General features: G+C 71.2%; 93 protein-coding genes and 4 pseudogenes (1 of these 97 cut by a window edge). 50 read left to right on the top strand and 47 right to left on the bottom strand.

What is annotated here, in order from left to right; all coding sequences use genetic code 11:
- On the top strand, nucleotides 1-2,045 hold the 3' end of the coding sequence (locus WME76_RS17380) for a protein kinase domain-containing protein (protein ID WP_437961202.1). Its footprint begins 2,152 nt before the window's first position; 2,045 of the gene's 4,197 nt are visible here — the last part of the coding sequence; the start codon falls outside the window, past its left edge; its stop codon occupies nucleotides 2,043-2,045.
- Between the two features lie 164 nt (nucleotides 2,046-2,209).
- Entirely contained in the window at nucleotides 2,210-3,058 is an 849-nt protein-coding gene (locus WME76_RS17375; protein ID WP_437961201.1) for a hypothetical protein, read from the top strand.
- Between the two features lie 75 nt (nucleotides 3,059-3,133).
- On the opposite strand, the gene WME76_RS17370 is transcribed toward WME76_RS17375, so the two are convergent.
- Entirely contained in the window at nucleotides 3,134-3,904 is a 771-nt protein-coding gene (locus WME76_RS17370; protein ID WP_437962121.1) for a DeoR/GlpR family DNA-binding transcription regulator, read from the bottom strand.
- 107 nt (nucleotides 3,905-4,011) lie between these two features.
- Here WME76_RS17370 and WME76_RS17365 point away from each other — a divergent pair, with 107 nt between their 5' ends.
- Nucleotides 4,012-5,247, top strand: coding sequence for an MFS transporter (locus WME76_RS17365; protein WP_437961200.1), 1,236 nt, complete (start codon nucleotides 4,012-4,014; stop codon nucleotides 5,245-5,247).
- A 125-nt stretch (nucleotides 5,248-5,372) separates the two neighbouring features.
- On the opposite strand, the gene WME76_RS17360 is transcribed toward WME76_RS17365, so the two are convergent.
- The 7 genes and pseudogenes from WME76_RS17360 to WME76_RS17330 all read right to left on the bottom strand — a co-directional run bounded on the left by WME76_RS17360 (nucleotide 5,373) and on the right by WME76_RS17330 (nucleotide 13,066).
- The gene (locus tag WME76_RS17360) at nucleotides 5,373-6,815 is read right to left on the bottom strand and encodes an arylsulfatase (RefSeq protein WP_437961199.1); all 1,443 of its coding nucleotides are present in this window, start codon (nucleotides 6,813-6,815) and stop codon (nucleotides 5,373-5,375) included.
- Nucleotides 6,816-6,947: 132 nt separating this feature from the next.
- A complete protein-coding gene (locus WME76_RS17355; RefSeq protein ID WP_437961198.1) occupies nucleotides 6,948-7,568 on the bottom strand; it encodes a class I SAM-dependent DNA methyltransferase in 621 nt (206 codons plus the stop codon).
- A gap of 66 nt (nucleotides 7,569-7,634) precedes the next feature.
- On the bottom strand, nucleotides 7,635-8,492 hold the full coding sequence (locus WME76_RS17350; protein WP_437961197.1) for an alpha/beta fold hydrolase: 858 nt from the start codon (nucleotides 8,490-8,492) through the stop codon (nucleotides 7,635-7,637).
- A 107-nt stretch (nucleotides 8,493-8,599) separates the two neighbouring features.
- Nucleotides 8,600-8,989, bottom strand: a pseudogene (locus tag WME76_RS17345) (response regulator); the annotation flags it as partial.
- A gap of 156 nt (nucleotides 8,990-9,145) precedes the next feature.
- Nucleotides 9,146-9,577, bottom strand: a pseudogene (locus WME76_RS17340) (sensor histidine kinase); the annotation flags it as partial.
- Nucleotides 9,578-9,595: 18 nt separating this feature from the next.
- Nucleotides 9,596-10,579, bottom strand: a pseudogene (locus tag WME76_RS17335) (DUF4118 domain-containing protein); the annotation flags it as partial.
- Nucleotides 10,580-10,759: 180 nt separating this feature from the next.
- Nucleotides 10,760-13,066 carry a response regulator gene (locus WME76_RS17330; RefSeq protein WP_437961196.1) on the bottom strand — a complete coding sequence of 769 codons (2,307 nt, stop codon included), beginning with the start codon at nucleotides 13,064-13,066 and terminating at the stop codon, nucleotides 10,760-10,762.
- A 793-nt stretch (nucleotides 13,067-13,859) separates the two neighbouring features.
- On the opposite strand from WME76_RS17330, the gene WME76_RS17325 reads away from it, so the two are divergent.
- Complete coding sequence (locus tag WME76_RS17325; protein WP_437291850.1) at nucleotides 13,860-14,759, top strand: S-adenosylmethionine decarboxylase; 900 nt, start codon at nucleotides 13,860-13,862, stop codon at nucleotides 14,757-14,759.
- A 90-nt stretch (nucleotides 14,760-14,849) separates the two neighbouring features.
- Here WME76_RS17325 and WME76_RS17320 read toward each other — a convergent pair whose 3' ends face one another.
- Nucleotides 14,850-15,749, bottom strand: a complete 900-nt coding sequence (locus WME76_RS17320; RefSeq protein WP_437961195.1) for a metallophosphoesterase family protein — start codon at nucleotides 15,747-15,749, stop codon at nucleotides 14,850-14,852.
- Nucleotides 15,750-16,165: 416 nt separating this feature from the next.
- Here WME76_RS17320 and WME76_RS17315 point away from each other — a divergent pair, with 416 nt between their 5' ends.
- Complete coding sequence (locus tag WME76_RS17315) at nucleotides 16,166-17,659, top strand: protein kinase domain-containing protein (protein ID WP_437961194.1); 1,494 nt, start codon at nucleotides 16,166-16,168, stop codon at nucleotides 17,657-17,659.
- A gap of 107 nt (nucleotides 17,660-17,766) precedes the next feature.
- On the opposite strand, the gene WME76_RS17310 is transcribed toward WME76_RS17315, so the two are convergent.
- Nucleotides 17,767-18,576 carry a helix-turn-helix domain-containing protein gene (locus tag WME76_RS17310; protein ID WP_437961193.1) on the bottom strand — a complete coding sequence of 270 codons (810 nt, stop codon included), beginning with the start codon at nucleotides 18,574-18,576 and terminating at the stop codon, nucleotides 17,767-17,769.
- A gap of 175 nt (nucleotides 18,577-18,751) precedes the next feature.
- Here WME76_RS17310 and WME76_RS17305 point away from each other — a divergent pair, with 175 nt between their 5' ends.
- Nucleotides 18,752-19,171 (top strand): hypothetical protein, encoded by a 420-nt coding sequence (locus WME76_RS17305; protein WP_437961192.1) that lies wholly within the window; start codon nucleotides 18,752-18,754, stop codon nucleotides 19,169-19,171.
- Between the two features lie 17 nt (nucleotides 19,172-19,188).
- Here WME76_RS17305 and WME76_RS17300 read toward each other — a convergent pair whose 3' ends face one another.
- Nucleotides 19,189-20,109, bottom strand: coding sequence for a LysR family transcriptional regulator (locus WME76_RS17300; protein WP_437961191.1), 921 nt, complete (start codon nucleotides 20,107-20,109; stop codon nucleotides 19,189-19,191).
- Nucleotides 20,110-20,308: 199 nt separating this feature from the next.
- On the opposite strand from WME76_RS17300, the gene WME76_RS17295 reads away from it, so the two are divergent.
- The gene (locus WME76_RS17295) at nucleotides 20,309-21,331 is read left to right on the top strand and encodes a zinc-dependent alcohol dehydrogenase family protein (RefSeq protein ID WP_437961190.1); all 1,023 of its coding nucleotides are present in this window, start codon (nucleotides 20,309-20,311) and stop codon (nucleotides 21,329-21,331) included.
- 21 nt (nucleotides 21,332-21,352) lie between these two features.
- On the opposite strand, the gene gstA is transcribed toward WME76_RS17295, so the two are convergent.
- The 7 genes from gstA to WME76_RS17260 form a co-directional block, all read right to left on the bottom strand.
- Nucleotides 21,353-21,958: a glutathione transferase GstA gene (gene gstA / locus WME76_RS17290; RefSeq protein WP_437962120.1), complete on the bottom strand. Its 606-nt coding sequence runs from the start codon at nucleotides 21,956-21,958 to the stop codon at nucleotides 21,353-21,355.
- Between the two features lie 264 nt (nucleotides 21,959-22,222).
- Complete coding sequence (locus WME76_RS17285) at nucleotides 22,223-22,729, bottom strand: GNAT family N-acetyltransferase (protein ID WP_437961189.1); 507 nt, start codon at nucleotides 22,727-22,729, stop codon at nucleotides 22,223-22,225.
- 82 nt (nucleotides 22,730-22,811) lie between these two features.
- A complete protein-coding gene (locus WME76_RS17280; protein WP_437961188.1) occupies nucleotides 22,812-23,525 on the bottom strand; it encodes a Uma2 family endonuclease in 714 nt (237 codons plus the stop codon).
- A gap of 184 nt (nucleotides 23,526-23,709) precedes the next feature.
- Nucleotides 23,710-24,312, bottom strand: coding sequence for a TlpA family protein disulfide reductase (locus WME76_RS17275; RefSeq protein ID WP_437961187.1), 603 nt, complete (start codon nucleotides 24,310-24,312; stop codon nucleotides 23,710-23,712).
- 3 nt (nucleotides 24,313-24,315) lie between these two features.
- A complete protein-coding gene (locus WME76_RS17270) occupies nucleotides 24,316-27,459 on the bottom strand; it encodes an efflux RND transporter permease subunit (RefSeq protein WP_437961186.1) in 3,144 nt (1,047 codons plus the stop codon).
- 9 nt (nucleotides 27,460-27,468) lie between these two features.
- Nucleotides 27,469-28,860 carry an efflux RND transporter periplasmic adaptor subunit gene (locus WME76_RS17265; RefSeq protein WP_437961185.1) on the bottom strand — a complete coding sequence of 464 codons (1,392 nt, stop codon included), beginning with the start codon at nucleotides 28,858-28,860 and terminating at the stop codon, nucleotides 27,469-27,471.
- A 1-nt stretch (nucleotide 28,861) separates the two neighbouring features.
- Complete coding sequence (locus WME76_RS17260; protein WP_433937258.1) at nucleotides 28,862-29,209, bottom strand: hypothetical protein; 348 nt, start codon at nucleotides 29,207-29,209, stop codon at nucleotides 28,862-28,864.
- Nucleotides 29,210-29,491: 282 nt separating this feature from the next.
- On the opposite strand from WME76_RS17260, the gene WME76_RS17255 reads away from it, so the two are divergent.
- Both WME76_RS17255 and WME76_RS17250 read left to right on the top strand, forming a co-directional pair.
- Nucleotides 29,492-29,824 (top strand): YnfA family protein, encoded by a 333-nt coding sequence (locus WME76_RS17255; RefSeq protein WP_437291837.1) that lies wholly within the window; start codon nucleotides 29,492-29,494, stop codon nucleotides 29,822-29,824.
- 922 nt (nucleotides 29,825-30,746) lie between these two features.
- Complete coding sequence (locus WME76_RS17250; protein ID WP_437961184.1) at nucleotides 30,747-33,446, top strand: RICIN domain-containing protein; 2,700 nt, start codon at nucleotides 30,747-30,749, stop codon at nucleotides 33,444-33,446.
- Nucleotides 33,447-33,558: 112 nt separating this feature from the next.
- Here WME76_RS17250 and WME76_RS17245 read toward each other — a convergent pair whose 3' ends face one another.
- Nucleotides 33,559-35,190, bottom strand: a complete 1,632-nt coding sequence (locus tag WME76_RS17245; RefSeq protein ID WP_437961183.1) for an amidase — start codon at nucleotides 35,188-35,190, stop codon at nucleotides 33,559-33,561.
- A 583-nt stretch (nucleotides 35,191-35,773) separates the two neighbouring features.
- Here WME76_RS17245 and WME76_RS17240 point away from each other — a divergent pair.
- The 4 genes from WME76_RS17240 (at nucleotide 35,774) to WME76_RS17225 (ending at nucleotide 38,999) form a co-directional block, all read left to right on the top strand.
- Nucleotides 35,774-36,250, top strand: coding sequence for a hypothetical protein (locus tag WME76_RS17240; RefSeq protein ID WP_437961182.1), 477 nt, complete (start codon nucleotides 35,774-35,776; stop codon nucleotides 36,248-36,250).
- A 1,083-nt stretch (nucleotides 36,251-37,333) separates the two neighbouring features.
- The gene (locus WME76_RS17235) at nucleotides 37,334-38,278 is read left to right on the top strand and encodes an IS1 family transposase (RefSeq protein ID WP_437961181.1); all 945 of its coding nucleotides are present in this window, start codon (nucleotides 37,334-37,336) and stop codon (nucleotides 38,276-38,278) included.
- A gap of 149 nt (nucleotides 38,279-38,427) precedes the next feature.
- A complete protein-coding gene (locus tag WME76_RS17230; RefSeq protein ID WP_437961180.1) occupies nucleotides 38,428-38,622 on the top strand; it encodes a hypothetical protein in 195 nt (64 codons plus the stop codon).
- Nucleotides 38,619-38,999, top strand: coding sequence for a hypothetical protein (locus WME76_RS17225; RefSeq protein ID WP_437961179.1), 381 nt, complete (start codon nucleotides 38,619-38,621; stop codon nucleotides 38,997-38,999). Before WME76_RS17230 ends, WME76_RS17225 begins: the two co-directional genes overlap by 4 nt.
- 60 nt (nucleotides 39,000-39,059) lie before the next feature.
- Here the strand turns inward: WME76_RS17225 and WME76_RS17220 are convergent, their stop codons facing one another.
- Nucleotides 39,060-39,626, bottom strand: coding sequence for an RNA polymerase sigma factor (locus tag WME76_RS17220; RefSeq protein WP_437961178.1), 567 nt, complete (start codon nucleotides 39,624-39,626; stop codon nucleotides 39,060-39,062).
- Nucleotides 39,623-39,787: a hypothetical protein gene (locus WME76_RS17215; RefSeq protein WP_437961177.1), complete on the bottom strand. Its 165-nt coding sequence runs from the start codon at nucleotides 39,785-39,787 to the stop codon at nucleotides 39,623-39,625. The genes WME76_RS17220 and WME76_RS17215 overlap by 4 nt, the downstream gene beginning before the upstream one ends.
- A 577-nt stretch (nucleotides 39,788-40,364) precedes the next feature.
- On the opposite strand from WME76_RS17215, the gene tkt reads away from it, so the two are divergent.
- The 3 genes from tkt (at nucleotide 40,365) to WME76_RS17200 (ending at nucleotide 43,956) form a co-directional block, all read left to right on the top strand.
- On the top strand, nucleotides 40,365-42,353 hold the full coding sequence (gene tkt, locus WME76_RS17210; RefSeq protein WP_437961176.1) for a transketolase: 1,989 nt from the start codon (nucleotides 40,365-40,367) through the stop codon (nucleotides 42,351-42,353).
- Nucleotides 42,354-42,482: 129 nt separating this feature from the next.
- The gene (locus WME76_RS17205) at nucleotides 42,483-43,433 is read left to right on the top strand and encodes an AEC family transporter (RefSeq protein ID WP_437961175.1); all 951 of its coding nucleotides are present in this window, start codon (nucleotides 42,483-42,485) and stop codon (nucleotides 43,431-43,433) included.
- 103 nt (nucleotides 43,434-43,536) lie between these two features.
- Nucleotides 43,537-43,956 (top strand): nuclear transport factor 2 family protein, encoded by a 420-nt coding sequence (locus tag WME76_RS17200; protein WP_437961174.1) that lies wholly within the window; start codon nucleotides 43,537-43,539, stop codon nucleotides 43,954-43,956.
- A gap of 50 nt (nucleotides 43,957-44,006) precedes the next feature.
- Here WME76_RS17200 and WME76_RS17195 read toward each other — a convergent pair whose 3' ends face one another.
- Nucleotides 44,007-45,560: an Hsp70 family protein gene (locus WME76_RS17195; protein ID WP_437961173.1), complete on the bottom strand. Its 1,554-nt coding sequence runs from the start codon at nucleotides 45,558-45,560 to the stop codon at nucleotides 44,007-44,009.
- Between the two features lie 247 nt (nucleotides 45,561-45,807).
- Here WME76_RS17195 and WME76_RS17190 point away from each other — a divergent pair, with 247 nt between their 5' ends.
- Nucleotides 45,808-46,641, top strand: coding sequence for a hypothetical protein (locus WME76_RS17190; protein WP_437961172.1), 834 nt, complete (start codon nucleotides 45,808-45,810; stop codon nucleotides 46,639-46,641).
- Between the two features lie 83 nt (nucleotides 46,642-46,724).
- On the opposite strand, the gene WME76_RS17185 is transcribed toward WME76_RS17190, so the two are convergent.
- From WME76_RS17185 to WME76_RS17175, 3 genes are all read right to left on the bottom strand, one after another.
- Nucleotides 46,725-47,225 (bottom strand): hypothetical protein, encoded by a 501-nt coding sequence (locus tag WME76_RS17185; protein ID WP_437961171.1) that lies wholly within the window; start codon nucleotides 47,223-47,225, stop codon nucleotides 46,725-46,727.
- Between the two features lie 96 nt (nucleotides 47,226-47,321).
- Nucleotides 47,322-48,407: an NADH:flavin oxidoreductase/NADH oxidase gene (locus WME76_RS17180; RefSeq protein ID WP_437961170.1), complete on the bottom strand. Its 1,086-nt coding sequence runs from the start codon at nucleotides 48,405-48,407 to the stop codon at nucleotides 47,322-47,324.
- Between the two features lie 128 nt (nucleotides 48,408-48,535).
- Nucleotides 48,536-51,052 (bottom strand): glycoside hydrolase family 31 protein, encoded by a 2,517-nt coding sequence (locus tag WME76_RS17175; protein ID WP_437961169.1) that lies wholly within the window; start codon nucleotides 51,050-51,052, stop codon nucleotides 48,536-48,538.
- 773 nt (nucleotides 51,053-51,825) lie between these two features.
- Between WME76_RS17175 and WME76_RS17170 the strand changes: the two genes are divergently transcribed.
- From WME76_RS17170 to WME76_RS17140, 7 genes are all read left to right on the top strand, one after another.
- On the top strand, nucleotides 51,826-53,511 hold the full coding sequence (locus WME76_RS17170; protein ID WP_437961168.1) for an Ig-like domain-containing protein: 1,686 nt from the start codon (nucleotides 51,826-51,828) through the stop codon (nucleotides 53,509-53,511).
- A 3-nt stretch (nucleotides 53,512-53,514) separates the two neighbouring features.
- Nucleotides 53,515-55,863, top strand: coding sequence for a PKD domain-containing protein (locus WME76_RS17165; protein WP_437961167.1), 2,349 nt, complete (start codon nucleotides 53,515-53,517; stop codon nucleotides 55,861-55,863).
- Nucleotides 55,860-57,269 (top strand): c-type cytochrome, encoded by a 1,410-nt coding sequence (locus WME76_RS17160; protein WP_437961166.1) that lies wholly within the window; start codon nucleotides 55,860-55,862, stop codon nucleotides 57,267-57,269. The genes WME76_RS17165 and WME76_RS17160 overlap by 4 nt, the downstream gene beginning before the upstream one ends.
- 144 nt (nucleotides 57,270-57,413) lie before the next feature.
- Nucleotides 57,414-58,439, top strand: a complete 1,026-nt coding sequence (locus tag WME76_RS17155; protein WP_437961165.1) for an amidohydrolase family protein — start codon at nucleotides 57,414-57,416, stop codon at nucleotides 58,437-58,439.
- A gap of 197 nt (nucleotides 58,440-58,636) precedes the next feature.
- Nucleotides 58,637-59,650 carry a zinc-binding alcohol dehydrogenase family protein gene (locus WME76_RS17150; RefSeq protein WP_437961164.1) on the top strand — a complete coding sequence of 338 codons (1,014 nt, stop codon included), beginning with the start codon at nucleotides 58,637-58,639 and terminating at the stop codon, nucleotides 59,648-59,650.
- Between the two features lie 32 nt (nucleotides 59,651-59,682).
- A complete protein-coding gene (locus tag WME76_RS17145; RefSeq protein WP_437961163.1) occupies nucleotides 59,683-60,831 on the top strand; it encodes a mannitol dehydrogenase family protein in 1,149 nt (382 codons plus the stop codon).
- A complete protein-coding gene (locus tag WME76_RS17140; RefSeq protein WP_437961162.1) occupies nucleotides 60,828-62,093 on the top strand; it encodes an MFS transporter in 1,266 nt (421 codons plus the stop codon). The genes WME76_RS17145 and WME76_RS17140 overlap by 4 nt, the downstream gene beginning before the upstream one ends.
- 254 nt (nucleotides 62,094-62,347) lie before the next feature.
- Here the strand turns inward: WME76_RS17140 and WME76_RS17135 are convergent, their stop codons facing one another.
- Complete coding sequence (locus WME76_RS17135) at nucleotides 62,348-63,835, bottom strand: UxaA family hydrolase (RefSeq protein ID WP_437961161.1); 1,488 nt, start codon at nucleotides 63,833-63,835, stop codon at nucleotides 62,348-62,350.
- 237 nt (nucleotides 63,836-64,072) lie between these two features.
- Here WME76_RS17135 and WME76_RS17130 point away from each other — a divergent pair, with 237 nt between their 5' ends.
- Both WME76_RS17130 and sigJ read left to right on the top strand, forming a co-directional pair.
- The gene (locus WME76_RS17130; protein ID WP_437961160.1) at nucleotides 64,073-64,504 is read left to right on the top strand and encodes a carboxymuconolactone decarboxylase family protein; all 432 of its coding nucleotides are present in this window, start codon (nucleotides 64,073-64,075) and stop codon (nucleotides 64,502-64,504) included.
- Nucleotide 64,505: 1 nt separating this feature from the next.
- A complete protein-coding gene (gene sigJ, locus WME76_RS17125) occupies nucleotides 64,506-65,420 on the top strand; it encodes an RNA polymerase sigma factor SigJ (RefSeq protein ID WP_437961159.1) in 915 nt (304 codons plus the stop codon).
- Nucleotides 65,421-65,428: 8 nt separating this feature from the next.
- Here the strand turns inward: sigJ and WME76_RS17120 are convergent, their stop codons facing one another.
- A complete protein-coding gene (locus WME76_RS17120; RefSeq protein ID WP_437961158.1) occupies nucleotides 65,429-66,262 on the bottom strand; it encodes a helix-turn-helix domain-containing protein in 834 nt (277 codons plus the stop codon).
- A 159-nt stretch (nucleotides 66,263-66,421) separates the two neighbouring features.
- Here WME76_RS17120 and WME76_RS17115 point away from each other — a divergent pair, with 159 nt between their 5' ends.
- Complete coding sequence (locus tag WME76_RS17115; protein WP_437961157.1) at nucleotides 66,422-67,294, top strand: NAD(P)-dependent oxidoreductase; 873 nt, start codon at nucleotides 66,422-66,424, stop codon at nucleotides 67,292-67,294.
- A gap of 72 nt (nucleotides 67,295-67,366) precedes the next feature.
- A complete protein-coding gene (locus tag WME76_RS17110) occupies nucleotides 67,367-68,131 on the top strand; it encodes an SDR family oxidoreductase (RefSeq protein ID WP_437961156.1) in 765 nt (254 codons plus the stop codon).
- Between the two features lie 224 nt (nucleotides 68,132-68,355).
- Here the strand turns inward: WME76_RS17110 and WME76_RS17105 are convergent, their stop codons facing one another.
- Nucleotides 68,356-68,634 carry a hypothetical protein gene (locus WME76_RS17105; protein WP_437961155.1) on the bottom strand — a complete coding sequence of 93 codons (279 nt, stop codon included), beginning with the start codon at nucleotides 68,632-68,634 and terminating at the stop codon, nucleotides 68,356-68,358.
- A 148-nt stretch (nucleotides 68,635-68,782) separates the two neighbouring features.
- On the opposite strand from WME76_RS17105, the gene WME76_RS17100 reads away from it, so the two are divergent.
- A complete protein-coding gene (locus WME76_RS17100; RefSeq protein WP_437961154.1) occupies nucleotides 68,783-72,730 on the top strand; it encodes a hypothetical protein in 3,948 nt (1,315 codons plus the stop codon).
- 463 nt (nucleotides 72,731-73,193) lie between these two features.
- On the opposite strand, the gene WME76_RS17095 is transcribed toward WME76_RS17100, so the two are convergent.
- Both WME76_RS17095 and WME76_RS17090 read right to left on the bottom strand, forming a co-directional pair.
- On the bottom strand, nucleotides 73,194-73,655 hold the full coding sequence (locus WME76_RS17095; RefSeq protein WP_437961153.1) for a hypothetical protein: 462 nt from the start codon (nucleotides 73,653-73,655) through the stop codon (nucleotides 73,194-73,196).
- A gap of 284 nt (nucleotides 73,656-73,939) precedes the next feature.
- The gene (locus WME76_RS17090; protein ID WP_437961152.1) at nucleotides 73,940-74,335 is read right to left on the bottom strand and encodes a hypothetical protein; all 396 of its coding nucleotides are present in this window, start codon (nucleotides 74,333-74,335) and stop codon (nucleotides 73,940-73,942) included.
- Between the two features lie 414 nt (nucleotides 74,336-74,749).
- Between WME76_RS17090 and WME76_RS17085 the strand changes: the two genes are divergently transcribed.
- Entirely contained in the window at nucleotides 74,750-75,562 is an 813-nt protein-coding gene (locus tag WME76_RS17085; RefSeq protein ID WP_437961151.1) for a hypothetical protein, read from the top strand.
- Here the strand turns inward: WME76_RS17085 and WME76_RS17080 are convergent.
- Nucleotides 75,510-75,911, bottom strand: a complete 402-nt coding sequence (locus WME76_RS17080; protein ID WP_437961150.1) for a PEGA domain-containing protein — start codon at nucleotides 75,909-75,911, stop codon at nucleotides 75,510-75,512. The genes WME76_RS17085 and WME76_RS17080 overlap by 53 nt on opposite strands.
- Nucleotides 75,912-76,045: 134 nt before the next feature.
- Between WME76_RS17080 and WME76_RS17075 the strand changes: the two genes are divergently transcribed.
- The 11 genes from WME76_RS17075 to WME76_RS17025 are packed head-to-tail and all read left to right on the top strand — an operon-like array spanning nucleotide 76,046 to nucleotide 85,641.
- On the top strand, nucleotides 76,046-77,611 hold the full coding sequence (locus WME76_RS17075) for a radical SAM protein (protein WP_437961149.1): 1,566 nt from the start codon (nucleotides 76,046-76,048) through the stop codon (nucleotides 77,609-77,611).
- On the top strand, nucleotides 77,608-79,110 hold the full coding sequence (locus WME76_RS17070; RefSeq protein ID WP_437961148.1) for a radical SAM protein: 1,503 nt from the start codon (nucleotides 77,608-77,610) through the stop codon (nucleotides 79,108-79,110). Before WME76_RS17075 ends, WME76_RS17070 begins: the two co-directional genes overlap by 4 nt.
- Nucleotides 79,107-79,850: an SDR family NAD(P)-dependent oxidoreductase gene (locus WME76_RS17065; protein ID WP_437961147.1), complete on the top strand. Its 744-nt coding sequence runs from the start codon at nucleotides 79,107-79,109 to the stop codon at nucleotides 79,848-79,850. Before WME76_RS17070 ends, WME76_RS17065 begins: the two co-directional genes overlap by 4 nt.
- Nucleotides 79,850-80,605, top strand: coding sequence for an SDR family NAD(P)-dependent oxidoreductase (locus WME76_RS17060; RefSeq protein WP_437961146.1), 756 nt, complete (start codon nucleotides 79,850-79,852; stop codon nucleotides 80,603-80,605). The genes WME76_RS17065 and WME76_RS17060 overlap by 1 nt, the downstream gene beginning before the upstream one ends.
- Entirely contained in the window at nucleotides 80,605-81,198 is a 594-nt protein-coding gene (locus tag WME76_RS17055) for a hypothetical protein (protein ID WP_437961145.1), read from the top strand. The genes WME76_RS17060 and WME76_RS17055 overlap by 1 nt, the downstream gene beginning before the upstream one ends.
- Nucleotides 81,198-81,674, top strand: coding sequence for a 3-hydroxyacyl-ACP dehydratase FabZ family protein (locus tag WME76_RS17050; protein ID WP_437961144.1), 477 nt, complete (start codon nucleotides 81,198-81,200; stop codon nucleotides 81,672-81,674). Before WME76_RS17055 ends, WME76_RS17050 begins: the two co-directional genes overlap by 1 nt.
- Nucleotides 81,671-82,558, top strand: a complete 888-nt coding sequence (locus WME76_RS17045; protein WP_437961143.1) for a beta-ketoacyl synthase N-terminal-like domain-containing protein — start codon at nucleotides 81,671-81,673, stop codon at nucleotides 82,556-82,558. Before WME76_RS17050 ends, WME76_RS17045 begins: the two co-directional genes overlap by 4 nt.
- Complete coding sequence (locus WME76_RS17040) at nucleotides 82,555-83,811, top strand: beta-ketoacyl-[acyl-carrier-protein] synthase family protein (protein WP_437961142.1); 1,257 nt, start codon at nucleotides 82,555-82,557, stop codon at nucleotides 83,809-83,811. Before WME76_RS17045 ends, WME76_RS17040 begins: the two co-directional genes overlap by 4 nt.
- On the top strand, nucleotides 83,808-84,566 hold the full coding sequence (locus tag WME76_RS17035; protein WP_437961141.1) for an SDR family NAD(P)-dependent oxidoreductase: 759 nt from the start codon (nucleotides 83,808-83,810) through the stop codon (nucleotides 84,564-84,566). Before WME76_RS17040 ends, WME76_RS17035 begins: the two co-directional genes overlap by 4 nt.
- Nucleotides 84,563-85,192: a nitroreductase family protein gene (locus tag WME76_RS17030; protein WP_437291803.1), complete on the top strand. Its 630-nt coding sequence runs from the start codon at nucleotides 84,563-84,565 to the stop codon at nucleotides 85,190-85,192. The genes WME76_RS17035 and WME76_RS17030 overlap by 4 nt, the downstream gene beginning before the upstream one ends.
- Nucleotides 85,189-85,641: a phosphopantetheine-binding protein gene (locus tag WME76_RS17025; protein ID WP_437961140.1), complete on the top strand. Its 453-nt coding sequence runs from the start codon at nucleotides 85,189-85,191 to the stop codon at nucleotides 85,639-85,641. The genes WME76_RS17030 and WME76_RS17025 overlap by 4 nt, the downstream gene beginning before the upstream one ends.
- A gap of 32 nt (nucleotides 85,642-85,673) precedes the next feature.
- On the opposite strand, the gene WME76_RS17020 is transcribed toward WME76_RS17025, so the two are convergent.
- The 3 genes from WME76_RS17020 to WME76_RS17010 form a co-directional block, all read right to left on the bottom strand.
- Nucleotides 85,674-86,105: a nuclear transport factor 2 family protein gene (locus WME76_RS17020; protein WP_437961139.1), complete on the bottom strand. Its 432-nt coding sequence runs from the start codon at nucleotides 86,103-86,105 to the stop codon at nucleotides 85,674-85,676.
- A gap of 124 nt (nucleotides 86,106-86,229) precedes the next feature.
- Entirely contained in the window at nucleotides 86,230-86,466 is a 237-nt protein-coding gene (locus tag WME76_RS17015; protein WP_437961138.1) for a putative metal-binding motif-containing protein, read from the bottom strand.
- Nucleotides 86,459-87,940 carry a vWA domain-containing protein gene (locus WME76_RS17010; protein WP_437961137.1) on the bottom strand — a complete coding sequence of 494 codons (1,482 nt, stop codon included), beginning with the start codon at nucleotides 87,938-87,940 and terminating at the stop codon, nucleotides 86,459-86,461. The genes WME76_RS17015 and WME76_RS17010 overlap by 8 nt, the downstream gene beginning before the upstream one ends.
- A gap of 358 nt (nucleotides 87,941-88,298) precedes the next feature.
- Between WME76_RS17010 and WME76_RS17005 the strand changes: the two genes are divergently transcribed.
- Entirely contained in the window at nucleotides 88,299-91,139 is a 2,841-nt protein-coding gene (locus tag WME76_RS17005; RefSeq protein WP_437961136.1) for a glycoside hydrolase family 3 C-terminal domain-containing protein, read from the top strand.
- Nucleotides 91,140-91,301: 162 nt separating this feature from the next.
- Here WME76_RS17005 and WME76_RS17000 read toward each other — a convergent pair whose 3' ends face one another.
- The gene (locus WME76_RS17000) at nucleotides 91,302-91,685 is read right to left on the bottom strand and encodes a VOC family protein (protein WP_437961135.1); all 384 of its coding nucleotides are present in this window, start codon (nucleotides 91,683-91,685) and stop codon (nucleotides 91,302-91,304) included.
- Nucleotides 91,686-92,034: 349 nt separating this feature from the next.
- Nucleotides 92,035-92,472, bottom strand: a complete 438-nt coding sequence (locus WME76_RS16995) for a hypothetical protein (protein ID WP_437961134.1) — start codon at nucleotides 92,470-92,472, stop codon at nucleotides 92,035-92,037.
- 109 nt (nucleotides 92,473-92,581) lie between these two features.
- Between WME76_RS16995 and WME76_RS16990 the strand changes: the two are divergent.
- Nucleotides 92,582-92,722: pseudogene (locus WME76_RS16990) on the top strand (metallophosphoesterase family protein); the annotation flags it as partial.
- Nucleotides 92,723-93,071: 349 nt separating this feature from the next.
- Complete coding sequence (locus WME76_RS16985; protein WP_437961133.1) at nucleotides 93,072-94,910, top strand: M2 family metallopeptidase; 1,839 nt, start codon at nucleotides 93,072-93,074, stop codon at nucleotides 94,908-94,910.
- Nucleotides 94,911-94,947: 37 nt separating this feature from the next.
- Here WME76_RS16985 and WME76_RS16980 read toward each other — a convergent pair whose 3' ends face one another.
- From WME76_RS16980 to WME76_RS16940, 9 genes are all read right to left on the bottom strand, one after another.
- A complete protein-coding gene (locus WME76_RS16980) occupies nucleotides 94,948-95,748 on the bottom strand; it encodes a GNAT family N-acetyltransferase (protein WP_437961132.1) in 801 nt (266 codons plus the stop codon).
- Between the two features lie 106 nt (nucleotides 95,749-95,854).
- A complete protein-coding gene (locus WME76_RS16975) occupies nucleotides 95,855-96,406 on the bottom strand; it encodes a hypothetical protein (RefSeq protein WP_437961131.1) in 552 nt (183 codons plus the stop codon).
- 257 nt (nucleotides 96,407-96,663) lie between these two features.
- A complete protein-coding gene (locus WME76_RS16970; RefSeq protein ID WP_437961130.1) occupies nucleotides 96,664-96,966 on the bottom strand; it encodes a DUF3817 domain-containing protein in 303 nt (100 codons plus the stop codon).
- Nucleotides 96,967-97,041: 75 nt separating this feature from the next.
- Nucleotides 97,042-98,298, bottom strand: coding sequence for a ferritin-like domain-containing protein (locus tag WME76_RS16965; protein WP_437961129.1), 1,257 nt, complete (start codon nucleotides 98,296-98,298; stop codon nucleotides 97,042-97,044).
- 167 nt (nucleotides 98,299-98,465) lie between these two features.
- On the bottom strand, nucleotides 98,466-99,311 hold the full coding sequence (locus WME76_RS16960) for a hypothetical protein (RefSeq protein ID WP_437961128.1): 846 nt from the start codon (nucleotides 99,309-99,311) through the stop codon (nucleotides 98,466-98,468).
- A 194-nt stretch (nucleotides 99,312-99,505) separates the two neighbouring features.
- Complete coding sequence (locus tag WME76_RS16955; RefSeq protein WP_437961127.1) at nucleotides 99,506-101,983, bottom strand: MopE-related protein; 2,478 nt, start codon at nucleotides 101,981-101,983, stop codon at nucleotides 99,506-99,508.
- A 156-nt stretch (nucleotides 101,984-102,139) separates the two neighbouring features.
- The gene (locus WME76_RS16950; RefSeq protein ID WP_437961126.1) at nucleotides 102,140-103,174 is read right to left on the bottom strand and encodes an ABC transporter permease; all 1,035 of its coding nucleotides are present in this window, start codon (nucleotides 103,172-103,174) and stop codon (nucleotides 102,140-102,142) included.
- On the bottom strand, nucleotides 103,171-103,929 hold the full coding sequence (locus WME76_RS16945) for an ABC transporter ATP-binding protein (protein WP_437961125.1): 759 nt from the start codon (nucleotides 103,927-103,929) through the stop codon (nucleotides 103,171-103,173). The genes WME76_RS16950 and WME76_RS16945 overlap by 4 nt, the downstream gene beginning before the upstream one ends.
- A gap of 90 nt (nucleotides 103,930-104,019) precedes the next feature.
- A complete protein-coding gene (locus WME76_RS16940) occupies nucleotides 104,020-105,456 on the bottom strand; it encodes an alpha/beta fold hydrolase (protein ID WP_437961124.1) in 1,437 nt (478 codons plus the stop codon).
- Between the two features lie 70 nt (nucleotides 105,457-105,526).
- Between WME76_RS16940 and WME76_RS16935 the strand changes: the two genes are divergently transcribed.
- From WME76_RS16935 to WME76_RS16915, 5 genes are read left to right on the top strand one after another with little or no spacing between them, the layout of a single operon-like run.
- Complete coding sequence (locus WME76_RS16935; protein WP_437961123.1) at nucleotides 105,527-106,459, top strand: LysR family transcriptional regulator; 933 nt, start codon at nucleotides 105,527-105,529, stop codon at nucleotides 106,457-106,459.
- Nucleotides 106,460-106,485: 26 nt separating this feature from the next.
- Nucleotides 106,486-108,075 (top strand): radical SAM protein, encoded by a 1,590-nt coding sequence (locus WME76_RS16930; RefSeq protein ID WP_437961122.1) that lies wholly within the window; start codon nucleotides 106,486-106,488, stop codon nucleotides 108,073-108,075.
- Nucleotides 108,072-108,824 carry an SDR family NAD(P)-dependent oxidoreductase gene (locus WME76_RS16925; RefSeq protein ID WP_437961121.1) on the top strand — a complete coding sequence of 251 codons (753 nt, stop codon included), beginning with the start codon at nucleotides 108,072-108,074 and terminating at the stop codon, nucleotides 108,822-108,824. Before WME76_RS16930 ends, WME76_RS16925 begins: the two co-directional genes overlap by 4 nt.
- 1 nt (nucleotide 108,825) lies before the next feature.
- A complete protein-coding gene (locus WME76_RS16920) occupies nucleotides 108,826-110,133 on the top strand; it encodes a class-III pyridoxal-phosphate-dependent aminotransferase (protein WP_437961120.1) in 1,308 nt (435 codons plus the stop codon).
- Complete coding sequence (locus WME76_RS16915; protein ID WP_437961119.1) at nucleotides 110,130-110,837, top strand: SDR family NAD(P)-dependent oxidoreductase; 708 nt, start codon at nucleotides 110,130-110,132, stop codon at nucleotides 110,835-110,837. Before WME76_RS16920 ends, WME76_RS16915 begins: the two co-directional genes overlap by 4 nt.
- On the opposite strand, the gene WME76_RS16910 is transcribed toward WME76_RS16915, so the two are convergent.
- Nucleotides 110,786-111,490, bottom strand: a complete 705-nt coding sequence (locus tag WME76_RS16910; RefSeq protein WP_437961118.1) for a DUF1349 domain-containing protein — start codon at nucleotides 111,488-111,490, stop codon at nucleotides 110,786-110,788. The genes WME76_RS16915 and WME76_RS16910 overlap by 52 nt on opposite strands.
- Before the next feature lie 74 nt (nucleotides 111,491-111,564).
- On the opposite strand from WME76_RS16910, the gene WME76_RS16905 reads away from it, so the two are divergent.
- Nucleotides 111,565-112,008 carry a hypothetical protein gene (locus WME76_RS16905; protein WP_437961117.1) on the top strand — a complete coding sequence of 148 codons (444 nt, stop codon included), beginning with the start codon at nucleotides 111,565-111,567 and terminating at the stop codon, nucleotides 112,006-112,008.
- A gap of 51 nt (nucleotides 112,009-112,059) precedes the next feature.
- On the opposite strand, the gene WME76_RS16900 is transcribed toward WME76_RS16905, so the two are convergent.
- On the bottom strand, nucleotides 112,060-113,592 hold the full coding sequence (locus WME76_RS16900; protein ID WP_437961116.1) for a hypothetical protein: 1,533 nt from the start codon (nucleotides 113,590-113,592) through the stop codon (nucleotides 112,060-112,062).
- Nucleotides 113,593-114,677 lie beyond the last annotated feature (1,085 nt).

Here is a 114,677-nt window from a genome sequence, read left to right as displayed (position 1 = left end):
CCGCGGTCGTCGCGCACCCGCGCTTCGAGCGGCTCCGCCCCACCTGGGGCGCCCGGACGCAGCGCGCCGACCGGGTGACGCTCGCCCCGCTCGACGAGGCCGCCGCGTCGGAGCTCGCGGCGCGGCTCCTCCTCCCCGCGGCGTACCCCCCGGCCGACGTGCTCCGGGGGCTCGCGCGCTGGGCCGGCGGCAACCCGGGCTGCCTCGCCGCGATCATCCGGTCGCTCAAGCAGGCCGGGCTCGTGCGCCGCCGCCCCGGGGGCGGCGACTACTGCGTCGAGGCGTCGGCGCTCGAGGGCCTGCCGGTCTCCCCGGCGTGGCAGTGGCTGGCGATGCGCCAGCTCGGGGCGCTGCCGCAGGAGATCGCCGCGCTCGCGCGGCTCTGCGCCGTGCTCGGCGAGTCGTTCACCCGGGCCGAGCTGGAGTGGGTGCAGGACGCCGTCGACCGGGTCCGCGGCGCCGGGACGCCGGTCGACGCGGGGTACGGGCTCGGCGTGCTCGTCGAGCGGGGCATCATCGCGCGCGGCGACGGCGGCGACGACGGCGACGGCGGGGCGCGGGGCGCGCGCGGGGGCGCCGAGCGGTGGTGGTTCCAGAGCGGCCTCTTCCGCGACGCTGTGTACGAGACGCTGGATCCCGAGCACCGCGCGCAGATCCACCGGCACGCGCTCGCCTTCTGGCGGGCGCGGGTCGAGCGCGAGCGCCCTCCGGCGCAGCCGGCGCCGGAGGAGCTCGAGCCGCTGGCCCGGCACGCGGCCGCGTGCGGGGCGGGGGAGGAGGCGGCGGAGGCGCACCTCCGGCTCGGGGATCTCGCGTTCGCGCGGCACCGGCACGTCGAGGCGGAGCGCTGCTACACCGCCGCGCTCAAGCTGGCCGGCGAGGACGATCGCCGCGGGCGCGCGCGCGCGCTGGCCGGGCGCGGGCGGATCCGCTACCGGCTGCACCTCATCGAGGAGGCCATGGCCGATCTCTCCGCGGCGCTCGAGCTCGCGGGCTCCGACGCGGAAGCCGAGCTGCGCGCGGACGTCCTGCTCGAGGAGGCGACGGCGCTCGACTGGACGGGCGCCTACGAGGCGTCGTCGGCGCGCGTCGCGCTGGCGCGGCCGCTCGTCGAACCCGCGCGCTCGCCGCGGCTCTCGGCGCGCCTCTGCGTGGCGGAGGGGCGCACGCGCCTGCGGCGGGCCGAGGTCGCGGAGGCGATCGCGCTCCTCTCGGAGGGGGCGTCGCTGGCCGAGTCGGCCGGGGACGAGGAGAGCCGGATCATCGCGCTCGTGCTGCTGTCGACCGAGCTCGCGCACGCGGGCCGCTTCGCCGAGGCGGAGCGGCGGGCCGAGGAGGCGATCGCGCTCTGCGAGCGCGCCGAGGACCTGCCGCACCTGTGCGTCGCGATCATGAACCGCGTCGTGCTCTGGACGCTGAAGAAGGATCTGCCGCGGGCGACCGCGGATCTCCGGCGCGCGATCGCGCTCGCGCGGGAGATCGGCAACCCGTGGCTGGAGCGCGTCGCCACGTACAACGTCGCCGAGCTCCTCTACTGGAGCGACCAGCAGGACGAGGCCCTCTCGCTCGCGCGCCGCGCGCACACGCTCGAGCAGCGGTTCGTGGATCGCCCCGTGCCGGACTGCTCGCTGCTCCTCGCGCGCATCCTCGCGGCGCGGGGGGAGCTCGACGAGGCGCGGCGCCTGCTCGCGTGGATCGCCGGCGCGTGCCCGCCGGAGCCGTCGGCGAGGGCGGCGCACGGCTGCTTCCTGCTGCTGCGCTGCCTCCTCTCGGATGACGCCTCGGACGGCGAGCCGCGCGCGCTGCTGCTCGGCGGGCTCGACGAGGCGGAGCTCGAGGCGGGCCCGTTCCTGTTCGCCGACGAGCTCCTCGAGGTCCTCTCCTGGCGCGGTCGTGCGGCAATACGCCACGGTCTGGTCGAGGTCGCCGCCGCGAGCCTGGACCGGGCCGGCGGGCTCCTGGCCGAGCATCCCGCCTGGCGGGCCCGGTTCGACGCGCTGGCGCGCGGCCTCGATGCGCTGCGCGCTGCCGGGCGCGGCGGCTGATCCTGCATGGCGCGCCGCTGACGAGCCTGCTCGATGACCGGCTGAGCCCGGTCCTCGCGGGCCGCGCGCGTACCGGGGCGACCGATCAGGCCCGGCGCCGGACCGGGATTTGCTTGCTCCCGGTGCGAGGCGCACGCACGTGCGCCTGAGATGGAGGACAGTGCATGCTTTGCTTGAGGGTCAACGCTGCCGGGGTGATCGGGTTCTGCTTGCTTGCGGCCGGGTGCGGAGCGGCGCCGGCGGACGACGGCGAGACGGTCCTGGCCGCGGAGCAGGGGATCATCGTGATGAACGGCCTCGATCCCGCCTTCTTCTGGGAGCCCTCGACGCAGCAGGCGCTCCGCGCGCTGGCGCGGGCGCCGCTGCCGGACGCGATGGGCGGCTCCAGGGCGGCCGTGCTCCTCTCGACGAGCGAGGGCAGGCACCTCGTCGAGCGCGTGATCGCCTGCGCCCTGCCCGATGGGGCGGCGCTGGAGACGTCCTCGGGGCGGTCCTTCGGCGGGTCGATCGGGCTCGCGCCGCGGTGGTCCTCCGCGCCGCTCTCGGACGCCGCCGCGCGGCGCTGGATGACGGCTTGCCTGCTGCAGTCGCTGAACGCGACGGGCGCGAGCGTCGCGATCCACCTGACCGGCGGCCACCCGGCCCTGGCCGACGCGCCGGACAGCGAGGCGGCGGAGTACACGGTCCGGGACGCGATCATGTTCGGTGATCTCTTCGACCAGGTCCGGCCGACCGCCTACGCGTGCGCCGACAACGCGCTGGTCGACGCGTGCGGCGTGGCGCTGAGCACGAGGACGTTCCAGCGCATCTGCGGGCAGTCGCCCTCGTGCGGGATCACCGTGCTCGGCCATTGCGACGCTGTCTGCGACAGGGACAGCGCGGGCGCGCCGACCTGCGGCGCCGGCAGGGCGGTGTACCCTGAGTCCATCGCGTCGAGCCTGGAGCCCCTCGTCGCGCTCTCCGGGGGGGGCCTGAGCTGCGGTGTCCTGGATCTGCTCTCGGGGTTGCTGTAGTCGCGCGGCGAGGTGCCTGGCCGGCGCCTGCCGTCTCTCGGCTCCTCGTCGCCCCGTGGCCAGCCGATCGACGCTTCAGGCAGGCTCCGCCTCGACGTCCTGCGTGACCGTGACGCCCGCCTCCCGGTACGGCGCGAGCACCTCCTTCGGCACGCCGCGCTCCGTGAAGAGCCACGTGAGCTCGCTCAGCGGGGCGACGACGTACGCTGACGCGGTGCCGAGCTTGTCCGCGGTTACCAGCGCGACCACCTCGGCCGAGGCCTCGACCATGGCCCGCTTCACATACGACTCGTCCAGGTCCACGGTGGTGATCCCGAACGTCGGGTCGAGGGTGCACACGCCGAGGTAGCAGAGGTCCGCCCGGATCTGGCGCACGCCCGCGATCGTCACCGCGTCGGCGGCGGCCAGCGGGTCCTTGCGCATGCGCCCGCCGAGCAGGACCACCTCGACGCGCGGGTGCTCGGAGAGGGCGATGGCGACAGGAGGGCTGTTGGTCACGATCGTGGCCTCGAGATCGCGCGGGAGGTGGCGCGCGACGGCCACGTTCGTCGTGCCGCTGTCGATGAACACCACCTGCCCCGGCTTGATCAACGTGGCCGCGGCCCGCGCGAGCCCTTCCTTGACGCGCGGCTGCTGCCGCTCCCGCGCGGGGAAGCTCGGGTTCACCCGCGCGAGCGGCAGGCCGCCGCCGTGCACGCGCTGCAGCAGCCCCTCGTTCGCCATCTCGCGCAGGTCGCGCCGGATCGTGTCCTCCGAGACGCCGAACGCGCGGCTCAGCTCCGCCGCGACCACCTTCCCATCACGTTCCAGCACCGCGAGAATTTCCCGGCGCCTTTCGGCCACCATCAGGCCCGAGCTGTCTGCTTGGTTTTGCACGATCGTTCCTGTTTGTTCACGAAGCCGCTTGCCTTGGCCGTGGCCGGCTGCATGATTGTTCCCTGATGTTCACGAAAATGCACGAAAGTTCGGAGGAGCTTCCTGCCCTCTCCACGGCGCAGGCCAGGCGCGCCGTCTCGGTCATGTTCCTGGCGAACGGCATCGCCTTCGCTTCCTGGGCCGCGCGCGTCCCCGCGGTGCGCGAGCGGCTCGGGCTGCGCGACGGCGAGCTCGGCCTGGCCCTGCTCGGCGTGGCCTGCGGCGCGATCCTCGCCTTCCGCGCCGCCGGGCCGCTCGTCGCGCGCCTCGGGAGCCGGCGTGTCACCCGCGTCTCGGCCATGCTGCTGTGCGCGGCGCTGCCCCTGCCGGCGCTCGCGCCGTCCTTCGCCGCGCTCGTCGCGGCCCTCGTGCTGCTCGGCATGACCAACGGCCTCATGGACGTCGCGATGAACGCGCAGGCCGTCGAGGTCGAGCGGCGCCACGGCCGCCCGATCCTCGCCTCGGTCCACGGCATGTTCAGCCTCGGCGGGCTGATCGGCGCGGCCCTCGGGGCGCTCGCGGCCGGCCTGGCGGTGTCGCCGGCGGTGCACCTGCTCGCCGTCGCCGCCGTCCTCGCCGTGGTCGTCCTCGACGCCGGCGGCGCGCTCTCGGCCGACGCGCGCCCCGAGCCCGCGGTCGCCGCGGGCGCGGGCGCCTCCGGGGGGAGCCGCTCGACCCGGATCCTCCTGCTCGGCCTCATCGCGTTCTGCTCGTCCGTGGGCGAGGGCGCCATGGCCAACTGGTCGGCCGTCTATCTCCGCGACGAGCTCCACACCACCGCGGCCGTGGCCGCGACCGGCTACGCCGTCTTCTCGCTCGCGATGCTCGTCGGGCGGTTCTCCGGGGACGGGCTCACGCAGCGCTTCGGCGCCGAGCGGCTCGTGCGCGCGGCGGCCCTCCTCGTCGCGGGCGGGCTGGGCGCGGCGCTTGTCGTCAACGTCCCGATCGCCCTGCTGCTGGGCTTCGGGTGCGTGGGCGCCGGCCTGTCCGTCGTGGTGCCGCTGGTCTTCCGCGCCGGGGCGAGCGCTCCCGACGTGGCGCCCGGAAAGGCGCTGGCGACGCTCGCCACCCTGTCCTACGGCGGCTTCCTCGTGGGGCCGCCGCTCATCGGCCTGCTCGCCGACCGCTTCACCCTGCGGGGCGGGCTCGCCGTCGTCGTGGCGCTGGTCCTCGTGATCGTCGCCCTGGCCCCGGTGGTCGCGCGCGGACCTGCCGCCCGCTCGTCCGCCGCCTGCCTGCCCGCCGGACGCCCGCGCGCGATCAGGGCGCACTGACCGCGGCCGTCGCCCGCATCGAGCGCTCTTCCCGTGCCGGGGAGAGACAGCGCCGGGAAGAGAACGCGATCGTCGCGGTCGCCTGCCAGCCAGGCAGAGGAACGACGACGAGGCGGAGCGGCCGCTCAATCCGACATCCGTTCCATTCGCTGGAGGATGGTGTCCAGGTTCCATGTCTCCGGCTTGTGCCGGGGAGGGAACTCCTGGAACGAAGCGATGAATTGCTTCGCGAGCTCGATGGCCGGCGCGATCACGAAGGCGTGATCGATGCGCCACTTGTCGTAGAAGATGCTGCCCAACTCGGCCCTCTCGAAGGGATCGGCCCGGAGGTCGACGAGCTTGGGCAGCCGGAGCGGGACGAACGGCTCCTGCCAGACACGAAGCCCGCTGGCGCGCTGCTCGGCGAAGACGATCTTCCAGCGATCGTGGCGGAGGGCGACGAGCTGCCCCTCGTCGTTCACGTAGAAGAACGCGCGCCGCGCGCTCGGGCCCTGGCCGGAGAGCAGCGCGAGCTGATCGTGGCCGTCGAGGTGGACCTTGAACGTCCTGTCGCCGGCGCGGCACCCCGCGAGCAGCCGCTGCTTCACGTCGCGGAGCCCCGCCGCCGCGGCCAGCGTCGGGAACCAGTCCTCGGACGCGATGAGCGAGGTGTTGACCTGACCGGGGGAGATCACGCCGGGCCAGCGGACGAGGCAAGGCACGCGATAGGCACCCTCGTACTGGGTGTTCTTCTCGCCCCGGAACGGCGTGGTGCCGCCGTCGGGCCAGGTGAACGCCTCGGCGCCGTTGTCGGTCGTGTAGATGACGAGGGTGTCCCCGGAGAGGCCGAGCTCGTCGAGCTTGCGCAGCAGGCTGCCGACGTGCCCGTCGTGCTCGACCATGCCGTCGGCGTGGATGCCGAGCCCGGTCTTGCCCTGCGACTCCGCCTTGAGGTGGGTCCAGATGTGCATGCGCGTGCTGTTGAACCAGACGAAGAAGGGACTCTCGGACCTCTGCGCCCGCTCGATGAAGTCCACGGCAGCGGCGAGGGTCTCCTCGTCGATGGTCTCCATGCGTTTCCTGGTGAGCGGGCCCGTGTCCTCGATCCGCTGCCCGCCCTGACCATCAGCCCAGGCGTGGAGCACGCCCCGCGGTCCGAATTTCGCGCGGAACTCCGGGGCCTCAGGGTAATCCGGGTGCTCGGGCTCCTCCTCGGCGTTGAGGTGGTAGAGGTTGCCGAAGAACTCGTCGAACCCGTGCATCGTGGGCAGGTGCTCGTCCCGATCACCGAAATGGTTCTTGCCGAACTGCCCGGTGGTGTAGCCGAGCTGCTGGAGGATCTCGGCGATGGTGGGATCTTTGTCGCTGATGCCCCGCTTCGCGCCCGGGATCCCGATCTTGGTAAGGCCGGTCCGGAGCGGTGTCTGGCCCGTCATGAGCGCGGCGCGCCCGGCCGTGCAGCTTTGCTGTCCGTAATAGTCTGTGAAGAGGACCCCTTCTCGCGCGATACGGTCGATGTGGGGCGTCTCGTAGCCCATCATCCCCCGGTTGTACGCGCTCAGGTTGAACCAGCCGATGTCGTCTCCCATGATGATCAGGATATTCGGCCGATCCCTGCTTCCCGCGCGCGCGCGGGCATTGCCATGCAGGCGTCTGGGCTTCTGACGCATGTCTCCACCATGGGGCCGGACGCCTGGCGCTGGAACCCCACCGGCCGGACATCAGCGCTTGCGCCACACCGTCGCGAGCCACGGCTGCTGCGCGCGGGGAAGGCCTGCCGGCCGGTAGTAGTGCTGGATCTCCTCGAATCCCGCGGTCGTCACGTGGTCGCGCCACCGCTCGAGCGACCAGTAGCAGCCGTACCGGTCGCCGGACCACCCCTCCCGGTCGTCGCCGCGCGGGTTGGAGCTGAAGAGGACGCCGCGCGGGCGGAGCGCGGCGTGGAGCTCGCGGAGCACGCGCGGCAGCTCGGCGCTCGGCACGTGGAACAGCGACGCGTTGGCGAAGATCCCGTCGAAGCGCTCGGCCCCGAGATCGAGGCGCAGGAAGTCCTGGTGGAGCACCTCGCAGCCCGCGTGCCGCCGCGCCATCTCGACGAACCGCGCCGACCCGTCGAGCCCGACGGGGACGTGCCCCGCGGCGCGGAACGCGGCGAGGTCGCGCCCCGGGCCGCAGCCGAGATCGAGGATCGTGAACGGGCCCGGCCCCTCCAGCGCCGCGAGCAGCGCGGCGCGGTTCTGCGAGACGTCATGATCCCGGGTGCCCTCCCAGAACGACAGGGCGTGATCGTCGTAGTGACCTAAAGTCCTCGCGGTGAGGCGAGCGGCGTCGTCGTCGCGCATGGCCGCAGTGTGGGCCGCGCGCGCCCCGGCGGAAAGGCGCTCATGCGATCGAGCGGCCGGGCTGCGTCACGCGGCGGTGAGCCAGGCCTCGAGCTGCTCGGTGAACCGGGCCGGTGCGTCCATCATCAGCCAGTGGCCCGTCCCTCGCAGCACGGCGGCCTCCAGCGCGGGCCTGAGCACATGCAGGCTGAACGGCCGCGCGTTCGAGGGAGCGACGATGGCGTGGGCGCGGGAGCCCGGGGCGGCGAGGTAGCGGTCCAGCGTGTCCACGGCGGGGAACTCGATCATGCTGCGGTACATGCCGAGCAGCCGGTCGCGCGGCGTGGCGGCGAGGCGGCCCAGCACCACGTCCCGCGTCGCCGGCGCGCTGCCCACGAGCGCCCCATCGAACCCCGCGCGGGTGGCGGTGCGCCAGTCGTCCGTCTCGAACGCGGCCCGCATGGGCGAGAGCTGCTGTTCGCGGATCTCGGCCGGGAGCTGCGTGAAGTCGCCGGGCGGGTCGACGAGCACGAGCCGCGCGACGCGCTCCGGGTGGGCGGCCGCGGCGGCGATGGCCACGAGCGTGCCGAAGCTGTGGCCGACGAGCGCCACGCGCGGAAGGTCCAGGGCGTCGAGCACCGCGAGCACGTCGGCCGCGCACGCGGCAGGCGAGTAGTCCGCGTCGGGCGGGGCCTCGGACGCGCCGTGGCCCCTCAGATCGATGGCGACGGCGCGGCGCCTGCCCGCGAGGTGCGCGAGCGGCGCCTCCCAGAAGCCGACGTGGCCGACCATCCCGTGCACGAGCACGAGCGGCAGCGCGTCGCCCGCGGGCCCATCGCCCGGCGTCGGCGCGGCGCCCGCGGCTGGATGAGCGCCTGCGGCTGGATGATCGACGATGTGGAGCGCGCCCGCGGGGCCCGCGATGATCTGGGAACGCGTGTGCATCGGTCGCCTCGGTGTGTGTGGCCGCGTGAAGGAACCGTGTTGCGCTGGGAGGGCGCAGGGTAGGCGAGGCCCCTCGTCCAGGGCAACACGGCGGTCGCCTCGGCGCGTCACGGCGCAGCAGCGCGCGCTCGGGCAGGGCTGGGGGGCAGCCCCGCGACCAGGCTGCTCACGACCTCGGAGAGCTCGGCGGCGACGATGGGCTTCGTGAGGTACACCTGAAAGCCGGACGCGAGCGCCCGCTGGCGATCCTCGCGCCGCGCGTACGCCGTGATCGCGATGGCCGGAATGGCGCCCCCCGCGTCCGGCGCGAGCGCGCGCACCTTGCGCATCAGGGAGAAGCCGTCCTCGTGGGGCATCGCCAGATCCGAGATCAGGATGTCGGGGCGAAACTCGACGAGCGCCCGGAGCGCCTCCTCTGCCGATCGCACCACCCGGGGCTCGACGCCCAGCTCCCGGAGCATGGCGCCGGCGATCTCGCCCGCGTCGTCCTCGTCGTCGACCACGAGGACGCGGAGCCCGTCGACGCGCCGCTCGGGCGCTCCCGGCGGCGCGCGCCCGGGGGCCGCGCTGTCGCGCGTCCGGACGAGGCCGTCGTCGCCCGTCTGCGCGGGGCCGGCGACGGGCAGCGCGACATCGAACGTCGCGCCTCGTCCCTCGCCCTCGCTGCGGGCCGAGATCGTCCCGCCGTGCAGCTCGACCAGGTGGCGGACGATGGCGAGCCCGAGGCCGAGCCCGCCGTGGCGGCGCGTCGTCGAGCCGTCGGCCTGGCTGAAACGATCGAAGACGAACGGCAGGAAATCGGGGCGGATGCCTTGCCCCGTGTCGCTGACCTCGATGTGGAGATCCGCGCCTCGCTGGGCGACCGCGACGCGCACCACCCCGCCCGTCGGCGTGAACTTGATCGCGTTGGAGACGAGGTTCCAGCACACCTGCTGGAGACGCGTGGAATCGCCCAGGATCCGGGCGTCCCGCGCCTCGACGGCGAGCTCGAGCGCGACCCCCTTCGCGTCGGCTGCGGGGCGCACGGACTCGACCGCAGCCCCGATGACCGCGCCGGCGTCGATGAGGTGCCTGTCGAGCCGCACCTTGCCGGCGATGATCCTGGACACGTCGAGGATATCCTCGACGAGCCGCGCCTGAGACCGGGCGCTGCGCTCGATGGCCTGCAGCCCGCGCGCCCTCTGCTCGGGCGCGGCGGCCTTCGCCTGGAGCAGGTGCGACCAGCCGAGGATCGCGTTGAGCGGCGTCCGCAGCTCGTGGGAGACCGTCGCCAGGAACTCGTCTTTCAGCCGATTGGCCTCCTCCGCCTCGGCGCGCGCGCGGCGCTCGCTCGCGAAGAGCGCCGCGCGCTCCTCTTCCGCCCGCTTGCGCGCCGTGATGTCGCTGAAGTGGACGGCGATCCCGTCATGGAGCTGCACGATCATGATCCGGAACCAGCGGCGGCGCTCCTCCTCGCCCCAGGGCAGCTCGACGTCGACGGGATCGCCCGTCTCGACCACGCGCGCGCACCGCGCGAAGAGGTCGTGTTTCGTCTTCTCGCCCGGCAGCATCTGGAGAAGACCCCGACCCACCAGGCGCTCCGGGGCGCACAGCAGCATGCCGGCCGCGGCGGGGTTCACGTACTCCCACCGGAAGTCCACGATGCTCCCCTGCGCGTCCCGAACGGCCCACAGCGTCACGAACCCGTCGAGCGAGTGATCCTGCGCGATCCGCAGCCGCTCCGCGCTGCGCGCGGCGAGCCGCCTGGCCCTGTGCAGGTTCTCGGCCAGGAGCGAGCTCATCACGGAGGTGACGACGAACGTGCCGAGCTGTACCGTGCCGTGAACCGGGGGAGGCGCGAACGAGTGATATGGAATCAGGAAGAAATACCAGACGAAGGCCGCGCAGAGGGCCGTCGTGACGAGGCCGGCCTCGAGGCCCCCGAACCAGGCGCTCGCCACGACCGCTGGAAAATAGAGGATGAATGGCACCTCGTCTCCGAGGACCGAGTGGAGCGAGAGCCTCAGCGCGATCGCGATTCCCGTGATGAGCACGGCGGCGCCGTAACGCACCGGAGCAGAGCGCTTCCTGGTCGCCGTGCTCGCCATGCGCTGACTCCAGGCCACGGGCGGTGCTTAACCCGGCATCGCGGCCCGGTCGAGCCGCGATGCCGTCGCGCGTGACGAACGGACACGGCCAGTGGGCGCCGTGGCCGGCTCCCCGTGACGGGACTCCCCATCAGCACGGGGCGCCGCCATGACAGGAGTCCGCGCGCCCGCGCGTCGCCGCTACGCCTCGGCGCGGTGGAGCTCTTGCACGAGGGCCGCGAGCCCGGGCGGCGAGGACGTGAAGTGGATGCGCACCACGTCGTCGGCGCGCGGGTCGAGCTCGATCACCTTCGCGTGCAGCTCGCCGCCGAGCTGCTCCGCGAGCGCGACCGACGGGTGGAGCTGGAGGTTGGTGAAGGGCGCGGGGCGGGGGTGTAAGCGCAGCACGGCGCCGAAAGGCGAGAGCCCGAGGATGTAGGCGGACTGCGGCTCGCCCTCCACGCGCTTGCCGGCGAGGCGCGCGCACACCACGGGCAGCGGCGACGAGAGCGGCAGGATCTCGACGCGCCGCTCGGGCAGGTAGAGCCGCTCGGGGTTGTCGAGGCCCAGCACCTCGTGGACCAGCACCCGCGTCGAGAACCCCTTGACGGACAGCGCGTGGCTCTGGCCGAGCAGGAGGCCGGAGCCGGCGGCGCGGCGCGTGCCGTCCGCGATGAGGATCTGGCGCCCCACCGTGCACGACTCGATGCGCGACGTCAGGTTGACCTGGGCGCCGACCACGCCGTATTTCGTCCGCGCCTCGGAGCCGATGTTGCCCACGACGACCGGGCCGGTGTTGAGCGCGATGCCCATCTGCAGCGTCGGCAGGCCGTCCGCGCTGTTCCTGTCGTTCACCGCGTCCATCGCGAGCTGCATCTCGATCGCGCACGCGACCGCGCGGCGCGCGTCGTCGCCCGTCGAGAACGGCGCGCCGAAGAGCGCGAGGATCGCGTCCCCGATGAACTCGATGATCGTGCCGCCGCGCGCGATGATGATGCGCGCCATCTCGCCGAGATAGCCGTTCAGGAGCCGCATGACGACGTCGGGCGGCATGTTCTCGGTCATCGTCGTGAAGCTCCGGAGGTCCGTCATCATGATCGTCACGTCGCGCTCCTCGCCGCCGAGGAGCTGGGCCTCGGGCGAGGAGAGCAGGCGGCTCACGACCTCGTCGCTCAGGTAGCGGCCGAACGTCTTGCGGATGAACTCGCTCTTGATCGACAGCTCCGCGGCGAGCTGCGAGAGCTGCTCGCGCGAGCGCTTCAGCGTGAGCTGCGTGTCGAGGCGCCCGAGCAGGATGTCGAAGTCGATCGGCTTCGTGACGTGATCGTTGGCGCCGAGCCGGAGCGACTCCACCACGTCCTCGCTCGCGCCCCGCGTGGTCACCATGATCACGGGCAGCTCCGCCTGCGACCGGCTCTGGCGCAGCGCGGAGAGCACGCCGAGGCCGCTGATGCCGGGCATGTTCACGTCGAGCAGCACGGCGTCGAAGCGCTCGCGCGCGGCCAGGCCGAGCGCGCGCGGGCCGTCCTCGGCGGCGATCGCGCGGAAGCCGTTGTTCTGCAGCACCCGGCAGAGCACGTCGCGGTTGCCGCGGCTGTCGTCGACGACGAGGATGGCGCCGCGCCCGCCGCCCTCGAGCTCCGCGTGGAGCGCCGGCTCCTCGTGCGGGGAGGAGGGGACGCTGACCTTCACGCTCGAGGGCGCGTCGTCCTCGCCGCCCCCGTTCTCCATCGCCTGGACGATGCCGAGCAGCTTGCGCGAGGCGAGCTCGATGTTGCGGATGTCCTCGATGTGCTGCGGCGCGACCTTGCCCTGCAGCGACGCGACGAGCAGGCGCGTGTAGCCGAGGATCTGGTTGATGGGCGTGTACGGGTCGTGCCCGCCGCCGTGCGGCTCGTGGAGCCGCTGCGGCTCGCGCCGGGCGGCCGGCGCGGGCTGGTGCGCGGCGGCCGAGGCGACGGCCGCCACGCGCCTGCCCGGCGACGAGGCCGGCGCGTGGCCGCGGCTCGTGTCCTCGAAGCGCGACACCTCCGGCACGCGCGAGCTCGGCGGCTCGGGCGGCTGGGTCGCGGGCAGCGTGGCGGGCGGCGCCTCCGCGTCCCAGGTGGCGAACGGATCCTGCGCCGCGAGGCCGCTGCGCGCCGCGGCAGCGGCCACGGCCGCGGCGCCCGGCCGATCGCGCCAGCCGCGCGCGTCCTGCGGCGGAGATCCGACGAGCGGCGCGAGCGGCGCGCTCGGCCGGTCCCGCCGGAGGCGCGCGTCGGTCGGGAAGTGGCTGCCCCGCGCGGGGGCCGGCACGTGCTGCGGGGGCGGGAGCGTGCTGCCGCCGCGGTTCGATTGCGGCGCCGGCGGCAGGCAGCTCGAGTTGTTGCGCGGCGGGTGCGGCGCCGGCGGCAGGCAGCTGCTGTTGCTGCGCGGCGGGCTCGGATCCGGCGAGCTCCCTCGCGACGGCACGGGGCTCATCGGTGCCTTCTTGTGCGCGTCCTTGTCGGAGGGCGATCGGCTCATAGCTCCGGCGATTCTACGCCTCCGGGCGTCCGGGCGACGACGGATGACACCGCTGCTTCACTTTTTATCGCACCCCGACGCCCGATCCACGGCGGATGGATTTCCTCTGACGGCGTTCCTGCGCCCCCGAGAGCGTCCAGGCCGTCCTGGTGAACGGTTTCAGTGAGCCGGCATCCCGGACGAGAGACTGTATCTCCCGCCAGGAACCAGCCCGTCTGTCGCGTCGCGTGATCCGGCGGCGCGCGCCGGCTACCCGACATGAGCGCCGCCGTCCGCTGCCTGGAGGGCGATTGTCGCGGACAAATGAAACACGTTTTTTGAAGTCAAGCGTCACTCGGCCTCGCCGGCGGGCGCCTCGCGGCGCGCGTGGCGTCCGAGGTGTCCGAGGCGCCCGTCGTGACGGTCCGGTGGACGGCGGCCACGAGGGGCACCCGCCGCGGACTCGCCAGGCGACGTGGGCCCACATGCGGACCCGCTCCAGGGCGCCGGAGCCGCGGCCCGTCGCCTCCGTTGTGGCAGTCGAGCGCCGCAGTGGCAGTCGAGCGCAGCAGTGGCAGTCGAGCGCCGACCCGGCGTGCTCATCCCACGCGGCGCCGCGAGCCGCGCCGGGAGCTGCGGCGCTGCGGCGGATCGCGCGCCGGGCGCACGACAAGCATGCTTGTCTCCGGCTTCCCCACCTGATCATCGGGCGGCGCACATGCGCGCGCCGGAGGGAAGGCAGCTCGCCAAATTTATCCGATCGCGCCCGCGCCGCGTGGAGTAGCATCGCTCAACTCGTCGACGAAGGGGCAACATGCATAAGGCGCGCAAGAACCTCACCCATTTCACGATGGACGGCTTTCACGGCTTCCGGAGCCGTTTTGATGACGTGAAGCTGGCTCAGGAGCTTCTGGAGGAGGTGCCCGGCGTGCTCCGGCTGAAGCCGGTGATGCCTCCGTTCATCCTCCCCTACTACAACGGCGTGGTGGCCGAGGACTGCGGCATCAGCGCCTTCGTGCTGCTGCTCGGCGGCCACCTCACCATCCACACCTTCAGCTTCCGCGAGTGCTTCTTCGCCGATCTCGTGTACCCCGGGGCCTTCGATCCGCAGCGGGTCCAGATGATGCTCCAGACGACGCTGCCGTGTCGCAGCGTGTTCACGCAGACGGTCGATCGCGGCGAAGGGGGCGATCTGCAGGAGCGCAGGGGGCACGAGGTGGTGAGCCCGGAGGCCGACTTCGGCCCTCACCTCTTCCTGCAGTTCAGCCCGTACCGCGGGCCGACCTCGCTCGACGCGCTCTTCGACATCTTCGACCACCTGCCCTCGAAGATCGGGATGACCCCGATCATGCGCCCCTTCGTGGTGAAGACGGCGACGCGCGAGGGGACCCCGGTGATCAGCGCCATGGTGATGATCGCGGAGTCGCACATCACGCTGCACATCTTCCCCGACAGCGACGAGGCGTTCTTCGATCTCTTCAGCTGCAAGTTCTTCGACGTGGAGCCGGTCGTGCGCGTGCTCGCGGAGCAGTTCGGCGGCAACGTGACCGAGCAGGTGCTCGTCCCGCGCGGCCAGCGCTACCTGCAGCTCAGGACCGAGCGCCCGCACGTGATGAGCCACGTGAACCAGTGGCTCGCCTCCTCGCACCCCGGCGTCTACGCGCGCATGCCGGGCGACGGCGGCCCGCTCGGGCCGAAGAGCTCGAAGGGCTGACGTCGAGGCGCGCCGCCGCCGGCGGCGCCGCCTCCACAGGCACCTACCTCGAGGGGCCGAGGTCGCGCGCCGCCGCCGGCGGCGCCGCGCTCACAGGTACCTGTAGTTCGACCTGGTGTACTCGCCCAGCCACGGCGCGTCGAGGAGCGCAAAGGAGCTCTCCTCGGGCCCGGCCCATCGGAGGATCCCGATGCACCCCGGGTTGAGCCGGTGCGGCTTCAGGAAATTGACGGCGTTGAGCTGGTAGCTCTGCGTGTCGCCCGTCGCGGCGAGCGGCTGTCCCGGCTCGTGATAATGCCCGGCGAAATGGTACCTCGGCCGGAGATCGCGGAGCAGTTCGAGCACGTCGCGTGAGCCGCCATCGTCGTAGCGGGGGTGGATGGCGGCGGCGGCGCCGTGCGGCGGCTCGTGCGAGAGGAGCACGTCGACGCGATCGCCGCGGGAGCGCAGCTTGCGGACCTCGGCTGCGGTGTAGTGCTCCGAGACGGGATCCCGGCCGGGCCGCCCGCCGTCGGAGATGCCGCCCAGCCCGCCGATCGTGAGCCGGTGCGGGCCGCGGCCGAAGGTGAACCGGCCGCCGTTCGGGAGATAAAGGATCTTCTCGTGCGCGTCGACCGGCACCGGCGCGTCGGACCCGGCGCCCGCCTCGTCGAGGAACTCGAAGTCTTCGTGATTCCCCCTGATGAACACCGTATCAGCGGCTATCCGTTGATCCGCCGGCGCGTCGGGCCCGAAGAACGCATCGGGCTCCGGCCCGCCCTCGTGATAGACGGCGAACCCCAGCTCGTCGGGGTCGCTCTCCGCGAACCGCTTCGTGGCGCGGTCGAGCCGGAACGGGGGAGGGAACGCGCCGAGATCGCCGACCTGGAGGATCAGATCGAGCGCGCGGCCGGTCTCCCGCTGCCAGCGCCCGAGCAGCCGATAGGCGAGCGTGAGGTGGCCGTGAACATCGCCGAGCACGGCGATCTCGAGGGGGGCGTCCGGCGTCATGAGGGCGCGGAGCATAATGCCTCGGGCGCTGGCCAGCATCCGGGACTCCCGTAGTGAGCCCGCCGAGCAGGAGCGCTGCATTGCTGTTCGTCGCCGCGCACCGCGACCGCCCGCGCGCGGCGCGGCGCGGCGTGGACTCGATGAGGTGATCGGTGCGCTCCTGTGCGCTCATCTGCCGACACGAGCGCCTGTGCGGCGTCCGTCCACGTCGCCAGGAGACCCGGTTGTGATGGCTTGAAATCGACGCGGTCCCGCGCGGTGCGTTCTATGGCGTGGAGGTGATGGATGAGGGGCGGAAGAGCGCGTGTTTCTCTTGCGGAGACAAGGGAGGAGGCGTACTGATCTATTGACGCGAGTTTCGGCTGGAGCTGACGGACACACCGGCTCGGGCCTCTTCAAGAAGGAGTAGCAGAGGTATGCCCCTGCACACGGGACAGCTGGTGACCCCTGCGCTGCGGCTCGTTCGCATCCTGCGGCGGGGCGGGATGGGGAGCATCTGGGTCGCCGATCGCCTGCCGCTCAAGGCGCAGGTGGCCGTCAAGTTCATGTCGCCCGAGCTCGCGGACGACGCGGGGTACGTGGAGCGGTTCCGGCGGGAGGCCGTCGCGGCGGCCCAGATCACGAGCCCGCATGTCGCGCAGGTCCTCGATCATGGGCTGACCGCGGACGGCATGCCGTACATCGCGATGGAGCTGCTCCGCGGCGAGGATCTCAGGGCCCGCATCCGCCGCCTGGGGAGGCTGCCGCTCGGCGAGGTGGCCCGCATCGTGGCGCAGACGGCGAAGGCGCTCGGGCAGGCGCACCGGCTCGGCATCGTCCACCGGGACATCAAGCCGGACAACCTGTTCCTGACCGAGGTGGACGGCGAGACCTTCGTCAAGGTGCTCGACTTCGGCATCGCCCGGCGGGCGCGGGACATGCGCGTCACCTCGACGGGGAACGTCGTCGGGACGCCGCTCTACATGAGCCCGGAGCAGCTCACCTGCTCGAAGGATCTCGATTTCCGCGCGGACCTCTGGGCGCTCGGCGTCGTCGCCTACCACGCGATCACCGGGCAAGTCCCGTTCTTCGCGGAGACGATCGTCGGGCTCACGCTCACCGTGCACGCCGGCAAGTTCACGCCGCCGAGCGCGCTCCGGCCCGAGTCGCCGCCGGCCCTCGACGACTGGATGCGGCGGGCGTTGCAGCTCGACCCGAACGCGCGCTTCGGCTCCGCCAGGGAGATGGCCGAGGCGCTGGAGCGGGCGCTCTCGCCGCGCCGGCGGAGCGCCGGGCCGCTGGGCACGGCGACCCAGGACACGGGCGCGGAGGCCCTGGCGCAGGCGCCGGTCGCGAGCGCGCAGGACGCCGCGATCACCCTGCGCCACCCCGCGCCTCCGCGGCTGCCGATGGCGCTCGCGGACACCGATCCGTGCGACAGCGACGCCCCCGACCGCACGACGACGGTGATGATGACGACGTCGAGCCGCAAGAAGAAGCGGCCCGCGGCGCGGATCGCCACGGTCGCCGCCCTCGGCGCCATGCTCGCCGGCGCCGGCGTGTACATGGCGGGGCGCCTCGCCGCGACCAGCGCCGACGGCGCCGCGCTCGCCGCCGACAGCGCCGCGCTCGCCGCCGTGGCCGTCGCCTCCCGCAGCGCCGGCTTGCCGGGCACCGCCGAGGCGACGCTCCTCGCCAGCGTCGTGGACGCGCCGCGGCCGCTGCTCGCGCCGGGACACCCGGAGCCGGCCGAGGTCCCTGCGACGCGGCCCGATCCGGCGCCGTCGACCGAGAAGGCGCGGCCGACCCCGAAGAAGCCCACCGCGCGCCCCACGCGCGCCCCCGGGCGGACCAAGCCCGCCCCGTCGGCCGGAAGGCTCACCCGGCGCGTCAAGCCCTTTCCACGTCACGACATCGCCATGCACCGGTGAGGTCGCCTCGGCGTCCTCCGACGCACGACATCGGCCTGCAGCCGTGATGCCCGCCCCGGCCTGGCCAGGGGGCCTCTCGCTGAAGTCACGCCTTCGCGGCCCAGCCCTCAGCGTTGCGTCGCCGCGCGCAGGGCCTCCGCGGTCGCCTGATCCGCGGGGAAGAACGACTCGACCGCGAGCTCGGACAGGGTGACGTCGACCGGCGTGCCGAAGACCATCGTCGTGCTGAGGAAGCTCAGGGTGCGGTCCTCCGCCCGGATCCTGAGCGGCACGGCGATGACGGCGGCGCCGGGCTCGCGCGCGGGCTCCGGGCGCCGCGCCCCTCCCGCCGCCGGCGACGGATAGCCGCTGAGCTCCTCGAGGAGCTTCACGAGGACGGGGTCGGCGCTCACCTCGATCTGGCGGCGAAGGCGGGCGAGGAGGTGAGCGCGCCACTCGGGCGCGTTCTCGATGCGCGGCGCGAGGCCGTCGGGGTGGAGGCTCAGGCGCAGCACGTTGACCGGCGGGCGGAGGAGGGCAGGGGCGGCGCCGACGAGGAGCGGGCCGACGGCGGTGTTCGCGGCGACGAGGGTCCAGTGCCGGTCGACGGCGAGCGCCGGATACGGCGCGTGGCCGGCGAGCACGAGATCGATCGCCTTGCGCGCCGCCGCGAGCGCGGGATCGTCGAGGCTGCGCTCGGGATAGAGCGGCGCATACCCCGCCGCCACGAGGAGCTGGTTGCGGTCGCGCAAGGGCACGTCGAGGCGCTCCGCCAGGTGGAGCACCATCTCGCGGCTCGGCTGCGCGCGGCCGGTCTCCAGGAAGCTCAGGTGGCGCGTCGAGATGTCGGCCTCGCACGCGAGGCCGAGCTGGGTCATGCGGCGGCGCTGGCGCCACTCGCGCAGGAGTCCCCCGACATGCGGGTGTGAGGTCATCATCGCGCGACGACCTTACCACGCCGGGAAGAGCGACCCATTACCTGGGAGGTAATCGACCCCATGACCGAGGCCACCCATGATGGGCATGCGTCAGGGGCGCTGCGGACAGCGGGCGCGATGCGCGCGTCGGCTCTCCCGATCAGGCCCAGTCCATCCAGGGGCGATGAGCCCGAGAATGCAACGAAAGGAGCCCACCATGTCGTTCCTGTCCTCTCCTCTCTTCCTTCGCCGTGCCCTCCTCGCCGACGCCATCGTCAGCGGCGCGACTGGCCTCCTGATGCTCGCGGGCGCGGCGCCCCTCGCCGGCGTCGTCGGCCTGCCCGAGGCGCTGCTCCGGTGGTCCGGAGCGAGCCTGCTACCGTTCGCCGCGATCGTCGCGTGGCTCGGCACGCGCGAGCGGCCGGCGCGGGCCGCCGTCCTCGCCGTGGTCGTCGCGAACGCGCTCTGGGTGATCGACAGCGTGCTCCTCCTGGCGCTCGGCTGGGTCGAGCCGACGGCGCTCGGTTACGCGTTCGTCGCGGCGCAGGCGCTCGTTGTCGCGCTCTTCGCCGAGGCGCAGGCGCTCGGGCTGCGCCGGGCGCGGATGACCGCCTGAGGGGCGAGGCGCCGTCGTCACGGGGCCCGCTGCGCCCTCTTCGCCTCCTTGCGACGGGCCTCGAAGAGCTCGACGAGGAAGTCGACGAAGACGCGCGCGCGCGGCATGAGGTGGCGGCTCTTCGGGTAGAGCGCGTGAACCGGGTACACAAGGCTCGGATCGCAGAGCGGCGCGGCCTCGAGCTCGCCGCGGGCGAGCGCGCCCTCGACGTGGAAGTCGAACGAGTAGACGAGCCCGAGCCCGGCGATCGCGCCGTCGAGCAGGAGGTCGGCGTCGTTCGTGTGAAAGCGCGCCTCGACGGTCGGGGCCGGCGGCACCTTGCCGTCGGCGAAGCGGTAGGGCGTGGGGCGCCCGTCCTGGAGGAAGCCGAGGCGCGCGTGGCGCGCGAGATCCTCGACGCGCCTCGGCCGGCCGTGCCGGCGGAAGTACGCGGGCGAGCCGCAGATCACGGTGCGGACCTCGCCGAGGCGCCGCGCGACCAGCGCCGAGTCGCGGAGCTCGCCGAGGCGCACCGCGACGTCGATCCCCTCCGCGACCGGGTCGATGTACTGGTCGCGCAGCGTCAGATCGAGGCGGATCTTCGGGTAGCGGCGGAGGAAGTCCGGGATCTTCGGCCTGAGGAGCGAGCGGCCCAGCACGACGGCCGAGTCGACGCGCAGCGCGCCCGCGGGGGCCGTGCGCGTGCCCTTGAGCGCCTCCGTCGCGGCCCGGTACTCCTCGACGATGCGCGCGCCCCGATCGAGGAACGCGGCGCCGTCGTCGGTCAGCCGGAGCGAGCGCGTGGTGCGCGCGAGGAGCTGCACGCCCAGCTCTTCCTCGAGCCGGGCGACGCGGCGGCTGACCGCCGAGGCCGTGACGCCGAGGCGCTTGGCCCCGGCGGCGAAGCTGCCCGCCTGCACGGTCGTCACGAAGAACTCGATGCTCGTCAGCGTATCCACGGAGATTCGTTCTACTCTGGAACGAGAGAAGTGTCACCGGCGCGTCTAACGCTCGTTCTGGAATGAATTAAGCTCCGCTCAGGTGCTCGCCGGAGCCGCGAGCAGCGCCAGAGAGGGCCGCGAGGCGCGGAGCGCGCCGGGAAGCGGCCCTTGCGCGCGGCGCCGCCGGCGCCGCGATCGATGAGCAAAGGAGCGTGCCATGGAACAGCGAATGAAAGCGTGGGTCCTGGAAGGTGGGTTTGGGACCGATCACCTGCGCCCGGTCGAACTGCCCGTCCCGGAGCCGAAGCGCGGCCAGGTCCTCGTCCGGATCCGCGCGGCGTCCGTCAATTACCGGGATCTGATGGTCGTCGACGGCGTCTTCGATCCATCGCTCCCGATGCCGCTGGTGCCGCTCTCCGACGGCGCAGGCGAGGTGGTCGCCACCGGCGAGGACGCGCGCCGGCTGCGCGTCGGCGATCGCGTCGCCACCTTGTTCCAGCAGAAGTGGCTCGGCGGGCGGCCCACGCCCAGGACGACGTTCGAGGCGAGCCTCGGTTACCCGAGGGGAGGGGTGCTCGCCCAGTACGTCGTGCTCGACGAGGACGGCCTGGTCGTCCTGCCGCCGTCGCTCACCTGCGAGGAGGGCTCGACGCTGCCGATCGCCGCCGTCACGGCGTGGCAAGCGCTCCACGTCGACGCGCCGGTCCGGCCCGGCGACACCGTGCTCGTGCTCGGGACGGGCGGGGTCGCCGTGTTCGCGGTGCAGCTCGCGCGGGCGTCCGGGGCGCGCGTGATCGTCGCGTCGAGCAGCGACGAGAAGCTCGCCCGGGCGCGCGAGCTCGGCGCGACGGACCTCATCAACTACCGCGCGACCCCGGACTGGGACGCGCGCGCGCTCGAGCTGACGGGCGGCGTGGGCGTCGACGTCGTGGTCGACATCGCGGGCGACCTGCGGCGCTCGGTCCGCGCGCTGCGCAGCGGCGGTCAGGTGAGCCTCGTCGGCCTCCTCGCCAACGCCTCACCGGAGCTCGACGTGGTCCCGATGCTGATGAAGCGCGCCCGCGTCCAGGGGATCAGCGTGGGCAGCCGCGACATGTTCGAGGACCTGCTGCGCGCCGTGGCGCTCCACCGCATCAGGCCGGTGATCCACCGGGTCTATCCGTTCGAGGCCGCGCGCGAGGCGATCGAGGCGCAGCGGCGGGGCGAGCACGTGGGCAAGCTCGTTGTCGCGGTCGGCTGAGGGCGCGGGGCGTCCCGCGGCTCACTTCCCCTGCTCGGCCGCCAGGGCGGCCTGGACCGCGGGGCGGGCGCCGACGCGCTCCCTGTACTGGACGAGGGCGGGCCAGCGATCGAGCTCGATGCCCGCGAACTTCGTCCAGGTGAGCACGGTGAAGAGGTACGCGTCCGCCACCGTGAACTGGTCGCCCATCAGGTACGCTGCACCCTCGAGGCGCGGCGCCACGTGATCGAGGCGGCGGCTGATGGCTTCCCTGGCCGCGCTCTTCTGCTCGTCCGAGGTCCTCGGCTTGAACAGGGGGGCGAACTGCTTGTGCAGCTCGGTGCTGATGAAGCTCAGCCACTCCTGGAGACGGTAGCGGCCGAGGGTGCCGGCCGGCGGCGCGAGCCCCGACTCGGGCTTCTGGTCGGCGATGTACTGGACGATCACCGGCCCCTCGGTGAGCACATCGCCGCTCTCGATCTCGAGCGCGGGGACATAGCCCTTCGGGTTGATCTGGTTGAAATCGGCGCCCGACTTCGTCTGCTTCGTGCCGAGGTGGACCTGCTCGAGGTCGAACTGCAGGCCCGCCTCGCGCAGCACGATGTGGGGAGAGAGCGAACAGGCACCAGGACTGAAATAGAGCTTCATCATGACCTCCAGGGGCGCTCGGGAGGGGACCTTCCCCGAGCGCGCGGCGTCCGTCAAGGCGGTGCCCGGGGGCGGCGGGGCGCCGCGCCGGCGACGGGACTGGCGGGCTCTACGAGGCGCCCGCGCCCGCCTGCACGCCGGCGCGCACGCCTCAGGGAGCGCCCTGGCGCTTCGCCTCGCGGGCGGTGAGCGCGTATTCCGCGCGCGGGTGATGAGCGACGGAGGTCCGGAGATCTCTCGCCGCGGCCTTGACACCCGCACGCGCTAGCCAGGCGGCCTCGCGCTGTCGTGCGGGGCCGTGTCGCTCAGCGGGTCGGCGTAGACTCCCGGCGTGGAGTCTGGGATGAGCGTCGCGCCGACCGCGCGCGCGTAGAAGTCGGCGGGGCCGACGCCGCCGATGATGCCGTACGCATACCCCATCTGCGCGAGACCGTGCAGGGAGGCGAGCAGCAGGGCGTGACCGACCCCCTTGCCCCGCTCGTGGTCGGCCACGCCGGTGGGGCCGAAGAATCCGCGCCGGGTGCACTCGTAGGCGGAGAAGCCGATCACCTCGCCTCCGCGGATGGCGAGGTACACGCTGACAGGCTTGTTCGCGTATCCGACGGTGATCTCGTCGGCCCACGCCCGCGTGAAGTGCCGCTCGACGAACCGCCGGACGGGCGTGATCTCGGACGGCGTCGCCCGCCGTACGACGACGGAGTCCCGCCGCAAGGCCTCGATCACGGGGTCGAGCGGCGGCAGCTTGAGCAGGTTGACGAGCATGTCGGCCATCGGTCCTCCCGAGCAGGGCTGGAGCGGCCCGGAAGCGAGCCGCGCTCCGCCGGGACGTCTACCAGGGCGCGGGAACCGGCCGCTACTTCAGCGTGTCGGGATCGACGCCGAGCTCCCGGAGCTTCTCCGCCAGCCGCGCTGCCCGCTGCTCCGCGGACTCGGCCCGCTGCTCCGCGGCCTCGGCCCGCTGGGCGAGCTCCAGGCCAGCCGGCACGAGCTCTCCCGCGGGGGTGAAGAAGCGGAGCTGCCCTTTCTCCACGCCCAGGAAGAGCCCGAGCTGCGCGCTCCAGAGGCGGCCAGAGGCGTCCGGGGAGAGCGGTTGATACTGCCCGTCGACGTGATGAAAGCCCGAGAGCTCGAGCGTCTCTGGATCGAACCAGAAGTAGTCCGGCGTCCGGAAGACGTCCTGGTAAGTCTGCTTCTTGAGGCCGCGATCGACGCGCGCGGTGCTCTCCGAGAGCACCTCCACGATCACGTTCGGATACCGGCCGTCCTCCTCCCAGACGACCCAGCTCTTGCGCGGTCTCCGCTCCGTGCCGAGCACGACGAAGAAATCCGGACCCCGGAAATGCTCCGATTTGAGCTGACGAGGGCTGAAGTAGATCGTCAGATTGCCCGCCGCGAAGTAGTCAGTCCGCTCCTTCCAGAAGAGCTCCAGGCTCTCGAGCAGCAGGAGCATCTGGACGAGGTGCTGATAGCTCTCCATGGGCGGCTCGTTGCTGTCCAGATCGCCCGGCGGGGCGACGACGCTCGGGTCGACGATCTCCGCCGGCATCGCGAAGGCGAGGGACGTCATGCCTCCAGCTTGCCGGAGGAAGCAGACCGCAGCAAGGTCCGGGGCGCATCTCGCCATGCCCGATCGGGTTTACGGATCCCGGCAGCGTTCGTTTCGAGATCCGACGATCGCCAGGTCCCCGCCAGTCGCCCGACGTTCGTCCTGCCCGCCTCGCGCAGCGTTCATTGCCGCCGGGACGCGCAGTTCAGCGCGGCGGCGCGTCCGGCGCTCCAGGTCCCGTCCACGCCTGTCCGGCCAGCAGCAGCTTCGCCTCCGGCGCGCTCCAGTCGCGCGCGCCCGTGAACCGGAGCGCCAGGCTGCCGTCCGGGCGCACGAGGAACGTGTCGGGCAGCGTCGAGACCCCGAGCCGCCGCGCGAGCGCGGGCGAGCCGGCCCGCACGACCTCGGGCGGCACGTCGCCGTCGAAGAAGGCGCGCACGACGTCCCAGCTCTCGTCGACGCTCACGGCCACGAGCTGGACCTGCCCGCCCCGCTGGAGCTCCCGGCCCAGATCGAGCAGGGCGGGGAGCTCGGCGCGGCACGGCGCGCACCAGGTCGCCCAGACGTGGAGCAGCACGGCCCGCCCGCGCAGCGAGCTCAGGCGCAGCTCGCTCCCGTCCGGCCGCGCGAGCGCCTCGTCGGGCGCAGGCTCGGCGCCGGAGAGCTGCTCGTGCTCGAACGGACGCCCCGGCCGCGCCGCCCCGCGCCCGTGCTCCACGGCCCAGTAGAGGCCCACGGCCAGCGCCTGGAGGAGCATCAGGACGCCCGCGGCGCCGCCGAACGCGCGGAGGCGAGGAGGCACGCCCACGGCCTACTCCGCCGCCGGAGGCAAGGCCGGAGCGGAGCGCGGCGCGGCGCCGGCGGCGTCCGGCGCCGCGGCCTCCGCCTCGCGCTCCTCCCCGCGCCGACCGCCCGCCATGCTGTAGAGCACCGGCAGGACGAGCAGCGTGAGCAGCGTCGACGAGATCACCCCGCCGATCACGACCGTCGCGAGCGGGCGCTGCACCTCGGCGCCGACGCCGGTGCTCCACGCCATCGGCACGAAGCCGAGGGACGCGACGAGCGCCGTCATCAGGACCGGGCGCAGGCGCCGCTCGGCCGCGAGCTCGATCGCCCGACGCGCGGGGACGCCCGCGGCGACGAGCTGCCTCACGGTGGAGACGAGCACCATGTCCCCGAGCACCGCGACCCCCGACAGCGCCACGAACCCGACCCCCGCCGAGATGCTGAACGGCAGGCCCCGCAACCACAGCGCGACGACCCCGCCGATCGCCGCGAACGGGACGCCCGTGAACACGCGGACCGCATCGACGAGCCGCCCGTACGTGACGTAGAGCAGCGCCAGGATCAGCGCCAGCGCGACGGGCACCACGACGAGGAGGCGCGCCTCCGCCCGCTCGAGGTGCTCGAACTGCCCGCCGAAGCGGACGTAATAGCCGGGCGGCAGCTCGACCTCGCGGTCGATCCGCGCCCTGGCCTCGTCCACGTAGCTGCCCACGTCGCGGCCGCGCACGTTGGCCTGCACCACGATGCGGCGCTTCGCCCACTCCCGCTGGATCGCGGCGGGGCCCTCGACCGTGCGGATCTTCGCGAGCCGCGCGAGCGGGATGCGCTCGCCGCCGGCCGCCGTGACGAGGATGCGGCCGATCGAGGCGGGGTCCTCGCGGTAGCGGTCGTCGATGCGCAGCGCCACGGGGTACCGGCGCTCGCCCTCCTGGAGCTGCCCCACCTCGCGGCCGCCGAGCGCCTCGACGACCTCGAGGACGTCCGCGGCCGCGATGCCGTGCCGGGCGATGGCGTCGCGGTCGACCTCGATCTCGAGGACCGGCTGCCCGGTGATCTGCTCGGTCACCACGTCCGCGGCGCCCGGGATCTTCTTGAGCGCCGCCTCGATCTCGCGCGCCTTCTGCTTCAGCGTGTCGAGGTCGTCGCCGAACAGCTTCACCCCGAGGTCGGACCGGATCCCGGCCGTCATCTCGTTGAGCCTGAGCTCGATCGGCTGCGTGTAGATGACGCGCATCCCCGGCAGCCCCGCGAGCTCCGCCTCCATCGCCTGGACGAGCTCGTCCTGCGTGGCCGCGCGCTTCCAGCGCTCCCGCGGCCGGAGCGTGATGAACACGTCGGAGACCTCGAGCCCCATCGGGTCGGTCGCCACCTCGGCCGTGCCCGTGCGGGTCCAGACGCGCTCGATCTCGTCCGGGAACCGCTCGATCAGGACCCGCTCGATCTGCGTGCCGTAGCGGATCGACTCGCCCACCGAGACGCCCGACAGCCGCACCGTGTTGGCGACGATCGTCCCCTCGCGCAGCCGCGGCACGAACTCCGCGCCGAGCCGGGTCGCGAGGAACGCCGCGTTCGCGAGGAGCAGCGCGGCGCCGGCGAGCACCGCCCACCGGAAGCGGAGCGCGCCCCGGAGCACGGGCAGGTACGCCCGCCTGAGGAGGCGCACCGCCGCGCCCTCGCGCTCGCTCGCGCGGCGCGGCAGCAGCAGGCTCGCGAGCGCCGGCATCAGCGTGATCGACAGGATCATCGAGCCGAGGAGCGCGAAGATCACGGTGAGCGCCATCGGCCGGAACAGCTTCCCCTCCGCCCCCTCGAGGGCGAGGATCGGCAGGTAGACGATCATGATGATGAGCTCGCCGAGCATCGTCGGCTTGCGGACCTCGATCGACGCGTCGCGCACCACGTCCGCGGCGCTCCGGCCGGCGCGGTCCTCCGAGAGCCGCCGGACCGAGTTCTCGACCATGATCACCGAGCTGTCGACGATGAGGCCGAAGTCGATCGCGCCGAGGCTCATCAGGCTCCCGGCCACGCCCGCGCGCAGCATGAGGCTGCCGGCGAAGAGCATCGACAGCGGGATGGCCGAGGCCACGATGAGCCCCGCGCGCAGGTTGCCGAGGAAGGCGAACAGCACCGCGACGACGAGGAGCGCGCCCTCGAGCAGGTTCCGCTTCACGGTGGCGAGCACCCGGTCGATGAGCTCGGTGCGGTCGTAGACGATCGCGACGTCGACCCCGGCCGGCAGGCTCTTCTCGACCTCGTCGAGGCGCGCCTTGAGCCGCGTCGTGACGTCGTGGCTGTTCTCGCCCATCAGCATGAAGCCGAGGCCGAGCACGACCTCGCCCTGGCCGTCCGCGGTGACCGCGCCCCGCCGGAGCTCGCGCCCCTCGACGACGCGGGCCACGTCGCGGATCCGGATCGGCGCGCCGGCCCTGGCGGCGACCACGATCTCCTCGATGTCGCGCGGGCGGGTGGCGATGCCGATCCCCTGGATGAGCAGCGTCTCCCCGGCCTGGTCGAGGTTGCCCCCGCCCACGTTGGCGTTGTTGCGCTGGAGCGCCTCGACGAGGTCGCCCAGCGACAGCCCGCGCGCCGTGAGCTCCGCCGGGTCGACGAGGACCTGGATCTGCCGCTCGTCGCCGCCCCAGGCGTTGACCTCGGCGACGCCGCGCACCGACCGGAGCTGCGGCGCGATGACCCAGTCGTGGATCGCGCGGAGCTCGCTCAGCGGCTTGCCCTTGCCCGTGACCACGTAGTGGAGCACCTCGCCGAGCCCCGTGGCGACCGGGCCGAGCCGCGGGCGCTCGATGCCCGGCGGCAGCGCCACGCCCTGCACCCGCTCCAGGACCACCTGGCGCGCCAGGTAGATGTCGGTGTCGTCCTCGAAGCGCACCGTCACCTGGGCGAAGCCGAAGCGCGACAGCGAGCGGACCTCCTCGAGCCCCGGCAGGCCCGAGATCGCCTGCTCCAGGGGCGCCGTGATCTGCCGCTCGATCTCGACCGGCGAGAGGGCAGGCGCGACGGCGTTGATCTGCACCTGCACCGGCGTCGTGTCGGGGAACGCGTCGATCGGCAGGCGGCGGAACGACCAGATCCCCGCGAGCGAGAGGCCGATCGCGGCGAGGATGACGGCGAGCCGGTGGCGCAGCGACCACGTGATGACGGCGTTCAGCATGGCCGCGCCTCAGTCCTCGCCGCAGCAGCCGGCGCCGATGCTCTCCTTGAGCGTCTCGGTCTTGAGCAGGAAGCTCCCCTCGGTCGCGACCTCCTCGCCCGGGCGCACGCCCTTGACCACCTCGACGAGGTCGCCCTCGGCGGCGCCGGTCTCGACGCGCCGCGCCTCGAACTGGTCGTCCGCGATCCGCACGAACACGAGCGTCGCCGTCCTCGCGCGCTGGATCGCGGCGCGCGGCACCATGACCGCGGCGCGCGCGGGGGCGAGGATGCGCGCCCGGCCGAACATGTTGGCCCGCAGCGCGCCGCCCGGGTTCGCGAGCGGCACGCGCGCCCTGGCGGTGCGCGTCGCCGGATCGATGGCCGGCGCCACGTAGGTGATCTCCCCCTCGAGCCGCCGCCCCTCGAGGCCGTCGACCTCGATGACGACCGGCATCTTCAGCGACACGGCCGGGAGCTCGGTCTCGGGGACGTCGAGCTCGGCCCACATGCTCGAGACGTCGACCACCTCGAACAGGGTCTCCTCGACGCCGACCAGCCTGCCCACCGTCGCGCGCCGCTGGGTCACCACGCCCGCGAGCGGGGTCGCGAGCGTGTAGCCGCTGCCGCCGCCGACGCTCGCGCCCACGACGGCCAGCGAGGCGGCGAGCGAGGCGTGCTCCGCGCGCGCGGCATCGAGCTCCTGCTGCGCGGCGAGGACGCTCCTGCGCGAGGCGAGCCCTTCCTTCTCGAGCTGCTCCTCGCGCCGCAGGTTCTCCTCGGCGGCCCTCGACCGCGAGAGCGCGCCGGCGAGCCGCGAGCGATCGGCGCCCACGTCGGCGCTGTCGATGACCGCGAGCGGCGCGCCCTTCTTGACCTCGGATCCCACGTCCACGAAGAGCTTCTGGACGACGCCCGGGGCGCGGGCGTTGATCTCGGCGACCTTGAGCGCGTCGTAGACGATCCTGGCGGTCGCGGGGATCCCGCCGCCGCCCTGCCGCTCGACGGCCTTGGCCGTGAGGATGCCGGCGAGCCGGGCCGTGTCCCTGGTCCTGAGCTTGACCTTGGTCCCGTCGGCCGGCGCCTCGTCGCGGGTCACGTCCGCGGCCGGCTTGCCGCCGCGCTCGGGGTGGCAGATCGGGCAGATCGACTCCGGAAGCTCGTGCTCCTTGCACCAGTCGCCCCGGGCCTGGAAGACCGGGGCGAGCCGCGGGTTGCACTTCGTGCAGAGCGCCTCGAGCACGCCGTGCTCCTTGCACACGGCGCCCTCCGCGCTCGGCCCGGCCGCGGGCCTCGCGCCGGCCTTCTCGTGCTCCTGGGCTGCCCTGTCGGCCTCGCGGCGCCCGCAGCCCGGGAGGGCGGCGAGGAGCAGGAGCACGAGGGCGCGAGCGTGGACGCCGTGGACGTGCATGCGGCCGGCCATCTCAGCTTTCCTTCGGCGGTCTCACGATCTTCAGGTCCGGGTTGCACTTCAGGCACTGCGACTCGGGCAGCCCGTGCTCGGCGCACCAGTCGCCGGTGGCCTTGAAGGCCGGGATCAGCTCCGGGTTGCAGCGGCTGCACTGCGACTCGGGCACCTGATGCTCGCCGCACCAGTCCTCGTGGGAGCCCGGCTTGACGTCGTCCGGCGCGTGCGCCGCGTTCGCCGGGGCCTGCGCGGCCGCGGCCGGGCGATCGGGCGCTGCCTTCTCGGCGCTCGGCGCTTCCCTGGAGCACGCCGCGCCGCCGAGGGCCAGCGCGCCGATCACGAGCGAGATGAGGTGAATCTTCATGCGTTTCTCCGTCCTTGTCCGTCGTGCTGCCATGTCGCGCCGACCGTGACGAGCGGGCTCTGGCGTGCCGTCGCGCGCGCTGCGCCGTGGGCCATCCCGCCCCGGCTGCGTGTGCTCCGCGGCCCGGGCGTCCGGGGCGCGGTCCCGCCTCGGGCTGCGCGGCGGCGCTGCCGCGCCTCGCTCTCGACGTCGGACCACGTGTCGGCGGAGCGTACCACGGGTCCCCGAGAGCGCGAGCGCGCGAGGGCCGCCGCGCCGCCGCCTTCCTGGTAGGCTCGGCGCATGCGGGCGGCGCTCCTGTTCCTCGCCGCGGGTCTCCTCGAGATCGGCGGCGGGTACCTCGTCTGGATCTGGCTGCGCGACCAGCGCCACGCGCTCCTCGGCATCGCCGGGTTCGTCGCGCTCGCGGCCTACGGCGTCGTCCCCACGATGCAGGCGGCAGAGCACCCGTTCGGCCGCGTCTATGCCGCGTACGGCGCCGTGTTCATCGCGCTCTCCATGCTGTGGGGCTGGGGCATCGACGGGAAGCTCCCCGATCGTCGGGACTGGATCGGGGCGGCGATCTGCCTGCTCGGGGCGGCGATCATGCTGTGGCCCCGCGCGCCGCAGCGCTAGCGCGCGAGCTCGCGCCGACTGGCCCGTTGCCTCGCACTGCCGTGATCGCCCCGCCCACCGGCGTGCCGAGCCGCGCCGTCACCCTCGACAACAGGTGACGTCACGGGTCACCGATGACGTGATGGAGCGCCGGCTCAGGTCGCCTGTGTTCGCCCGAAGCCGCCGTGTTGGATACTGGACCGTGAAACCCTGGTAATTCCCTCCCACGGGCTCTTTGATCTCGATGATCGACATTTATTTGTGCGACCGAGTGACGACTGCCTGGTTCGTCTTGCTGGCTGCCTCATCAGGACGCACCAGGCGGATTCTTCCGAGCGCACTGGCGGACTCGGCCGGGTCCCGGCGTCAAATTCTCCTCCAGATGTCCTCCTCGCCCTGACGGCTCGAACCACGCCCGTCTCGACACCACCCCATGGAACCGACCAGCCTGGATTTCTGAAGGAATTCAGGCATGCGGCGACCTGGTCGCCGGACGATCCAGCGGGCATTGCGGCGTATCGAATTCAGGCGATACTTAACCAGTTCACTGCCACGGGCGACGGCGCGGCGACGGCGCGCGCCGAGGCTCGGGGTCGTGTCGGATATTGCGCCACCAGACATCACACGATAACTGCCATTGTCGTGAGTTCGTAATAGTCAGGGCGTCGCGCAAAACGCACGATTGTCTTGGTCGACAACATGATTGTCTTGACCGGCAAGCCGAACTGGAACAAGAGTTACCTTCGTCGCGGTGCCTGATCGCGCACCGAACGAGCCTACCCGCTCAGCGCATCTCGTGATTGAGATTCACCGGCACGACGATGGCCAGGGGGCCATGCCTCGGGGGCAAGCATCGCGCGGCGAGCGCTCCCGGTCGACGCAGGGCCAGCGTAGAGCTGCAGACAGATAGATTTTTATTAGCTCACTTAACGAGGAGAATCACATGAGATTCGCATCCAGGCGTGTCTTGCTTGCCGCCGGGACGGGCCTTCTCGCCGTCTCCTGCGTCGGCGTCACGGACGAGTACGACAGCGAAGAGGGCGGCGTGCTCGAGAGCGCCGTCATGATCGATCCGGGCGCGACCTACACGCTCGTCGGCCGGCAGAGCAACAAGTGCGTGGAGATCCGGGGCGGGAACGCGGTGATCGCCACCTGCACCAGCGGCGCGAGGCAACAGCAGTTCCGCGCCGAGGACGCCGGCGGCGGTTACTTCCGGATCAAGAGCGTGGACGGCAACACCTGCCTCGGGGTCAGCGGCTCGTCGACAGCGAACGGCGCCGCCATCGTCCCGTCCGCCTGCACCTCCGGCACGAACCAGCAGTTCCAGTTCGCCGATGTCGCCACCGGCGTCCAGCGGATCAACGTCCGGAGCAGCGGCAAGGTGGTCGACGTCACGGGCCGGTCGACGGCGGACGGCGCCCGCCTCCAGCAGTGGGGCTGGGCGAACGGCGACAACCAGAAGTTCTCGCTCAGGGCCGTGGGCGGCGGCTCGAGCAGCAGCACCACGACGACGACCTCGACGACGACGACCTCGACGACGACCACCACGACGACCACGACCAGCAGCTCCAGCAGCGGCACGGGCGGCGCCGGCGGTGCGGGCGGCGCCGGCGGCGCGGGCGGCGGCGGCGGCAGCGGTGGCTTCACCGGCGAGGGCGAGGTGGGGGTCGCCCCGCCTGGAGGGTGCGGGCTCGGCTATAGCCAGCTCCCGGACGGCAAGGGGGGCCTGAACGTCGAGGCCGTCTGCCTCCCGAGCGACTTCAACATGGCCACGTCGCTCGAGGCCTTCAAGACGACGGTCTACCCGATCCTGACCGCCAACTGCTCGGGCTGCCACGGCTCGGCGGGCAAGGCCCAGTCGCCCATGCACGCCGACGCCGATCCGGCGCTGGCGCACCAGTATGCCCTCACGCGCGTCAACTTCAGGAAGCCCGCGGACTCGAAGCTCGTCGTCCGGATGGGCATCGACCGGCACAACTGCTTCGGGTCGAGCTGCAGGGACGCGAACACGCAGATGCTCAACGCCGTCACGGCGTGGGCCAACGCCGTCGCGCCGACCCTGCCGGCGACCCCGCGCCCCGTCGCGGCGGCCGAGAAGGTCACCGAGGACCAGGTCAAGGCGTGGGTCGCGACGGACAGGGCCACCGTCGCCGCGGCCGACGCGGAGTTCATCAAGTACGCCTCGCTGCACGAGCTCCACAACAAGGGCGTCAGCGCGGAGGAGATGAACGTGGCCCGCGTGGGGCTGTCGAAGGCCCTGAACTCGGTCGCGCGCTGGGCTCCGCGGGTCGTCAACCCGGTGGACATCAACGGCAAGGGCATCGTCTACCGCTTCGATACCCGCGATTACTGGGGCTACAACAAGGGCGTCACGAAGCTCCACTTCGGCGGGTCGGACGACGACGTCTTCTTCGGGAGGACCACGGTCAACTACCTCGGTGAGCCGGTCGGCTCCGACGTGACCTTCAGGGAGAAGTACAGGTACACCGCCGAGGTCCAGAGGGACCCGAGCTTCGCGAAGCTGGTCTGGGGGCGCGTCCTCGCCGGCAACGTGGAGGGCGCCACGGACAGCGCGGTGCTGCCGAAGAACACCAACGGCTTCAAGGCGGACTACATCGAGGCGAGCCAGCTCGTTTACACGCTGACCCGCCCTGACGTGTACAACGCCATCATGGCGATCCCGTGGTACGCGCAGGACCTCGAGGCCGAGATCGGCGTCATCCGGGATCAGGGGATGAAGTCGTACGAGTACATGCTCACGAAGCAGGCCATCACGGTCGACTCCCGCATGTACTACCGGGCGCGGACGAAGAGCGGCGGGTTCTACTGGAAGACGTGGGACGTCTTCACCGGCCAGCTCGACGGCGGCGTGAACACGATCGAGCAGGCGTACGAGACCGGTCAGATCCGGTTCCCCTTCTGGGCGCACCCCGTCCCGAAGTTCATCAGCGGGACGGGCCTCGGCGGCTCGGCGAGCAACTACAGCTTCATCGCGACCCTGGCGCAGCCCCAGGGCACGGAGCCGGAGGGGTGCGACGGGCAGCCGAGCTACGGCGGCAGCGGCTTCCTGAACTGCCGCTACTACACCGGGACCGACGGGCTCCAGCAGTCGGCGGAGGAGGCCATCTGGAACCTGCCGAACGGCCTGCAGGCATACGCCCTGTGGGGCGGCTTCAACCAGCGCCGCGTCGACGCCTTCGTCAACATCGTGCGTGATCCGCGCATCGCCCGGGACGCCTCGGACGCGGCGATCAACAGCCTTGTCGGCTTCGCCAGCCCGGACCGCCGCCTGAACGTCGGCAGCTCGTGCATCGGCTGCCACGCCGACGGCATGAACCGCGGCAACAACGATCTGCGCGACTGGCTGGACGCCGGCGGATCGCGCCTGCCGAAGGGCGAGCACGGGGTCGACGGGTGGATCGACGACCCGGCGGTCGTGGACCAGGTCAAGGAGCTGTACCCGCCCTCGACCGTGATGCGGCCGCGGATGGAGGACGACCGCAAGATCTTCCTGTCGGCGATGGCGAAGATCAAGCAGGGGATGATCCTCGGCACGGACAAGAACGTGTACGTGGAGCCGACGATCTGGACCATCGAGTGGGCGCAGAGCTTCTACAGGTACCCGGCGACCCGCTCGAACTAGCCTCCACCTGACGAACGTCGCGCGCCCGAGCCCAGGGACCGCGAGCGCCCCCCCGGCGCTCCGCCCTGGGCTCGTGCCGTTTCCTGGCCCGCCATGCAGCGCAGCGCGCCCGCTACAGCGTCAGCACAGCCTCGATCCTGTGGCGCGTCGCTCGCTCGTAATCGTAAGCAAAGCCGAGCAGGCGGGCCTCGCTCCACAGCGGGCCGACGAAGATCAGGCCGAAGGGGGCGCCGCTGCTGTACTGACCGGCGGGCACGACGACCCCGGGCAACCCGGCGATGTTGATCGCCGACTCCGTGGTCGCGGCGTAGGTGGCGCTGCTGAACAGCGCGGGGACCTCCTCGTACGTTTGCGGAAACGCGAGGCCATCCAGATCGTGCGCCGCCATCACGGCGTCGAAGATGCTCAGGTACTGGCCTCGCAGGGCCCAGAAGTCGGACAGATCGGGCAGATCCTCGGGGTGCAGCAGCGAGTCCGCCAGCACGGGCAGCGCGTCGGCGTACCAGGACAGCGGACCGCCGTCCGGCTGGAACGGCGAGATCCCTGTGATGAGCGTCAGCTCATCGATCGTGCCGACCACGTCACCGTTGAACGTCAGCCCGCCGAGGTAGCGCTGGAAGTCGTGGGCAGCGGACTCGGTGCCTCGGAAATCGTAGGGCTCACCGGGCAAGGCCAGCTCGGCGAAGCCGCTCCCGGCGAACGGATCTTCGACGACGGTCGCGCCCTGGATCTCGAGCTCCTCGATGGTCCTCTCGTAGAGAGCCTGCGTCTCCGGTGATAAATCGCTGAGGCGCCACCCCGGGCCATACAGCCCGATCCGCTTCCCGCGGAGGGCGGTCCGGCTCAGCTCGCTCGTGTATCCATGGCGGGGGAGGTGCCCATGGGAAGCGCTCGTCTTGGGATCTTCCGGGCTGTACCCGGCGAGGACATCCATCACCAGGGCGGCGTCGAGGACGGTCCTCGCGATGGGCCCTGCCACGTCCCTCGTGCTGCCCGCCAGAGGCACGATGCCCGTCGTGGGGACGAGGGCGAACGTCGGCTTGACGCCGACGAGGCTCTGCGCGCCCGCCGGGTTCTGGATGGATCCCCCCGTCTCCTCCGCGAGGCCGAGCACCGCGAAGTTCGCGGCCACCGCCGTCGCCGTCCCGCTGCTGCTCGCCCCCGGCGCCAGGTCCCTGTCCACGGCGTTGTAGGTGGGGCCTGCCCAGCTGCTGTTCGCGCGGGTGCCGTCGTCGCTGAACGCCGGGATGTTGGTCTTCCCGAGGATGATGGCGCCCGCCTCGATCAGCCGCTCGACGACCACGGCGTTCTTGATCGGGAACAGATCGACGCCGCCCGCCGCGGAGCTGAGGGGCGCCCAGCCCGACGTCGACGCCGATCCGACGAAGTCCATCGACTCCTTGATGACCACGGGGATCCCCGCCAGCGGGCCGAGCCGCTCTCCCCTCCTTCGCCGCCTGTCGATCGCGCGCGCCTCTGCGAGCGCATTGGGGTTCAGGAACGTGAAGGCGTTGTAGGACGCCTCGTACTGGTCGATCCTGTCGAGGTACGCCTGCGTCAACGCCTCTGCGGTGTAACGCCTGGTCGCGTAGGCCCACCGGATCTCCGCGATCGTGAGCTCTGTCACGTCGATGTCGGAAGCGTCGATGGGCCCAGCCGCAGCATGGCTCGTAGCGGGGAGCCCCAGGGCAGCTCCAAGGCAGATGGCCGCGGCCCGTGCGATGAATGAACGAGCGCTCTTCATGATGGATCACTCCCTCTTGCGTCGCTGTCACGAGAGGACGCAAGTCGTGTGTTGATTGATGGACTCTGCGCCACGATGGGGCCGATCGGCGATCGGAAGGGGAGGTGGCGCGCGGGCGACGTCGTCTTCCTCGCGGAGGCGACGCGGCGGGCGCACAGCCCGAATACTCGTGGCCGGCAGCTCGGTCAAGGAGGGGTAACTCTGCCTCGGCGCGCCAAGCAGCTTTCAGGCGCCAGCGTTCTGGCGACGCATGTCGGATGTCCTGGGACGCGGTGTCGGTAGGCCGCGATGATGTCGCCGCCGTGAGCCCACCGCGGCGTGTCCCCAGGCGGTCACAGGGCCTGCACGGGCGCGACGGGGCCCGTCGTTCAGAGGCTGTAAGCGACTCCGGCGCGCTGCTCGGAGCGCCGCGGCGGCGGCGCGTCCAGCCGTCGGGCCGACCTCGTCTGCGAGGCGCGCCGTTGGCACTGTGCTTGAGCCCCTGCGTCGTCTGGTGCTCCGCGGGCGTCTTCGATATCGGATGGGACATCCATCCCCGCCGCGTGAAGCGGTTCGGTGGAGACGATCGAAGAAAGGACATGAGATGAGAATTCATGGCGTATGGATCGTTGTCGGACTGGCGCTGCTCGGGTGTGGTGAGACGGTCACGGGCAGCGCGGGCACGAGGCTCACGCTCGATCACGAGCCCCTGGCGCTGGGCCAACCTGCCACGGCGCACGTGACGCTGTGGGGCTATGATAGTCACGTTGCTGACGCGAGCGCCACGGCGGTGGCGCGCTACACGTTCGATGTCGAGGCGCTGCCCGTCGAGCTCGATCTCGACATCCCGGAGGAGCCCCACACGCGGATCGATCAGGGGTTCGGGCCGGTCGAGCGCGAGGACGCGAAGTTCTACTTCTCGGTCGTGATCGACGTCGGCAGTGACGGGCAGATGTGCGCGGAGGACCTCCTTCAGGACTATGATCGAAGCGACTGGATGTCGTTCGCGGAGGAGCCGCCGGAGGAGCACAGGGTCTTCGTGAAAGAGTCCGGCTCCGAGTGCAGGCCGATCGATCCATGAGCAGGGACAGGGGGGCCCGATCCAGGAGGGCGCAGCGACGAGCCGACGTGGTGCCCGCCGAGGAGCCTGCCTGAAGAGGCCTCATCGCGGCAGGTGCGACGACCGCCATGCCCCGCAGCATCGCTCTCGGTCGTGGAAGGGCGGTCGAACCGCCCCCGAGCATCGTTCTCGGTCGTGGAAGGGCGGTCGAACCGCCCCCCGAGCATCGTTCTCGGTCGTGGAAGGGCGGTCGAACCGCCCCCCGAGCATCGCTCTCGGGTGGTGTCCGGAATACTGCCGCGCTACATGTCGTTCCGGACACTCGCGCGGCGCATCCCGGACACCCGGATCTACTCAGTAGATCTACGCGGCTCAGAACCGCCGACCACGTGGCGATCTGTACGCCCAGTCGTCGGCATTTCGGTCGCCGCCGCCAAGGATCTTGGGCTCCTCTTCATCCTGCGCTCCAGGGGCCAGGCTTGGGTCCAGGCCCGCCGCATGAGCGCATGTGATGCGCTCGCTGGGTTTCAGGCGACGACCGATCGCCTTCTCCTGTTCCTGAACGAGCCTTGCGTATGTGGAGAGTTGTTCGGGAGTTGCGTTGGGCACTGTGCTCACCTCGCGAACACGAGAGAACACGCCACCACACACCGATCTTGTTGACCGGGGGCCGGCTCCGAGGTAGAACCAGGCTGTTCGGCGCTAACTGAACAAGCTGAGGTTCATCTCGGCACAAGGGCGGACTGCGGGGCTTGTCTCTGCGGTTCGCCTTTCTTTCTTCGTGGTCCCACGATTGGGACGCCGTCAGTCCTGCATCGGTTCTGGCGCGTTGTCCAGCAGATTGGATCATCCATGCCCCAGCTTGACGCGCCGGCGTCGCCGTGCTTATGCGCGGCCCACGAAGCCGCCCGGGCGTGACAAATGCCGTCCTACCGGCGCCACGAAAGGCCGGGAAACGAAGCGTTTCGTGTTACCTTCAGGGCACAAAGCAAAGCGCCCCGCCCTCGGCTGCAACCGGGAGCGGGGCTGCGAAACATCCGGCGGTGGCCCGCCGAACGCGCATCGCACCGCGAGCATGGGCCAGCGCCGGGAGAAAGGCAAGCTGTGCCCGCACCTCTCTCCCTGGAGACGCGTATTCGCGTCGTCTCTGCGCTCTGCGAAGGCAACTCGATCCGAGCGACGGCGCGCATGGTCGAGGTCGACAAGGAAACCGTGATGGCCCTTGCCCTACGCGTCGGTGAGGGCTGCGCCCGCCTGCACAACCGAATGATGCGTGAGATCGCGGCGCACGTGATCCAGGTCGACGAGCAGTGGAGTTTCGTTCAGAAGAAGCAGTCTCGCGTGCAGCCCGACGAGCCGGAGGAGCGCGGAGACGCCTACCTCTACGTCGCGCTGGACGCGAACACGAAATTGGCGATTTCGTTCCACGTCGGCAAACGAGACGACGTGAACACGCATCGATTCATCGAAGATCTGCGGTCGCGCCTGTCCGTCGTTCCGCACATCACGAGCGACGGGTGGCAATCGTACCCCAATGCCATTGGATGGAATTTCAAGGGCTCCGTCGACTACGGACAGTGCGTCAAGAACTTCAGCCGCGGCGGGTCGCAGCGCCCAGATTATCGGTACGAGCCGCCGCGCGATCCGTTCATCACGAAGAAGCCTATCTTCGGCGCCCCGCGCGATGAGCTCCTGTCGACGTCATACGTCGAGCGGTTCAACCTGAACACGCGCCATACGGTCGGCCGCACGCGGCGGCTCTGTCTCGCCTTTAGCAAGACGCTGCGCGGGCACTGTGCTGCGGTCGCCCTGGGAATCTGCGCCTACAACCTGGTGAAGATCCACGGCGCCCTTGGGACCACGCCGGCCGTAGCGGCGCGGGTGGCCGACCATCCCTGGACGCTCGCCGAGCTCGTGACCGCTGCGCTCACCGAGGGCGAGATCGCGCCGCCCGAGCCGCAGCCTCTCAAGCTTCAGGTGCGACCCGGGGCAGAAGAGCGCCCCGCGCGCGAACTCCCAGGTGGTCGCGGGTTCCTTCGGCTGGTGTAGGACAATTTCCGCCAGACACGGATCTAGCTCGCCTGCCAATCCTGCACTAACCCGGACAAAATGTCCATGGCTAAGCCTGGCTGCTAAAAATTAGCTGCACACTGGTCGGGTAGCCAGTATACGCTCACGCGTAGGGCGAGGAGGAGACCATGGCCGCGGACAAGGCGATGCTGGACAGCAGGACGAGTGTGACGAGGGGGCCGACGGCGAGCGAGCCCGGGCCTAGGACGCACGACGCCAGGGCCATCGCGGAGAAGAGGCGATACTTCGAGGGGCTCAAGGAGTGGCAGGAGCTCTTCGCGGTGATCGACCGCAAGGACCCCAACATGCGCCGAGGCAGATGATCTCTGCCGAGGAGCTGTATGTCATCCGAGGTGTATGCGCAGAGCACGTAGGGGCGCACCCCCTGGACGTCCCCGGTGACCAGCTCATCAACTGGCTTCGGTCTGACGCGCAGCGGCTGGCAGGTGGCGCTTTCGCCACAGCCCCCGAGGAAGCCGCTGCACTGTTCTACGTCCTCTGCTCACACGACTTTCAGCTTGGTCTAGTGCGAATTCAGTTCCCGATTTACGCCACGGTCGATCAGATCGAGCAAAGCGGCCTTCAATTGACGGAGGACGATCGCCTCTACCTGTCGCACCTTCAGGACGAGATCACGGAGAACGAAATGCCATGGGATGTCGTCCTCAAGTGGTTTGAGGAGCACCTACGGCCTAGCTGAACACCGGCGTTTATGGCACGCGACGCTTTGGATCGCGGAGCCTCACCCGGACGTAGGAGCTCATCGGCGCCACCTCCGGAGCCGCAGGGCGAGCGCTTCGCGGGCGATGCGGAGCCGGGATGCAGCGGTCCCTGGGTGCATGCCGCGCGCCTTGGCGTACTGGACGAGCGACTCCGGCTGGTCGACGGCGAGTAGGGCCTCGCGTTGCCAGCCCGGCAGGTCGGCGAGCGCCTCCAGCGTCTCTCGCGCCTGGAGCTGCGCCTCAAGGTTCGGACCGGCGAGCTCCCGGAGCAGGCCGAACGGCTGCGCGTTGAGCACCGTCCTGCGCACGTAGGCGCTGCCGAGGTAGTGCCCGGCCTTGCGCCAGGCGATGCCCCAGAGCCAGCGGCGGAGCGCCTTGCGGGGCTCGTCCGCCGGGTCAGGCCGGTACATGCCGCGCTCGACCGAGCGCCACGCGCCGAACACGATGCTCTGCTCGACGTCGTCGCGGTCGCGCGTGGGCACGCCGCTGGCGATGATGACGGCCAGGATGATCGACCGCTCGGCGATGATCGCCTCGACCGGCGGGCGCTGGCTGGGATGTCGTGCGGCAGGCGGGCGGCGAGCCCCCTTCCGCAGGCGCTTCACCCGCTCCTCCCGCACGTGGGGCAGCGGTCGGCCGCTGCGAGGTCGCCGAGGAGCTTCTCGACGGGCACGCCTGCCGCCTTCGCAGCGCGGATGGCCATCGCGAGCGAGCCGCCGTCGTGGCCCTTCACGATGTTGCGGAGCGTGCTGCGCGAGATCCCCATGACCTCGGCAAGGCAGTCCCACGTGCCGTATGCGGCCCGCAGGTTGCGCAGGGCCGCTCGGAGGCGCTTGCTCTGCGTGGGTGTAAGGGTGAGACGTGGACGGCGGCGCGCGGGCGCACCTCCGCCTTGGCCCGCGGACGGCGGGCGTACTAGGGTCAGCATGTCGGACCTCGGTGACTCGGGGTTCGGCCAAGACCCCCGGGCGCCGGCAAGCGTCGCGGGGGTCACTACTTCGGCCGAAGCCTACGGACGGATCACGAGGTCACAACAGATATCGTCATTCCGGACACTGCATCTTCGGATGCCGGACACTCGCCGTTTCAAGGGTGCAATTCCGGACACTACCCGCTCTCGGTCCTGGAAAGGCGGTCGAACCGCCCCCCGAGCATCGCTCTCGGTCCTGGAAAGGCGGTCGAACCGCCCCCCGAGCATCGCTCTCGGTCCTGGCGAGGCGGCCGGACCGCCTCCGGAGGACCGCGCGCGCCGCGGAGCGCCCGGCAGAAAAGGCGCCGTTGGCACCAGGGGCAGGGTGAGCGAAGGGGCGCGTTTCGAGGCGAAGTAGGTTAGAGTGCGCGCCATGCCTGATTTTGCCAAGCTCGCCGCCGCGTGCTCGATGGCCCGCGGCCTCGCCATGGATGCCGTCCACGCCTGCTCGTCCGGTCACCTCGGCCTGCCGCTCGGGGCCGCCGAGATCGGGGCCGTCCTCTATGGCGACCTCCTCCGCCACGATCCAAGCGAACCGCACTGGCTGAACCGCGACCGCTTCGTCCTGTCCGCCGGCCACGGCAGCATGTTCCTGTACGGCTGGCTGCACCTCGCGGGGTACCCGGTCTCCATCGACGACGTCCGCCGCTTCCGGCAATGGGAGTCGAAGACGCCCGGCCACCCGGAGTACCACTACACCGAGGGCGTGGAGGCGACGACGGGCCCGCTCGGGCAGGGCGTGGGCAACGCGGTGGGGCACGCGGTGGCCGCCAAGATGCTGGCCGCCCGGTACAACACGAAGGAGCACACGGTCTTCGACCTCAATGTCTACTGCCTCGCCGGCGACGGCTGCCTCCAGGAGGGCGTGGCCGCCGAGGCGGCCTCCTTCGCCGGGCACTTCAAGCTCGACAACCTGATCCTCATCTACGACGCCAATGACGTCACCCTCGACGCGATGGCCGCGAAGACCCAGAGCGAGGACACCGGCAAGCGCTTCGAGGCCTACGGCTTCGAGGTGCTCCGCGTCGAGCAGGGCAACGACCTCGAGGCCGTGCACAAGGTGCTCAGCCAGGCGCGCGCGTCGAAGAGCGGGAAGCCGAAGTTCGTCATCGTCCACACGCTGATCGGCAAGGGGATCCCCGAGGTCGCCGGCACCCAGAAGGCGCACGGCGAGGGCGGCGCGAAGTTCGTCGACCAGGCGCGCAAGGCCCTGGGGCTGCCCCCGGAGCACTTCTACGTGAGCGAGGAGGTCAAGCAGTTCTTCGCGAAGCGCAAGGAGGAGCTCGGCAAGGCGCGCGCGGCGTGGGAGTCGACCTTCCAGGCGTGGCGCCAGAAGAACCCGGAGCTCGCCCGGCAGCTCGAGGAGGGCACCTCGAGGAAGGTGCCCGCGGACCTCGACGCGCGCGTCCCCGCCTTCGCCGCCGGCACCAAGGTCGCGACGCGCAAGGCCGGCGAGACCGTGCTGCAGGCGGTCGCCGAGGCGGTGCCCGCGCTCATCGGGTCGAGCGCCGATCTCTACGGCTCGACGTTCAACTACATCGCGTCGAGCACCGACTTCGATCCGGAGCACTGGGGTGGCCGCAACATCCGCGCCGGCATCCGCGAGCACGGGATGGGCGCGATCATGAACGGCATCGCCTACCACGGCGGCCTGCGCCCGAGCGGCGCGACGTTCCTCGTGTTCGCCGACTACCTGCGGCCGAGCATCCGCCTGGCCGCGCTGTCGCACCTGCCGGTCGTCTACGTCTTCACGCACGACTCGGTGGGCGTGGGCGAGGACGGTCCGACGCACCAGCCCGTCGAGACCGTGGCCGGGCTGCGCGCCATCGTCGATCTCGACGTCATCCGGCCGGCCGACGCCGAGGAGACGGCCGGCGCGTGGATCGCCGCGCTGGAGCGCACCGACGGGCCGACCGTCCTCGCGCTCACGCGGCAGGCCGTGCCGTTCCTGCCGGGCGACGCCGCCGTGAAGCGCGAGGGCGTCCGGCGCGGCGCCTACGTGCTGATCAAGGAGACGGCGGCGCTCGAGACCATCCTGATCGCGACGGGCAGCGAGGTGCAGCACGCGGTCGCCGCCGCGAAGCAGCTCGGCGGCGGGGTCCGCGTCGTGTCGATGCCCTGCGTCGAGCGGTTCCTGCGCCAGGACCGCGGCTACCGCGAGGCCGTGCTGCCCGCCGCCTGTACCCGGCGCGTGTCCATCGAGGCCGGCGTCACCTTCGGCTGGCACCAGTGGGTCGGGTCGAAGGGGATCGCGCTCGGCATCGATCGCTACGGGACGAGCGCCCCCGGCGACATGGTGATGGACCGGCTGGGCATGAACCCTCAGGCCGTCATCCAGGCCGTGCAGGACCTCCTGCCCTGAGGGGGTGAGGGGACAACGGCGCGGCGCCGCGGTCGTCCGTCGGGATCCCGGGACGACGCGCGCCGCGACGCGCTCCGGCCGCTCGACGAGACCGCTGGACGCCGCGCCCCGCGGAGCTACAAGCCGCCCGTGCCGTCGGGCGACCTGATCTCTCAGCTCCTGGCCCTCTTCGCGGTGCTCGGGGTCGGCGTGCTGCTGAGGGCGCTCGGCCGCGGGGGCCAGGCCGACGCGGCCGCGCTGAACCGGCTCGTCATCGACGTCACCACGCCGGCGCTGATCGTCTCCGTGCTGCGCCGCTCCGGCATCGGCCACGGCGCGTGGGGCGCCGTCGCCGCCTCGATGATCGCGCTCTTCGCCTGCGCCCTCGCGGGCATCGCGCTCGCGCGCGCGCTCGGGCTCCCGCGCGCCGCGCAGGGCGCCGCCGGCCTCGTCGGCAGCTTCTCCAACACCGGGTTCCTCGGCGTCCCCGTCGTGCTCGCCCTCTACGGGCGCGCGGGCGACGCCGCGGGGACGGCGATCCTCGTCGACAGCATCGTCACGACGCTGATGCTCTGGACCTTCGGCGTCGCGCTCGCCGCGCGCATGGGCGCGGACGGGGATGCGGGCGGCGACGCCGGCGCGCGCGGCCTGCTCCGGGTGCTCCTGCACCCCAACGTGCTGTCGATCGCCGCCGGCCTCGCGCTCCACGTCCTGCCGATCCCCTTGCCGACGTGGGTGGAACGCGCGCTCGACGCGCTCGGGAGCGCGACCCCGACCCTCGTCTTCCTCGCGCTCGGCCTGAGCCTCGACCTGCGCTCGCTCCGCGGCCGCGTGCGCCCGCTCGTCGCCGTCGCCTCGGTGAAGCTGCTCCTGGCCCCCGCGGTCGCGCTCGGCGCCGCGATCGCGCTCGGCCTGAAGCGCCCCGTGTCCGAGGTGGCGGTCCTGCAGTCCGCCATGCCGACGTCGATGGTGTCCGTGATCGTCGCCGCGCGGTACGGCTGCGACGGCCAGTTCGCCGCGGCCACCGCGGTCGTCACGACGCTCGGCGCGCTGGCGACGCTGCCGATGGTGGTCGAGGTGCTGCGCCGGATCGTCCCCTAGCGGGCGACCCGACCCGCGGGCGCCCCGACCCGGGCTGGCGTGTTCGTACCAGGCGGCCGTCCTGGTCCTTGCGTCGGCGCTGGCCGGCGCGCATGGTCGCTGCATGAGCGTCGAAGCGAAGCGGCTCGTCCTGGCCGCGAACGAGGCGTTTTACGAGGCGTTCCGCGCCGGGGATCACCAGGCGATGTGCCGGCTGTGGGCCGAGCAGGCGCCCGTGGCCTGCGCTCATCCCGGCATGCAGGTGATCTCGGGGCGCGCCAGCGTGCTCGAGAGCTGGAGCCAGATCCTGCGCAACACCTCGGGCTCTCGCATGCGCTGCGAGGGCGCCGTGGCGCGCCTGTTCGGCGACTTCGCCTTCGTCACGTGCCTCGAGGCCAACGGCGACGCGCCTGCGCACCTGTGCGCGACGAACATCTTCGTCCTTGAAGACGGGCAATGGAGGATGGTCCACCACCACGCGGGTCCGCTCGCCACGCCGCAGCCGAGGCGGCGGCCCCCGGCCGGCTCAGGGCTCATGAACTGAGGGCCTGGCGCCCCCGGCCGCGCGACGAGCGGCGCTGTCCAGCGCGGCGCTCACGCCCCGACCTGGTAGACGCGCTGGTACCCCGCCTCGACGTCCGTGATCGTGACCTCGACGATCCCGTGCGGCGTGATCGCGTACTGCTCCTCGATCAGCGGCCCCTCGCCGCCCATGCGCTCCACGGTCACCGCGGCGAGCTCGGCGGCGCGGTCCCGGAGCTTCCTGTCGAAGGGGAACACGACCTCGCTGAAGGCCGTGATGTCGCCGTGGGGCACGCCGAGCCGGTCGAGCGAGGCGCACTCGACGAAGCGGTAGCGGCCGACGTTGTGCGCCGCCCGGTACACGCGGCGCGAGACCACCGGCGCCTCCCGGCTCGAGGGGACGCGCGCCTCGCGGTCGAAGATCGGATCGAAGACCACCTCGTCGCCGCCGCTGCTCTCCCGGAACACCCCGAAGTGGCGCGACAGCCGGTCGGAGAGCTCGAAGCCCGCGTCCTCGTCGACGGCGATGGCGAGGCCCATCGCGATCGCCGCCGAGGGGTAGGGGGACCGATGGACGCGCCGCCCGAAGCGCTCGCGCAGCGTCCGCGCGACGACGGGCAGCGAGCTCGCGCCGCCGACGACGTAGATCCCCGCGATGTCGGCGAGCGCCTCGCCCGCGCCGGCGTCGAGGCGCGCGATCACCGGCTGCATCGCGGTGATCGTCGCCTCCACGAGCGGCACGCACCGGTCGTAGAAGTCGGACGCCGAGATCGTCACCTCGTGGGCGGGCGCCAGCTCGCCGAGGCACGCGTCCAGGTCGATCACGATCCGCCGGGAGTTCGGGTTGAGCCGCTCCTTGGCCTCGCGGCACTGGTCGGCGAGCGCGGCGAGCGCGCGCGCCGGGAGGTCCTCGCGCTCGAGCTTGGCCGCCTCGAGCGCCATCGCGGCGAGCGCGGCGTCGAAGTCGTCGCCGCCGAGGTGGTTCAGCCCGGAGGTCGCGACGGCGTCGTGGCTCCGGCCGGTCATGTGGACCAGCGACGCGTCGAACGTCCCGCCCCCGAGGTCGTACACGACGATGTGCTCGCGCTTCGACGTGATGGTGCTGCGGTGGCGGTGCGTGTACTCGAAGCCGGCGGCCGAGGGCTCGTTCAGGAGCGCGATGACCTCGAAGCCGGCGCGGCGGAAGGCGTCGAGCGTCACGAAGCGCTGCGTCCCGTGCGCGTTCGCCGGGGTCGCCACCACGCAGATGAGCCGCCCGTCCTCGTCCGTCTTCTTCCTGGGCCGGTTCGACCGGTGCAGCACGGCGTCGCGGAGCGACCTCAGGAACAGCGTCAGGAGGTCGAGCACGCGGAGCTTCGTGCTCCCGATCTCGACCTCGAAGTCGGGCGACGCGCGGGGGCCCGAGAGCACGCGCTTGAACGACCGGAGCACGGTCCACTCCGGGTCCGAGGCGACCGCGAGCGCGTCGAAGCCGAACCGGAGCTCCCCCTGCCGCTCGGCCGCCACGGAGGGGTAGAAGTCCACGGTGTCCCCCGCCGCGTCCAGGAAGCTGATGACGGGGTAGTTCCCGCGGTCGCAGCACGCGACAACGGTCCGCGTGGTTCCGAAATCGATCCCGAGGCGCACGGTGGGTTCCTCCGGCGCGCATGCTGCCACATCCGGCCGCCCGCGGTGAAACTCCGCTGCGCTCAGCGGCCCGGGGGGTCGCGGCGGCCAGGGAAGTGCCCGGCGTGGCACGACCGCTCCTGGCACGGCGTGTCGCTGGCGACGGCGTCTTCCTCCTCTTCGGTATGGCGAAGAGGCTGATTGTCGCGGCACAACGTTCGCGATGACGCAGAGGACGACAACGGACCGCAACCTTCTTCTTGGCATCATGCTCTCCACCTCGCTCCTCGCCGGTTGCTCCGCTTCCGAGCTCCTCGGCAGCGGCGGCGCGGGCGGCGGCGCGAGCGGCCGCGGGGGCGCGGGTTCCGGCGGCAGCGGCGGCGCAGGCGGCAGCGGCGGGGTCGAGTGCTCGGTCCCGGCGATGGATCGGATCACGTGGTCGTTGACCACGCCGGACGGCGACCCGTTCCCGCCCGGAGACCCTGACGACGACGCGGAGGCGTTTCCCACGGAGATCTCGCTCCGGGGGCAAGTCGTCTCGTCCACCTCGGGCGCGATCACCATCGATGCGTGCCCGCCCCACATGGGTTGCGACCCGTCGCCCATCGTGCTGGCGCTCGCGGCGCGTGGATTGCCCGATGTGCTCGTTCCTGAGGGCACGTTCGTGCAGCTCGACTTCCAGTCTCAGCGCGTGACGGGCCCCTACGCCGACTACGCCGCGATGCACCTCTACATCGAGAACGTCCCCATCTGGGCCGCCCTCTCGAACCCTGTGGCCAGCGACGATCGCATCTGGCTCGCGGCGCACGACCGTCTCGTCACCGGCGGACCCAACTCGCTCACCGCCGCGTTCGACCCCTTCACGGTGGAGCGCATCGGCGTCTGCTTCTCGCGCCATGCCGGCAATCCGGTGTATGCAATGCGGTTCTCGATGCCGGACGCGCTCCCGTCCTCGGTGACGTTGCACGCCGGCGAGGAAGCCTCGATCCACGTCACCGGCGCGCACGCGGGTGAATACAGGTTCCGGAATCTTCGCTCGTTCGAGGTTGCGGAGCCGGCCCACGAGTTCGCCTACTGGCTGGCGTTCTCCGACGCCCCGTGAGCCGGCGCCGATCTCCGGGCGTCCCTTCGTTCACGGCGCCATGACCCGGGCCGCTGGACCGGCAATCGCCTCGAACGCCGTTTTCACCCGCGCGCGCGGCGGGTCGCGCGCGCCTTGGCCGCCGCCTTCTTCGTCGCTGCCCCGGCCCGCGGCGAGTCGTCCCGCTTCCGCTTCTCGCCCGGCACCTTCCCGATGCGCGGGTCGCCCGCCTCGATGAGCGCGCAGGCCCGCAGCGCGGCCTCCTCGAAGTCGGGCGCGTCGGCCGGGAGCACCTGCCAGCCCGTCACGCTCTTCCCGAGCACCTCGATGCTCCGCATGCTCGGGAACTCCGGGCGCAGGGCCGCGTGGTGCTCCTCGCTCGTGGCCAGCCAGACGCCGTTGTCGGGTCCGGGCTTGTCGCGCAGGGCGAGGACGATCTTCTCTCCCACGTAGACGGCCAGGCAGCCGAACAGCGGCCGCGTCTCGGGGCCGAGCGGCGCGAGCGCCTCGAGCACGAACTCGTGCGGCACCGGCTTGCGCTTCCTGGCGGCGAACACCTCGTCCGCCGGCGGCGCGAGCCGCCCGCTCCTGCTTCGCTTCACCATCGCGCGGAGGATAGTCGAAACGGCGACCTCGACCGGCCCGATCCGCGGCGCCATGCGGCCGATCCCGCGGAGCGCGCGGCCATACGGCGGGTTCCGTCAGCGCCGCTTGAGCCAGTGGCCGTACGGCGGCGGCAGGAGGCCGGTCGGCTGCTCGACGCCGAGCTTCTTCGCCGCGTGGTAAGCCCAGTGCGGATCGTCGAGCATGGCGTGCCCCAGCACGATGAGGTCCGCCTGGCCCTCCTTCAGGGCCGCCTCGGCCTGCTCGGGCTCCTTGATGAACCACCCGCCGGCGACCGGCACGCCCGCCTCCTTGCGGACGCGCCCGGCGTACGGGAGCAAGAAGCCAGGGCCCCACGGGATCCTGGAGACGTCGGGGACGGCGAATCCGAGGCTCGCGTCGAGCAGGTCGAGGCCCGAGGCCTTGAGCCGCCGCGTCAGCTCGATCGACTCATCGACCGTGACCCCGCCGTCCACCCAGTCCGTGAGCGCGAGCCGCACGGTGAGCGGCAGGCGCTCCGGCCAGGCGTCCCGCACCGCCTCGAACGTCTCGATCAGGAAGCGGATCCGGTTCTCGAACGACCCGCCGTACTCGTCGGTGCGCGCGTTCGAGAGCGGCGAGTAGAAGCTGTGCGCCAGGTAGCCGTGCGCGAAGTGCAGCTCGAGCCACTCGTAGCCTGCCTCGCGGGCGCGCCGCGCGGCGGCGACGAAGTCGCCCTTCACGCGCGCGATATCGGCCTTAGACATCTGCCTCGGCACCCGGGGGAGGTTCGCGCCGAACGCCTTGGCCGAGGGCGCCAGCGTCTCCCAGCCGCCCTCCTCGTCCGTCAGGTGGTCGTCGCCCTCCCAGGGCCGGTTGGCGCTCGCCTTCTTCCCCGCGTGCGCGAGCTGGATCCCCGGGACCGCGCCCTGCTCCTTCACGAACGCGACGATCCGCCGGAGCGGCTCGATCTGCCCGTCCTCCCAGAGGCCGGCGTCCCTCGGGCTGATGCGCCCCTCCGGGGACACCGCCGTCGCCTCGGCGATGACGAGGCCGGCTCCGCCCCTCGCCATCGAGCCCAGATGCACAAGGTGCCAGTCGGTGGCATGCCCGTCCAACGAGGAGTACTGGCACATGGGCGAGACGACCACGCGGTTGCGCAGCGTGACGTCCTTCAGGCGAAAGGGCTCAAACAAACTTGCCACGAAGATCTCCTTGCCGGCGAGGGCGCAGCTTCGCACGCTCGGGCGCGCGGGGGCAAGCGGAGGCGACCGGGGCGGGCCTGGGCGGCGCGGAGCCAGGGCGCGTCGGCGAGAGCGCCGACAGCCGTTGCTCAGTTTGCGGTTACAACCACCTCTGAGCCATCATACGTGACCACCTGATCTGCAGCAGCAGTGACATCGACGCCGGCGCCGTGGTTGGAACCTACCCACACGATCCTGAACGTTCTACTGGCCGGCATGCCGCTATAGCTCCCCGTCCTTGCGCCGATGGTCAACTTCCTGGCAGACTCGTCCCACGTGAGTGGAATGGTCGAGTATCGACCGCTCTCGTAGTTGTAGCTGTCGCCCTCGTCCTCGTACATCGTGAAGGACCCGTCTTGACCTGCGTAGATCCGGATCTCCACCGGGTCGATGCTCTGCGTCGCGTACTGAATACTGGGACCCATGGGGACGATCGAGCCCGCTTTGACGAAGAGCGGCATTTCGCTCAGCGGCGCGGGGACCGACGCCGTACGGCCGCCGTCCGTCGTCGAGCCTGTCCAGAAATCGTACCAGGTCCCCGCGGGGAGATAAACGGAGCGGCTGGTCGCGCCCGCGGTGGTCACCGGATTGACCAGGAAGGCAGGGCCGAACAGGAACTGATCCTTGATGTTGAATACCTTCTCGTCATCGGGGTAGTCGAAGACCAGGTGCCGCATCATGGTGTAGCCCTCGCTGGTCACCTTCCATGCCATCGAGTAGATGTAGGGCATCAGCCGGTAGCGCAGATTGTCGATCTTGAGGAGATTGGCCTTGGTGGCAGCGCTCCAGCTGTTGCTGTACAGCTCCCTTGAACCGCCCCCGTGGATCCGGAAAATCGGAGAGAAGGCGCCATACTGAAACCAGCGGGTAAAGAGCTCATTGTTTGCGCTGGTGGTCCAGTTCACGTTGTGGCCCCAGTACCCGCCTATGTCAGTTGTCCAGTAGGGCATCCCCGCGAGCGAGAAATTGAGCCCCGCGGGGATCTGCTTGGTGTAGGTCGCAAAATCGCTGTTGATGTCTCCCGACCAGCACGTCGTGGCGTATCGCTGCTGGCCGGCAAAGGCGCTGCGGGTGAGGACGTAGACTCGCTTCTCTTTCGGGCCGGTCGCGCGCCAATGCTCGTACAGTGCCTGGGCGTGCCCCAGGGGATAAGCATTCACGTACAGCGCCCCCTTGCCGAGCGCGGTGTCAGCCGCCCTCACGTTGACGGCGTCCGGATAGCCTTGAGGTTCGGTGTTGTCGGCCCAGATGCCGTCCCAGCCATGCGGCTCCAGCAGGCGATCGTGGATCTGCTGGTACACCAGAGCTCTGGCGGCGGGGTTGAGCGTGTCATAAAAATGATGTGTGCCGCCGCTGGCGAACAGCGCTCCGATCTTGTCGAGCGCCCTGTAGTTGTCCAGCTCTCCCGCCTTCCTCTCCGTGTTCACGCGCTGGTACAGCGGCCAGATCGATATCATCGTATGAACGTTCGCCTCGTGCATCTCGTCGATGAGAGCCGCCGGATCTGGATAGCGGCTTTGATCCATGAGGTGGGAGCCCCATGCATACGGAGTCCAGTAATCCCAGTCTTGGACGATGCAGTCGACTGGAATGTTGTTGTCGCGGTAGCCATCCTTGACCCGTAGCAGCTCAGACTGGCTACTGTACTTGTCCTTCGACTGGAAGAGCCCGTAGGCCCACTTCGGGAACAACGGGGCTGCGCCGGTCGCGGTGCGGTACTGGGCTACGACCTGGTCGATGCTCGGGCCATAGAAGAAGTAATAATCCACCATCTCGCCGGCTTCGGACGTATAGCTGTACTTGGTGTTGTTGGATCTGGTTCCATCGAAGTTCGAGGTGGAGTAGTTGTCCCAGAAGACCCCGTAGCCCTTGTTGGATACCAACATCGGGATGTTGATCTCCGTGTTGACGTTGAGGATGCGCCGGGTCGTCCCTTTGCGGTTCATCACGCTGTCCTGGTGCTGGCCAAGACCGAACAAGGCTTCGTTGGCGGGTGAGTTGAAGATCGTCTCGACGCGGTTCGTGTCGACCCCCTCGACGGTCATGGGGGTCAAGGTCTTGCTGTCTTCCGACAGGATGACGTTATCGTTCAAGTCGGCATAGGTGACCAGGCCGCTGGTCGTGTCGACGTTGGCCTTCAAGCGTGAGGTGGTGATGGTCACGGTCCCCGAGCTCTCCGTGACGCAAAAGCTCGGTGTGCCCCACTTGTTATCGACAGACAGAGAAGCCTTGTCAGGGAGCGAAGGGGCAGTTGCGTACTGGACCCTGATGATGCTTTCGTTGCAGACCTCCAGCCTCAGCAAGCCGGTTTCCAGGTTGAAGGTAACGCCGGTGGCGTCGGTAGCATAGAGCCCAGTCTCTGGAGGCGCAGGCGGGCACTCCAGCTGGTCGCCGCCTCCCTGGCCTCCCGAACCGCCGCCGCCGTCGCCTCCGCCGCCGACCCCGGCCGCGCCGGCTCCACCGCCTCCCACCCCGGTCGTGCCAACGGCGCTGGTCGCCGTGCCGCTGGCACCCGGACCGGGGTCGGACCCGCCCGAGCATGCGCCGCCAAGCGGCAAGAGGCCGACCAGAGCCGCGTAAACACAACGATTGAGCAAGTTTCGCATGATTCCTCGCTAGCAGCAGAGTTCACAGCAGTTGTCACCAGATTCAGCAACTTACGCCAACCACGCAAGAGGGCGGCTGCAGCGGCACGGCGTGCAGGCGCAGATTGGGCGACCGCTTCCCCAGCGCTTCGCCAGCATCGCCGGATTGTTGAAGGCGAGACAGGCGGATACCCGGTGTCGTTATGTGAACGTTCACATTCCTGGTGTCAACGCCGATCTTCCAGGCCGCGGGTATCCTCCATCCCGAGGGGAGGATGAGGCGGGCGGGGCTCCTCCGGGGCGCCGCGTCAAACAGGTCGCGCAGGTACTCCCCGAGCGCCTTCAGAATGGGTGCAACTTTGCGATGAATGCAGACGCGGCAGCGGGGGAGGACCACCCGCCTCGTGCGCCGACCGCGTTCGACCCGAAGGCGTCACCACGACGCGCGTCTTCGATGGCCAGTGACGAGCGCCTGCACGATCGAGCCGGGCCCCTGGTCGAGTTGCCGGAGCGCGTCAGTCGCGTCGAATCGCGTGCAGTCGATCCAGCTTGACATGCTGAATGTGAACGTTCACATTCGCGTCTGACGGGGGCGCTTCGTGCGGCTGTGCGTCCGTGCGTTCGTGCGGCTGTGCGGCTGTGCGTCCGTGCGTCCGTGCGTCCGTGCGTCCGTGCGTCCGTGCGTCCGCGGGATCGCGGTAATTACCGTCGGACTCCAAGCCCCCGCAGTTTGGCCATGGGTCATGACGTGCGCGCCAGAGAAGAGGTCAGGAATGCGTTCGAAGAGGATAGGGATGCGTTGGCTCGGCTCTCCTGCGTTCGCCGCCCTGCTCGCGGCGTGTTCCGGCGGCGGTCCGGGCGCAACGCCGGAAGGTAATGACGGCGGCGGCTCCGGCGACACCTCGACCGTGGTGACGGGCAGCGGCGGCGCAGCGCCGATACCGGTGACAGGAACCACGAGCAGCAGCTCCACGAGCAGCAGCTCCACGAGCGGCTCGGGCGGAGACGCCACGGCCGGCAGCGGCGGCTCGGGCGAGATCGACCCGAACATGATCACCGCCCCGGAAGGCAAGATCCCGAACATGCCCATGCCGGCGAACAAGGTCAACCTGCCGCGTCAAAGCTGGCGAGACGGCCTGGTGTCGCCGACGCTCGAGAAGGACCACCACCAGAACCAGCCGATCGTCGTCAACGGCTACGTTCAAGGCGCCGGCAACGCCGAGATCGTCTTCTACGACATCGCCGATCCGGCCAATCCGAGGATGCTCTCGCGCATCCAGAGCCCCGGCTTCGATCCCAGGGGAGGGCCCAAGGGCGTCGGCGAGGCGGAGTCGCACCAGACCTCGCTCGCCCGGTACGGCAACAAGTTCTACCAGGTCACCACCGCGGGCACGGGCGTCGACATCTGGGACGTCACGGACGCGCACGCGCCTCGTCACGTGACGCTCGTCCGGCTCGAGGGCATCAACTATGGCGACTTCACCGACTCCGTGTGGGGCATGTACTGGCAGGGCAGCGTCATCTACATCGGCGGCACCAACACGGGCCTGCATATCCTGGACGCAGCGGACCCCGAGAACGTGCGGTTCGTGAAGAAGATTCCGATCTCGCAGTTCGGCGGCGTGAGCGCCGGTCCGCTGTGGGCCGTCGGCAATACGCTCGTCATCACGACGCCGAAGGACAACGGCGGCATCGCGACGATGGACATCAGCGACCCGATGAACCCGGTCGCGCTCGACTTCATCACCCCGAGCAAGAGCTACATCTGTGGGCTGTACGGCAAGCACGTCTACGTGCAGTCGCCGCTGCGCGTGTGGGACGTGCTGACCGATCCCACCGACATCGGCTCGGCCAATTCACCCCTCGCCACGCTGCCCGACTCGGCGTTCAGGGCCATGGGCTACCCCGCCGGGTCCGAGTACGTGAGCTTCTCCGACGGGTACCTGTTCCTGGGTCACCTGCGGCCAGATGCCGGCGTCTCCAAGATCGACGTGCACGACATCCACCGGATGTCGATCAAGAATCGAATCTGGGGCCGGCTCGAGTTCGAGAACGGCGACGACCAGTTCTCGATCGCGGTCGGCAGCCTGCTCGTGCTGGCCGACGACGAGCTGCCCTACCGCGGCATGGTCATCGCCGCGCACTCCACGGATCCGGACACCACGCCCCCGGCGGTGGACACGGTGTTGCCGAAGAGCGGTGCGACCGGTGTGACAAGGAAGTCGCGCATCGGTCTCAGCCTCACCGACAACATCGAGCTCGCCACGGTTCACCCGGGCAGCTTCGTCGTCCGACCGGTGGGCGGCGCGCCGGTGAAGGGCACGTTCGGCCTGTACATGGGCATCGTGAACTTCGACCCCGACGAGGAGCTGATGCCGAACACCACCTACGAGGTCATCCTGCCGAAGGACGGCATGAAAGATCTCGTCGGCAACGGCATGGCGGCCGAGTTCAAGTCAACGTTCACGACCGGTCCCTGAGCGATGCGCTCGCTGCCGAAGCTCCTCGGCCTGCTCGCGGGCATCTGCTGGGCGGCGGCCTGGCCGGCCGAGGCGCGCGCCGTCACGGCCAGCGTCCCCGAGCGCGCGCCCTCGCTCATGGGCGAGGCCGTCACGTTCGACCTGACGATCGGCGACGCTATCGGCCCCGTGCAGGTGCGCTGGGACATGGGGGACGAGACTCGCACCGAGTTCACGGTCGGCGACGTGCAGCAGGTCCACACCTACGCCGCGCCCGGCCACTACCCGGTGCTGGCGACGGTCAAAGACGATGTCGGGTTCACCAGCGTCGCGTTCGTGCACACGGTGCACCGGCCGCTCGTCACGGGCAGCGCGGCGGGCTCGACCGATCTCGTCTACGACCGGCTGAACGCGAAGGTCTACACGGCCAACTACGAGAACGACAGCGTGAGCGTGCTCGACACGGGCGCGCTGATCAGGGTCGCGGAGGTGCCGGTGGCGCGCGGCCCGGTCGGGCTCGCGCTCACGGCGCAAGGCAAGCTGTGGGTGCTGCACCGCGACGCACATTCGCTCTCCATCATCGACACCGCGTCGCTGGCGGTGGAGAGCGAGGTCATGCTGCCGTACGCGTCGCAGCCGATGGGCCTCGCGATCAGCCCGACCGGGGACGCCGCGTACGTGACGCTGATGGCGGTCGGCAAGCTGCTGAAGCTGGACGTGGCGAGCGGCGCCGTCGTGGCCGAGCTGGTGCTGGGCGGAACGCCGCGGGGCGTCTCGGTGTCGCACGACGGCGCGCAGGTCTACGTCACGCGCTTCATCTCCGAGGACAGCCACGGCGAGGTGGCGCGCATCGACGCGGCGACCTTCCAGGTGAGCACGCGCTTCGCGCTCGCGGCGGACACCACGACGGAGGACACGGATCAACAAGGGCGCGGCCTGCCGAACTACCTGTTCTCGGTGGGGCTCTCGCCCGACGGCCTGTTCGCGTGGGTGCCCGGCAAGAAGGACAACATCTTCCGTGGTCCATTTCGCGACCAGCTCGGGCTCACCGACGACAACACGGTGCGGCCGCTCGTGGCGCTGCTGAACGTCGCGGAGGGCGTCGAGGACGTCGCGCGGCGCATCGATCTGGACGATCGCAACCTGCCCAACCAGGTCGTGTTCACGCCGCTCGGCGACTACGCGTTCGTCAGCGTCGCCGGCTCGGCCCTGGTGGAGGTTCGCGACGCCTACACGGGCGAGTTCGTGACCGCGCTGAAGGAGACGGGCTTCGCGCCGCGCGGCCTGGCGCTGACCGAGACCGACAAGCTGTTCGTGCACGCATCGCTCAGCCGCACGGTGGCGGTCTACGACGTCGCCGACGTCGTCAGCTCGCACGATCTCATCACCAAGAAGCTGGCCGACATTCCGACCGTCGCTGCGGAGAGGCTCGACGCGCAGGTCCTGCGCGGAAAGCAGCTGTTCTTCAACTCGGCCGACATACGCATGAGCGATCAGGGCTACATCAGCTGCGCGTCGTGTCACTTCGACGGCGCGGAGGACGGGCGAGTCTGGGACTTCGGCAGCGTGGGGGAGGGGCTTCGCAACACCGTCTCGCTGGTCGGACGGCGCGGCACGGGCCACGGCAACACGAACTGGAGCGGCAGCTTCGACGAGATCCAGGACGCGGACGACAACATCCGCGACCTGTTCGGCGGCAAGGGGTTCCTCGGCGCCGAGCAGCTCGCCGCGGGGACCGTCGCCACGCCGCGCGGCGACAAGAAGGCCGGACTGAGCCCCGAGCTCGATGCGCTGGCGGCGTTCCTCGGCTCGCTCGACACGTACCGCCCGAGCCCCTTCCGCAACGCCGACGGCTCGCTCACCGAGGACGGCGTCGCGGGCCGCGCCATCTTCCAGCGCCTGGGTTGTGGCTTCTGCCACACGGGTCCCGACGGGACCGACAGCGCGCGTGGCAAGCTGCACGACGTCGGCACCGTGAAGCCGTCTTCCGGGTTGCGCGCCGGTGAGCCGCTGTTCGGCATCGACACGCCGACGTTGAACGGCGTGTGGGAGACGGCGCCGTACTTGCACGACGGCTCCGCGCCGACGCTGCGCGACGTCCTCGTCACGGCCAACCCCGAAGATCGCCACGCCTTCACCAGCGGGCTCAGCGAAGGCGAGCTCGGGCAGCTCATCGCCTACGTGCAGCAGCTGGACGGCACCGTCGACGCGGAGCCGAGCGAGGACCAGCCGGCGCCGAGCGAGGCCGGAGGCTTCCTGGGCCTGGGCTGCAGCGCGAGGGGCGGGCCCTCCGGCGGTCGCGCGCCGCTCCTGGCCTTCGCGCTCGTGGCCAGCTCGATGGCGATCGGCGCCCGCCGCAGGAGGCCGTCATGAAGCACCTTCCGAGGCTGTGCCTGGTTTCGCTGCTGCTGCCGGCGTGCGTCGGCGAGATCGGCGAGGAGATGGCGACGGACCAGGCGACGATCGACTGGGACACGCTGCCGCCCGTGAGCGCTCCCGACCCGGAGCTGTCGGCCCTGCCCACACGCGAGGCGCAGCACCGCGCGCTGTGCGCCACGCCGCGCGGCGATAGCTTCTTCCAGGCGGTGTGCGCCACGCCGCGACCGGACATCACCGACTTCGCCAGCTTGCTCGAGGTCGCGAAGCTCGACGAGAGCCGCGCCTTCGCCCTCACCGGCAATTCCACCTCGCTCGTGAAGCGGGCAGTCTCCGCCGTCAATCCGCGCATCATCGTCTTTCCGCGCGTGACCGAGATGCGCGAGAGGCCGGCTGAGATGACCGCGATCGGCTTCGTTCGCGGTGAGCCCTTCGTCGAGATCGTGAGCCGCGACCTCTCGAGCGGCGACTACAACTTCTACCTGCTCACGTTCGAGCGGCAGTGTGACTACGACGGGAGCTGCGATCTCGCGAGCCTGCTCACCGAAGAGATAGAGCACGGCTGGACCGCGTTCAGCGTCTACAGCGAGGAAGACGTCGAGAATACGTCGCTCGACTGTCGCTCGTGCCACCAGCCCGACGGCCACGGCACGAAGAAGATCTTGCGCATGCAGGAGCTGGAGTTCCCCTGGCTGCACTGGTTCCCGCAGCGCTTCGTGCAGCGCACGGAGTCCGATCGGGTGCTCACGGCGCAGTTCGTGGAAGCGCACGCGCGCGACACGCAGTACGGGGGCATCCCCATCGCGACCATCCAGAATGCCCTCGACGAGGGCAGCGGCGCGCAGCTCGAGGCGTTGCTCGTCGCCGAGGGTCAGGCGGCGCAGCCGAACGTGTTCGACCCGCGCATCGAGGCCGAGATCAAGGCCGGCCCGTCGAGCCCGACCTGGGAGAAGCAGTTCGCCGTGTCGCTGGCGGGTGATTCGATCTCGGTGCCTTACCCGCTCGTGGACGTGACGGATCCTGCGCTGCGCGCGGAGCGGACCAGGTCCTACCTCGACGTGGTGATGGGCGCGGCCCCGCGAGAATCCCTCCTCGATCCGCGCGACCTCTTCTCCGAGGACGCGAAGGTGAAGCTCGGCCTGGTGCCGCCGCCGGGGGCGAGCGGGCGCGCCGTGCTCACGCAGCTCTGCTCGCGCTGCCACGACGGTCGCGGGAACCCGGCGCTGAGCCGCGCCGCGTTCAATGTGAAGAACCTGGACGGCATGTCGCGAGAAATGAAGGACCGGGCCATCCTTCGCCTGCAGGAGCCCGCGACCTCGCCGCTGCGCATGCCGCCCTGGCGCGCCGCCGACGCGCTGCCCCCCGCGGAGCTCGCCGCGGCCATCGAAGAGCTGAGCAAGTAGCGCTGTCACCTTGCGGTTGATGTGATGTGAACCCTCTCATCGAGAACCCTACGTCGGCTTTGCCCTGAGGCGGTCGTCATGCGTGTCGGCACCTTCGCTCTCGGGATCGAGTCCGGCACCGACTCCGAAAGGCTCCACCTGAAAATGCTCACGAGCATCAGAACGAACTTCGCCACGTTGTGCCTGACAATGGCGCTCTCGCCGCTCGCGGCGTGCGCGTCGTCTTCCTCGACCACCGCGCCGACACCGGAGACGGCGGACGGCACGAGCAAGGCGGCGGCCCCGCTGGCCGTGCCGGCGGAGCAGCGCGGCCCGATCCTCGACACGCACATCCATCTCTACCAGGTCACGCGGCCAGGCGGCGTCGTCTGGCCGGAGGCCAGGCAGAAGCCGATTTACCGCGACGTGCTGCCCGCGGAGTACGAGGCCATCGCGAAGCAGAATGGCATCATCGGCACCGGCGTCGTCGAGGCCAGCCCCGTCGTCGAGGACAACGTCAAGGTCCTCGACATGATGAAGGGCAACGGCTTCTTCAAGTTCCTGGTCGCGCAGCTCGAGATCGGCTCACCGAGCTTCAGCGCCGATCTGGCGCGCCTCGCCGCGGACCCGCGCGTGGTCGGCATCCGCGGCTTCCTCTGGAGCCCGAAGCTGACGCTCGACCAGAAGCAGCTCGCCTCGCTGGAGGAGCTCGCGGCCAAGGGCATGACGCTCGACATCATCAGCCGCGGCACCTTGAACCCGAAGGACAAGGTCGAGGCGCTCGCGACCGCGGTGCCCAGGCTCCGGATCATCATCGACCACCTCGCGGGCGCGAAAGGGGCGACGCCGGATCCGGCCTGGGTCGATGCGATGGAGCGGCTGGGCAAGCACCCGAACATCTACATCAAGTTCTCGTCGTTCTTCGACATGTACAACCCGGCCGCCACCGAGGACGATCCCTGGAAGGCGCCGACCGACGTCGCGGCGTACAAGCCGCACTTCGACGTGCTGATGAAGGCCTTCGGCGAAGACCGGCTGATCTGGGGCAGCAACTGGCCTGTGGTCGACATGGGTGGCAGCCTCGCTTCGGAGATCGAGGTTGCCGAGCTCTACCTCAAGGAGTTCGGTCAGGAGGCGCGTGACAAGGTGATGTTCAAGAACGCACTGAAATTCTATGCGCGTCATCCCTGAACAGGGGCGTCCCGAACGCCACGGCGGGGGCGCCCGCCGCCCCGCGCACGGCTCGTGAAGCGACGCCACGTCGCCTCGGCTCCTGCCGGTCGACGTGGCGCCGTGTTTTCTCTGTTGCAGTAACGAAGCGGCCCCGGCTGCGGAGCGCGCCGTGGAAGCCGCGAGTGAACGAAGTCGCTCAGTGAGGCAATGACAGCATGAAAGCCCTGACGATCACGGGTCCGTCGGCCGCGCGGGTGACCCAGATCCGCGAGCCCGAGCCGGCGCACGACGAGGTGTTGATCCGCGTGCGACGGGTCGGTCTGTGCGGCTCCGACCTGAACACGTTCCTCGGCAAGAACCCGATGGTGACGTACCCTCGGGTGCTGGGTCACGAGGTGGCCGGCACGATCGTGGAGCTCGGCTCCGGCGTCGAGGCGGACTGGCGCGTCGGGACCGACGTCACGTTCACGCCGTACACGGCGTGCGGCGCCTGTCCCTCGTGCCGCGCGGGGCGGCGCAACGCCTGCCGCGACAACAAGACCATGGGCGTGCAGCGCGACGGCGCGCTGACCGAGCTCGTGGCCGTGCCGTACCAGAAGCTCTTCACGTCACGGAAGTTGAACCTCACGGAGCTCGCGCTCGTCGAGCCGTTCTCGGTCGGCTTTCACGCGGCGGCGCGGGGGCGCGTCGAGGCCGAGGAGACCGTCCTGGTGATGGGCTGCGGCGGCGTCGGGCTCGGCGCCATCGCCGGCGCGGTGAGCCGCGGCGCGCGCGTGATCGCGCTCGACACCCAGGACGAGAAGCTCGCGCTCGCCAGGGCGCTCGGCGCGCGCGAGGCGGTGCTCGCGAACGCCGATGCGCGCGAGCGCGTGATGGACCTGACGAACGGCGACGGGCCGGACGTCGTGATCGAGGCCGTGGGCGCGATCGCGACGTACCGCAACGCGGTGGAGTGGGTGAAGTTCTGCGGTCGCGTCGTGTACATCGGGTACGGCAAAGAGCCGGTGAGCTACGAGACCAAGCTGTTCGTGATGAAGGAGCTCGACATCCTCGGCTCGCGCAACTGCCTGAGCGAGTTCTCGGACGTGATCGCCTTCTTCGAGCGGCGCACGTTCGACCCGAACCTCCTGATCTCGAGATCGATCCCCATCGAGGGCGTGCCCGACGCGCTCTCCGACTGGGCTGCCTACCCCGGTCGAACGTCCAAGATCATGGTCGGCGTGTCGTGAGCGCTCGCCGACCGAGCCGCAGGAGCACCGACATGGGCAATCCGATCCTCCAGTTCGGCACGAGCCGGTTCCTGCAGGCTCACGCGGACTTCTTCATCTCGGAGGCGCTTCACGCCGGCGACGCGCTCGGGACGGTCACCGTGGTGCAGACCACGTCGAACCCCGAGAGCCGCGCGCGCATCGACGCGCTGCGCGTACAGGGGCGTTACCCCGTGCGGATCCGCGGGCTGCGCCGCCAGGAGGTCGTCGACACGACGATCGAATGCAGCTCGATCACGGAGGCGCTCGACGCGAACACCGACTGGCCGCTCGTGCGCGAGCGTTTCGCGCATGATGCGCGCGTCGTGCTCTCGAACACGAGCGACAGCGGATACGCCTGTTTTCCCGAGGACACGGCGGCGTTGCTCGAGCCCGGCGCGGGCGTGCCGCGCGGGTTCGTCGCGAAGCTCGTCGTCCTCTTGCGCGCGCGCTTCGAGGCGGGCGCCGCGCCGCTCACGCTGCTGCCCTGCGAGCTCGTGTCGAACAACGGCGACACGCTGCGCGCGCTCGTCGCCGGCGTCGCGCGCCAGTGGGGCGCCGATGCCGCCTTCCTGCGCTACGTCGAGCACACGTGCGTCTGGGTGAATTCGCTCGTCGACCGGATCGTCTCCGAGCCGATCCGCCCCGTCGGCGCGATCGCCGAGCCCTACGCGCTCTGGGCGATCGAGCAGCGCGAGGGCATGGTGCTGCCGTGCCGGCATGAGGCGATGATCGTGACGGGCGACCTGCCCCATCACGAGCGCTTGAAGCTGCTGCTCTTGAACCTCGGGCACACCTACCTCGCCGAGCGCTGGCAGACGGACGGGCGCCCCGCCGACGAGAACACGCGGCGCGCGATGCGCGATCCGGCCTTGCGCTCCGAGCTCGAAGCGCTCTGGCGCGACGAGGTGGTGCCCGTCTTCGATGCGCTCGGCAAGGGCGCCGCCGCGCGCGCCTACCTCGACGAGGTGCGCGAGCGCTTCGAGAACCCGTTCCTCGATCACCGGCTCTCCGATATCGCGCGCAACCACGCCGAGAAGAAGCGACGCCGCTTCGGGCCGGTGATCGAGCTCGCGCGCGAGCTCGGCTTGAACCTCGAGCAGCCCCGGCTGCACGCGTCGCTTCGCACGACCGATACGCCATCCAGGGAGACATGTAGATGAGAAAGATGCGTTGGGTCGTGCTTTTCCTGTGCTTTCTCGCCGTCGCCCTCAACTACATCGATCGCGCCAATCTGGCGGTCGCGGCGCCCGAGATAGAGAAGTCGCTCGGCATCGGCCCTGCGCAGATGGGCCTCATCATGAGCGGCTTCTTCTGGACCTACGCGCTCATGCAGATGCCGTTCGGCTGGTTCATCGACCGCGTCGGGGGACGCATCGCGCTGCCTGTCGCCGTCGGCTGGTGGTCGCTCTTCACCGCGGCGACGGCCGGCGCGTCGAGCGTCGCGTCCATGTTCGGATGCCGATTGCTGCTCGGCGCGGGCGAGGCCGGCGCCTATCCGGCCTGCGCCAAGCTGGTGAGCCAGTGGTTCAAGCCGCGCGAGCGCGCGCTCGCGACGGGGATCTTCGACAGCGGCGCGCGCGTCGGTTCGGCGCTGTCGATCCCCCTCGTCGCCCTCATCGTCGATACGCTCGGATGGCGGGCGGCCTTCATCATCACGGGCTTGCTCGGCGCGGTGTGGATCCTCGGCTGGGTCGTCATCTACCGCAGCCCCTCCCACGGCGACATGACGGGCGAGGTCGACGTCGTCCACGCGGCGCCCGCCAGGGACGCGGAGGGCGACGTGACGTGGGCGTCGCTCTTCCGCCATCGCACGCTCTGGGGCATGATGCTCGGCTTCTTCTGCCTCAACTTCACCAACTACTTCTTCATCACGTGGTTCCCGAGCTACCTCGTGCAGACGCGCGGCTTCTCGCTCAAGTCGCTCGGCACGCTCGGCATGGTCCCCGCGCTGATGGCGATCCCGGGCGGCTGGATCGGCGGGTTCGTCTCCGATTCGCTCTATCGCCGCGGCTGGAGCCTCACCGCCGCACGGAAGACCTGCATGGTCGGCGGCATGCTTGTGTCGTCGGTGATCACGTTGTCGTCACTGACGTCCAGCGTGACCCTGATGCTCATCCTCTTCGGCATCTCGTACTCGAGCCTCGCGTTCGCCGGCGCCAGCGTCTGGTCCCTTCCTGGCGACGTCGCGCCCACCCCGCGCCACGTGGCCTCGATCGGCGGCATCCAGAACTTCGCGTCGAACCTGGCCGGCATCGTCATCACGACGTTCACCGGCGTGATGGTCTCGGTGACCAAGGGCTCGTTCACGATCCCGCTCGTCGTGGCGGGCGGCTTCTGCCTGCTCGGCGCGTTCAGCTACCTCTTCCTCGTCGGCAAGATCGAGCCGCTCCGGATCGAGCCCGCTCGCCGCGAGGTGACCTAGTTTCGCCCTCCAGGAGTCCGGCCATGGATCCGGATGGAGATTTCAACGCAAAGGCGCAAAGACGCCAAGGCGCAAAATTAAGCACAAACACATGCCTTTGCGCCTTTGCGCCTTTGCGTTGAATCTCTCCTCTTGCGAGGCAGATCCCTGGCAGGACTTCTGCCCCGCGGTACTAGCGTTCCAGCGGTCCTGGGCGGTCCGTTCGACGTGCGGCGGAGCGAGGCCGAGCGTGGCCCCCGGGAGGCGCTCCAGGCTCAGAGGGTGACGCCCCGCTTCCAGAGCGCGATCTCGCGCTCGTCGTTCTCCTCGGCGCGCGTCGGACGGCCCGAGGCGGTGGCCAGCACCAGGTCCATCAGGGCGTCGGCGGTCGCGTCCATGGATTCGCCCGAGGCGACGCGGCCGGCGTCGAAGTCGATCCAGCGCTTCTTGCGCTGGGCGAGGCTGGAGTTGGTGGCGAGCTTGAGGGTCGGCACGGGGAAGCCGAGCGGCGTGCCCCGGCCGGTGGTGAAGAGGATCACCGTCGCGCCGGAGGCGGCGAGCGCCGTGGACGAGACGGCGTCGTTGCCGGGGGCCTCCAGCAGGGCCACGCCCGGCTTGCCGCGGATCTGCCCGCCGTAGCGGACCACCTCGGTCACCGGGGCGCGGCCGGCCTTCTGCACCGCGCCCAGGGACTTCTCCTCCAGCGTGGTGATGCCGCCAGCGATGTTGCCGGGCGAGGGGTTCTCCGACACCGGCTCGCCGTGGGCGATGAAGTAGCTCTTGAAGTCGTTCACCACGCCGACGACGTCCGCAAAGACCGCCTCGCTCTCCGCGCGGGCCATGAGCAGGCGCTCGGCGCCGAAGATCTCCGGGATCTCGGTCAGGATGGCCGAACCGCCGGCGGCGCAGACCTTGTCGGCGATGCGGCCCACGAGCGGGTTGGCGGTCAGCCCCGAGAAGCCGTCCGAGCCGCCGCATTTGAGGCCGATCACCAGGTCGGAGGCGGGGCAGGGCTCGCGGCGGTCGTGCTCGGCGATCCTGACCAGCGCTTCGACGGCCTCGAGGCCGGCCTCGATCTCATCCTCGGCCGTCTGGGCGGTGAAGGACCGCAGGCGCTCGCGATCGAGGTGCGGGGCGCTCTCGAGGAGCAGGCCGAGCTGGTTGTTCTCGCAGCCCAGGCCGATGATCAGCACGCCGCCCGCGTTCGGGTGGCCGGCAAGGGCCGCGGTCATCCGGCGGGTGGCCTCGAGGTCGCCCCCCAGCTGGGAGCAGCCGAAGGGGTGGGTGAGCGCGTAGACCCCGTCCACCCGGCCCTTGAAGCGTCTGTCCGCCTCGGCGGCCACCTTCTGGGCGGTGCGCGAGACGCAGCCCACCGTCGACAGGATCCAGATCTCGTTGCGGGTGCCCACCCGCCCGTTCTTCCGCCGGTAACCCATGAAGGTGCGGTCTTCGGTGGCGGAGAGGGGCTCCGGGGTCGCGGGCTCGTAGGCGTAGGTGTCGAGGCCGGAGAGCGCGGTGGCCAGGTTGTGCGTGTGCACGTGGTCGCCCGGCTGGATGTCCACCGTCGCCCGCCCGATCGGCCAACCGTACTTCCGCACCGGCTCGCCGGCGGCCACCGCGCGCAGCGCCACCTTGTGTCCGGCGGGGATCTCGACACGGGCGGTGATCGCCTCGGCCACCGGATCGCCGGTGGCCAGGCCCCGCACGGCGACGGCCACATCGTCTCGGGGATCGATCCGCAACAGGGAGGCTGCCTGGCTCATCGCACCCAGGGTAACCGGAAGGCGCTCGGGTGGCAGAGGGGTCGCGCTCGCCGCGCGCTGGGCTCCCCGGCCGGCGCTCCTCGCAGCAGCGAGCTCTCCACGGATCGGTGTAAAGTTCGTGTGAGAGCGAAATGGTGTGCTCGGCGAGCGCGCGCGTCGGCCAGGGCGTCACAGACGGGAAGGCTGGATCGTCGTCAGGGGGGAGGGCCGAACGGGCCCCTGACAAGGAGAACGACGATGAGCGAGCAATCCCCCGTGAAGTACGAGCAGGCGATCCCGGACGTGCTGCAGGCGCTGGCCGGCGTGCACCGCGTGCTGGACGGGTACACCCTCGAGCGGAAGCTGATCCACCTCGTGCAGCTCCGCGCCTCGCAGATCAACCAGTGCGCCTTCTGCGTGAAGATGCACACGAGGGAGGCCCGGCAGGACGGCGAGACGAACGACAGGCTCGATCGGGTGATCGTCTGGGAGCACGTCCGCGATTTCAGCGAGCGCGAGCGGGCCGCCCTCGCCTGGACCGAGGCCCTGACCGTCCTCGACCGGCGGACCGACTACGCGGCGCTCCGCGCGCGGCTCAGGGAACACTTCTCCGACCGGGAGATCGGCGCGCTGACCGCCGCCGTGGCGATGATCAACCTGTGGAACCGCATCCAGGTGTCGGGGCACTGAGATGGAACGCCGCGACGACGCCTCCGCGTTCGAGGCCGCGAGGCCGATGCTCCTCGGCCTGGCCTACCGCATCCTCGGCTCGCGCGCGGAGGCCGAGGACGCGGTGCAGGACACGTACCTGAAGTGGCAGAGCGCCGACAGGAGCGCGATCGAGAACCCGGCCTCCTGGCTCACGACCCTCTGCACGCGCCGGTGCATCGATCTCCTGCGGTCCGCCCGCCACGCGCGCGTGGACTACGTGGGCGCGTGGCTGCCCGAGCCCATCCAGGCCGCGGCCGAGCCCGATCCGGGAGAGAGGCTCTCGCTGGCGTCGTCGCTCCAGACGGCCTTTCTGCTGGTGCTCGAGCGCCTCGCCCCGAAGGAGCGGGCGGCGTACCTGCTCCACGAGGTCTTCGACGTGCCGTATCCGGAGATCGCGACGGCGCTCGGCCTCCAGGAGGGCGCGTGCCGCAAGCTGGTCTCGCGGGCGCGCGCCAACATCGCGCAATCGAAGGCGCGGCACACGACCCCGCTGGACAGGCAGGAGCGGCTGCTCGAGGCCTTCCAGGCGGCCGTCGCGAGCGGCGGCACCGACAACCTGGCGGCGCTGCTCTCGGACGACATCGAGCTCTGCGCCGACGGGGGCGGCAAGGTCGCCACCGTCCTGCATGTGCTGCGGGGCAAGGACGAGGTGCTCGACTTCATCGGCCGCGCGCTGCGCGAGTACTGGAGCCCTTACGCGTGGGACGCGACGGACATCAACGGAGCCCGGGGCGTCCTCCTGCGGAAGGACGGCGCGGTCGCGGCCTGCGTGTCGTTCGCCTACGACGAGCACGGCGCCGCGACGAACATCTACATCGTGCGCAACCCCGACAAGCTGGCCCGCCTGGGCGACGAGGGCGCTGGCGCGCTCGACGGCGCGCGACGGGCGCGGTGAAGCGGCGATCAGCGGGCGGGCGAGCGGCCCGCCAGCGCGGTCGGGGTCACGCCGAGGACGCGGCGCATGCACCGCGCCATGTGGCTCTGGTGCGCGAACCCCGCCTCGATCGCCACCTGGCTGGCCGGCAGATCGCCGCGCAGCAGCAGCCCCCTGGCGCGCTCGACCCGGCGCTGGACGACGTACTCGTGCACCGGCAGGCCGGTCGATCGCTTGAACAGGGTCTTGAGGTGGGACGCGCTGATCTCGGCGACGCCGGCGAGCCGCTCCAGGGACAGGCGCTGATCGAGGTGCTCCTCGATGTACGCCGTCACGCGCCGTAGCTGCTGCCTCGACAGCCCGCGCGGCGACCGGCTCGGCGCCGGGGCGCGGCCGAGCAGGTGCGCGGCGAGCGCGAGGCCCAGGCTCTCCGTGTAGAGCAGCCCGCTCGGATACCCGGCCGCGCGCTCGGCGTCGAGCGCCCAGGCGATGTGCTCGATCTGCGGATCCCTGAGCTGGTGGCGCAGATCGAGGCCGGCCGTGTCGGGGTTGCGCCCCATGTCCTCGGCCGCGCGGCGCAGGAGGGAAGGGGACAGGCGCAGGATGAGCGAGGTGCCCGCGTCCTGCTCCTCCCAGACGTCCGAGTACCCGGCGGGGAGGACGTCGACGTCGCCGCGCGTGTAGACGAACCGGTGCGTACCGCACGACCCGCGGACCGGCGATCCCGCGTGGACCCGGAGCCGGTGGTCGTCCGCGGCCTCGAGCGAGACCACGCCGGCCGGGGTCGTGCGGACCTCCAGGCGCATCCCGAGGCGGGGCCGGGGCGCGCCCGCGGCTTTCTCCTGCGTGGAGGTGGCTTGCATCGCCCCCCGAGTATCCAACGGCGCCGCCCCGCGCGCCACGGCCGTCCGAACGTGCTCTGCGCGCGTCCGAACGTGCGCGACGGCGCGGCGCGCGGGCCGCACCCATGGCGAGCAAACGCGCCCACCACCGATCGCGGGGGCGCGCACGGAGGACATCGTATGCGTGACGTCTCGATCATCGGTCTGGGTCCCATGGGCATCGCGCTCGCGCGGGCGCTGCTCCAGCGCGGCGCGCGCGTCACCGTCTGGAACCGGACGAGAGAGAAGGCCGAGCCGCTCGTGGCGGAGGGCGCGGCGACGGCGGCGAGCGTGGCGGAGGCGGCGCAGGCGAGCCCGGTCGCCGTTGTCTGCGTCGCCGACTACCGGGCGACGCACCGCCTGCTGGAGCCGGGCGAGGTCGCCGCAGCGCTCGCCGGCAAGGTGCTCGTCCAGCTCAGCACGGGCACCCCGCAGGACGCCCGGAGCGGGGAGGCGTGGGCGAAGGAGCGAGGCGTCGACTACCTCGACGGCGCGATCCTGGCTGTCCCGAGCCAGATGGGGAAGCCCGAGAGCACCATCCTCGTCTCGGGCTCGACCACGGCTTACGGCAAGAGCAAGCCGCTCCTCGAGAAGATGGCCGGCACCGTGCCTTACCTCGGTCAGAACGTGGGCGCGGCGTCGGCCCTGGACCTCGCGTTTCTATCGCACCTGTTCATGGGCCTTCTGGGCTTCTATCACGGCGCCCGCATCTGCGAGGAGGAGGGCCTGCGCGTGGCCGACCTCGGTTCCATGCTGGCCGACGTCGCTCCGGCCATCGGCGCGATGATCAAGCACGACGCCAACGTGATCCAGGGCGGAGCCTACTATGGCTCGGAGAGCTCGCTGGACACCTGCGCGCGAGGCGTCGAGATCCTCCTGCGGCAGGCGCGGGAAGCGAGGATCGACGGCTCGCTCCCGGCGTTCGCCGCGGGGCTCTTCGAGAAGGGCGTGGCAGCGGGTCTCGGTGACGAGTCGCCGGCCGCGCTCATCAAGGTGCTGCGCAAAGGGGTCTGATCCGTCGGGTTCATCAGGCGCGTTTGAACCGTCAGGTTCGTTGGATTCGCCTCATCGCAGAAAGGACATGCCATGAAGAGCTATGCAGGGAAGAAGGCAGTCGTCACCGGCGGGACCCACGGCATGGGGCTCGCCACGGTCAGGGCGCTCCTCGACGGAGGCGCCGAGGTGCTGCTCACCGGCCGGAACGAGCGGAACCTCGAGGCGGCGCGGCGCGAGCTCGGCCGCGGGGCGCACGTCGTGCGCTCCGACACGGGGAGCCTCGCGGACGTCGACGCGCTCGGCGCCATCGTGAAGGACAGGCTCGGCGAGATCGACTTCCTGTTCGTCAACGCCGGCGTGGCGAGCCTGGAGCCGTTCGGTCAGGTGACCGAGGCCTCGTACGACGAGACGTTCGCCGTCAACGCGAAGGGCGCGTTCTTCACGATGCAGCGCCTGGCTCCCCTGATCCGGGATGGCGGATCGATCGTCGTCACGACGTCCATCGCCAACGAGGGGGGCAACCCCGGCATGAGCGTCTACGCCGGGTCGAAGGCGGCGCTCCGCGCGTTCGCACAGGGCCTCGCCGCCGAGCTCCTGCCGCGGCGCATCCGCGTGAACGCGGTGAGCCCCGGGTTCATCAAGACGCCGACCATGGGCGTCGCGGGCGCCTCCGCGGAGCTCCTGGCCGCCTTCGAGCAGGAGGGCCGCGCGATCACCCCCATGAAGCGCATCGGGACGCCCGAGGAGGTGGCCCGCGCGGCGCTGTTCCTGGCCTTCGACGCGACCTTCACCACGGGCGTCGAGCTGCCCGTCGACGGCGGCCTGGGGCAGGGCATCTCCGCGCCCCACGCCTAGCACCTCGTCGGCCAGGGACGAAGTTGCGGTGGCGAACGGATGCGCGGTGTGTGCGTGCGCGACGCGCCCTCTCATGATCCGGATTGACGCTCATCGGCCAGCATCCACGCGCTCAGCGGGCGTAGCGCGCCCACGCGTGCACGCGCGTCCACCCCCGATCGCAGAGCGCCCGCGCCACCGCCTCGCGGAGCCAAGCGTGGGTGACCGCGAGCGCGCTGCCGCGCTCACGGTGCCGCGCGTGGGATCGACCACTCGGCCGCCTCGCCCGCCCGGCGCTGCGCCGCAGCGGGCGGTGGCTCGGCGCGGAGCGCTGCACGGATCTTCCTGCGGCCGATCGCGAGTGCCCACACCGCGAGAGGCACCCGCGCGTTGCCTGGCGACGGCGCCGGATGCTCCAGCTCGCGCAGCAGCGCCGACCTGGCGACCTCAACACCGCGAACGAGCAGCTCGACCGAGGCGCGGGCGCGCGGCAGAGTGCTCGCGCCCGCCGCGCCCGCCGCCATCGCCAGGACCCGGAGCGCGGGAGCGGCCTCTCCCCTGGGGCCAGGCCTGCGGCGTCGTAGGCGTCACGTCAGCGCTGGAACCCGGCGGCGTCGATGACCGACGGAAGTACAATCCGCCCGCGCACACCGGCTGCGAAGCGGCGCGGGTGTGGGCGTCGAGACTCAGGCGCTGCTCGCGCAGGCCGGCGGCGCCGCGGCGAAGGCCGCAGGCGTCCAGGGTGGACATCTCGCGGAGCAGCCATGTACTGTCACGTATGGCTCGTGGAGGTCGCTCATGAGCGAGTGGGTCAGTAAGGTGCTGGAGGCCATGCGCGTGCGGGGAATGCCGCGCGTCTATGTGCTGGGTTCCTTAGAGCGCCGCGTCACGATCTATTCGCAGCAGGTCCGCGCGTTGAACCTCGTGGATGCCCTGGTCCGTGCGGATAAGCTACGGCCCGAAACCAGAATCGCGGTCATCGGCGCGGGCTCGGCGGGCCTCACCTTTGCGGCGGGGGCGCTACTGCGCAGCGCGCAGGTGACAGTGATCGAGCAGGAGAGCGAACCTCTCTCCCTCTTCCGCTACGGCGCGCAGCGATGGTTGCACCCCCGTGTCTATGATTGGCCGTTGTCAGGCTGGGAGTACGCCCGCGCGGGGCTGCCCGTGCTCGACTGGGAGGCTGGCACTGTCCCGAGCGTACGCGACCAGCAACTCCGTGGCTGGCGAGCCGTTTCTGACCAGCACCGCGACCGTCTGCGTGTGGTCCTCCATGCCAGCGGCGTTGTGATCCCGGACGGCACGGAGCACGATGAAGTCATGGTGTCGTGGAACGTGGAGTCTCCTGACGCCCCGGCGGGCCCCGAGACCTTCGACGTCGTGGTGCTCGCCGTGGGCTTTGGCCGCGAGACGGCCGAGATGCCCTCGTACCGCACCTACTGGGAGCCCGACGACATCGATGATGTGGGCAGCTTTCGGGAAGGGATCGACGCGCCGAAGACGTGGCTCGTCTCCGGTTGCGGCGACGGCGCGCTGACCGACCTCCTGCGACTGTGCATCCGAGGCTTCCGCCATGAGCGGATGGTCGTCGACTTCGCTTCGGATCGCGCGCTCGAGGCGGTGAAGCAACAGATTGCCGCCATCGAAGAGGACAACCGAGCGAAGGGCGATGACGGGATCAGGTTCCTCTTCGGAGAATACAGGAAGCTCCGCTTCGAGCCCCTGATCTCATCCCTGCGCGATCCGGAGAAGTGGGCCCGCCAAGATACCAAGGTCACACTGAACACGGCCGACGGCTATTTCCTGCGGAGCAACAGCTCGCCGCTCAATCGGTTCCTCGTGGCTCAGCTCCATCACGCGAGGCGCTTCGAGCTGTTTCCCGATTCGGTGAAGCCGCCTGTGAGCGCCGAAGGCGAGCGCCGCCGGGTCACGTTCGCGAGCGGCCACGTCAGAGTCTTCGATCGCGTGCTCTTGCGTCACGGCCCGCGCCTGGCTGCGCTGGAGGCGTTTCCGGCTGTGTGGAAGGCGTGCGAGCCTATGCGCGAGCTGTGGAAGCAGACGCCGACGCTGCTCGATCAAACGCGCACGCGCTTCTGGGACGAGGGCATCTTCGGCCCCGAGGAACGGTTCGAGGCGCGGGGCGTAGCCTCGCTGCCGGCGGCCTCGGCCCCACCGGGGGCGCCAGTTGGGCGGAAGCCCAAGCTCTTCGGCCGTGAGGCGCTGCTCAAGGAGGCTGCGACCCGCCTTCAGCAGCGGCCGGTCTTGCTCGTGTATGGCCTGCGGGGCACCGGTAAGAGTGCCTTCATCGAGGGCCTGGCGCGTGTTGAGCCCTTGGCGGGGAGAGAGCGAGTGCGGCTCACCGCCGGCCCTTATACTACGGCATCGGAAATCTTCCGGTATTTCGCCCCGATCCTGGGCGAGACGGCCGAGCTCCCGCAGGTTCCGACCGGGGACGACGGCGCCATCCGGAGGGAGATCGGGTGCCGCTACCCGAACCCTCGCTCGGCGTGGGTGTGGATCGACATGGCTCATCACCTCCTGGATGAGCGTGGGTTTCGGAGCCCCGACGTCGCGCGTCTTCTCGTCGGTCTCTGCGCTGCGCTGGGCAAGCAATGCCCGGTGGTGTTGGAGCTTCGCGAGAAGCCCCCCGAGGCATTGCTCCGTACGCTCGCGAACGTCTGCCACGTGCCAGGGCTGGACAAGCAAAGCCTGGAGGAATGTCTCCGCGATGGCGCTCCCGACGAACAACAGAGTCGCTGGAGCTATAAGGGTACAGAGCTCAAGCGTCTTTATCACTGGCTGGGCGGCGGGCACGGCAATCAGGCCCATCCGCTTGCGATCCAGCTCCTGATTGAAGTGGCGCGCGGGCACGGGGAGACGCCGCTCGACGTGCTGAACCGCCACCGCGGAGACTTCGAGCAGAAGGTCGAGGAGGTGCTGCTGGCGGATCTCTTCAACAACGTCTTGAACGAGCCAGAGCGGCGAATGCTTCGCGCGCTCGCGCTGTATCGGTCCACGATCCCCCACGACCACGCGGATGCTCTCGAGCGGCATCTCGGCGTTGCGGGCGCCTGGGACGGGCTCGATCGGCGTTGTCTGCTGGCGTCTAGCCCGGAACAGTCGCAATACTATCTGCACTCATTCATTTCCGGGTGGCTGCGGACGTGTATGGGATATGTGGGGCACGGGGAAGACACCGAGGCTGACGGGCAGGGCTTCAAGAACGCTTCCGTCGAGAGGGAGGTGCGCGCCCTTCACGCTGTCGTCGCCAGGTGCTGGCTCGATCAGCTCATGCGCAGCCGGCGAGTGACGCAGCAGAACATCGGCCGCGCGCTGGAGGCGTTCCATCACCTCGTGGCCGCGGGCGAGCCCGGTCGTATTCAGGATATTGCCGTCGAGCTGCTCACCGGGAATCGCGCGTGGGCAATCGTGCGGATCGAGCGGCTTTACGAGTACCTGTTCAAGTCCAGGGCGCCCGTTCATGCGCAGCGACTTGCCTTGGAGTACTGGGCAACCCTGGAGCCCGAGAACCACAAGGTACAGCGGTTCCTCGGCGAATGTTGGGTGAAGGAGGAAGGCTGGACGAGCGCGAAGGCGCTGCGCTGTTTTGAAGAAGCATGCCGGCTGGAAGGCAATTTTGCGCCGTACTGGTCCAACCTCGGAAAGGCTCTCCTCGCGCAGGGAAAGGAGGGAGCGAAGGAGTTTCTCGCGCGGCTCGCGGTGCTGGAAGAGGAACGTCCCCGGGCTGTCGACGACCACGTTCGGGCGATCCAGGCGCACTGCCTTAGTCTGGTTGGTCATGAAAACGAGGCCGCCGCCGTGCGTATGGCCAAGATCCGTGCGGGCAGCCGCGATGCGGTATTCTACGCTGATGAAGCGAAGGCGCGGCTGGAGGCCGGGAATGCCGCCGGCGCGCTGGAGGTCCTCGACTTGGCAGAGAAGAACGGCTGCACTGACGAGTTCACGACCGCGATCCGGGCCAATGCGCTCGCGCATTGCGGCCGCGACGAGGAGGCCGCCGCCGTGCGCATGGCCAAGATCCGTGCGGGCAGCCGCCATGCGGCGTTCTACGCTGACGAAGCGAAGGCGCGGCTGGAGGCCGGGAATGCCGCCGGCGCGCTGGAGGTCCTCGACTTGGCAGAGAGGAACGGCTGCACTAACGAGTTCACGACCGCGATCCGGGCCAATGCGCTCGCGCATTGCGGCCGCGACGAGGAGGCCGCCGCCGTGCGTATGGCCAAGATCCGTGCGGGCAGCCGCAATGCGGCGTTCTACGCTGACGAAGCGAAGGTGCGGCTGGAGGCCGGGAATGCCGCCGGAGCGCTGGAGGTCCTCGACTTGGCAGAGAAGAACGGCTGCATTGACGAGTTCACGACCGCGATCCGGGCCAATGCGCTCGCGCGCTGCGGTCGCAATGAGGAGGCCGCCGCCGTGCGTATGGCCAAGATCCGTGCGGGCAGCCGCAATGCGGCGTTCTACGCTGACGAAGCGAAGGTGCGGCTGGAGGCCGGGAATGCCGCCGGAGCGCTGGAGGTCCTCGACTTGGCAGAGAAGAACGGCTGCACCGGCAAAGTCACCGACGCCCTACGCGTGAAGGCGCTCGACCGACTTCGACTCACGTGACCCACGGGCGGCAGTGGACCACAGACGAAACAGGAGGGAATTGATAGTTTTGCAGTGACCCGACCCAGGTTGAGTTCGCGGCTGTATGCGCCAGCCTTCCTCGCCTCTGTCACCCCCAGGCTGGCTTTGGAATGAAGGCGATCCCTTCGATGCATGTGTAAACCGTTGATAAGCGTCGCTTTTCGGGAGGGAGGCGGATGGCGCAAGGAATCTTCGGTCAGCTGAGACGAGTATGGCGCTTCGCCTCGACACTCTCAAAATCGTCTGGCCCTTTCTTCCGTCCAGGTGACCGTCACCGCAGCTTTGTGCGCTTCCTGCCCCTGCTCGTCTTCTCGGCGGCTCAGGGCGACGAGGTGGCGAGGGGCTTCGATCATGCGCTGGCGGCGGCTTGTCTGCATCTACCGCCGGCGGCGTTCGATCTACCCATGGGTCACCCCTGAGGCGGCGCGTCGTCGCGACGCGCCTAGAGGCGCGCGCCCCTCGCGAACATCTCGACGATCTCCGCCCCGTCCCCCGACACCGCGACGTACGCCGCCTCGGCGCCGAGCAAGTCTTTCCGCTGCGCGAGCCCCTGCACGGCGCTCGCCGCGTTCCGGAGCTGCAGTCCCACGGCGCCGCCGCCGATCCGCACCGGCATCCCCCGCTTCAGCTCGATCACGTCGGATGGCCGCCGTGCAGGCCATGGGCTCGACATGTCGACAGCGAGAAAGTCGCCGCAGTAGGCGCGCTGGTTGGAGCGGAAGAGCCAGAGCTCGGTCCGGCGGTCCATGAGCCCGCGCGCGAAGTCATCCTCGTTGGTCTTGAACGCGAAGGCGGCGTCGGCCTGGCACGGCCGGACGGCCTTCTGCACGAACTCGCAAAGGCGGTCTCGTCGCGCCACGGCGCGGCGGGTGAGCTTGATGGAGAGCGGAAGACGGGGCGCCACGATGCACGGGCTCCGGGGCCACGCGCGGCTGGTCCGAGCGTCGCCCGAGGAAGGTCGAGCACACGCCGCTCCGCGGGCGCGAGGAGAGCACGAGATGAAGGGCGACGGGGCGTCCGAGCGCGAGCAATGCGGGGGGCGGGGAGGACCCGCCCGGCGCAGGGGACCGCGTTTCTACCGGAGGACCTTCATGGCGCCACCTCGGCACGGCCAAGGGGACACGACCGCCCGGACGTCGCCATGGAGATCGGTCAGGCGCGCGCCGCTCGGTCCCGTGCGGCGGCGGCTCAATCGATGCACGAGACGACGGCGTGGTCGGCGCTGTCCGTCGCGCAGGACGTCTCGGGGCATGTGTCGGCGTCGATGTCCTCGACGCACGCGCACGTATCCTTGCCGTCGCACGAGGCGGGGAGCTGCTCGCAGACGAACGTCACGAAACCCGGGTGCGTGGTCGCATAATCGATGTGCTTGCAGTACTCGGTTCCCGTCTGGCAGAATGTGAAGCCGCACGCGAACGTGCCCTCCGGCGGCGTACAGGCCCCGTTCGTTGAGATGTCGACGCGCCGGAGCTCCGGGCAGTCTTGGCGCTCGACCTGGCCATCGCAGGCGCAGACGAACTCCTGCACGTGGCCGCACTCCAGGGGGACCCTGTGCAGGTGCCGGACGCCTCGCCCTGCCCGCACGCGTGATCGGCGAAACGGCAGAACTCGCCAGCGTCGCAGTCGTCGCTGGTCTCGCAGGCCACGGCGACCCCGCCGCCGCTCCCGCCGCCGCCGCCGCTGTTCGTCTCGTCCGGCCCGCCGCCGGGGCCCGTGGTATCGACGCCTTCCGAACAGCCGGCGAGGCCAAACGCCGCTCCGGCGAGGATGAGGATGAGAAGCTTTGAACGAGAAGTGTGGAATATTATGGTTGGCACGGGGCAACCACTGTGCCGATGCTTTGGGGTTGCGGATTCATGGCAATCTGCACGATGAGCCAACCGTGTGTGCCACTCCGGATGGCGCAGAACAGCACATCTCGCCAGCGCCGGCCCATGACGTCGCGAGGTCTCGGGCACGCTCACCTCGTGCCGGATGGGCGCAGCTCACGGGCGGATCATGCTCCTGAAGCTCGCGCTCGTGGGCGCGGCCGTGCTGGCGGCGTCGCTGGCGGCGCGCCGCTTCGGCCACGCGGTGGGCGGCGCGCTCGCCGGGATGCCGATGATCGCAGGCTCGATCACGGGCTTCGTGCTGCTGCAGGAGCCGGCGGCGCAGGTGAGCGCGATCGCGCTCGCGACGCTCGCGTGCCTGCCGGCCACGATCGCCCACGTGCTCTGCTTCGCCTGGTGCGCGACGCGCTTCCGCTGGGGCGCGGCGCTGCTCGCGGCCAACGCGGCGTTCCTGTCGCTCGGGGCGGCGCTGCTCGCGCTGCGGCTCCCCCCGCCGGCGGTCTGCGCCGCGGCGCTCCTGTCGCCCCTCCTGGGCGCGCTCGCCATGCCGCGCGTGCCCCTGGCTGCGGCCGCGGTGACGATCCCGCGCGTCGAGCTCGCCTGCCGCGTCGTCGCCGCGATGGCCATGGCCTGGCTCATCCTGCGCACCGCCGGCGTCGCGCCGGCCGGCCTCAGCGGCCTGCTGCTCGCCGTCCCGATCGCCGGCAACGTCCTGCCGAGCTTCACCCTGCCCCGGCACGGCGCGGCCGCGACCGTGGCGCTGCTGGCGGGCTTCGCGCGCGGCCTGCTCGGGTTCGCGGCGTTCTTCGTCGCCCTGCGCGTCGGGCTCGGGCGGCTGTCCCCCGCGGCCGCCTACGGCCTCGCGTGGGGGGTCGCGCTGCTCGCGGCCCTGGCGCTGCGCAGGAACGGCGACGCCGCGGGGGCCGGCGCTACTTCTTCTCTTCGGGCTTCTCGCCCTTGGCGTCGCCGGCGTTCTCCCTGATGGAGGGCGGCGGGTCCGACTGGACCGTCTTCGCGTCGCCGGGCTCGAGCGTCACCATCATCGTGCGGTTGCCGCGCTCCGGATCCACGAAGGTGACCTCGTGCGTGCCGGGCGGGACCTTGCGCCCCGAGATCGGCGTCGTCCCGATCGGCTTGCCGTCGAGCAGGATCTCGGTGGGCTGCGCCGAGACGACGTCGAGCATCGGCGCGTCGTCCAGCGGCGGCTCGGGCTCGGGCTCGGGCGTGGTGACGACCGGCGGCGGCGTGGGCTCGACCGGCGGCGGCGGGCTCGCGGCCCCGCCGCAGCCGGCGAGCGCGATGACGAGGAGGGGAGCGACGACTCGGAGCATGCGGCGAGGCTAGACACGAATTCACGCGCGGGGGAATGGCCCGGCGACACGGCGCGAGCGCGGGGCGCGCGCGGCGCCAGCGCCGGGAGGCCGAGCGTTGCGTTGCCCGACCAGCCCAGGTACTTCTGGTCGCCATGTCGACCGTGGTGACCTGCGGAACGGGGACGGCGAACCAGCGACAGCCGACGGAGCACGTCTACTACTCGTCGACGAAGAGCCTCTGCAAGACGTGCAAACAGGCCGTCGACGCCAAGATCCAGTTTTCTGGTGGGGCCGTATATTTCGACAAGTTCTGCCGGGATCACGGCCACCAGCGCGTGCTCGTCGCCTCCAGCGTGGCGTGGTACCTCGACGCGCTCTCGTTCGTCGCGCCGCACACGCCGCCGCGCGGCGAGATCCACGCGGTGCGGAGCGGATGTCCTTTCGACTGCGGCCCGTGCGCCTCGCACCAGCAGAAGGTGTACATGCCGGTCGTCCCGATCACGTCGGCGTGCAACCTCGATTGCCCCATCTGCTACACGGTCAACAAGAACGAGGGGGCGCACCAGCTCAGCGAGCGCGAGTTCGCGGCGATCCTCGGCCACCTGCGCGCCCAGCACGACGAGCTCGACATCATCAACTTCACGGGCGGCGAGCCCACGATGCACCCCGAGCTCCCGAAGCTGCTCCGGATGGCGTCCGAGGCGGGCATCCGGCGACTCACCGTCTCGACCAACGGGCTCAAGCTGCGGAGCGAGGCGTACGTCCGCGAGCTCGCCGCCGTCGACGCGCGCATCGTGCTGTCGCTCGACACCTTCGATCCCGAGGTCGACCAGCGGATGCTCGGGGCGAACACCGTGCGCGCCAAGCTCGAGGCGCTCGAGCTCCTGGAGAAGCACGACGTCACGACGACGCTCCTGCCCGCCATCGCGGCCGGCCTGAACGACAGGGACCTCGGCAAGCTCTTCGACCTGATGATGCGGAAGCCGAACATCGTGTCGCTCGAGCTCCACACGCTCACGTTCACGGGGCAGGGGGGCGCGGGGTTCGACCGCACGGCGCGCATCACCACGCCCGATCTCCACCGGCTCCTCGAGGAGCACACGGGCGGCGCGATCGCCGCGCGCGACTTCGTCCCTTCGCCGCTCGCCCACCCGCACTGCTACTCGATCTGCTACCTGCTCGCGCTCGACGGCGGCGGGTTCGTCCCGTTCGCGCGCTTCATGGGCCGGGAGAAGCTCTTCGAGCTGCTCGGCGACTCGCTCTACATCCAGCCCCGGGAGCCCGTGGAAGAGGCGCTCCGGACCGCGATGGACGAGCTCTGGGCCGACCCGGACCGGCTGCCCGAGAGCGAGGCGCTGCTCCGGACGCTGAAGCGCCTGCTCCGGGAGATGTTCCCCCCGGGCAAGCCGCTGCCCATCGCGCAGCGGCAGAAGGTCGCCGAGCGCGCGACCAAGGCGATCTACATCCACTCTCACATGGATGAGGAGAGCTTCGACGTCGCCCGCGTCATGAAGTGCAGCATCGGCGTCCCCGAGGTCGACGGCAGCAACATCCCGACCTGCTCGTACAACGTCCTTTACCGCGAGAACGACGCGCGCTTCGCCGATCCGGACATGCTCGCGCGCATGGGCCGGACCGAGCCGCACCCGCTCCTCGCGCCGGCGCCCGCGCCGCCGGAGAACCGGCGCTCCCTCCCGATCCTCAAGGTGCCGTCATGACCACCAGGCTCCCGCTGGTCGATCGCAAGTTCACGTTCACCCCGAACGCGAAGGACCGCGAGGTCTTTCACTCCTTCTCGCGGGGGCTGTGCCCCCAGTGCAAGAAGGCCGTCGACGGCGTGAGGATCCTCCGCGACGGCAAGGTGTACCTGCGCAAGCAGTGCCCGGCGCACGGGCAGAGCGAGGCGCTGATCTCCGGCGACGCCGACTGGTTCCTGAGGTCGCTCACGTACGTGAAGGAGGGATCCCGGCCGCTCGAGTACTCCACGCCGGTCGAGCGCGGCTGTCCGGACGACTGCGGCCTTTGCCCGGATCACGAGCAGCACTCGTGCCTGCCGATCATCGAGATCACGAACCATTGCAACCTCGAGTGCCCGATCTGCATCGTGCAGAACCGGCACAACTACACCATGACGCGCGAGGAGTTCGGGCGCGTGCTCGACGGCATCGTGGCGAAGGAGGGGACGCTCGAGACGATCAACCTCTCCGGCGGCGAGCCGACGCTCCACCCGCAGTTCCTGGAGCTGCTCGACATGGCCCGCGCGCGCACCGAGATCGCGCGCGTCTCGATCTCGACGAACGGGCTCCGTTGCGCGAGCGACTACGCCTTCTGCGAGGAGCTCGCCCGGCGCAAGGTGTACGTCAGCCTGCAGCTCGACGCGCTCAGCAACCCGGCGCTCCGGGTCCTGCGCGGGGCAGGGGACCAGGCCGCCGCGCGGGAGAAGGCGCTCGCCAACCTGAAGCGGGCCGGCGTGCGCACCACCCTCGTCTCGACCGTGGCCCGCGGCGTGAACGACGACCGCATCGGCGAGTGCATCCGGCTGCTCTACGACAACGATTTCATCCTGTCGCTCACGTTCCAGCCGGCGGCGTACACCGGGTACGGCGGCGCCCACTTCGCGCCGCACGATCCGCTCGACGTGATGACGATCCCCGATGTCGTCCGCGCGGCCGAGGAGCAGACAGGGCTCCTGAAGAAGAGCGATTTCCTGCCGCTGCCGTGCTCGCACCCGAGCTGCTTCGCGCTCACCTACCTGCTCAAGGTCGACGGCGAGTTCATCCCGTTCCCGAGGTTCCTCGAGCTCGACAGGTACCTCGAGCTCCTGTCGAACCGGGGCACCATCCGCCCCGACGAGGAGTTCGAGGGCGCGCTGCGCGACGCCATCGACCAGATGTGGACGAGCTCGGGCCAGGTCCCCGACTGCGACAGGATCCTGAAGGTCCTGCGCCGGGCGATCTTCCTCATGTACCCGGAGGAGCGCGCCCTCGAGCTCGAGGAGCGGCTCCACATCGGCGAGGGGCTCGTGAAGACCGTGTTCATCCACGCCTTCATGGACGTGCACAACTTCGAGGTCGACCGCATCAAGAAGTGCTGCACCCACTACGCGCTCCCCGACGGGCGGCTCATGCCCGGCTGCGCGTACAACAACCTCTACCGCGACAGGGACCCTCGGTACGCGGGCCCCATCGGCGAGCCGCAGATCTGGGGCAAGACGTGACTGGCCTCCTCGCCGGCAAGCGCGCGATCGTCACCGGCGGCGGGCGCGGGCTCGGGCGGGAGATCTGCGCGACGTTCGCGCGGCACGGCGCCCGGGTGGCGTTCACGTACGCGAAGAGCGAGGAGGGCGCCCGGCGCCTCTGCGAGGAGATCGCGGCCGGCGGCGCGGAGGCGCGCGCGTTCCGGGCGAGCGTGCTCGACGCGGACGCGACGCGCGCGATGGTGCGCGCCGTCGAGGAGGCGTGGGGCGGGGTCGACGTGCTGGTCAACAACGCCGGCGTGTCCCAGAACCTGCCGATGGCGCTGCTCGAGGAGCAGGACTTCGATCACGTCCTCGACCTGAACCTCAAGGGCGCCTACCTGACCGCGCGCGAGGCGCTGCGGTCGATGATCCGGAAGAAGCGCGGCGTGGTGCTGAACATCGGGTCGCTCGCCGGCGTGCGGATGATCGACGCGCCGATCCACTACTGCGCGAGCAAGGCCGGGCTCAAGGGGATGACCGAGGCGATGGCCAAGGAGGTCGCGCGCCACGGCGTCCGCGTGCTGTGCGTCGCGCCCGGGCTGCTCGAGGACGGCGTGGGCCGCAACCTGCCCGAGCACCGCCTCGCCGATTACCTGAAGCACTGCGCGCTCGGCCGCGTCGGCACCTTCCGCGAGGTCGCCGAGCTCGCGGCGTTCCTCGTGTCCGATCGCAACGGCTACATGACCGGCGCCACCGTGGTCGTGGACGGGGGCGTGTGATGGCCGGCGCGACGGCGGGGAGGGCGGCGAGGCCGCGCCGCTGCGTCGTGTTCGGCGGCTCGGGCACGGTCGGCCGCGCCCTGGTCGCCGAGCTCGCGCGGGCGGGGGCGCGCGTGGGGTTCACGTACAGGCAAGGGCGCGAAATTGCTGACGATTTGCTGCGCGCGCTCCCGGGGACGACAGCGCTCCAGGTCGACCTCGGCGACCCGCGCGCGGCGGCGGAGGCGGCGGACGCGCTCGCGCGGCGGCTCGGGGGCGTGGACGCGTTCGCGCACTGCGCGGTGCGCACGTCGTCGGTCGAGCCGCCGGCGTTCGACGCGATCGAGGACGTCACGTTCGAGGGGTTCGCCGACGTCTTCACCGTCAACGTGACGAGCGCCTTCGCGGCCGCGCGGAGCCTGCTCCCGCACTTCGACGGCGGCGGGAACATCGTCCTGTTCGGCTCGGTCGACGGCATCAAGCCGGTGCCTTCGCCGGTGCCCTACGCCGCGTCGAAGGCGGCGCTGTCCGGCCTCACGCTCAGCCTCGCGAAGTCGCTCGGGAAGCGCGGGATCCGCGTGAACCTCGTCGCGCCCGGCGTGCTCGAGGCGGGCGCCTCGCGCATGCTGCCGGACGACCTGCGCGCGGAGTACCTCAAGCACTGCGGGCTCCGCCGCCTCGGCAAGGTCGAGGAGGTCGCGGCGCTCGCCGCGTGGCTCGCGCTCGAGAACACCTACGTCACCGGCCAGACGATGATGGTCGACGGGGGGCTCTGATGGCGGCGGCGCCCTCGTCGCGCCTCCGGGTGATGGGCGGGCTCGCCGCGATGGCGTTCGTCGTCCACGGCGGCAACCACGTGCGGCGGGGCTCGCCGTACGACCTGCTCTGGATGTGCAACGTCGCGCCGATCCTCCTCGCGGCCGGCTGCCTCCTCGCCAAGCCGGATCTCGCGGCGATCGCGGCGCTGTGGCTCGCGTTCGGGACGCCGATGTGGCTGCTCGACATCGCGACGGGGAGCGGGATCATCCTGACCACGTTCCTGCCGCACGTGCTCTGCCCGGTCGTGGCCGTGCTCGCGGTGCGGGAGATGGGGCTCGCGCGGCGCGCCTGGCTCAAGGCGACGGCGGCGCTGCTCGCGCTCGTGGGGCTGACGCGCGCGCTCACGCCTCCCGGGCCGAACGTGAACCTCTCGCACCGCGTCTGGGCGGGCTGGGAGGCGGCATTCCCGCGGTACGATCGGTACTTCGCGCTGGTCGCGGCCGCGGCGGCGCTCACGTTCTTCGTCCTCGACCGCGCGCTCGCGGCGTGGCTCGGGCGCTCGCGCCGGGGCGCCGCGGACGGCATCACCCGCGGGGCCAGCACCACCTGATGCGTTACATCCTGCTCGACCGGATCACCGCCGTGGAACCTGGCCGCAGCGCGCGCGGGCTGAAGGCGGTCACCCTGACCGACGAGGTCCTGCACGACCACTTCCCCGACTACCCGATCTACCCCGGGGCGCTGCTCGTCGAGGCGGCGGCGCAGCTCGCCGGCTTCCTCGTCGAGGTGACGGAGAACAGGCCGTCGGCGGAGCCACGGCGGGCGCTCCTCGCGCAGATCGACAGGGCGAAGTTCTACCGGCCGGCCCAGCCGGGGGACAGCGTCGAGCTCTTCGCCGAGCTGGCGCAGTCGCTGGACGCGGCGGCCAAGCTCTCGGTCGGCGCCGACGTGCGCGGGGAGAAGTGCATGCGGGCGACGCTCACCTTCATGCTGAAGGCGATCGACTCGGAGCGGGTGCACGCGCAGCGGCGCTACCTCTACGCGCTGTGGACGCGCGAGCTCCCGGACAAGGTGTGGCTGCCATGACGCTCGTGACCGGCCTCGCGTCCGTCGTGCTGTCGCCCGGCGAGGCGTGCGATCCGTCGCCGTTCCTGCGCGAGAAGAAGAGCAAGAAGTACCTCGGGCTCCAGGATGCGCTCGCGGTGGTGAGCGCCGGGCGGGCGCTCGCGGCGGCGGGGCTCGCCGCGTCGCTGCCGGGCGAGCGCACCGGGCTCTACCTCGCGGTCGGCTACATCCCGTTCCTGGAGCGCGACATCGCGCCCGTGCTCGAGGGCTCGCTCGACGAGCGCGGGGACTTCAGCCCGGCGCGCTTCGGCGCCGAGGGGTACACGCGCGCGCACCCGCTGCTCGCGTTCCGCTGCCTGCCCAACATGCCCGCCTACCACGTCGCCGCGAACTTCGGGATCGAGGGGCCGTACGCCGTGCTGTACCCGAGCGCGGGGCAGCTCTACGTCGCGCTCGAGGAGGCCGCGCTGGCGCTGGATCGCGGGGAGGTCGACGTGGCGCTCGTGGTCGGGGTGGCGCACCAGCGCAACTACCTCGTGGAGCACCACATGCGGCGCATCGACGATCCGGTGCCGGCGGACCGGCTGCTCGACGCGTCGGCCACGGTCGTCCTGGAGCGCGCGGACCACGCGGCGCAGCGGGGCGCGCGGGCTCTCGGCGAGCTCGCGTCGGTCGAGGTCGCGTACGCGCCGTTCGATCCGCTCGCCCGCGCGCCCGCGAAGCGCGAGACGGTCGCGGGCGCGGCGGCCGCGCCGGTCGTCGACACGCGCGCGGAGCTCGGGCCCGCGTCGCCGCTCGTCGCGCTCGCGCGCGCGTGGGAGGGCGGCGCCGTCGAGGTCGCGCACCGCCTCGAGGGGCGCGACGGGATCACCGCGGAGAGCCGCTGGATCCGGAGGGCGTCATGAAGGCGCGCCACGCCGTGGTCGTGACCGGGATGGGCGTCGTGTCGCCGCTCGGCGATCGCGTCGACGCGTTCGCGGACGCGCTCCTCGCCGGAAAGAGCGGGATCGGCCCCATCAGCCTGTTCGACGCGTCCACCCTGCCCACGCGCATCGCCGGGCAGGCCCCGCTGCCGGCCGAGGTGCCGCTCGGCGACCGCAAGGTCGCCTTCGCGCTCGCGGCGGCGAGGAGCGCCCTCGAGGCGTCCGGGCTCGCGCTCGACGCCGGCGGCGCGGGCAGCGGCGCGCCGCGCGCCGACGCGGGCGTGAGCCTCGGCGTGGGGCTCGAGCTCTTCAACATGGATCACCTCGCGATGGCCCGGCGCCCGGGCTTCGCGCTGCCCGAGGGCCTCGCCGCGCGGCTCGGCTTCATGCAGACGCCCTCGGAGGTGTGCGTCCACGCGCTCGGCCATCGCTTCGGCCTGGCCGCGCCGCCGCTCGTCCACGTGTCGGCCTGCGCCGCGGGCACCGACGCGATCGGCGCGGCGTACCGGCTCATCGCCGCGGGACGCCGCCGCGTCATGCTCGCGGGCGGCACCGACTCGATGATCAACCCCCTCGGCGTCGCGGGCTTCTGCGCGCTGCAGGCGACGAGCCTCCGCAACGACAGGCCCGAGACAGCGTCGCGGCCGTTCGACAGGACGCGGGACGGGTTCGTGATGGGCGAGGGGGCGGCCGTGCTCGTCCTGGAGCGGCTCGACGACGCGAGGGCGCGCGGCGCGCGCATCCTCGCCGAGGTCGCGGGGTACGGGAGCAGCTTCGACGCGTACAAGATCAGCGATCCGCACCCCGAGGGGCGCGGCGCCTTCCTGGCCATGGCGCGCGCGCTCGCCGACGCGGGGATCGGCGCGGACGAGGTCGACGCGATCAACGCCCACGGGACGGGCACGCCGAAGAACGATCCCGCCGAGACGCTCGCGCTGAAGCGGCTGCTCGGGGAGCGCGCGCGCGGCGTTCCCATCTCGGCGACCAAGTCGATGATCGGCCACCTGATCTCGGCGTCCGGCGCGGTCGAGGCGGTGGCCGCGATCGCGTGCATGCTGCGCGGCGCGGTGCACCCGACGATCAACCTCCACGAGCCGGACCCGGCGTGCGACCTCGACTACGTGCCGAACGAGGCGCGCGCGCACCGCCAGCGCCACGTGCTCTCGAGCTCGTATGGGTTCGGCGGGCACAACGCGGCGATCGTCCTGCGCCACCCGGAGGCGCTCCGGCCGTGAGCCTCCTGCTCGAGGGCAAGCGCGTCGTGGTGACGGGCGCGAGCCGCGGCCTCGGCCGGGCGATCGCGCTGGCGTGCGCGCGGGAGGGCGCGGCCGGCGTCGGGATCGGCTACCGCGAGCGGGCGGCGGAGGCCGCGGAGGTCGCGCGCGCGGTCGAGGCGGAGCGCGGCGGGCGCGCGCTCGCCCTGGGGTTCGACGTCGCGGACGCTGCGGCGGCGGCGGCGGCGGTCGAGCGGTTCGAGGCCGAGGTGGGGCCGATCGACGGCTGGGTCAACGGCGCCGGGGCCGTCACGCCGGGGCTGCTCGTGACCAGCGACGTGGCGCAGCTCCGGGCGCAGATCGAGACGAACCTGCTCGGCCCGCTCGTGTGCGCGCGCGCGGTGCTGCCGCTCATGATGCGGCGCAGGCGGGGCGTCGTGCTCAACGTGAGCTCCGTCGCGGCGGTGCGCCCCGCGCGCGGTCAGGCCGCGTACGCGGCAGCGAAGGGCGGGATCGAGGCGCTCACGCGCGCGCTCGCGGTCGAGTACGCGCGGAAGGGCATCCGCGTCGTCTGCCTGCGGCCCGGGCCGATCGACACGGACATGCTCGGCGGGACGCGCGCGCTCGCCGGCGAGGAGATCGTCGCCCGCGTGCCACAGCAGCGGATCGCCGCGCCGGACGAGGTCGCCGGCTACGCGGCGTTCCTGCTGAGCGACAGGGCCGCGTACGTCACCGGCGCGGTGGCGTCGGCGGACGGGGGCTACGCGGTCGGATGACGCTCGAGGAGCTCCTGCGCTCCCGCCGCAGCGTGCGGAGCTTCCTCCCGGAGCCGCCGCCGGACGCCGTGATCGAGCGGCTGATCGAGCTCGCCGTCACGGCGCCGTCGGCGAGCAACAAGCAGCCGTGGCGCTTCGTTGTCGTGAAGCGCCCGGAGGCGATCGCGGCGATGGCGGGCGCCGTGCGCGAGGCGGTGGCCACCGTGGCGGAGCACGTGGCGGCGGACGGGCGGGCGGGCTTCGTGGCGTACGGCGACTACTTCACGCGGTTCGAGGGCGCGCCGGTCGTGATCGCGCCGATCTTCCGCGGGCACACCGTCCTGTCGGGCCTTGTCGCGCCCTCGCTGCCGGCGGAGCTCCACGAGGCGATCGCCGCGATGGAGCGCGACTCGGGCCTGGTCGGCGCGTCGCTCGCGCTGATGAGCCTGCTGCTCGCGGCGCACGACGCGGGGCTCGGCGCGTCGGCGATGACGGGGCCGCTGCTCGCGGCGGGGCGGCTCAAGGAGATCCTCGGCGTGCCCGCGAGCTGGGGTATCGTCGCGCTGGTGGCGGTCGGCTACGCGGCCGGCGAGCCGTCGCCGACCGATCGCAAGGCCGGGAGCAAGGTCACGAGGTGGATCCGATGACGGACGCGGGCACAGCGAGCGTGGACATCCCTCCGCATGTGATTGACACGGTGAAGCGCTGCATCGTGGAGAGCCTCGCCGTGGAGGCCGAGGCGGTCGAGCTCGGGAGCCGGCTCATCGACGATCTCGGCGCCGACTCGCTCGATTTCGTGGACATCGTGTTCATGGTCGATCACGAGCTCCACATCCGCGCGCGAGAGAGCGAGTTCAACTTCATCACCCGGCTCGATTTCTCGTCGCCCGAGGTGATGAAGGAGGGGTTCCTCACCGAGCCGGTGGTGACCCGGCTGGAGACGTGGCTCCCGGCGCTCGCGGCGGTGGAGGACAAGACGCGGGTGACGCCGCGGCAGCTCTTCTCGCTGATCACGGTCGAGGCGATCTGCATCGTGGCCGCGCGCCGGCTGGCGGCGCCGGCGGGCGGCGGTGCGCCCGCGGCGCAGCCGGGATAGTCCGTCGCGAGGCCCTCCCCGAGGGATCGAGCCTACTTCTTCACCGTCGAGTGGATGAAGTCCAGCTTCCATTCGTCGCCGACCTTCTTGAAGGTTGCGCTCTCCAGCCAGTCGCGCGTGAGGACGCTCGCGTCGTTCGTCATGAACTTGCCATGGTTGAAGTAGATCACGCTTCCTGAGCTGCTGTCGACGTTGACCTTGAAATTGTCGAATGAGTAGTCGGCCCTGGTTATCGGTGATCCGTTGATGATCGCGATCAGACCATCGTTGTTTATCACCTTCCCGTTCTCGAACAGGATGAAGTCGGGGGTCGTCAAGGACTTCATTCGTGTGAAGTCCTTTCGGCTGATGCAGTCGAAATAGGCGACGACCACCGCCTTCAGCTTCTCGGGGCTGTCAGGTCTGTTGGGCTGACAAGCGGATGCCGTTCCGGCGAGAATCAGGAGAGGTAACGCTGATTTCATTGGCAACGTAAAATGTTACCAGCGCTGATGGGTGCTTTCAATGATCTTTCATTGGTCGCCGTTCACGGGCAGGAACGACGATCGGGCATCCCGGCCGGGCGCGATCGCCCGTTCGGCCTCCGGCTCAGGCGCCCGGGCCGCCGGCGCAGGCCGCGTCGCCGACGTCGACCATCAGATTGCAATCGTTGTCGATGCCGTCGTCGCAGAGCTCGGCGGCGTCCGGGTGCACCTTGGCGTTCGCGTCGTTGCAGTCGTCCGACGCGTCGAAGCCGTCGCCGTCACGATCCGGAGGGGGCGGGCCGCACGCCGTGACGAGGGCGCAGCCGAGGGCGATCACGAGACCTCGGAGAGCGTCAGTCACCGCTGAGATCACCATAAAAGTCTCCTTGCGAGGCGCCGTCCTTCATCAGGTCCAAGAGCTCGGGCCAGAACGCCGCCTCCGCGTCGATGCCGGCGTCCCCGATCGCGGCCGCGTCGGCCGCGAAGCGCGCGAGCGCGGGCTCCAGGATGGCTATCGCCGCGGCGGGGTCCGAGCCGTATTCTTGCGCCGCGTCGTGCATCGCTTGCACGAGGAGCGCGAGCGCCACCGTCTTGTCGACGCTCGTCTGCGGCATGAACACGCCGCGCTCGCCGAGCGCCTCGCCCTCGTAGCTCGCCGAGAGGGAGCTCGTGACCGGCTCGCCCGAGCGGTCGACGTAATTGAGCTCGATGTCCACGTCCGCCCCGGCCAGCTCCTCCGGCGACGCAGGCGTGAGCGAGAGGAGCATCGCTCCCTTGCGCTTGCTGAGAAACACGCTCGCCACGTCCAGCGAGGCGATCGACGTCGCGCCGGCCTCCCCGGTGGGGAAGCCGTACGCGCGAGAGAGCGAGAGGTTCGGCGAAGGGGTCGCGACGAGCTTGAGATCATGGGCGATCGGCGTCGCCATCCACGGCCAGTTGTCCTGCATGAAGAGCCCGACGTCGTCGGCGTTCATCAGGCTGAAGGCGTTGGCGCCGCGCAGGTGCGACATCCGGTTCACGAGCTCGGCGCCGAGCCCGAGCCCCAGGCCGAAGACGGTGATCCCCACGCCGTCGGCCGCGCCCTCCGCGACAAGGCTCTCGAACTCGCTGCCGCCTGTGGCTCCCACGTTCGGCTGAGCGTCGGTGAAGAGCATGACGCGGACCTCGTCGGCCGTGCCCTTCGCCTCGCGCGCGAGGTCGTACGCCTGCATGAGCCCCGCCTCCATGTTGGTGGAGCCGTCCTCCGCGAGCTCGCCGATGGCCTCCTTGATCTCGGGGTCGTCCCCTTGCGTCCAGTCGAGCGGCGTGTCGACCGACGCGCCATACGTCACGAGCGCGAAGCGATCCTCCGCGCCGAGGCGGCTCGCCACGTTCCAGAGGAGCGCGTGGGCGATCGCCGCGGGCGTCCCGCCGCCGCCGTCGCCGTAGCTCCACGACATCGAGCCGGATACGTCGACCGTCGCGACGATCGCCATCGACGGTCGCTTGAACGTCTCGGGGTCGATCGTCGACGACATGCCGACCTGCACCCACGCGGCGCTCTCGCCCTGGGCGTCCGGGGCGATGCCCATCGCGGCGCGCACGCAGAGGAGCGTCGCGCACGGCGCGCCCTCCAGCGGCAAATCGTGCTCCGAGAACATCGCCTCGACGACGAACGCCTGGGGCGGCGGCACCTTGCCGTTCTCGATGAGGCCCCTCGCAAAGCCCATATCCTTCACGCCGCCCGGCGTCGCGCCGAACTCGGCGCCGGCGCTCGCGCCCGACGAGAGGTCTCCGCAGCCGACCATCGCGATGCCCGACGCGGCTGCCATGATGAAGCCAACGAATCGATCCATTCCACGACTCCTTCGCGTGCGCGGACAGGCTCGCGCAGATCGCGACACGCCATCACCCCGCACCCTGTCGCGAAGGAATGCACGCTCAGTGCCAGCGCCGCGACGCGAGATCTCGTCTGTTTGGGCGCGCCTCGATGCGCCGCTCCAGCCTGCGCCATGACAGCGGCGCCAGGGCGCAGGGCGCGCTCCAGCGAGCCACCCCTCGCGACTCGGCACGCCGGTCCAGCCCGCACCGCCGACGCCTCCCTGGGCAGTTGCCGCTCGCCCGCGTTTCCTTTACGTAATGCGTATTACACCGCACAGAGGAGCAGGTAGCAAGCCTGTCCACCTCCTTGTCACCACGGAAAGAGCCCAAGGCATGACCACCAAGCACCTGGCTTTCACAAGAGCGCTCTCGGCGCTCCGCGGCGCGCTCGCGCTGACCGCGGTCGCGGCATGTTCGTCCGACCATGCTCCGCCCGACGTGGTCGGGCCCGCGTCGGGCCTCGATCCGGCGAGCGCCGACCCGCCGCGCCTCGACCCGGCCGAGATCGGGAAGGACCGGGCGGTCAACCTGCCCATTTACCGGAACCGCCGCTTCTCCCCCGAGGAGCGCGCCGCGGACCTTGTCTCGCGCATGACGCTCGCCGAGAAGGCCAGCCAGATGATCAGCAGCCGGGCGCCGGCCATCCCGTCGCTCGGCATCCCCGCCTACGGCTGGTGGAACGAGGCCGCGCACGGCGTCGCGCGCGAGCAGGTCAACGACCGCGGCAACCCGCCCAACACCATCAACACCACGTCGTACCCGGTCGATCTCTCCCTGGGCTCGACCTGGAACCCCGAGCTCATGTACCGCGAGGCGGTCCTCATCTCCGACGAGGCGCGCGAGGTCTTCCGCGAGAACAAGCTGAATCTCAACTTCTACGCCCCCACGATCAACCTGGCGCGGGATCCCCGCTGGGGCCGCAACGACGAGGCGTTCAGCGAGGACCCGGTGCTCACCGCCGCCATCTCCGCGCAGTTCGTGAACGGCATGGAGGGCAAGGACCAGCAGGGGCGCCTCTTGCTGGAGAGCGGCGGCTACCTGAAGGTGAACACCACGCTCAAGCACTACGCCGCGAACAACAGCGAGTTCAACCGCCGCCGCGGCAGCTCGGACATGGATGAGCGGACGCTGCGCGAGTACTACACGGCGCAGTTCCGCGACGTCATCCGCTCGTCGGATCCGGCGTCGATCATGAGCGCCTACAACCGCGTGAACGGCGTGCCCGTGGCCGCGAGCATCCAGCTCAAGGAGGTGCTGGCGCGCTCGATCTTCGGCTTCCAGGGCTTCTTCACCTCGGACTGCGACGCGATCCGCGAGATCCAGTCAGGCCACAAGTGGCAGCCGCCCGGCTATCCCCACCCGCTCGACGCCGTCGAGCGTCACGCCTTCGCCGCGGTCGCCGGCGAGGATCTCAACTGCAACTGGGGCTACCACGACAGCTACAGCTACGCGAACACCCTCGTCGACGCCGTCGCGCGCGCCATCCCCACGCCGACGGGCATCTTCAACGAGAACGACGTCGATCCGCTGGTCACCCGGCTCTTCGCCGCGCGCATTCGCCTCGGCGAGTTCGACGACGACGCGCGCGTTCCCTGGGTCACGCAGGCGCGGGCGCGCGTCGCGCCGGGGACCTGGACCAACAGCGACGACAACGGCGCGATCACCCAGACGCCCGAGCGGCTCGCGATGGCGCGCGAGGTCGGGGCGGAGGCGATCGTGCTCCTCAAGAACAGCGAGACCCGGCGCAAGGACGGCTCGACAGGCAAGCTCCTGCCGCTCCAGGTCCCGCGCGCGGGCGAGTTCCGCGTCGCCGTGATCGGCACCTATGCGAACCCGGCCGAGGTCTTCCTGGGCGGCTACTCCAGCGACCAGGGCCCCGCGGGCAACGCCAACGCGGTGAACGGCTACAGCGGCGTCAAGGCCGCCGTTCAGGCCATCAACCCCGCGGCCGTCGTCGACTTCTACCCCGGGGTGACGCCGGAGACCCTCGCCGAGGTCGACGCGGCCTCGGTCGCCGCCGCCGCCGAGTACGACGTCGTGGTCGTCTACGTGGGCACCGACGGAAGGCACTCGCGCGAGGACGTGGATCGCACGACGATCGCGCTGCCCGGCGCGCAGGCCGAGCTCATCCGCCAGGTGGCGGCGCAGAACCCGAGCACCATCGTCTACATGGAGACCGTCGGCCAGATGGATGTCGGCAGCTTCGAGCCCGGCGTCGCGGCGCTGCTCTGGAGCTCCTACAACGGCCAGCGCAAGGGCGAGTCGCTCGCCGACGTCCTGCTCGGCGCCCACAACCCGAGCGGCCGGCTGCCATTCACCTGGTATGCGAACCTCTCCGACCTGCCCCCGATCGACGATTATGCCATCCGGCCGACGGAGAGCAGCCTCGGGCGCACGTACATGTACTTCCAGGGCGCGGTCACCTATCCGTTCGGTCACGGCCTGAGCTACACCCGCTTCCGTTACTCGAGCCTGAGCGCGGACCAGCCGAGCGTCGACGCGAACGGCGCGCTGCGGGTGAGCGTGAACGTCAGCAACGTCGGCCGCACCGCCGGCGACGAGGTGGTGCAGCTCTACGTGAGCACGCCCGGCGCCCCCGCCGCGCTCGAGCGTCCCCGGAAGCGGCTGCGCGCGTTCCAGAAGATCTCGCTGCGCCCGCTGGAGAGCCGGACGGTGAGCTTCGATCTGCGCATCGCCGACCTGGCCTTCTTCGACGAGGAGCAGGGGCGCTACACGGTCGACGCGGGGACCTACGGGATCCAGATCGCGCGCTCCGCGGCGGATGCTGACATCGCGGCGCAGACCTCCGTCACGGTGACGGGCGCGCTCCAGCCGGTGCCCGCGGTGGTGACGGCGAAGCCGCAGATCCCGGGCGATCACGAGCTGGGCATCCAGCAGCGGGTCTTCTTCCCCGTCGGCGCGGAGATCGATCCGCAGCTCACGGTGTCGCTCAGCGACGAGTCGATCTACGGTTACATCACCAAGGGCGCCAGCCTTCCGCTCCCCGAGGGCCTGCGGGTGAGCTTCGAGAGCAACCGGCCCCGGGTGGTCTCCGTGGACGGCCCCGGGACGCTCCGCGCTGTCGCGCCCGGCGTGGCCACGTTGACCGCGTCCGTGGAGTACCGCGGGGTCACCACGAAGGTCGATTTCGTCATCTACGTGCGATCCTCGTGAACTGACGTGAACTGATGGGCTCGTTGGCCCCGGTGCCGGGCGCGGTGTTTGCCGCCCGCGGGGCCAACGTCGGTCCAGGTCCTCAGCCGCACATCACCGGAGATCCCCATGACCCGAGGGCGACGCGCGGCGTGGACGCGCTGATACGCTCGCGCGCCGGGATCAGCCGCCGCTGCCGTAAGGACGGGTGATGATCTCGAGGAAGTGCCCGTCGGGATCGGGGAAGTACACGCCGCGCCCGCCGTCGTGGTGGTTGATCTCGCCCGGGTGCTGCGCCTGGGGATCGGCCCAGTACTGGAGCTTGCGCTCGCGGATCCGCCCGAAGATCTCGTCGAACTCTGCCTCGCTGACCAGGAAGGCATAGTGCATGGGGCGGAGCTCGTCAGGGCTGTCGACGAAGTCGAGCGTGACGTCGTTGTCGAGCCGCACCGCCAGGAAGTGTCCGAACGGCACCGGGGGGTCGAGGCCCAGGATCTCGGACAGGAAGGTGGCGGACGTCTTCTTGTCCCGCGCCGGGACGATGGTGTGGTTGAGCCGGACGGTCATGCGCGCATCCCCCTTCCGTGCATCCTCAGCAGGCCCGTTGGCCGCTGCGTCGAGGCCATGATCTCGGCCTTCGGACTTGTGTCATCCATGTGGATATCCTCCTTCCGAGTCGAGCCCGCCCGAGCGAGCCGGTTCACGAGGTCCGCCGCGCGTGCCCGCCCCGGATGAGGGCGAGCGTGCCATGCGGGAATCACGGCAGCAAATGCGCGCCATGCATGCGCATCATTCGCCTGCACCATGAGGACGCTCGACGCCGGTGTTACGACGGCGGCCAGCTCGTCCGGTGACGGGCGTGCGACGCGCCGTCCGTCCGTCACCGGATGAGCATGCATGGGAAAGGCCACGAAGCTCAGGAGTGAACGCGTCTGATCCGCGCGCCGGCCCAGGCGCACGGCAGCGCGATCGCGATGTTCGCGAGCGAGTACCAGGCCGGGCCGAGCTCCCACATCACGACGGCGCCGAGGGTGGCGAGCGCGAGTCCGACGGCGCCGAGCGCCAGCGCGTGACGCATCGGGCGGGCGGGGGCGAGCCGGGCCGCGACGTGGCCGCCGGCGGTGTTGAGGACGATGCGGTACGCGAGGGCGAGCACGAACAGCGCGTCGCTCATCCGCTCGCCGTGCGGCGGGAAGACGCCGGAGGCGTGGAGCGCCAGGTCCACGGCCGTGGTGAGGATGACGGTCGCGAGGAGGCCGCCGAGCACCGCGCCGACGCTGCGGAGCGTCGTCCGGGCCGGGGTCGCCGAGGTCGTGGCGGAGAGCGTTCCTTGAAGGGCTTCGATCGTGTTCATGGTGTCCTCGTCCGGGTGATGGCGCCTTCCTCGGCGCTTCACGGAGACGTCGGAGCCGCCGGCGCCCCCTCGACATCGGCGGCGATTTTTTCTGCGCGCTGCCGGGGCGGTGCGGCTCGCGGGCGTCTCGGACATCCACGGCGACCTGGCCGCCCTGGAGGCGGTGCTGGCGGACATGGCCCGCCGCGGCGCTCACGTGGCGGTCAACCTGGGCGACGTCCTCTCGGGCCCGCTGCAGCCGCGCGAGACCGATCGAGAGAAGATTTGAACCACAGAGGCACAGAGGGCACAGAGGGAAGAGAAGAGATAAAGAAACTTCTATCTCCTCTCTCCTCTGTGCCCTCTGTGCCTCTGTGGTTCATCTCTCTGTGGTTCATCTCTCGGCCCTCTCCGGGCTTGTTGGACTTCCAGTCCAGGACCACGGGGCATACATCGCGCCACGGCTCCGCCTCGGGGAGCGAGGGCCGGCCGATATTGCTCAAGCCGGCGAGCGGCCTTAGAGGCCCACCAGGATCGCGGCGCCGGCGCGCACCCCACGAGCATCCGGGGTGAAGGGACGATTCCATGCCGGAGATGCCCGCGACCGAGGAGCAGCGGAAATGATGCGCATGGTTCCGATGTTCGCCGTCGCCTTGCCCTGCGGCGCCCTCGCGCTCTCGTCGGCCTGCTCCGACCCCGCTCCTCCCGCGCCGCAGCCCGATCCGCGGCCGACGCCCGCGGCGGAGGAGGCGGCGCGGTTCATCGAGGAGGCGGAGTCCGAGCTCCACCAGCTCAGCACCCACAACAACCGCGCCGCGTGGGTGGCGTCGACGTACATCACGGAAGACACGCAGATCCTCGCGGCCGCCGCGAGCGCGAAGCTGCTCACCGCGCAGGCCGACCTCGCCAAGCGGGCAGATCGCTTCCGCGACATCGAGCTCCCCCACGATGTGCGCCGGCGGATCGATCTCCTGCGCACGTCCCTTACGCTGTACGCCCCCGCCGATCCGGCGAGGACCCAGGAGCTCGCGACCATCGCGTCGAGGCTCGAGGCGGCGTACGGGGCAGGCAAGTACTGCCCCGCGGGCGGCCAGTGCCTCGACCTCGAGGCGCTCGGCAGGATCATGGCCAACAGCCGCGATCCGGAGGAGCTGAAGCGCGCGTGGGTCGGCTGGCGCACGGTGTCCGCGCCCATGCGCGCCGAGTACACGCGGCTCGTGGAGCTGGCGAACGAGGGCGCCCGCGAGCTCGGGTTCAAGGACACCGGCGACGCATGGCGCGCGAAGTACGAGCTGCCGCCGGGGGTGCTGCCGCGGGAGGTCGACCGCCTCTGGGCGCAGGCCAAGCCGCTCTACGACGCGCTCCACTGCTACGTGCGCGGCCGGCTCGCCGCGCGGTACGGCGCCGAGGTCGTGCCCGACGCGCGCCCGATCCGCGCCGATCTGCTCGGCGATATGTGGGCGCAGGACTGGACCAACATTTATGAGCTCGCCGAGCCCGAGGGGGCGGCGCCGATCTACGACCTCAGCGCCGCCCTTCGGGAGAAGGGGTTCACGCCGATCGAGATGGTGAAGACGGGTGAGCGCTTCTTCGTCTCGCTCGGCTTCGACCCGCTCCCGGCCACGTTCTGGCAGAGGTCGATGTTCGTCAAGCCGGCGGATCGCGACGTGGTCTGTCACGCGAGCGCGTGGAACATCGACGACGAGGAGGACGTGCGCATCAAGATGTGCATCGACATCACGGCCGACGATTTCCATACGATCCACCACGAGCTCGGCCACACCTTCTATCAGCTGGCGTACAACCAGCTTCCGCTCCTCTACCGCGACAGCCCCAACCCCGCGTTCCACGAGGCGCTCGGCGACACCATCGGACTGTCGGTCACGCCGGACTATCTCCAGCAGATCGGCCTCGTGTCCGAGCTGCCGCCTGCGTCGAGCGATCTCTCGCTCCTCCTCCGCCACGCCCTCGGCAAGGTGGCTTTCCTGCCGTTCGCGATCCTTGTCGACCGGTGGCGCTGGGGCGTCTTCTCCGGGGACATCCGGCCGGCGGAGTACAACAGCGCCTGGTGGGCGCTCCGGGCGAGGTACCAGGGGGTCACGCCGCCGGTGCCCCGCTCCGAGGCGGACTTCGATCCGGGCGCGAAGTACCATGTGGCGGCGAGCGTGCCTTATATCCGTTACTTCTTCGCCCACATCCTCCAGTTCCAGTTCCACCGCGGGCTCTGCGAGGCGGCGGGGTACAAGGGGCCGCTCCACCGCTGCACGATCCACGGCAGCGCGGAGGCCGGCGAGCGGCTCCGGCGGATGATGGAAATGGGGCGCAGCCGCCCGTGGCCCGAGGCGCTCGAGGCGGTGACCGGCTCACGGCAGATGGATGCGGCGGCGATGCTCGATTACTTCGCGCCGCTCAAGGAATGGCTCGATCAGCAGAACCGCGGCAAGACGTGCGGGTGGTAGCCGGCGGCCAGAGCGGGACGCGCGCGCGGTCCGGGCCTCAGGCCTGTGGCGGCGAGTAGAAGGAGAAGCGCGTGACGGCGCGGTAGCCCATCCGTTCGTACACGGGCCGCCCGATGTCCGTCGCGTGGAGGACGCTCCTCTGGAACCCCGTTCCCCTCAGCGCGTCGTCGAGGCAGCCGCGCATCGCCGCCTCGGCGTACCCTTTGCGCCGGTGCTCGGCCGCGGTGACGACGAAGCCCACGTAGCGGATCCCCTCCACGATGTACGTGGCCGCGGAGCACACGGGCTGGCCGCCCACGTAGCCGACCTGCCCGAACGCCCGGTCGCCCCACAGCGCCTCGTGGGCCACGGAGGCGCGCGCCGCGGCGATCGGGACGCCGTAGGTGATGGCGTTGAGGTCGGCGATGGCGGCGCGCGTCTCGGCGTCGGCCACGCGCCGGAGATCGAGGTCGGAAGGCGCGCGCTGCGGCGGGGCGATCGCGTCGGCCACCATGCCCGTGAGCGACACGGCCGGCTGGAAGCCGAGCCGGGCCAGGAGATCGGCGGTCGCGCCCGCGTCGCCGTCGGGCGACCAGCTATCGGACATCGCGAAGAGCCAGGGCACGCCGCCGGCCCGGGCGAGCTCGACGGCCCAGCGCGCCCGGCGCTCGAGATCCTGGAGGTCGGTGGCCGGCGAGGAGAGCGTGGCCACGTTGAGCAGGACCATGTCCGTGCCCGAGAGCACCACGGTGACACCGTCGGTGTGCTCGATCCGATGGCCGGGGAGTCCCTGGCTGAAAAGGATCCAGGCGGCCAGGAACTGAGCGTTGGACTCTTCGATCTCGATCGGGTCGGGCATGCGAAACCTCCTCCGGACGGAGGGTAACCGGAGCGGGCCGTCCCGGGATCGAGAGAGAGAACGGGGCGCGCGGGTTTCCGCGTGGCTCGCTCACTCCTCGGGCCTTTCACGGCTCGACCTCTTCCAACGTGTGGCAGTAGTGGCACGAGAAGTCGCCGGTCTCGGTCATCGGGTCGAACCTCGGGATCTCGAGCAGCGCGGCCATCTCGGGCACGACCCTCTCGTACATGAAGGTGCTGAACCTCTCGCGCTCCGGGTGCGCCGGGTCGGCCACCCACTCGAGGAAGCCGTCCGGGGTGGCGGGGAGCGGGGCGATCTGCGGGGTCGGCATCGCGTAGCCGCGCGCGACCGCGTCGCTGCCGTGGCACGTCTCGCAGGTCATGTTCTCGTACTTTGCGTCGTACTCGACGAAGACCTCCGTCATCCGCGGCAGGACGACGTCGGTCATGAACTCGCTGCGCTCCTCGAAGCTCATGTCCTTCCACGCGACGGGCTCGTCCTCTCCCCCGCACGCGGCGCCGAGGAACAGGCACGCCGCCATCGAGATGCGCCTCAGGGCCGTGTCGCCGCTCCTCGCCTGGCGACCGGAGGGCGCCGGGCGGGCCAGCGGAGCCGCATCGGTGTTCGCGTCGTGGGTCGCCGGTGCCGCGGTGTTCATGGATCGCATCGTCGTGTCTCCTCGGGTCTGGTCGAAGGGGGGCGCCCGGACGGTCCCGGCCGGATGCGCCGTGGGTCTACCGGAGCGACGAACGGGCGATCGCGAGATCGACACGCGGGCGATCTTTTTTGCGATGTTATGTAAGTGTATGAAATGACATCGTTTGTGGCCGCGCGTGGGCGCGGAGCCGGCGCGCGCGGGGCGGGCCAGGCGTTCCACCACCCCATCGCCGCGCGCCGCGCCGGCCGCCCGGGTGCCTACGCCGGCGGGGTCGCCGCGATCTCGCGCTGCAGCGAGCGGTCGAAGACGAACGTCCCGAAGGGGACGATCGACGACGCGAAGGCGAGCGACGAGCGGCCGAGCGACCACCGGCGCGCGACGGCGGCGCGGAGGAGCGCGGCGAGGAACAGCACGAAGAGCAGGCCGTGGGCGCTGCCGACGACGCGCACGGCGAGCGGGAGGTCGGCGAGGTACTTGAGCGGCATCGCGATGAAGAGGAGGAGGAGGTAAGACACCCCTTCGAGGATCGCGATGAGGCGGAGCTGGCGGAGCGCGGTCATGACGGGACGGTAGGGCAGGCGGCAGGGAAACTCATCGGGGTCGTCTCCTCCTTCTCACGAAGGCGGCGTCAGGCCTCACGAAGGCGGCGCCAGGAGCTCACGAGGCGTGTCGAGGCCGGCGACGGGCTGGAAGGCGGTGAGCGGGGCGCACAGCAGTGCCTCGGCGCACGGCGCGATGACCTCGCGTACGGCGGTGACATGGCAGCGCGCCCGCTCCGCCTCGGTGAGCCGGCCGTGGTCGCCCCACGCGGCGGCGTCGACCCCGGCGCGCTCCGGACCGCGCGCAGCGAGCGCCTCGGCGAGCGCCTCGTCGAACGCGCGCGCGACGGCCGCGCGCACCGGCGCGCCGCCGCGCGCGAGGGCCCAGCGCACGAACGCCCAGGCGAGCTCGGCGTGGGTGGACTCGTCGGCGGCGATCTTGCTCAGGGCGCGGCGCGCCTCGCGGTCGCGCGCGCGGCCCCACATCGCGTCCGCCTGCACCGCGGCGAGCGTCTCACCGACGCAGCCCTCGCGCACCGCGCTGGCCGCGGCGCCGGCGAGCGTGGGCGCGTCGAGCGCGCCGTCCATGGCGAGCGCCCCCGGGCCGAGCGGCCGGCCGGCGTAGCGGCTCGCGAGCGTGAAGCAGGCGCGGGCGTGCTGAAGCTCGTCGGCGAGGGCGCGCTGCGCGGCGTCGATCAGGGCGGGCGGCGCGCCGAGGGCGAGCAGATCGAGGGTGAAGCGCGCGAACGACGCGATCGACGCGTGCTCCAGGCGAGCGTCGGCGAGCCACGCCTCGGCGAGGGCGGCGCGCGTCGCGGGATCGAGCGCGAGCGGCTCGTCCGCCGCGGCGTCGAGCGCCCAGTCGGGCCGCGCCTCGACCCCGGCCAGGCGCGGCGCGCCGTCCACGAGGAACGGGCGGCCGCAGGCGCCGATGCCCGGGTCGTTGACGTCGTAGCAGCACTGCCCGTCCTCGAGCCGGCCGTTCTCGTAGCCGACGCAGGACACGGGGTTCGGGTGGTACTCGCTCGGGCAGGCCTCGGCGCCTCCCCCCGCGCCGCCGGCGCCGGCGGCAGTGCCGGCGCTGGCCCGGACCTCTTCCAGCGAGAAGCACCTCGTCTCCCCGGTGGTGCCCTGACCGCCGGCCCCGCCGGTGCCTGCCGCGCCGCCGGTGCCTGTCGCATCGCCGGTGCCTGTCGCATCGCCGGTGCCCGTCGCGCCACCGGCGCCGCCGGTCCCCCCCGCGCCGCCGGCGCCGCCGCTGGCGGCGTCTTGGCAGCCGAACGCCAGCGAGAGGCCCGTGAACATGCCGGTTCCCACGATCTGCATGATGCGCGCGCGCAGCTCTCTGCTCATGGTGATGTGCCTCTCTCGATGTGCCGCCAGCGGCCCCTCGGCGTCCTGACAAGGATCGGGACGTCCGGTCCGCGACGCAAGATTCCTGGCACCCCCGCCCCCACGGCGCGCGGCGCTCCGCGGCCCGCGCCGGGCGAGGCGGCGGCCTCGCGCCGGCGGCGCCGGGCTCACTCGTGGTCGAGCAGCGAGACGGCGAAGCCCGGGTAGGGATCGCCCGGGAAGTAGTAGTCGCCCGGGAGGCGATAGCCGACGAGGAGAGCGCTCGAGACAGGATCGTGGCGGACCACGACGGCTGCGCCCAGGTCGAGGGAGTGCATCCGCTGGGACTCGACCGTCCGAGAGGCGATATCGACCCGCTGGACGAGGCAGCCGGCCTCGCACGGAGGATCGAGGTAGAAATTCCCGGACACGCTCACCAGCCCGTACAGCTTGCCCTCGGCGTCGTTGTCCATGCCGACGAAGCGCTGGGCGCCGAGGAGCGTCCCCAGGGCGCCGTCGCGGAGGAAGCACTCGGCGTCGAAGCTGCTCGCTGCAGGGCTGCACCGAGGGCCGTAGATGCGGAGCATGAGGCCCTCGTGCGTCACGAGGTGGGTGGGCGGGCTGCCGTTGAAGGCATAGACGTCCGTGACGGCGAAGTCTCCGTGATAGGGCGACTCGTTCACGTACTGGGCCTCGCCCGTGTCGAGCACGGAGTACAGGTGGAAATCCGAGGGCGAGGAGTCGACAGTGACCGTCACGAAGTCGTCGGTCCCCGGGATGCGGCGCATGGGGATGCCGTTGTACGTGTACTTGTCGGAGGAGGCCACGAACGCCCCGGTCCGTGCGTCGTACGCGGTGAAGATGCGATCCCAGTCGTTGGTCGGGCCGCAGAGGAAGCGGTGATCGCTGACGAGCACGGCCGACGCGCACTCCTCGGCGAGGTCGCCCTCGGTGATCTTCGACAGCGCGAGATCGTAGCTCGCGAATCGGGCCCTGTCCGCGACGACGAGGATCTCGCGGCCGGGGTCCGTCATCGATGACCGACGACGAGCCGCATCCCAGACCGAACACGAGTCCTGCCAGCAAGCAGGGCTGTCTCGTGGATCTCATCTCGTTCGACGCTCCTTGTCGTTGAAGGCTCAGCGACCGTGGCGGGCCCGCGATCCGCCGGTGTCGGGCGGCGCATGGTCATTGTCCGTTGATGCTGCAAATGTGCGAATTGCGTGGATCAGAAACCCACCTTGGCGAGGAACGTGTCCTGCGCCGTCGCGGCGACGAGCGTGCTCTCCCCGAGGGTGATCGAGCCTGCGAAGGTGCCGGCGATCACCGCGCTGCCTTCCGCGGAGACGGCGAGGTGCCTCACGCGCTGATCGCCCGCGTCGCCGTAGGTCTCGACGAAGACGGCGTTGCCGTCGGGGTCCAGCCTGGCCAGGTAGATGTCCTCGCCGCCGGCGCTCGTGAGCGTGTCGGCGCCGAGGCCGAGCGTGCCGGTGCCGGTGAACGACCCCGCGAGGACGACATTCCCGGGCCCGTCGACGCCCAGCCGCAGCTCCTGCACCGACAGGAACCACCGGCTCCAGAGGGAGGTCGCTGCGCCGTCGAGCTTGCTCACGCGGCGCGCGCCGCGTGAGTCGGCGCTGCCGAGCACGGTGTTCTCCGACGCGTCCATGGCGAGCTGCCAGGTCTCCGCTGTGGTGCCAACGCAGGTCCGGTCGAGCACCTCGCCGGCGGGGCTCAGCGTGATCAGGTCCCCGCAGACCCTGTGGACCAGCTCCCCGGCGACGAGCTGAGAGGCGCTCACGCTCCCGACGGTCACGATATCGCCGTTCTCACGCGTGGTGATGTCGCCGAGGAGCTCGAAGTCGTCGTCGTCGCCGAGCCTCCTCTGCCACGTGGTGGCCCCTGTCGCGCCGTCGAGCTTGCGGACGAAGCCATGGCCGGGAGATTGCTCGGTCGCGCCCGCCAGGAACACGTCCCCTGCGGCGTTCATCGCCACCGCCCTCCCGCTCTCGAGGACCGCAACGTAATCGCGGTGCCAGAGGAGACCGCCTGACGGATCGAGCTTCGCGACGCGGTGATAGAGCTCGTAGTACGAGAAGTCGTCGAGATGATCGAGATTGAGGACGGTCCCGAGCAGCGCGATGTTCCCCGACGCGTCCGTGGCGATATCGATGGCCGCGTGGTCTTCGCCCTCGAACGTGTTCGCGAAGAGGACATTTCCGCTCGGATCGAACTTCGCGACGAACGCCTCGGTGCCTGCGGTCCGGGGCAGGAGGGGGCCGGCGCCGAGGTCCACGGGGCTCGTGAACGAGCCGGCGACGATCGTGTTCTCGAAGGCGTCCACGGCGACAGCGGTGATCGAGGCGCCGGAGAGCTGCTTGACCCAGTGCGCGATGATCCGGGGAGCGCAGTCGCTGCCGTTCTCGTTCACCTCACCGTCGCAGTCGTCGTCGATCGGGGTCGCGCACGACTCCGGCTGCGGGAGCACATCGCCCTCGCACGGCCCGAGGCTCGTGCCCTGCGCGTTGCAGAGCGCCGTGCCAGGCGTGCACGCCCCGACGTTCTCTTTGCTCGGCGGGCCGGAGTAACACGAGACGCGCTGGTTGGGCGGGCAGACGCAGCTCTCGCCTTCCTCGTTCACCTCACCGTCGCAGTCGTCGTCGATCGGGGTGAGGCACGTCTCCGGCGCGGGCAGCACCTCGCCCTCGCAGCGGCCGAGCTGCGTGCCGTCCGGCTGGCAGCGCGCCGTGCCGCCGGCGCAGCGGCCGACGCCCTCGGTGCCGGCAGGGCCGGAGTAGCAGGGGACGACCGCATCGGGGACGCAGGCGCAGCCGGCGCCCTCCTCGTTCGTCTGGCCGTCGCAGTCGTCGTCGACCGGCGTGAGGCAGGTCTCCGCGGCCGGCAGCACCTCGCCCTCGCACGGCCCGAATCCCGTGCCCTGCGCGTCGCAGCGCGCGGTGCCGCCGGCACAGCGGCCGGTGCCCTCGGTGCCGGGGGGCCCTGAGTAGCAACGGATGACCTCGCCAGGGAGGCAGGCGCAGCCGTCGCCCTCCTCGTTCGCCTGGCCGTCGCAGTCGTCGTCGACCGGCGTGGCGCACGTCTCCGGGCCTGGCAGCACCTCGCCGATGCAGGGGCCAAAGCCGCTGCCGTCCTCCCTGCACTGCGCCTTGCCGGCCGTGCACGCGCCGACGCCGAGCGTATCGAGGCCGCCGGAGTAGCAGAGCACCTCGGTTCCTGGGACGCAGACGCAGTCGGCGTCATCTCCGTCCGCCACTCCATCGCAGTCCTCGTCGTCTGCCACCGAGCAGTCCTCGTGCGCCGGCAGCACCTCGCCCTCGCAGGGGCCGTAGTCGGTCCCGGAGTCGTTACACGTCCGCAGTCCGGCCGTGCAGCGTCCGACGCCCTGCGTGCCCGGCGGGCCCGAGTACGGGCAGGCGACCTGGGAGCCAGGGATACAGACGGCCCCGCCGCCACCCTGACCGCCGTCGCCCCCGTCGCCGCCCGAGCCGCCGTCGCCGCCGACGCCCCCGTCGCCACCCGACCCGACATCGCCTGAGCTGCTGACGCTGGTGTCGCCGCCCGATCCGCCAGAGCCGCCGGACCCGCCGGACCCGCCGACGCCCCCGTCGCCGTCATTGTTCGGCGTACACCCGGCCACCACGCCGAGCAGGAGCGCCGCCCACCGCCGCCGTCCGTGCGATGCCACCACCGTGTCGAAGGGAACCAATCGATCTGTATTTTCCCGCATGGGTCCTGTGATGCGCGCGTCCGCGGAGCCGTTCACGGGCCGGCGTCGTCCGCGCAGTAGGCTGCAACCGCAGCGTTCGTGAGGGGTGAAGCTGTCACGGGGTGAAGGGCGCCTTCAGCGGTGCCACCGGAAGAGCCGGAGGCTCAGCGCGAACGTCGCGATCGTCCAGCCGGCGAGGACGGCGAGGCCGCCGGCGAGCTGGCCGGGATCGGTGACGCCGAAGAGCAAGGTCTCGCGGATGAGCCGCACCATCTGCGTGCTCGGCAGCAGGGCGCCGAGGGCGGCGAGCGGGCGGGGGAGCGACGAGAGCGGGAAGAAGATCTCCGACAGGAAGACGATCGGCAGGTTCACCGCGCTGATGATGTCGACCACCAGGTCCTCGGTCGTGATGACGCAGGCGAGCACGAAGCCCGCGCCCATGAACGCGAGCAGGCCGAGCAGCGAGACCAGCGCCACCCACAACGCCGAGGCCGCGGTGAACGGCACGCCGAAGAGCAGCGCGCCGGCCGCGGCGACGAGGGCGATCTGCCCGAGGACGAGGACGGAGCGCGCCGCGATCTGCGCCCCGACGAAGACCGCCTTCGGCATCGGCGTCGTCGCGAGCTTCTTCAGGAAGCGGTTCTGCCGGTAGAGCACCATCGTGTAGCCGGTCGCGAAGAGGCCGGCGAGCATGACGCTGAACGTGAGGATCCCCGGGAAGAGATAGTGGACGTACCCCCAGCGCGGGACCTCCACCACGGCGAGCTCCGCCTGCACGCCGGGCGACGCGGCGATCCCCCGCCCGAAGATCCGGTCGCGGGGGCCGACGAGCACGCGGCCGGGCGCCCCGTCGCCGGGGACCACGAGGACGGCGCTCGCGGTCCGCGCGTGGAGGTGCGCCAGCCCCTCGGCCTCGCTGCGCACGCGGAGGAGCCGCACGTCGCGGGCGAGCTCGGCGTCGAGGGCCGCGAGCGGGCGCGCGGCGTCGTCGTGTGCGCCGCGCGCGGGGACGACCGCGATCGTCCGCTCCTCGAACGGGTGGCCGTTCATGAACACGAGGCCCATGACCACGAGGAGCGCGACCGGGAACAGCAGCACGAAGCTGGCCGAGCTCGCGCTCCGCAGCACGTCGAGCAGCCGGAGGCGCGCGAAGGCCCAGAACGCGCTCATGACGCCTCGTGCGCCTCGCCGTCGCGCATCCGGACGGCGCAGAAGTGGAAGAACGCGTCCTCGACCCCGAGCCCGGTCCGGCGGCCCTCGGGCACCGCGGCCACGAGCTCGTCCCGGGCGCCGCTCGCCCGGAGCTTGCCGCCGACAAGGAAGAGGAGGTGGTCGCAGAGGGCGTCCGCCTCGCGCAGGTCGTGCGTCGTCATGAGGACCGTCCGCTCGCGGGCCACGCCGCGCAGCAGCTCGCCGACCTCCTGCTTGCTCGCTGGATCGAGCGGCGCGGTCGGCTCGTCGAGGAAGAGCAGGTCGGGCTCGTGCACCAGCGCGGCGGCGATGAAGAGGCGCGCCGCCTCGCCGCCCGACAGGCGCGCCATCGGCACCGCCGCGCGCGCGGCGAGGCGCGCCCGCTCGAGGATGCGCGCCGCGCCGTCGCGGATGCCGTAGATCGCGGCGAAGAGCCCGGCGTACTCCCGCGTCGTGCAGCGATCGAGCTGCACCTCCTTCTGCATGACGACGCCGACCCGCCGCCGCGGGTAGGGCGGGATCGGCGCGCCGAAGAGGCGGATCGCGCCGCGCGTCGGCTCGCTGAGGCCCTCCAGGATGTCGAGCAGCGTCGTCTTGCCGGCGCCGTTCGGGCCGAGGATGCCGACGAGGCCCGGTCCCTCGACGCGGAAGCTCACGTCCGAGAGCGCCGCGACGTCGCCGAAGGTCTTGGTGAGCGACTCGACGGCGACGACCTCGTCCGGCGCGCGGGGCATACGCGAGAGCTTACCAGGTCGGACGGCACAGGATGTCCGGCGGCTCTCTCGGATCCTGGCGGGTCACGGTGGAAAGAAGAGCAGGCCGCGTCATCGATCGCGATCGCCGGGAGCGGTCGTCGAGGCGACCGGGGACGAGTCGATGAACGCTCGGATCGCCGGGATCATCTCCTCCGCGGCGTCCTCGAAGAAGAAGTGGTCCGCGTCGGGGAGCTCGATCGTCCTGTGGTCCGGGAAAGCCGCCTCGAACCGGGCGCGGTCGCTGCCGGGAAACCCCACGTCCTTGAGCGCCCAGAAGATGAGCGCCTTCCTGTCCGCGAGCCGGGGAAGGCCGGCCTCGACCTCCTCGAAGTAGTCGGTGGCGGCGGTGATTTGCCCCGGATAGAAGGCCGCGATGCCGCGGCGATCGAGCGGTCGAAACGGCCGGACGTAGACATCGGCGACGTCGGCGGGGAGCTCCCGGACGATGCCGTTGTCGATCCCGAGCGCGGCGAACGCGTTGAAGTTCACCTGCGCGAACTCGCCGACAGGGCCGCCGACGATCATCGAGAACTTGCCGCGGGGCGTGTCCGTGCTCGTCGGCCACGCCCACGTGCTCCCGAGGACGACGCGCCGCACGAGCTCGGGGCGGCGCCCCGCGAACCCGAGGCCGATGGGTCCGCCCCAGTCCTGCATGACCAGGGTGATGTCGCGCAGGCCGAGCCGATCGACGAGCTCCTCGACGACGCGGCTCTCCTCGCGGGGCGTGAAGCCGAACCCGGCCGGCGCCTCGGACAGGCCGAAGCCCGGGTAATCGAGCGCGACGCATCGGTACGATCCCCGGAGCTCGCGGATGAGATCGCGCCACTGGAACGACCACGCCGGGTTGCCGTGCAGGAAGAGGAGCGTCTCGCCCTGGCCTTCGTCCACGTAGTGGACGCGCGCCCCGCTCGGGAGCTCGACGAACCTGTGATCGGCGTCGAACATCGCGCGCGGGATCTCGAAGGCGAGCCCCTGGGAACCGCGCGGCACGCCGCGCTCGGTCGAGAGCGCGCCGGCGAGGGCGACGAGCTCGAGCGCGCCGAGCGCCGCGAGGGCGACCGCGCCGGCGCGCGAAGGGCGCGGCCGGTCGACGAGGCGAGGGACGAGCAGCGCCAGCGCCACGGCGACGACGATCACGGCCGGGAGCGCGGCGGCGGCGAGGCCGCGGGGGCCGGCGACGGCCATCCCCAGGAGGACGCCCGCCGCGAGCCCGGCGAGGACCGCCGCCAGCGAGAGGCGCGGCCGCGCGGAGCGCGCGGCGAGGGCGCGGTAGAGGAACGCCGCGACGACCGCGGCGACGACGCACGCGGGGGTGACGACCGCGTAGCGGAGCGCGGGGAAGAAGGCGATGCCGCGCGCGTGCGGCGCCGCCAGCACGGCCATCGTGGCCAGCAGGACGACGGCGACGGACGCGGTGAGCCCGGCGCGGAGGGCGCGCAGCGAGCCCGCGCCGGTCCGTCTCGTGGCCGATGTGTCGATCAGGGGTGCTCGGGTCTCGGTGATCAAGGGTTGTTCCTCCGAGCCCACCATGCGCCCGGCGCCATCATGCTTCCAATACATGCTACTCATGTCAGTCATGCACGATGGACATGACGTCCGCGAGCTCGCCGCCCTGGACCTCAACCTGCTGGTGGTGCTCGACGCGCTGCTCGCCGAGCGGCACGTCACCCGCGCCGCCGCGCGCCTCGGCATGACCCAGCCGGCGTGCAGCCACGCGCTCGGCCGGCTGCGCCGCGCGCTCGGCGATCCGCTGCTCGTGCGCGGCGCGCGCGGCGCGATGCTGCCCACGCCGCGCGCCGAGGCGCTCTCGCCCGGCCTGCGCGCCGCGCTGCGCGGCCTGGCCAGCGCGGTGCGCGGCGAGGCGCGCTTCGATCCCGCGACGGCGCGGCGCACCTTCCGGATCGCGTCCGGCGACTATGCGGAGCTGGTGCTGCTGCCGCCGCTCCTGTCGCTCCTGGCCGGCGAGGCCCCCGGCGTCGACGTCTGGATGATGCCGCTGGCGCTGACCCGGGAGGGGGTGGTCGCGCAGCTCGCGTCGGGCGCCGTCGACGTCGTGATCGGCCCGCCTCGCCGCGGCTGGCCCGAGGGCCTCTACGTCCGCCCGCTCTTCGAGGAGCGCTTCCGCTGCGTGGTGCGGCGCGACCACCCGGCGGCGCGCAGGCGCCTCACCCTGGACCGCTACTGCGCGCTCTCGCACCTGCTCGTGGCGCCGCGCGGCACGCCCGGCAGCCTGGTCGACGACGCGCTGGCGGCGCTCGGGCGCAGCCGGCGCGCGGCGGCGGTGGTCCCGCACTTCCTGGTGGCGCCGCACGTCATCGCCGCCACCGACCTGATGGCCACCCTCGGCGCCCGCATCGTCGACGCCACCGCGGCGCCGCTCGGCCTGGCGGTGCTGCCGCCGCCGCTCGAGCTGGCCAGCTTCTCGTTCGCGATGATCTGGCACGAGCGCACGCACCACGATCCGGCGCACCGCTGGCTGCGCGATCAGGTCGCGGGGGCGGCGCGCTGAGAAGACCTGAGGGGAGGGGATGAACCATGTCTGACGGGCCCGCGGTGCCCTGGTCCGGCGCCCGGCGCTCGCCCGCGGCGCGCGAATCCTCACCAGCGCGCCTCACCCTGATACCCTCGTCGCCGATGGCGACCGACCGGCTGATCCACGAGACAACGAGCCTCTGTCCGGCCTGCAAGATCGCCGTCCCCGCCCGGGTCGTCGCGGCGCCCTCCGGCGAGGTCTGGATGCGCAAGGCGTGCCCCGACCACGGCCCCCACGAGGTCCGCCTCTCGACGAGCGCCGCCTGGTACGAGGCGACGCGCGCCATCGCGCCCATCCCTGCGCCGCCCGCGGCGCCGCGGCGCCCGATCGAGCACGGCTGCCCGTTCGATTGCGGCCCGTGCGAGAGCCACACCCAGCGTATCCGCATGCCGGTCGTCACGATCACCAGCGCCTGCGACCTCGATTGCCCCATGTGCTACGTGCACAACCGGAACGACGGCGCGTTCTTCATGAGCAAGGCCGAGTTCGGGGACGTGCTCCGCCACCTCGTCTCCGGCGCCGGCGGCGATCTCGACCTCATCAACCTCACCGGCGGCGAGCCCACGCTCCACCCCGAGCTGCCCGAGCTCGTCGCCATGTGCAAGGACGCCGGCATCCACCGCGTCAGCATCTGCAGCCACGGCTTCGGCCTGCTCAGGAACGACGCGCTGCTCCGGCGCCTCGCCGAGCTCGGCGCCCGCGTCGCGCTCTCGTTCGACACGTTCGACGACGCCACCGACAGGGCCCTGAACGGCGTCAGGAGCGTCGACAAGAAGCTCGCCTGCCTCGAGCGGCTCGACGCCGCCGGCGTCGACACGACCCTCATCCCGGTCATGACCCGCGGCCTCAACGACCACGAGATCGGCCGCATCGTCGAGCTCGGCCTCCGGTTCGGCTGCGTCCGCCACCTCGAGGTCCACACGATGACCTTCACCGGCCAGAGCGGCGTCGCCTTCGATCGTCGCGGCCGCATCTCCACCCTCGAGGTCCTCGAGCGCATCGCCGAGACCACCGGCGGCCTCCTGTCGCCCGGCGACTTCGTCCCGTCGCCGTGCGCGCACCCGCTCTGCTACCAGATCGCCTACCTGCTCCTGGATCCGGCCGGCGGCCCGCCGATCCCGTTCACCCGGTTCATGAGCCGCGAGGCGCTCTATGCCTGCCTCGGCGACCACCTCTACCTCGAGCCGAGCGCCCGCCTCGAGCGCGCCATGCAGGACGCGATCGACGCGCTCTGGTCGCGCGGCGACGACGACCGCGCCCTCGGCCTCCTGAACGGCCTCCTGCGCGCGCTGTTCCCGGCGAAGAAGCCGCTCCGCAGGGAAGAAGCCCTGCGCGTCAGCGAGCGCGCGGTGAAGGCGGTCTACGTCCACTCGCACATGGACGAGGAGACGTTCGACGTCGAGCGCGCGGCCCAGTGCTGCGACAGCAACTGCTACGCCGACGGCAAGACGGTGCCCGTCTGCAACTACAACGTGCTCTACCGGGAGAAGGAGCCGAGGTTCATGAGCGTGCCGAGGACGTGGTCGGATCGATCCGGCGGGAGGCGCGCCCTCCCGCTCCTGTCGCCGTCGCCCCGCCGGGAGGCCCCGTGAGCGCCGCCGCGCGCCTGCTCGACGGCAAGCGCTGCCTCGTCACGGGCGGCTCCCGCGGCCTCGGCCGCGCGATCGCCCTCGCGTTCGCCAGGCACGGCGCGCGCGTCGGCTTCACCTACGCGACCGACGACGCGGACGCCGCGGAGGCCACGAGGCAGCTCACCGCCGCCGGCGCCGCGCCGCTCGTCTTCAAGGGCTCGGTGGCCGACGCCGCCCACGTGAAGGACACCCTCGCCGCGCTGCACCGCGCCTGGGGCGGGCTCGACGTGCTGGTCAACAACGCCGGCATCACCCAGGTCCTGCCCATCTCGCTGCTCGAGGAGGAGGACTGGGACCTCGTGATGGACGTGAACGTCAAGGGCGCCTACCTCATGAGCCGCGCCGCGCTGCGCCACATGATCCGCGAGAAGCGCGGCGTCATCCTGAACATCGGCAACTTCGCCTCGGAGCGCGTGATCGAGGCGCCCGTCCACTACGCCGCCTCGAAGTCGGCCCTGCGCGGCCTCACCGAGGCGCTCGCGCGCGAGGTCGGCCGGCACGGCGTGCGCGTGAACCTCCTCGGCCCCGGCCTCCTCGAGGAGGGCATGGCGCAGGGGCTCCCGCAGCACCGCCAGGACGAGTACGTCGCGCATACAGGCCTCAGGCGCCTCGGCCGCCTCGATGAGCTCGCCGAGCTCGCCGTGTTCCTGTGCTCCGACGAGGGCGCCTTCATGAGCGCCGCCAAGCTCGTCGCCGACGGAGGGCTCTGACATGGACTCGCACGAGGACATCCTGCGCGACGGCTTCGACGACTACCGCGCCTTCGTGAACCCGCTCATCGCGCAGCGGGCGAGGCTCGCCCGCGAGCCGATCCGGGTCGTGCGCGCCGAGGACGGCCTCCTCGTCGACAGCGAGGGGCTCGTGATCGAGGACTTCCACGGCACCCAGGCGTTCGGCCACCGCAACCCGGAGGTCGCCCGCGCCCTGCGCGCCTTCCTCGACTCGGACGCGCCCTCCTGGTACCCGTCGCGCGTCAACCCGTTCGCCGGCCGCCTGGCGCGCCGCCTCTGCGAGCGCGCGGGCCACTACGACAACGTCTTCTTCGGGTGCACCGGCAGCGACGCCGTCGAGGCGTCGCTCAAGCTCGCCCGCGCCCTCACCCGGAAGCCCGTCCTCGTCGGCCTGACCGGCGCCTACCACGGCTGCTCCTACGGGAGCGTCTCGTTCATGGGCGCGGGCTACCTCCGCGACCCGTTCGTGCCCCTCCTGCAAGGCGCCACCTCGATCCCCTTCGGCGACGTCGACGCGCTCGCCCGCGTGCTCGCCGGCGGCGACGTGGCCGCCGTCCTCGTGGAGCCCATCCAGGGCGAGGGCGGCGTGCGCGAGCTGCCGCCGCCCTTCGTCGAGGCGCTCTGCGACCTCACCGCGAAGCACGGCGCGCTGCTCATCGCCGACGAGGTGCAGACGGGCCTCGGCCGCACCGGGCGCGGCTTCCTCGCGACCGAGCGGTGGCCGCGCCGGCCCGACGTGGTCCTCCTCGCCAAGCAGCTCGGCGGCGGCCTCCTGCCGCTCTCGGCGATGCTCACGCGGCGCGAGATCTTCGTTCGCGCCTACGGCAGGGAGTTCGCCGCGGGCGAGAGCCACAACAACACCATGGGTTACAACGCGCTCTCCGCCGTCGCGGGCCTCGCCACGCTCGACCTCGTCACGGACGAGCTCATCGCGACCATCCGCGACACGGGCGCGCACCTCCGCGAGCGCCTCGAGTCGGCGCTCCGGCCGAACCGGCTGTTCAAGGAGGTGCGCGGCGCGGGCCTCATGCTCGGCGTGCAGCTCGAGACCCCGGACCACCCCTGGCTCTCCTTCGAGCACTTCGGCTTCCCCGATCTCGCGCACATGTCGGTCGTGTCGCCGCTCGTGTGCCACCGCCTCTACCGCCGCGGCTTCTTCTGCTTCACGTGCGGCCACGACTGGACGATCTTCCGGCTCCAGCCCCGGTTCGACATCCCGCGCGCGACGCTCGACGCGTTCGTCGACGCCGCGGCCGACGCGCTCGCGTACGTGGAGGGCCTGACATGAAGCACGCCGTCGTCTTCGGGGGCACGGGCGCCGTCGGCGCCGCGGTGCTGCGCGCGCTCGCCTCGCGCGGGGCGAGCGCCACGTTCACGTTCTTCCGGGGCGAGGACCGCGCGGCCGCGCTCTCGCGCGAGCTCGGCTTCCGCGCCGTCCGGCTCGACCTCACCGACGCCGCCGCGCTCCGCGCCTTCGTCGCCCGGCTCGGCGCGGACGAGCCCGCGCCCGGCGCGGCGATCCACTGCGCCGGGACCCTCGATCCCACGCCGGGGCTCGAGCTGTCGGACGAGGCGTGGGACCGGGCCTACGCGGTGAACGCCCGCGCCGCCTTCCTCGTCGCGCGCGACGTCGGCGCGCTCATGGCGCGGGGCGGCGGCGGCGAGATCGTCCTCGTGGGCGGGCTCGATCGCGCGCAGTCGCTGCCGATCCCTGTCGCGTTCGCGGCGAGCCAGGGGATGATCGCGGCCACGGCCATGGCGCTCGCGAAGGAGCTCGGCCCGCGTCAGGTCCGGGTCAACATGGTGGCGCTGGGCCTGCTCGACGCCGGGCTATCGACGCAGCTCGACGCGGATCTCCGCGCCGATTTCCTCGCGTTCTCGGCCCTGCGGCGCCTCGGCACGCCGGACGAGGCCGCGCGCGCGATCGCCTGGCTCGCCCTTCACAACACGTACGTGAGCGGCAAGGTCATCCCCGTGAACGGCGGCATCTGACCGACGCGCGCCAGCGCGTCGTCGCCCGCGGCGTGCCCGCTGCGGAGGTCGCCGAGCCGGCGCGGCGTGAAGCGGAGGTCGTCGAAGACGGCGGTGCAGCCGTCGCCCGCCGGCGACTGCGCCGAGAAGCCGACCGAGAGCTCCGTGGCGATGCCGAGCGAGAAGCTGCGGACGAGCTGCCACGTCGATCCGTCGGTGGAGGCGTGGAACGCGCACGCGCGCCCGAGCCGCGAGACGCGCAGCCACACGTGGTCCTTGTGGACGGCGAACGACCTGCGGCTCTCCGACAGGCCGCGCGTCACCACCGAGACGACCGTCGGCTCGCGCTCCGGCGAGAGCTCGAAGCAGAGCTTCGCCCACGAGCGCTCGTGCGCCCAGAGCAGCAGCACGCCGGCGTCGCGCGCGTACGCGAAGCTCACGGCCACGCGCGCGCTGGCGAGGAAGTCCCCGTGCGGCGTCCCGAGCAGGCGCGGCGCGTTCAGGGCGCCGGGCGCGCGCTCCGGATCGAGGAGCAGGTCGGTCTCGCCGTCCGCCGTGACGGTCAGGCTCGACGCCTTGCCCACGCTCCAGCTCCTGGGCGGAACCTCCCAGCGGAGCGGCGCCGGAAACGGCGCCAGATACACAGGTGCACCCACGTTGTCTCCCCCCTGCATGACGCGATGCTACCAGGAGTCTGCTCCTGTCTTGTCAACGAATCGTTTCGATGTGTATGCAGGATCTCGCTCGCATGCGAATTACCGTCCTTTTGATCTCCTGCTGCCTGGCTGTAGTTCTGCCCGGCTGCTTGACGTCGAGGCGCGCGCCGCCGGAGTTCCTGCTGGCGCCGGGGGAGGTGCGGACGTCGTCGGGGGGCAGCAACGACTACGCCGGCGCCGCGGCGACCCTCGCTGCAGCGGCCGGGGCGACCGTGGCGCAGCGCGAGGCGTACGACATCTGTTACGCGTCCTGTCAGAGCGGGACGGCGTGTGATCCCGAGACGGGCCTGTGCGTGCGGCTGCCGTGCGGGGGGAAGTGCCCGGCGGACCGCCGCTGCGCGATCGTCGAGGGGAAGGAGACCTGCGTCCTCGGAGAGCCCGACCGCGGCGTGGTGCCGCTGGAGCCGGGGCCCAGGGCAGGGGACCCCGCGCCGGCAGGGCCGGCCGTCGGGGCGCCGGGTCCGCGCGCGAACTGAGCGCGGCGGCGACATCGCAGCTCGCTGGCGGAGCGGCGGCCGCCCCCGTCGCTATCTCCGCGAGAGGTCGAGCAGCGCCCTCACGCGCGAGTACGCGACGTACGGGTTGTCCCCGGAGCCCCCCAGATCGTCGCCGTCCTCCCCCGCGCCCTGGGCCCTCACGGGGATCCAGAAGTAGTCCGGGTGCATCAGCTTTCCGTTCACGCCATTCGCGAGCGCGGGGTTCTGGATCCACTCGCCGCCGAGCACCGTCAGCCGGTCGTCGAGCTCGAGCACGTAATGGAGCTCCGAGGTGACGAGCGGCACGTTGCGCAGCGCGGCCGGCTGGAGCAGCGCCGCGGTGCTCACCTCGTCCGAGATCATCCCGTAGCGCGCCGCCACGCGCACGAAGCGCCGCGCGCTCGGGTTGAACCGGTAATTGTAGCAGTCTGCCCCCTGGAACCCGCCGTTACAGACGAGCCGCGCTGCCTCCTGCGCGCTCACCTCGTCGATGGTGTCGATGGTGAACGACGTGACCGGGTAGCTCCACACCTCGCGGTGCCACGTGTAGTCGACCACGAACGCGCGCCGCCCGCGCCCGCTCGACGCGGCGCTGATCGAGCTCGCGCCCAGGCCGAGGAGGCCGGTCATCGCCACGTGCATCGTCCCGGGGTTCAGGTCGCGGCACGCCGGATCGATCGGCCTGCCGTAGTGGTCGCGCAGCACGCGATCCTCCCGCGCCTCGCAGCGGCGCCCCGAGAAGGTGGCGGCGTCGTGGTGGTACAGCTCGGTCATGAGCGCCTCGATGTCCGCCATGTGGAACAGGACGCACCCCGTCTCGACCGACGCGCACTCGACCAGCGTGTCGCCGGAGCGCCGCACGCGGACGTCGCGCCGCGGCGGGCCGCCGCCCTCCGCCACCACGTAGGCCGCCCAGCCGTTGCAATGGCCCCACCAGTACTCCGGGGTGACGCCCTGATACAGGCCGTGGTTCCGCAGCTCCCAGTGCGTCGTCGGCCCCGCCACCCGCGTGGCCCGTGGAGAGCCCGGCCCCTCTGGCCGGCTCCGCTCGCCGGCGGCCGCGCCCGCGACCGGCTCGATCGACCGCGCCTGTCCCGCGTAGAACAGGAGATCATATTTCTCCGCCGGAGATAGGTTGTCCGGATCCGAGGTCAGATCGCCGTAGTCCTTCACGAAGGAGTTCCACCGGTCCGCGATGCCGTTCCTGCTGTGGGGCCACCACTGCGAGGCGAAGGGGCCCGCGGCCTGGCCTTGCAGAAGGGTCGAGTTCAGCGCGGCGTAGGAGCCCCGCAGCTCCGGGTGCAGGCTCGTGGGGAGGTTCGCGGCGTCCATCGGCTCGCGCGTCCCGGTCAGCGGGATGAGGAGCGTGTGTGAGCCGCCGAGACGCTGGCCTGCCTCCGGCGAGAAGCCGAGCACGTACGGTATCGTTCCACCCTCGATGAAGCGCGCCTCTCCCTGCCTCGCGCCGCCCTGGAGCGCGGCCGCGCTCTCGTGCTCCCGCTCGTGCTCCTGCTGGTCCAGACCCATGCAGCCCAGCGCGAGAACCGCTGAGCCGACCGCCACCGCCCCGATGCGCAATGTCATGGCTGCTTCTCCCCCCCCCGCACGCCTACCCTGTGTCACCCGCGTCGCCGATGTCTGCAGAGGTCGGGCCAGCGGAGACGTGGATGCGTCGCGCAATCGATGCACGCGCGCGCGGCCGAGCTGCGGTGATGGTCTCGTTCCTCCTTTGCGTTCCCCCTTTGGGCTCGCGCGCATGCGCTCCAGACGTCCAGACGTGCGCTCACGCGTTTCCGTCCGCTCACGTCGCGCGGCGGCGGTCTATCGACGGAGCTCGACGGAGGAGGTCTCGCTCGGGAAGATGTCCTCTGGCGAGCGCGCCCATTCTGTCGAGCTCGTCTGCCGGGGAGATCCGCCTCTGCGCCCCGGAGACGAAGAGAGCGGGCGCCCGGTGCCGACCCGTTCAGGGCGAAAGGCCCGGGACGAGACCACCCAGGCGGAGCCCCCCGTCGGGTTGACACCGGCGCGGGGCGTCGGTAGCTTCTCTGCCGCGAAATCGGCGGAACCGGAGAGCGAGCGGCGCGAGCCGTGACTCTGGACCGTTCGGCCGACCGTCCTCGAAGGAGGCGGTTGACAGCACCGCGACAAACCGATAAACGACTTGTCGCGAATCGGCGGACCGGAGAGCTCGACAGCGGAAACGCCGTGACTCTGGGCCGCTCGGGCACCACACCAGCGACCTCACCAGGAGGCGCCTGGTGGACGGTCAACCTCCTCGAAAGAAAAGGTTGACAGACTCGGGACGGGTCGTTAGAACGGCCGCCCCCGAATCGGCGGAACCGGAGCGCGGCAGCGGAGGCGCTGCAACTCTGGACCGCACGGGTGCCCTCACCAGGGCGATGTTGGAGCGCCTGGTGAACGGTCGACCTTCTCGAAAGAAAAGGTTGACACATTCGAGACGGGCCGTTAGAAAGCCCGCCCCGAATCGGCGGAGCCGGAGAGCCGGCAGCGGAGGCGCTGCAACTCTGGGCCGCACGGGATTCGCTCATCGAGGCGACGTTGGAGCGCCTGGTGAACGGTCGACCTTCTCGAAAGAAAAGGTTGACACATTCGAGACGGGCCGTTAGAAAGCCCGCCCCGAATCGGCGGAGCCGGAGAGTCGGCAAGCG

Origin of the sequence: Sorangium sp. So ce119 (genome assembly GCF_051524405.1) — a bacterium.
Taxonomy (GTDB): domain Bacteria; phylum Myxococcota_A; class Polyangia; order Polyangiales; family Polyangiaceae; genus Sorangium; species Sorangium cellulosum_G.
Note: the sequence above shows the minus strand (reverse complement) of the source record. Positions and strands in the feature narration are given on the sequence as shown.

Coding starts and splice junctions, on each gene's coding strand:
- WME76_RS17190 (WP_437961172.1), top strand. CDS start 45,808: ATGCTCTCCACCTCGCTCCTCGCCGGTTGCTCCGCTTCCGAGCTCCTC.
- WME76_RS17325 (WP_437291850.1), top strand. CDS start 13,860: ATGCATAAGGCGCGCAAGAACCTCACCCATTTCACGATGGACGGCTTT.
- WME76_RS17295 (WP_437961190.1), top strand. CDS start 20,309: ATGGAACAGCGAATGAAAGCGTGGGTCCTGGAAGGTGGGTTTGGGACC.
- WME76_RS17200 (WP_437961174.1), top strand. CDS start 43,537: ATGAGCGTCGAAGCGAAGCGGCTCGTCCTGGCCGCGAACGAGGCGTTT.
- WME76_RS17055 (WP_437961145.1), top strand. CDS start 80,605: ATGGCGGCGGCGCCCTCGTCGCGCCTCCGGGTGATGGGCGGGCTCGCC.
- WME76_RS17060 (WP_437961146.1), top strand. CDS start 79,850: ATGGCCGGCGCGACGGCGGGGAGGGCGGCGAGGCCGCGCCGCTGCGTC.
- WME76_RS17160 (WP_437961166.1), top strand. CDS start 55,860: ATGAAGCACCTTCCGAGGCTGTGCCTGGTTTCGCTGCTGCTGCCGGCG.
- WME76_RS17165 (WP_437961167.1), top strand. CDS start 53,515: ATGCGCTCGCTGCCGAAGCTCCTCGGCCTGCTCGCGGGCATCTGCTGG.
- WME76_RS17250 (WP_437961184.1), top strand. CDS start 30,747: ATGAGATTCGCATCCAGGCGTGTCTTGCTTGCCGCCGGGACGGGCCTT.
- WME76_RS16945 (WP_437961125.1), bottom strand. CDS start 103,929: ATGCCCCGCGCGCCGGACGAGGTCGTCGCCGTCGAGTCGCTCACCAAG.
- WME76_RS17170 (WP_437961168.1), top strand. CDS start 51,826: ATGCGTTGGCTCGGCTCTCCTGCGTTCGCCGCCCTGCTCGCGGCGTGT.
- WME76_RS16900 (WP_437961116.1), bottom strand. CDS start 113,592: ATGACATTGCGCATCGGGGCGGTGGCGGTCGGCTCAGCGGTTCTCGCG.
- WME76_RS17315 (WP_437961194.1), top strand. CDS start 16,166: ATGCCCCTGCACACGGGACAGCTGGTGACCCCTGCGCTGCGGCTCGTT.
- WME76_RS17370 (WP_437962121.1), bottom strand. CDS start 3,904: ATGGTGGCCGAAAGGCGCCGGGAAATTCTCGCGGTGCTGGAACGTGAT.
- WME76_RS17085 (WP_437961151.1), top strand. CDS start 74,750: ATGCTCCTGAAGCTCGCGCTCGTGGGCGCGGCCGTGCTGGCGGCGTCG.
- WME76_RS17225 (WP_437961179.1), top strand. CDS start 38,619: ATGATCTCTGCCGAGGAGCTGTATGTCATCCGAGGTGTATGCGCAGAG.
- WME76_RS17140 (WP_437961162.1), top strand. CDS start 60,828: ATGAGAAAGATGCGTTGGGTCGTGCTTTTCCTGTGCTTTCTCGCCGTC.
- WME76_RS17310 (WP_437961193.1), bottom strand. CDS start 18,576: ATGATGACCTCACACCCGCATGTCGGGGGACTCCTGCGCGAGTGGCGC.
- WME76_RS16950 (WP_437961126.1), bottom strand. CDS start 103,174: ATGAGCGCGTTCTGGGCCTTCGCGCGCCTCCGGCTGCTCGACGTGCTG.
- WME76_RS17305 (WP_437961192.1), top strand. CDS start 18,752: ATGCAACGAAAGGAGCCCACCATGTCGTTCCTGTCCTCTCCTCTCTTC.
- WME76_RS16970 (WP_437961130.1), bottom strand. CDS start 96,966: ATGACCGCGCTCCGCCAGCTCCGCCTCATCGCGATCCTCGAAGGGGTG.
- WME76_RS17350 (WP_437961197.1), bottom strand. CDS start 8,492: ATGCACACGCGTTCCCAGATCATCGCGGGCCCCGCGGGCGCGCTCCAC.
- WME76_RS17040 (WP_437961142.1), top strand. CDS start 82,555: ATGAAGGCGCGCCACGCCGTGGTCGTGACCGGGATGGGCGTCGTGTCG.
- WME76_RS16975 (WP_437961131.1), bottom strand. CDS start 96,406: ATGAACACCGCGGCACCGGCGACCCACGACGCGAACACCGATGCGGCT.
- WME76_RS17215 (WP_437961177.1), bottom strand. CDS start 39,787: ATGGGGATCTCGCGCAGCACGCTCCGCAACATCGTGAAGGGCCACGAC.
- WME76_RS16910 (WP_437961118.1), bottom strand. CDS start 111,490: ATGCAGGGGGGAGACAACGTGGGTGCACCTGTGTATCTGGCGCCGTTT.
- WME76_RS17175 (WP_437961169.1), bottom strand. CDS start 51,052: ATGCGAAACTTGCTCAATCGTTGTGTTTACGCGGCTCTGGTCGGCCTC.
- WME76_RS17070 (WP_437961148.1), top strand. CDS start 77,608: ATGACCACCAGGCTCCCGCTGGTCGATCGCAAGTTCACGTTCACCCCG.
- WME76_RS17115 (WP_437961157.1), top strand. CDS start 66,422: ATGCGTGACGTCTCGATCATCGGTCTGGGTCCCATGGGCATCGCGCTC.
- WME76_RS17120 (WP_437961158.1), bottom strand. CDS start 66,262: ATGCAAGCCACCTCCACGCAGGAGAAAGCCGCGGGCGCGCCCCGGCCC.
- WME76_RS17000 (WP_437961135.1), bottom strand. CDS start 91,685: ATGACCGTCCGGCTCAACCACACCATCGTCCCGGCGCGGGACAAGAAG.
- WME76_RS16905 (WP_437961117.1), top strand. CDS start 111,565: ATGCGAATTACCGTCCTTTTGATCTCCTGCTGCCTGGCTGTAGTTCTG.
- tkt (WP_437961176.1), top strand. CDS start 40,365: ATGCCTGATTTTGCCAAGCTCGCCGCCGCGTGCTCGATGGCCCGCGGC.
- WME76_RS17355 (WP_437961198.1), bottom strand. CDS start 7,568: ATGCGCGACGACGACGCCGCTCGCCTCACCGCGAGGACTTTAGGTCAC.
- WME76_RS16985 (WP_437961133.1), top strand. CDS start 93,072: ATGATGCGCATGGTTCCGATGTTCGCCGTCGCCTTGCCCTGCGGCGCC.
- WME76_RS17360 (WP_437961199.1), bottom strand. CDS start 6,815: ATGGGAGACGACATCGGCTGGTTCAACCTGAGCGCGTACAACCGGGGG.
- WME76_RS17375 (WP_437961201.1), top strand. CDS start 2,210: ATGCTTTGCTTGAGGGTCAACGCTGCCGGGGTGATCGGGTTCTGCTTG.
- WME76_RS17260 (WP_433937258.1), bottom strand. CDS start 29,209: ATGAAGATTCACCTCATCTCGCTCGTGATCGGCGCGCTGGCCCTCGGC.
- WME76_RS17135 (WP_437961161.1), bottom strand. CDS start 63,835: ATGAGCCAGGCAGCCTCCCTGTTGCGGATCGATCCCCGAGACGATGTG.
- WME76_RS16965 (WP_437961129.1), bottom strand. CDS start 98,298: ATGAGCAGAGAGCTGCGCGCGCGCATCATGCAGATCGTGGGAACCGGC.
- WME76_RS17280 (WP_437961188.1), bottom strand. CDS start 23,525: ATGACGTCCCTCGCCTTCGCGATGCCGGCGGAGATCGTCGACCCGAGC.
- WME76_RS17185 (WP_437961171.1), bottom strand. CDS start 47,225: ATGGTGAAGCGAAGCAGGAGCGGGCGGCTCGCGCCGCCGGCGGACGAG.
- WME76_RS17030 (WP_437291803.1), top strand. CDS start 84,563: ATGACGCTCGAGGAGCTCCTGCGCTCCCGCCGCAGCGTGCGGAGCTTC.
- WME76_RS17245 (WP_437961183.1), bottom strand. CDS start 35,190: ATGAAGAGCGCTCGTTCATTCATCGCACGGGCCGCGGCCATCTGCCTT.
- WME76_RS17025 (WP_437961140.1), top strand. CDS start 85,189: ATGACGGACGCGGGCACAGCGAGCGTGGACATCCCTCCGCATGTGATT.
- WME76_RS16915 (WP_437961119.1), top strand. CDS start 110,130: ATGAAGCACGCCGTCGTCTTCGGGGGCACGGGCGCCGTCGGCGCCGCG.
- WME76_RS17270 (WP_437961186.1), bottom strand. CDS start 27,459: ATGCTGAACGCCGTCATCACGTGGTCGCTGCGCCACCGGCTCGCCGTC.
- WME76_RS17130 (WP_437961160.1), top strand. CDS start 64,073: ATGAGCGAGCAATCCCCCGTGAAGTACGAGCAGGCGATCCCGGACGTG.
- WME76_RS17075 (WP_437961149.1), top strand. CDS start 76,046: ATGTCGACCGTGGTGACCTGCGGAACGGGGACGGCGAACCAGCGACAG.
- WME76_RS17240 (WP_437961182.1), top strand. CDS start 35,774: ATGAGAATTCATGGCGTATGGATCGTTGTCGGACTGGCGCTGCTCGGG.
- WME76_RS17045 (WP_437961143.1), top strand. CDS start 81,671: ATGACGCTCGTGACCGGCCTCGCGTCCGTCGTGCTGTCGCCCGGCGAG.
- sigJ (WP_437961159.1), top strand. CDS start 64,506: ATGGAACGCCGCGACGACGCCTCCGCGTTCGAGGCCGCGAGGCCGATG.
- WME76_RS16930 (WP_437961122.1), top strand. CDS start 106,486: ATGTCTGACGGGCCCGCGGTGCCCTGGTCCGGCGCCCGGCGCTCGCCC.
- WME76_RS17150 (WP_437961164.1), top strand. CDS start 58,637: ATGAAAGCCCTGACGATCACGGGTCCGTCGGCCGCGCGGGTGACCCAG.
- WME76_RS17365 (WP_437961200.1), top strand. CDS start 4,012: ATGCACGAAAGTTCGGAGGAGCTTCCTGCCCTCTCCACGGCGCAGGCC.
- WME76_RS17255 (WP_437291837.1), top strand. CDS start 29,492: ATGCGGGCGGCGCTCCTGTTCCTCGCCGCGGGTCTCCTCGAGATCGGC.
- WME76_RS17010 (WP_437961137.1), bottom strand. CDS start 87,940: ATGGATCGATTCGTTGGCTTCATCATGGCAGCCGCGTCGGGCATCGCG.
- WME76_RS16920 (WP_437961120.1), top strand. CDS start 108,826: ATGGACTCGCACGAGGACATCCTGCGCGACGGCTTCGACGACTACCGC.
- WME76_RS17005 (WP_437961136.1), top strand. CDS start 88,299: ATGACCACCAAGCACCTGGCTTTCACAAGAGCGCTCTCGGCGCTCCGC.
- WME76_RS17285 (WP_437961189.1), bottom strand. CDS start 22,729: ATGGCCGACATGCTCGTCAACCTGCTCAAGCTGCCGCCGCTCGACCCC.
- WME76_RS16980 (WP_437961132.1), bottom strand. CDS start 95,748: ATGCCCGACCCGATCGAGATCGAAGAGTCCAACGCTCAGTTCCTGGCC.
- WME76_RS16995 (WP_437961134.1), bottom strand. CDS start 92,472: ATGAACACGATCGAAGCCCTTCAAGGAACGCTCTCCGCCACGACCTCG.
- WME76_RS17050 (WP_437961144.1), top strand. CDS start 81,198: ATGCGTTACATCCTGCTCGACCGGATCACCGCCGTGGAACCTGGCCGC.
- WME76_RS17330 (WP_437961196.1), bottom strand. CDS start 13,066: ATGAGCCGATCGCCCTCCGACAAGGACGCGCACAAGAAGGCACCGATG.
- WME76_RS17265 (WP_437961185.1), bottom strand. CDS start 28,860: ATGGCCGGCCGCATGCACGTCCACGGCGTCCACGCTCGCGCCCTCGTG.
- WME76_RS17105 (WP_437961155.1), bottom strand. CDS start 68,634: ATGGCGGCGGGCGCGGCGGGCGCGAGCACTCTGCCGCGCGCCCGCGCC.
- WME76_RS16935 (WP_437961123.1), top strand. CDS start 105,527: ATGCACGATGGACATGACGTCCGCGAGCTCGCCGCCCTGGACCTCAAC.
- WME76_RS16960 (WP_437961128.1), bottom strand. CDS start 99,311: ATGACGGACCCCGGCCGCGAGATCCTCGTCGTCGCGGACAGGGCCCGA.
- WME76_RS17110 (WP_437961156.1), top strand. CDS start 67,367: ATGAAGAGCTATGCAGGGAAGAAGGCAGTCGTCACCGGCGGGACCCAC.
- gstA (WP_437962120.1), bottom strand. CDS start 21,958: ATGAAGCTCTATTTCAGTCCTGGTGCCTGTTCGCTCTCTCCCCACATC.
- WME76_RS17080 (WP_437961150.1), bottom strand. CDS start 75,911: ATGCTCCGAGTCGTCGCTCCCCTCCTCGTCATCGCGCTCGCCGGCTGC.
- WME76_RS17155 (WP_437961165.1), top strand. CDS start 57,414: ATGCTCACGAGCATCAGAACGAACTTCGCCACGTTGTGCCTGACAATG.
- WME76_RS17020 (WP_437961139.1), bottom strand. CDS start 86,105: ATGAAATCAGCGTTACCTCTCCTGATTCTCGCCGGAACGGCATCCGCT.
- WME76_RS17320 (WP_437961195.1), bottom strand. CDS start 15,749: ATGACGCCGGACGCCCCCCTCGAGATCGCCGTGCTCGGCGATGTTCAC.
- WME76_RS17145 (WP_437961163.1), top strand. CDS start 59,683: ATGGGCAATCCGATCCTCCAGTTCGGCACGAGCCGGTTCCTGCAGGCT.
- WME76_RS17230 (WP_437961180.1), top strand. CDS start 38,428: ATGGCCGCGGACAAGGCGATGCTGGACAGCAGGACGAGTGTGACGAGG.